At 35.6% G+C, this 115,343-nt stretch carries 109 protein-coding genes and 1 tRNA gene (2 of these 110 cut by a window edge); 14 read left to right on the forward strand and 96 right to left on the reverse strand.

What is annotated here, in order from left to right:
- From CC92_RS0109515 to CC92_RS0109550, 8 genes are all read right to left on the reverse strand, one after another.
- On the reverse strand, positions 1-360 hold the 5' portion of the coding sequence (locus tag CC92_RS0109515) for an N-acetylmannosamine-6-phosphate 2-epimerase (RefSeq protein WP_029503119.1). 333 nt of this gene lie to the left of the window's left edge; only the first 360 of its 693 coding nucleotides appear in the window; the start codon lies at positions 358-360; its stop codon lies beyond the left edge, outside the window.
- 18 nt (positions 361-378) lie between these two features.
- A complete protein-coding gene (locus CC92_RS0109520; RefSeq protein WP_029503118.1) occupies positions 379-1,884 on the reverse strand; it encodes a DUF4127 family protein in 1,506 nt (501 codons plus the stop codon).
- A gap of 248 nt (positions 1,885-2,132) precedes the next feature.
- Positions 2,133-3,677: an FAD-dependent oxidoreductase gene (locus tag CC92_RS0109525; protein WP_081841869.1), complete on the reverse strand. Its 1,545-nt coding sequence runs from the start codon at positions 3,675-3,677 to the stop codon at positions 2,133-2,135.
- A gap of 128 nt (positions 3,678-3,805) precedes the next feature.
- Positions 3,806-5,032 (reverse strand): carbohydrate ABC transporter permease, encoded by a 1,227-nt coding sequence (locus CC92_RS0109530; protein WP_029503115.1) that lies wholly within the window; start codon positions 5,030-5,032, stop codon positions 3,806-3,808.
- Positions 5,033-5,044: 12 nt separating this feature from the next.
- The gene (locus CC92_RS0109535; RefSeq protein ID WP_029503114.1) at positions 5,045-6,019 is read right to left on the reverse strand and encodes an ABC transporter permease; all 975 of its coding nucleotides are present in this window, start codon (positions 6,017-6,019) and stop codon (positions 5,045-5,047) included.
- A 207-nt stretch (positions 6,020-6,226) separates the two neighbouring features.
- Positions 6,227-7,924 carry a hypothetical protein gene (locus CC92_RS0109540; RefSeq protein ID WP_029503113.1) on the reverse strand — a complete coding sequence of 566 codons (1,698 nt, stop codon included), beginning with the start codon at positions 7,922-7,924 and terminating at the stop codon, positions 6,227-6,229.
- Positions 7,925-7,956: 32 nt separating this feature from the next.
- Positions 7,957-9,852 (reverse strand): beta-N-acetylhexosaminidase, encoded by a 1,896-nt coding sequence (locus tag CC92_RS0109545; protein ID WP_051650731.1) that lies wholly within the window; start codon positions 9,850-9,852, stop codon positions 7,957-7,959.
- Between the two features lie 86 nt (positions 9,853-9,938).
- Positions 9,939-11,045 (reverse strand): SGNH/GDSL hydrolase family protein, encoded by a 1,107-nt coding sequence (locus CC92_RS0109550; RefSeq protein ID WP_029503111.1) that lies wholly within the window; start codon positions 11,043-11,045, stop codon positions 9,939-9,941.
- Positions 11,046-11,381: 336 nt separating this feature from the next.
- On the opposite strand from CC92_RS0109550, the gene CC92_RS0109555 reads away from it, so the two are divergent.
- Positions 11,382-12,281 carry an ROK family protein gene (locus tag CC92_RS0109555; protein WP_029503110.1) on the forward strand — a complete coding sequence of 300 codons (900 nt, stop codon included), beginning with the start codon at positions 11,382-11,384 and terminating at the stop codon, positions 12,279-12,281.
- A 225-nt stretch (positions 12,282-12,506) separates the two neighbouring features.
- Here CC92_RS0109555 and nagA read toward each other — a convergent pair whose 3' ends face one another.
- The 7 genes from nagA to CC92_RS0109590 form a co-directional block, all read right to left on the reverse strand.
- Positions 12,507-13,640 carry an N-acetylglucosamine-6-phosphate deacetylase gene (gene nagA / locus CC92_RS0109560; RefSeq protein WP_029503109.1) on the reverse strand — a complete coding sequence of 378 codons (1,134 nt, stop codon included), beginning with the start codon at positions 13,638-13,640 and terminating at the stop codon, positions 12,507-12,509.
- 14 nt (positions 13,641-13,654) lie between these two features.
- Positions 13,655-14,365: a glucosamine-6-phosphate deaminase gene (gene nagB, locus CC92_RS0109565; RefSeq protein ID WP_029503108.1), complete on the reverse strand. Its 711-nt coding sequence runs from the start codon at positions 14,363-14,365 to the stop codon at positions 13,655-13,657.
- Positions 14,366-14,627: 262 nt separating this feature from the next.
- Positions 14,628-14,699 (reverse strand) — tRNA-Gln (locus CC92_RS0109570).
- Between the two features lie 349 nt (positions 14,700-15,048).
- The gene (locus CC92_RS0109575; RefSeq protein ID WP_029503107.1) at positions 15,049-16,227 is read right to left on the reverse strand and encodes a cation diffusion facilitator family transporter; all 1,179 of its coding nucleotides are present in this window, start codon (positions 16,225-16,227) and stop codon (positions 15,049-15,051) included.
- 261 nt (positions 16,228-16,488) lie between these two features.
- Positions 16,489-17,127, reverse strand: a complete 639-nt coding sequence (locus tag CC92_RS0109580) for a flavodoxin family protein (protein WP_029503106.1) — start codon at positions 17,125-17,127, stop codon at positions 16,489-16,491.
- 534 nt (positions 17,128-17,661) lie between these two features.
- Positions 17,662-18,684 (reverse strand): LacI family DNA-binding transcriptional regulator, encoded by a 1,023-nt coding sequence (locus tag CC92_RS0109585; protein ID WP_029503105.1) that lies wholly within the window; start codon positions 18,682-18,684, stop codon positions 17,662-17,664.
- Between the two features lie 68 nt (positions 18,685-18,752).
- Positions 18,753-20,810: a methyl-accepting chemotaxis protein gene (locus tag CC92_RS0109590; protein WP_029503104.1), complete on the reverse strand. Its 2,058-nt coding sequence runs from the start codon at positions 20,808-20,810 to the stop codon at positions 18,753-18,755.
- Positions 20,811-20,998: 188 nt separating this feature from the next.
- Between CC92_RS0109590 and CC92_RS0109595 the strand changes: the two genes are divergently transcribed.
- Complete coding sequence (locus CC92_RS0109595) at positions 20,999-23,005, forward strand: beta-galactosidase (protein ID WP_242841347.1); 2,007 nt, start codon at positions 20,999-21,001, stop codon at positions 23,003-23,005.
- Between the two features lie 130 nt (positions 23,006-23,135).
- Here CC92_RS0109595 and CC92_RS0109600 read toward each other — a convergent pair whose 3' ends face one another.
- The 7 genes from CC92_RS0109600 to CC92_RS0109630 form a co-directional block, all read right to left on the reverse strand.
- Positions 23,136-24,680 carry a glycosyl hydrolase 53 family protein gene (locus CC92_RS0109600; protein ID WP_155998357.1) on the reverse strand — a complete coding sequence of 515 codons (1,545 nt, stop codon included), beginning with the start codon at positions 24,678-24,680 and terminating at the stop codon, positions 23,136-23,138.
- A 250-nt stretch (positions 24,681-24,930) separates the two neighbouring features.
- On the reverse strand, positions 24,931-25,143 hold the full coding sequence (locus tag CC92_RS0109605; RefSeq protein ID WP_029503101.1) for a hypothetical protein: 213 nt from the start codon (positions 25,141-25,143) through the stop codon (positions 24,931-24,933).
- Complete coding sequence (locus CC92_RS0109610) at positions 25,116-26,948, reverse strand: hypothetical protein (protein ID WP_029503100.1); 1,833 nt, start codon at positions 26,946-26,948, stop codon at positions 25,116-25,118. Before CC92_RS0109610 ends, CC92_RS0109605 begins: the two co-directional genes overlap by 28 nt.
- Positions 26,949-27,161: 213 nt before the next feature.
- Positions 27,162-27,974, reverse strand: coding sequence for a carbohydrate ABC transporter permease (locus CC92_RS0109615; RefSeq protein ID WP_029503099.1), 813 nt, complete (start codon positions 27,972-27,974; stop codon positions 27,162-27,164).
- Entirely contained in the window at positions 27,967-28,875 is a 909-nt protein-coding gene (locus CC92_RS0109620) for a carbohydrate ABC transporter permease (protein WP_029503098.1), read from the reverse strand. The genes CC92_RS0109615 and CC92_RS0109620 overlap by 8 nt, the downstream gene beginning before the upstream one ends.
- A 67-nt stretch (positions 28,876-28,942) precedes the next feature.
- Entirely contained in the window at positions 28,943-30,271 is a 1,329-nt protein-coding gene (locus tag CC92_RS0109625) for an ABC transporter substrate-binding protein (protein WP_029503097.1), read from the reverse strand.
- 695 nt (positions 30,272-30,966) lie between these two features.
- Entirely contained in the window at positions 30,967-33,024 is a 2,058-nt protein-coding gene (locus CC92_RS0109630; RefSeq protein WP_029503096.1) for a methyl-accepting chemotaxis protein, read from the reverse strand.
- A 330-nt stretch (positions 33,025-33,354) separates the two neighbouring features.
- Between CC92_RS0109630 and CC92_RS0109635 the strand changes: the two genes are divergently transcribed.
- Entirely contained in the window at positions 33,355-33,633 is a 279-nt protein-coding gene (locus CC92_RS0109635) for a hypothetical protein (RefSeq protein WP_029503095.1), read from the forward strand.
- Positions 33,634-33,986: 353 nt separating this feature from the next.
- Here the strand turns inward: CC92_RS0109635 and CC92_RS0109640 are convergent, their stop codons facing one another.
- The 4 genes from CC92_RS0109640 to CC92_RS0109655 all read right to left on the reverse strand — a co-directional run bounded on the left by CC92_RS0109640 (position 33,987) and on the right by CC92_RS0109655 (position 38,700).
- Positions 33,987-35,102 carry a hypothetical protein gene (locus CC92_RS0109640; RefSeq protein WP_029503094.1) on the reverse strand — a complete coding sequence of 372 codons (1,116 nt, stop codon included), beginning with the start codon at positions 35,100-35,102 and terminating at the stop codon, positions 33,987-33,989.
- A 1-nt stretch (position 35,103) separates the two neighbouring features.
- A complete protein-coding gene (locus CC92_RS0109645) occupies positions 35,104-35,613 on the reverse strand; it encodes a sigma-70 family RNA polymerase sigma factor (protein ID WP_029503093.1) in 510 nt (169 codons plus the stop codon).
- Positions 35,614-35,797: 184 nt separating this feature from the next.
- A complete protein-coding gene (locus CC92_RS0109650) occupies positions 35,798-36,742 on the reverse strand; it encodes a DHHW family protein (protein ID WP_051650730.1) in 945 nt (314 codons plus the stop codon).
- Between the two features lie 368 nt (positions 36,743-37,110).
- Complete coding sequence (locus tag CC92_RS0109655) at positions 37,111-38,700, reverse strand: peptide chain release factor 3 (protein ID WP_029503091.1); 1,590 nt, start codon at positions 38,698-38,700, stop codon at positions 37,111-37,113.
- Positions 38,701-39,173: 473 nt separating this feature from the next.
- Between CC92_RS0109655 and CC92_RS0109660 the strand changes: the two genes are divergently transcribed.
- On the forward strand, positions 39,174-39,947 hold the full coding sequence (locus CC92_RS0109660; protein WP_051650729.1) for a tyrosine-type recombinase/integrase: 774 nt from the start codon (positions 39,174-39,176) through the stop codon (positions 39,945-39,947).
- Between the two features lie 70 nt (positions 39,948-40,017).
- On the opposite strand, the gene CC92_RS0109665 is transcribed toward CC92_RS0109660, so the two are convergent.
- Positions 40,018-40,440: a GNAT family N-acetyltransferase gene (locus CC92_RS0109665; protein WP_029503089.1), complete on the reverse strand. Its 423-nt coding sequence runs from the start codon at positions 40,438-40,440 to the stop codon at positions 40,018-40,020.
- Positions 40,441-41,000: 560 nt separating this feature from the next.
- Between CC92_RS0109665 and CC92_RS0109675 the strand changes: the two genes are divergently transcribed.
- The 3 genes from CC92_RS0109675 (at position 41,001) to CC92_RS0109685 (ending at position 43,017) form a co-directional block, all read left to right on the forward strand.
- On the forward strand, positions 41,001-41,813 hold the full coding sequence (locus CC92_RS0109675) for a tyrosine-type recombinase/integrase (protein ID WP_029503088.1): 813 nt from the start codon (positions 41,001-41,003) through the stop codon (positions 41,811-41,813).
- Positions 41,814-41,972: 159 nt separating this feature from the next.
- A complete protein-coding gene (locus tag CC92_RS0109680; RefSeq protein ID WP_029503087.1) occupies positions 41,973-42,599 on the forward strand; it encodes a hypothetical protein in 627 nt (208 codons plus the stop codon).
- Positions 42,562-43,017: a hypothetical protein gene (locus CC92_RS0109685; RefSeq protein WP_029503086.1), complete on the forward strand. Its 456-nt coding sequence runs from the start codon at positions 42,562-42,564 to the stop codon at positions 43,015-43,017. Before CC92_RS0109680 ends, CC92_RS0109685 begins: the two co-directional genes overlap by 38 nt.
- A gap of 337 nt (positions 43,018-43,354) precedes the next feature.
- On the opposite strand, the gene CC92_RS0109690 is transcribed toward CC92_RS0109685, so the two are convergent.
- The 4 genes from CC92_RS0109690 to CC92_RS0109705 all read right to left on the reverse strand — a co-directional run bounded on the left by CC92_RS0109690 (position 43,355) and on the right by CC92_RS0109705 (position 47,954).
- On the reverse strand, positions 43,355-44,569 hold the full coding sequence (locus CC92_RS0109690) for an aspartate kinase (RefSeq protein ID WP_029503085.1): 1,215 nt from the start codon (positions 44,567-44,569) through the stop codon (positions 43,355-43,357).
- Between the two features lie 113 nt (positions 44,570-44,682).
- A complete protein-coding gene (locus CC92_RS0109695) occupies positions 44,683-45,888 on the reverse strand; it encodes a cofactor-independent phosphoglycerate mutase (protein ID WP_029503084.1) in 1,206 nt (401 codons plus the stop codon).
- Positions 45,889-46,147: 259 nt separating this feature from the next.
- Positions 46,148-47,350, reverse strand: coding sequence for a homoserine dehydrogenase (locus CC92_RS0109700; protein WP_029503083.1), 1,203 nt, complete (start codon positions 47,348-47,350; stop codon positions 46,148-46,150).
- 163 nt (positions 47,351-47,513) lie between these two features.
- Positions 47,514-47,954, reverse strand: coding sequence for an ACT domain-containing protein (locus CC92_RS0109705; RefSeq protein ID WP_029503082.1), 441 nt, complete (start codon positions 47,952-47,954; stop codon positions 47,514-47,516).
- Between the two features lie 364 nt (positions 47,955-48,318).
- Between CC92_RS0109705 and CC92_RS0109710 the strand changes: the two genes are divergently transcribed.
- The 3 genes from CC92_RS0109710 (at position 48,319) to CC92_RS0109720 (ending at position 50,958) form a co-directional block, all read left to right on the forward strand.
- Positions 48,319-49,206 (forward strand): hypothetical protein, encoded by an 888-nt coding sequence (locus CC92_RS0109710; RefSeq protein ID WP_029503081.1) that lies wholly within the window; start codon positions 48,319-48,321, stop codon positions 49,204-49,206.
- The gene (locus CC92_RS0109715) at positions 49,172-50,191 is read left to right on the forward strand and encodes an SPL family radical SAM protein (RefSeq protein ID WP_029503080.1); all 1,020 of its coding nucleotides are present in this window, start codon (positions 49,172-49,174) and stop codon (positions 50,189-50,191) included. Before CC92_RS0109710 ends, CC92_RS0109715 begins: the two co-directional genes overlap by 35 nt.
- 68 nt (positions 50,192-50,259) lie before the next feature.
- The gene (locus CC92_RS0109720) at positions 50,260-50,958 is read left to right on the forward strand and encodes an SDR family oxidoreductase (protein ID WP_029503079.1); all 699 of its coding nucleotides are present in this window, start codon (positions 50,260-50,262) and stop codon (positions 50,956-50,958) included.
- A 312-nt stretch (positions 50,959-51,270) separates the two neighbouring features.
- Here CC92_RS0109720 and CC92_RS0109725 read toward each other — a convergent pair whose 3' ends face one another.
- The 8 genes from CC92_RS0109725 to CC92_RS0109760 form a co-directional block, all read right to left on the reverse strand.
- Entirely contained in the window at positions 51,271-52,539 is a 1,269-nt protein-coding gene (locus CC92_RS0109725) for a S41 family peptidase (protein WP_029503078.1), read from the reverse strand.
- 219 nt (positions 52,540-52,758) lie between these two features.
- The gene (locus tag CC92_RS23220) at positions 52,759-54,168 is read right to left on the reverse strand and encodes a M23 family metallopeptidase (protein ID WP_051650728.1); all 1,410 of its coding nucleotides are present in this window, start codon (positions 54,166-54,168) and stop codon (positions 52,759-52,761) included.
- A gap of 81 nt (positions 54,169-54,249) precedes the next feature.
- Positions 54,250-55,161: a permease-like cell division protein FtsX gene (gene ftsX / locus CC92_RS0109735; RefSeq protein ID WP_029503076.1), complete on the reverse strand. Its 912-nt coding sequence runs from the start codon at positions 55,159-55,161 to the stop codon at positions 54,250-54,252.
- Positions 55,148-55,888 carry a cell division ATP-binding protein FtsE gene (ftsE, locus tag CC92_RS0109740; protein WP_051650727.1) on the reverse strand — a complete coding sequence of 247 codons (741 nt, stop codon included), beginning with the start codon at positions 55,886-55,888 and terminating at the stop codon, positions 55,148-55,150. Before ftsE ends, ftsX begins: the two co-directional genes overlap by 14 nt.
- 104 nt (positions 55,889-55,992) lie before the next feature.
- A complete protein-coding gene (locus CC92_RS0109745; RefSeq protein WP_029503074.1) occupies positions 55,993-57,081 on the reverse strand; it encodes a PucR family transcriptional regulator in 1,089 nt (362 codons plus the stop codon).
- Between the two features lie 432 nt (positions 57,082-57,513).
- The gene (locus tag CC92_RS0109750) at positions 57,514-58,626 is read right to left on the reverse strand and encodes an ABC transporter ATP-binding protein (protein ID WP_029503073.1); all 1,113 of its coding nucleotides are present in this window, start codon (positions 58,624-58,626) and stop codon (positions 57,514-57,516) included.
- Positions 58,627-58,869: 243 nt separating this feature from the next.
- Positions 58,870-59,742 carry a YitT family protein gene (locus tag CC92_RS0109755; protein WP_029503072.1) on the reverse strand — a complete coding sequence of 291 codons (873 nt, stop codon included), beginning with the start codon at positions 59,740-59,742 and terminating at the stop codon, positions 58,870-58,872.
- A 28-nt stretch (positions 59,743-59,770) separates the two neighbouring features.
- Positions 59,771-60,202 (reverse strand): hypothetical protein, encoded by a 432-nt coding sequence (locus CC92_RS0109760; RefSeq protein WP_029503071.1) that lies wholly within the window; start codon positions 60,200-60,202, stop codon positions 59,771-59,773.
- A 401-nt stretch (positions 60,203-60,603) separates the two neighbouring features.
- On the opposite strand from CC92_RS0109760, the gene ymfI reads away from it, so the two are divergent.
- Entirely contained in the window at positions 60,604-61,332 is a 729-nt protein-coding gene (gene ymfI / locus CC92_RS0109765; protein ID WP_029503070.1) for an elongation factor P 5-aminopentanone reductase, read from the forward strand.
- 330 nt (positions 61,333-61,662) lie between these two features.
- Here ymfI and CC92_RS0109770 read toward each other — a convergent pair whose 3' ends face one another.
- From CC92_RS0109770 to CC92_RS0109885, 25 genes are all read right to left on the reverse strand, one after another.
- Complete coding sequence (locus tag CC92_RS0109770; protein ID WP_029503069.1) at positions 61,663-63,720, reverse strand: YgiQ family radical SAM protein; 2,058 nt, start codon at positions 63,718-63,720, stop codon at positions 61,663-61,665.
- A 456-nt stretch (positions 63,721-64,176) separates the two neighbouring features.
- Positions 64,177-64,983, reverse strand: coding sequence for an AAC(3) family N-acetyltransferase (locus CC92_RS0109775; RefSeq protein WP_051650726.1), 807 nt, complete (start codon positions 64,981-64,983; stop codon positions 64,177-64,179).
- 502 nt (positions 64,984-65,485) lie between these two features.
- Positions 65,486-66,724: a cation:proton antiporter gene (locus CC92_RS0109780; protein ID WP_029503067.1), complete on the reverse strand. Its 1,239-nt coding sequence runs from the start codon at positions 66,722-66,724 to the stop codon at positions 65,486-65,488.
- Positions 66,721-67,332, reverse strand: coding sequence for a TetR/AcrR family transcriptional regulator (locus tag CC92_RS0109785; RefSeq protein ID WP_029503066.1), 612 nt, complete (start codon positions 67,330-67,332; stop codon positions 66,721-66,723). Before CC92_RS0109785 ends, CC92_RS0109780 begins: the two co-directional genes overlap by 4 nt.
- A gap of 444 nt (positions 67,333-67,776) precedes the next feature.
- Positions 67,777-68,748: a radical SAM protein gene (locus tag CC92_RS0109790; protein ID WP_034218412.1), complete on the reverse strand. Its 972-nt coding sequence runs from the start codon at positions 68,746-68,748 to the stop codon at positions 67,777-67,779.
- Between the two features lie 128 nt (positions 68,749-68,876).
- A complete protein-coding gene (locus tag CC92_RS0109795; protein WP_029503064.1) occupies positions 68,877-69,767 on the reverse strand; it encodes a radical SAM protein in 891 nt (296 codons plus the stop codon).
- Positions 69,768-69,808: 41 nt separating this feature from the next.
- Positions 69,809-71,122, reverse strand: a complete 1,314-nt coding sequence (locus tag CC92_RS0109800) for an aspartate aminotransferase family protein (protein WP_051650725.1) — start codon at positions 71,120-71,122, stop codon at positions 69,809-69,811.
- 23 nt (positions 71,123-71,145) lie between these two features.
- Positions 71,146-71,835, reverse strand: a complete 690-nt coding sequence (locus CC92_RS0109805; RefSeq protein ID WP_029503062.1) for a hypothetical protein — start codon at positions 71,833-71,835, stop codon at positions 71,146-71,148.
- A gap of 30 nt (positions 71,836-71,865) precedes the next feature.
- Positions 71,866-72,642, reverse strand: coding sequence for a sugar phosphate nucleotidyltransferase (locus tag CC92_RS0109810; protein WP_029503061.1), 777 nt, complete (start codon positions 72,640-72,642; stop codon positions 71,866-71,868).
- 22 nt (positions 72,643-72,664) lie between these two features.
- Complete coding sequence (locus tag CC92_RS0109815) at positions 72,665-73,357, reverse strand: ABC transporter permease (RefSeq protein WP_029503060.1); 693 nt, start codon at positions 73,355-73,357, stop codon at positions 72,665-72,667.
- On the reverse strand, positions 73,354-74,202 hold the full coding sequence (locus CC92_RS0109820; protein ID WP_029503059.1) for an ABC transporter ATP-binding protein: 849 nt from the start codon (positions 74,200-74,202) through the stop codon (positions 73,354-73,356). Before CC92_RS0109820 ends, CC92_RS0109815 begins: the two co-directional genes overlap by 4 nt.
- 11 nt (positions 74,203-74,213) lie before the next feature.
- Positions 74,214-75,101 (reverse strand): radical SAM/SPASM domain-containing protein, encoded by an 888-nt coding sequence (locus tag CC92_RS0109825; protein ID WP_029503058.1) that lies wholly within the window; start codon positions 75,099-75,101, stop codon positions 74,214-74,216.
- A gap of 64 nt (positions 75,102-75,165) precedes the next feature.
- Positions 75,166-76,077 carry a hypothetical protein gene (locus CC92_RS0109830; RefSeq protein WP_029503057.1) on the reverse strand — a complete coding sequence of 304 codons (912 nt, stop codon included), beginning with the start codon at positions 76,075-76,077 and terminating at the stop codon, positions 75,166-75,168.
- Between the two features lie 49 nt (positions 76,078-76,126).
- Positions 76,127-77,380, reverse strand: coding sequence for a DUF6365 family protein (locus CC92_RS0109835; protein WP_029503056.1), 1,254 nt, complete (start codon positions 77,378-77,380; stop codon positions 76,127-76,129).
- 22 nt (positions 77,381-77,402) lie between these two features.
- A complete protein-coding gene (locus CC92_RS0109840) occupies positions 77,403-78,029 on the reverse strand; it encodes a hypothetical protein (protein WP_029503055.1) in 627 nt (208 codons plus the stop codon).
- A gap of 11 nt (positions 78,030-78,040) precedes the next feature.
- A complete protein-coding gene (locus CC92_RS0109845) occupies positions 78,041-78,355 on the reverse strand; it encodes a hypothetical protein (protein ID WP_029503054.1) in 315 nt (104 codons plus the stop codon).
- A gap of 70 nt (positions 78,356-78,425) precedes the next feature.
- A complete protein-coding gene (locus CC92_RS0109850) occupies positions 78,426-80,084 on the reverse strand; it encodes a B12-binding domain-containing radical SAM protein (RefSeq protein WP_029503053.1) in 1,659 nt (552 codons plus the stop codon).
- 44 nt (positions 80,085-80,128) lie between these two features.
- A complete protein-coding gene (locus CC92_RS0109855; protein ID WP_029503052.1) occupies positions 80,129-81,364 on the reverse strand; it encodes a DUF6365 family protein in 1,236 nt (411 codons plus the stop codon).
- 11 nt (positions 81,365-81,375) lie between these two features.
- On the reverse strand, positions 81,376-82,272 hold the full coding sequence (locus CC92_RS0109860; protein WP_029503051.1) for a radical SAM protein: 897 nt from the start codon (positions 82,270-82,272) through the stop codon (positions 81,376-81,378).
- A 24-nt stretch (positions 82,273-82,296) separates the two neighbouring features.
- Positions 82,297-83,211, reverse strand: coding sequence for a radical SAM protein (locus CC92_RS0109865; protein ID WP_242841346.1), 915 nt, complete (start codon positions 83,209-83,211; stop codon positions 82,297-82,299).
- The gene (locus CC92_RS23015) at positions 83,208-83,453 is read right to left on the reverse strand and encodes a hypothetical protein (protein ID WP_051650724.1); all 246 of its coding nucleotides are present in this window, start codon (positions 83,451-83,453) and stop codon (positions 83,208-83,210) included. Before CC92_RS23015 ends, CC92_RS0109865 begins: the two co-directional genes overlap by 4 nt.
- A 65-nt stretch (positions 83,454-83,518) precedes the next feature.
- A complete protein-coding gene (locus CC92_RS20925) occupies positions 83,519-84,196 on the reverse strand; it encodes a radical SAM protein (RefSeq protein ID WP_051650723.1) in 678 nt (225 codons plus the stop codon).
- A gap of 24 nt (positions 84,197-84,220) precedes the next feature.
- Entirely contained in the window at positions 84,221-85,114 is an 894-nt protein-coding gene (locus CC92_RS0109875; protein ID WP_029503049.1) for a radical SAM protein, read from the reverse strand.
- Positions 85,115-85,179: 65 nt separating this feature from the next.
- Positions 85,180-85,824: a hypothetical protein gene (locus tag CC92_RS0109880; protein ID WP_051650722.1), complete on the reverse strand. Its 645-nt coding sequence runs from the start codon at positions 85,822-85,824 to the stop codon at positions 85,180-85,182.
- 396 nt (positions 85,825-86,220) lie between these two features.
- Positions 86,221-87,486, reverse strand: a complete 1,266-nt coding sequence (locus CC92_RS0109885) for an amidohydrolase family protein (protein ID WP_242841345.1) — start codon at positions 87,484-87,486, stop codon at positions 86,221-86,223.
- A gap of 91 nt (positions 87,487-87,577) precedes the next feature.
- Between CC92_RS0109885 and CC92_RS0109890 the strand changes: the two genes are divergently transcribed.
- Complete coding sequence (locus tag CC92_RS0109890) at positions 87,578-88,405, forward strand: MerR family transcriptional regulator (protein WP_081841863.1); 828 nt, start codon at positions 87,578-87,580, stop codon at positions 88,403-88,405.
- 120 nt (positions 88,406-88,525) lie between these two features.
- On the opposite strand, the gene CC92_RS0109895 is transcribed toward CC92_RS0109890, so the two are convergent.
- From CC92_RS0109895 to CC92_RS0109960, 13 genes are all read right to left on the reverse strand, one after another.
- The gene (locus tag CC92_RS0109895; RefSeq protein WP_029503045.1) at positions 88,526-88,978 is read right to left on the reverse strand and encodes an ASCH domain-containing protein; all 453 of its coding nucleotides are present in this window, start codon (positions 88,976-88,978) and stop codon (positions 88,526-88,528) included.
- 334 nt (positions 88,979-89,312) lie between these two features.
- Entirely contained in the window at positions 89,313-90,155 is an 843-nt protein-coding gene (locus CC92_RS0109900; protein WP_162175513.1) for an alpha/beta hydrolase, read from the reverse strand.
- Positions 90,156-90,887: 732 nt separating this feature from the next.
- Complete coding sequence (locus CC92_RS0109905) at positions 90,888-91,811, reverse strand: helix-turn-helix domain-containing protein (RefSeq protein ID WP_081842054.1); 924 nt, start codon at positions 91,809-91,811, stop codon at positions 90,888-90,890.
- 299 nt (positions 91,812-92,110) lie between these two features.
- Positions 92,111-92,335 carry a hypothetical protein gene (locus tag CC92_RS0109910; protein ID WP_029503042.1) on the reverse strand — a complete coding sequence of 75 codons (225 nt, stop codon included), beginning with the start codon at positions 92,333-92,335 and terminating at the stop codon, positions 92,111-92,113.
- Positions 92,313-92,741: a hypothetical protein gene (locus CC92_RS0109915; RefSeq protein ID WP_029503041.1), complete on the reverse strand. Its 429-nt coding sequence runs from the start codon at positions 92,739-92,741 to the stop codon at positions 92,313-92,315. Before CC92_RS0109915 ends, CC92_RS0109910 begins: the two co-directional genes overlap by 23 nt.
- Before the next feature lies 1 nt (position 92,742).
- Positions 92,743-93,270 (reverse strand): DUF3990 domain-containing protein, encoded by a 528-nt coding sequence (locus tag CC92_RS0109920; protein ID WP_029503040.1) that lies wholly within the window; start codon positions 93,268-93,270, stop codon positions 92,743-92,745.
- Between the two features lie 21 nt (positions 93,271-93,291).
- A complete protein-coding gene (locus tag CC92_RS0109925; protein ID WP_029503039.1) occupies positions 93,292-93,981 on the reverse strand; it encodes a hypothetical protein in 690 nt (229 codons plus the stop codon).
- Positions 93,981-94,328 carry a hypothetical protein gene (locus tag CC92_RS0109930; protein ID WP_029503038.1) on the reverse strand — a complete coding sequence of 116 codons (348 nt, stop codon included), beginning with the start codon at positions 94,326-94,328 and terminating at the stop codon, positions 93,981-93,983. The genes CC92_RS0109925 and CC92_RS0109930 overlap by 1 nt, the downstream gene beginning before the upstream one ends.
- Before the next feature lie 4 nt (positions 94,329-94,332).
- Complete coding sequence (locus tag CC92_RS0109935; protein WP_029503037.1) at positions 94,333-95,199, reverse strand: ParA family protein; 867 nt, start codon at positions 95,197-95,199, stop codon at positions 94,333-94,335.
- Between the two features lie 55 nt (positions 95,200-95,254).
- A complete protein-coding gene (locus CC92_RS0109940) occupies positions 95,255-96,748 on the reverse strand; it encodes a Cthe_2314 family HEPN domain-containing protein (RefSeq protein WP_029503036.1) in 1,494 nt (497 codons plus the stop codon).
- Between the two features lie 147 nt (positions 96,749-96,895).
- Positions 96,896-98,254 (reverse strand): hypothetical protein, encoded by a 1,359-nt coding sequence (locus tag CC92_RS0109945; RefSeq protein ID WP_029503035.1) that lies wholly within the window; start codon positions 98,252-98,254, stop codon positions 96,896-96,898.
- A gap of 243 nt (positions 98,255-98,497) precedes the next feature.
- Positions 98,498-99,514, reverse strand: coding sequence for an AAA family ATPase (locus CC92_RS0109955; RefSeq protein WP_029503034.1), 1,017 nt, complete (start codon positions 99,512-99,514; stop codon positions 98,498-98,500).
- Between the two features lie 173 nt (positions 99,515-99,687).
- Complete coding sequence (locus CC92_RS0109960) at positions 99,688-99,930, reverse strand: hypothetical protein (protein ID WP_029503033.1); 243 nt, start codon at positions 99,928-99,930, stop codon at positions 99,688-99,690.
- 154 nt (positions 99,931-100,084) lie between these two features.
- Here CC92_RS0109960 and CC92_RS0109965 point away from each other — a divergent pair, with 154 nt between their 5' ends.
- Positions 100,085-100,519 (forward strand): helix-turn-helix domain-containing protein, encoded by a 435-nt coding sequence (locus CC92_RS0109965; RefSeq protein WP_029503032.1) that lies wholly within the window; start codon positions 100,085-100,087, stop codon positions 100,517-100,519.
- Positions 100,520-100,599: 80 nt separating this feature from the next.
- Entirely contained in the window at positions 100,600-101,655 is a 1,056-nt protein-coding gene (locus CC92_RS0109970) for a tyrosine-type recombinase/integrase (protein WP_029503031.1), read from the forward strand.
- Between the two features lie 319 nt (positions 101,656-101,974).
- On the opposite strand, the gene rpsI is transcribed toward CC92_RS0109970, so the two are convergent.
- The 19 genes from rpsI to rpsE form a co-directional block, all read right to left on the reverse strand.
- Positions 101,975-102,367, reverse strand: a complete 393-nt coding sequence (gene rpsI, locus CC92_RS0109975) for a 30S ribosomal protein S9 (protein WP_029503030.1) — start codon at positions 102,365-102,367, stop codon at positions 101,975-101,977.
- 25 nt (positions 102,368-102,392) lie between these two features.
- A complete protein-coding gene (gene rplM / locus CC92_RS0109980; RefSeq protein WP_029503029.1) occupies positions 102,393-102,827 on the reverse strand; it encodes a 50S ribosomal protein L13 in 435 nt (144 codons plus the stop codon).
- A 552-nt stretch (positions 102,828-103,379) separates the two neighbouring features.
- Positions 103,380-104,117 (reverse strand): tRNA pseudouridine(38-40) synthase TruA, encoded by a 738-nt coding sequence (truA, locus tag CC92_RS0109985; RefSeq protein WP_029503028.1) that lies wholly within the window; start codon positions 104,115-104,117, stop codon positions 103,380-103,382.
- A 149-nt stretch (positions 104,118-104,266) separates the two neighbouring features.
- Positions 104,267-105,079, reverse strand: a complete 813-nt coding sequence (locus CC92_RS0109990) for an energy-coupling factor transporter transmembrane component T family protein (RefSeq protein WP_029503027.1) — start codon at positions 105,077-105,079, stop codon at positions 104,267-104,269.
- On the reverse strand, positions 105,076-105,945 hold the full coding sequence (locus CC92_RS0109995) for an energy-coupling factor transporter ATPase (protein ID WP_031420335.1): 870 nt from the start codon (positions 105,943-105,945) through the stop codon (positions 105,076-105,078). Before CC92_RS0109995 ends, CC92_RS0109990 begins: the two co-directional genes overlap by 4 nt.
- Entirely contained in the window at positions 105,926-106,795 is an 870-nt protein-coding gene (locus tag CC92_RS0110000) for an energy-coupling factor transporter ATPase (RefSeq protein ID WP_029503025.1), read from the reverse strand. The genes CC92_RS0109995 and CC92_RS0110000 overlap by 20 nt, the downstream gene beginning before the upstream one ends.
- A gap of 448 nt (positions 106,796-107,243) precedes the next feature.
- Complete coding sequence (locus CC92_RS0110005; protein ID WP_012201633.1) at positions 107,244-107,780, reverse strand: bL17 family ribosomal protein; 537 nt, start codon at positions 107,778-107,780, stop codon at positions 107,244-107,246.
- A gap of 23 nt (positions 107,781-107,803) precedes the next feature.
- Positions 107,804-108,763, reverse strand: a complete 960-nt coding sequence (locus CC92_RS0110010; RefSeq protein ID WP_029503024.1) for a DNA-directed RNA polymerase subunit alpha — start codon at positions 108,761-108,763, stop codon at positions 107,804-107,806.
- A gap of 72 nt (positions 108,764-108,835) precedes the next feature.
- A complete protein-coding gene (rpsD, locus tag CC92_RS0110015; RefSeq protein WP_029503023.1) occupies positions 108,836-109,432 on the reverse strand; it encodes a 30S ribosomal protein S4 in 597 nt (198 codons plus the stop codon).
- Positions 109,433-109,448: 16 nt separating this feature from the next.
- Positions 109,449-109,847, reverse strand: a complete 399-nt coding sequence (gene rpsK / locus CC92_RS0110020; RefSeq protein ID WP_029503022.1) for a 30S ribosomal protein S11 — start codon at positions 109,845-109,847, stop codon at positions 109,449-109,451.
- Positions 109,848-109,910: 63 nt separating this feature from the next.
- Positions 109,911-110,279 (reverse strand): 30S ribosomal protein S13, encoded by a 369-nt coding sequence (gene rpsM, locus CC92_RS0110025; RefSeq protein ID WP_029503021.1) that lies wholly within the window; start codon positions 110,277-110,279, stop codon positions 109,911-109,913.
- Between the two features lie 583 nt (positions 110,280-110,862).
- The gene (rpmJ, locus tag CC92_RS22165; RefSeq protein ID WP_012201638.1) at positions 110,863-110,976 is read right to left on the reverse strand and encodes a 50S ribosomal protein L36; all 114 of its coding nucleotides are present in this window, start codon (positions 110,974-110,976) and stop codon (positions 110,863-110,865) included.
- Positions 110,977-111,166: 190 nt separating this feature from the next.
- Complete coding sequence (gene infA, locus CC92_RS0110030) at positions 111,167-111,385, reverse strand: translation initiation factor IF-1 (protein ID WP_012201639.1); 219 nt, start codon at positions 111,383-111,385, stop codon at positions 111,167-111,169.
- A gap of 1 nt (position 111,386) precedes the next feature.
- Positions 111,387-112,145, reverse strand: coding sequence for a type I methionyl aminopeptidase (gene map / locus CC92_RS0110035; RefSeq protein ID WP_029503020.1), 759 nt, complete (start codon positions 112,143-112,145; stop codon positions 111,387-111,389).
- A gap of 101 nt (positions 112,146-112,246) precedes the next feature.
- The gene (locus CC92_RS0110040) at positions 112,247-112,900 is read right to left on the reverse strand and encodes an adenylate kinase (protein ID WP_029503019.1); all 654 of its coding nucleotides are present in this window, start codon (positions 112,898-112,900) and stop codon (positions 112,247-112,249) included.
- 173 nt (positions 112,901-113,073) lie between these two features.
- Entirely contained in the window at positions 113,074-114,402 is a 1,329-nt protein-coding gene (gene secY / locus CC92_RS0110045) for a preprotein translocase subunit SecY (RefSeq protein WP_029503018.1), read from the reverse strand.
- Position 114,403: 1 nt separating this feature from the next.
- Positions 114,404-114,844 (reverse strand): 50S ribosomal protein L15, encoded by a 441-nt coding sequence (gene rplO / locus CC92_RS0110050; protein WP_029503017.1) that lies wholly within the window; start codon positions 114,842-114,844, stop codon positions 114,404-114,406.
- Between the two features lie 25 nt (positions 114,845-114,869).
- Positions 114,870-115,052 carry a 50S ribosomal protein L30 gene (rpmD, locus tag CC92_RS0110055; RefSeq protein ID WP_029503016.1) on the reverse strand — a complete coding sequence of 61 codons (183 nt, stop codon included), beginning with the start codon at positions 115,050-115,052 and terminating at the stop codon, positions 114,870-114,872.
- A gap of 19 nt (positions 115,053-115,071) precedes the next feature.
- Positions 115,072-115,343, reverse strand: the 3' portion of a protein-coding gene (rpsE, locus tag CC92_RS0110060) for a 30S ribosomal protein S5 (protein WP_029503015.1). 235 nt of this gene lie beyond the right edge of the window; only the last 272 of its 507 coding nucleotides appear in the window; its start codon lies off the right edge, out of view; the stop codon is at positions 115,072-115,074.

A 115,343-nucleotide genomic window follows, 5' to 3' on the forward strand; every position in this document is an offset into this window, starting at 1 on the left:
CTTAAAGAAGTCATCCAAAGAAATTCCATATGGGCGTAGGCGGTCTGTTGCATCGATTGCAATAATCTCTGCGTTAGCAGCTACAATATCACGAACAGCCTCCATCGTTGGTGTTATGTAGACATCACTGTCTTCAAATACCTGCTTATACAAACCGATGACAGGAAGATTCACGGTCTTTTTTATTTCTATTATATCCTCCGGTGTATTGGCACGAATGCCGACAGCTCCACCGAGCTGCGCAGCATATGCCATTCTACTCATAATATAAGAACTATATAAGGGTTCTGTTGATAATGCCTGACAGGACACCACCAAGCCCCCTTTTATTTGGTCAAGTACCTCTTTGTACTGTTTCATAGTAAGCCTCCCAAGATTTTATCGATATGATACCGTAATGTCTGTCTCAAACATGCGGCGCCATGGCATCTTAACTTCCTCAATCTGAATATGTTTTGCGATTGAAGTAAGTTTGGTATCTGCGAAATGTTGCAGATACTTCTTCACCAGTTCACTAACGGCACCTTGCTGTTCTTTGATATCAAAATATGTCATTCCTAATGCGGGCAATTCTTTCTCGGTGATTTCTTTTCTAATGAATCCACAGTAACCTGCATCTTCTAAATAACGAAGAAGTAAAAACTCCTTATGTTCCTTATTGCTTCCATAATAGAGATACTTAACGCCTTCTGCTAGCGCCGTACCTATCGTATTCGATGAGGTATTCCAGCCAGCATATCCTGCTACCTTTAATAATAACTCTTTTTGATTAAGAATTGCAATAAGTTCTAGATCACTTCCGTTGGCATAAGCATTATCACCAATCGTAACTGGTTTCCCTTCGGAACAAAAGGTATCAATTGCATACGCAAATTCCGTAAGATTACGTTCTACATCATAATCTGTATTGGCAGCTGGCTGATTTACAGCCTCCAACATCTTTCCCCCTGGTGCAGATAAAGCAAGTACAAAGTCTGCTTCTAAAACACTATCCACCTGGATACAGGAAGCTGCCATAATATGATATCTGACGGTCTCTCCAAGAGATCTATCCTCATAAGCAGGAGTTTGATAAGGTGCAAAAACGGAAGCATATTTTACATATACTTTCGGGCGTTTTCCCCTAACCTCATTCATAGCACGAGATAGTAAGGTCATCTCTATCTCATCTGCTCCAGGATAAATAATAACTTTATCTGATAAACAATTTGCTAACACTTCTTTACGCACTAAGATTTGGTCCATTGCAGTATATCCATAGGGAGCCGAATCATCCTGCGGTATTATTAAATATTCTAAAACTCCTTCTTTCGCAAGCTTTAACACCTCGAGATTAAATGAAAGATTAAACTCTCTACGGCTTTCATAATCTTCTAAATCTTCTTTCTTAATCTGAGAGAGGAGTACTTCTTTCTTATATTCACTTGTAATCCCTAAACTTTCCTTGTGAATGACATTACCTAATTGATGTATCTGTTCTCCACAATATTCATAATAATCTGGTTCTTCATCACTGCTTGAATATTTAGGACAACGCATGATACATTGGAACGCATATATTTTTAACTTCTGATTTAATTTTTTGATTTCACGAAGCAGATTAAGGCGTTCCATAACCTCAGCTTTGTTAAAATGGTGAAGTCTGGATGGAATTAGCCCGCCATAAAGTAAAGTATCCATTGCTAGTACCGCAATATCTGCGTCTTTGCATTTTTCTTCTAGCATCCGAGATACCTCATTCACATCTGCCGGTATCTTCTTATCTCCTAACGGTTCTATCCTATCAATTAAAAAATCATCACTGTGAAAAATCTGATAAGGAAATTTAAAGTTACATGGTCGCTCATCCAGTGGTAATAAGACTACCTTCTTTGTATTTTCCATATTTACCTCATTCCTGCACATAAACACTGCGCATAATAATTTGTGCCGAGGACGACGCAGGCGCAAACTCCTGTGTGAAATTAGAAATTCTTAGTCAGTGTATTTTACTGACTTTGACTTTCTTTTCACACTTAAAAACATGTCAGTTTAGTAGGCTGGAAGTTTGTGCCGAGGACGACGCAGGCACAAACTTCTGTGTGAAATTAGAAATTCTTAGTCAGTATATTTTACTGACTTTGACTTTCTTTTCACACTTGCATCTTACTAAAATCCCAATGAAGTTGTACACCCTCACTCTCAAGTTCCTCTTGGAATGTCTTTAACTCAGTAGTCAGTAATTCTTCAAACGTAACCTTATGGTCAATACAATATGCTGCTGCATAACCTGCTACCTCACCAACATTCCATTCCACTGGATGTAAGCGATAGCATCCACTTGTTAAGTGAGTAGATCCAATATTTTTACAAGCTGGTAACAGATTTTTAATACGAACTGGTATCATTGAGGATAATGGTATCTCAAATGGATACGTAGCATCATATAAAAAGCTATGTGACTTCGTTGTCATATGGATATCGATTGCATAATGCCCAACACCTACAGAATCTTCTAGTTTTGGTGGAAGCTCATTGCTTCGCTTACTAACATCCTGCTCACAGATTGTTTTCTTTGCTACAATTCTCCTGGACTCTCGAATATAAGCCGCTTTCGCTAATCCATCCTCAGTCCCCATAATGTCTGGACGAAGCTTTACTGGATACCCCTTACCACCATCTACCCTAGGTGCTTCATTTTGTAGCCAATAAACTGCACAAAGCGTTTGCTGTCTTGCTAATTCTAAATTCTCTTTTGCATCCTTATCCTCGAAAACATTCCCTAATGCAAAATCATTCTGTGGCCAGTTAAATAAAGTAACTTCTTTTCTTCCATCTGTATAATTTGCTGTATCAATAATTCTTCGATAACTCCAAAGTCCTAGCGGATATCCTTCATACTCTCCATCAAACATTGGTAAAAATGTCTTCTTCCTTGTATGAGCATCCGCATTATACCAGCTAAATAATAGATTGTCATCGTATGGTACTCCTAAACTAGCAAAGTAATCATACTTCTCGGGTTTTTCGATCTTATAATCTCCATCTGGATTTAACTCAAGAGCTGCTACCCAAGTAATTGGCTGCATATCATAAGGATCTCCAACCTCTGGAGCATGAAACTCTCCTGTTAACTCTTTACTTTCTGCTCCAGTACGATATTCTGCACCAACGATTGGTAGCAAATCGCCGCAATCCGTGGCATCAAGAAAATACTCTGCTTCAATTACCTTTTCTTCCTTTGTTAGAAGGTTCCTAACTGTAACTCTTTTTATGGTATCGTTTTCTACGGTACTGCCTTCTGCTACTGTATTATAATCAAGAATTAGTCGACCATCCTTTTGATACTCTGAAATCATGTCTTCCAATAACTTCAGTGCTACTTTAGGCTCGTGAGCAACACGGGATACCCAAGAATTACCTGGACAGAAACACTCCTTTTGTCTAATTTCTTCTTTAAATTCTGGAATACTGCGATAATGGTCACGCACTGCTTTACGGAAGTCCAAATAGCGCTTTGTGGCACCAAATTCCTCAATCCATGGATGTTCATCTGGTGGCACTGCCTGTGAAGTTAATTGACCACCTATCCAGTCTGTTTCCTCACACAGATAAACCTTTTTATTTTGCTTAGCTGCACTGATTGCAGCTTGAACACCACCTAAACTGCCACCAATAATTGCAATATCATACTTCATACTTACCTCCATTCCTGCGTTTTGTGCATATTATTTTCGCTAAGTATTACGCAGGCACCTATTTGCTGTGAATATTTTAATACTCTAATACTTTTACTCTTTGTTCGCTGTTATAGCAAGCTTCTTAGTTAACCCTTTACAGCACCTGCTGACACATCATTCTTTAAATATTTAAAGATAAATGGATACGCTATAGCAATCGGTACAATTGACATTAATATATAACTCATCTTAATTCCATCCCAATAGGTTAATAACGTCGGATTGTTCATAGCAACCTCCATTGGATTTTGACCAAGGAAGTTTTTAATGTACATAGGAACCGGATAGATGGACTTGTTATTGGTTACATAAAGAATAGAATTGTTAATGTTGTTCCAGTAGGAGATTGCAGTAAAGAAGGATACTGTTGCAATCATAGGAGAAGCAATTGGTATAATGATCTTAAAAAGAATACTAAAATTATTTGCACCATCTAACTTCGCAGATTCTTCTAATTCTGCCGGAATACTTTCATAGAAACCTTTTAATAACATTAAATAATAAACCATAACGACTGATGGTAAGATTAATGCCCATATGGTATCCATCAGGCCAAGTGAATTCATAAGTAAAATATTTGGTGCAATACCACCAGAGAAAAGCATTACAATCATAAAGAACATCATCATAGTTTTTCTAAGTGGCATATGTGGCTTAGAAAGTGGATAAGCTGCCATCGCCATAGAAACTACAGAGATTAAGGTTCCTACTAAGGTGATGAAGATTGAGTTTCCAAAGGATCGTAGAAATGCCTTGTCTGCAAGAACATACTTAATCGCGAATAGATCAATGTTTTTTGGAACTACATTTATAACTTGCCCTGGTGCAGATAGTGCATTCGCAAATACATTCAAAAAAGGTACGATAAAGAAAAGTATTAATAATACTGCTATTCCTTTTGCTATAATCTGAAATACATTCTCATCGTTATATCTACGAAGCACATTCGGTAACTTCAAGATACAGATAAATCGAAACCCAAGAAAGCTTGGTACAAATAAGGAAGCTGGAACTATCACTGCTGATCCTATCAGATATAGAAATTCCGCTTTATCAAACTTAAGATATTCTCTAAATCCTGATTTCTTACTAATACGAAGAATACGAATAACTCCTTCTATCGTCATAGCTGCCCACAAGATTACGAAGGCAATGTCCATACCACGTTTTACACTATCGCTAAAGCGCTTATCAATAAATTGCGCAAATAGTATACCGAGAGATATCATAAGACAAAGAAACATCGCCCTACGGATATGATTTTTAATTCTTTCTTCTTTGGTTAATTTAGCTTTTACTTTATTCTTTATCATCTATAATCCCTCCTACCATATTCCGCGGTTGAAGAACTTTTTAGATATGAAGTTACCACCGACCACTAAGATTAATGCTACAACTGAATTAAAGAATCCAACAGCAGTTGATAGCGCATATTGTGGTATCAACGCTGCTTCTCTTACCAAACGGTAAGTATAAGTTCCAAGAATATCACCACTTGCCTGAATATATGGAGAATAGAATACGAATACTTGCTCAAAACCTGCATCCATCATATAACCAATTCTAAGAATTAACATAACTGCTATCACTGGCATAATTCCTGGTAAGGTTACATAACGAATCTGTTGCCATTTACTCGCACCGTCAATCTTTGCAGCTTCAATTTGATTACGATCGAGTGCTGTTATTGCAGCCATATAGGTAATGGTACTCCATCCAATATCTTTCCAAGCTGTAGTTGATACTATTACAGAACGGAACGTATCATTGCTTGTAGTAAACCCTACACGGTCATGTCCAAAATAAGCTAACATATTGTTTACTAAACCAGTATCCTTATTTAATAGGGCAATGAAGATACCACCAATGGTTGCCCAAGATAAGAAATAAGGAATATACATCGATACTTCTAAAGACTTTCTAATTGCTTTTCCACGCATTTCGTTAATAAGAATTGCTAATGCAATCGGGATTGGGAAAACGATAACAATTTTTAATGTACTGATAATTAAGGTGTTACGTAGTGCATTGAGAACCTCTTGTTTGCTAAATATCTTAATAAAATTATCTAAGCCAACCCATTTTGCATCTAAAATTCCCTGAATTGCGGATGAACTTCCCAAAAGATTCGGATTCTCTTTAAAAGCCATGATAAGACCAGCCATCGGTATGTAAGCAAACAATATGGAAAATACCACTGCTGGAATGTAGAAGATGAATAGATTGCCGTGTTGCTTCATCTGATTACGAAAGCTTTCTTTCCCTGTCTTTTGCTTTTCTTTTTTCAATATCCTAACCACTTTGGTTTACCTCCTTAAGTTCCATCACCGGAATACGTAGTGGCCTTACCCTCCTTGTCAGACACCTACGTATTCAGGTGATGCTATATTTTAAACGATTGGGGCTGTTGCAGTTATTTCTTTGCAAATGCCCCAACCTGTCAAAGCAGATATCCAAAATCCACTTTGTTATTTCTTTCCTGCCTTAATCCATAGTGAAAATTGCTTTTATCTTGCTTTTACTGGATTAAACTGATCTTTCATTTCCCAAGAACCATACCAGCTATTTACTGATTCTGTAATAGCCTGACCTTCAAATTCATCAAATTTTGCCTGAACTGCTGCTAAATCGAATGGAACGTTCTTTTGATACATAGAGATTACAATTGCATTCTTAACCTCAATATTTGCTGCATTGTAATAAGTATCATAAGCTTCGTTTGGAGGCATTACACTGATAGGACTCTGGATTCCAGTAGCACCAATGTTGTAGTTAGACTGGCTAAACATCTTATCTTGCGCTGCTGTCTTTCTAGTACGGCATAACCAGTAAGCTGCATAGTCATCTTCTCTTGTACCATCAATAAATTTATCAGAGAAGCCCTGTTTGTCATTGAATGCTGGAAGTACTGGATAGTACTGACCATCTTCTACGCTATAGGTTTCTCCCTCTGTACCAAGTACTAATTTAAGGAAGAAATCTTTTTCTAACTTCTTATCTGCGAAATCTACTAACGCTGCTGCCTGCTCTTCTGTTGCAAAGTTAGGAACTACGGTATAGTAAGCATAACCTTCTCTTGCAAAAATTCTTACTTTATCTTTGTCACCCTTGCAATCATCTGGAGCAAGTGCAGAGATATAACCGATGCTGTTATCTGTATAAGTAGAAAGGTCTGTGCCTTCTGGTGCATTTGTAGTTTCAATTGCAAATGCATTCCAGTGAGCAATACGTCCTGCACCTACTGTTCTAGACTGAAGTGATTTTACTGCACCTGCATCATCAGCAGTTGCTTGGTAAAGAATTAAGCCACTGTCGTATAAGTCTTCCATATAAGCAGCATAATCAGCAAAACCTGGCTGATTTACTACATAAGTAAGTTTTCCGTCAATATCTGCCCACTCCTGATAGATACCGAATGCTGGTAATATATTCTCTATATATACACCATTTGTATCAATCGCCATAGCATATCCACCTTCTGGAACCTTGGTAGAAAAGTATGTTAACATTGCTTTAAAATCTGATAAAGACATGGAAAATCCATTTTCTTCGGATGGAACTGGTATCTGAGCACTTTCATTTGCTGCATTGTATTCCTCTAACCAGTCTTTACGGTAACAGATGCCTACATCCGTACTTGGAAATGCATTCTTTTGAGGGATAGCATAGATTTCGCCATCTTTAGTTGCAGTTCCCCAACCAAACTCAGAAATCTGTTCTTTTAAGTTCGTAGAGCCTTCTACATATTTTGTAATTGGTTTTAAAGCATCCATTGCAAGTAAAGTATAGAATTGGTCTTTACTAACCTTTACAGCCTGATAGTCCTGCTTTAACATAAAGATGTTTGTAATTGCAGTCTGCATATCGGTTGGATCTGCTGGAGACTGTGTATAAGTAACCTTGTAACCGGTTTGTTCCTCTACTAATTTTGCTAATTCAAGTGCATTGAACTCTTCGTCTGTAATACCTGCTGCAAGATTGTAGTAGTTAAAGGAATCTACCTTAGGATAATCCGCCAAAGATTTTGGTGTTTCCTCTTTGTCCGGAGCAGGAGTTCCAGTTGACTCTGTCTGATTATTTCCTTCATTGTTACCCTGATTGCCATTCTCATTTCCATCATTCTTTTTACCGCAGGCAGCCATAGAAACTACCATTGCGCCAACTAAGAGCATTGATGCAATTTTTTTAATTTTTTTGTTCATCATGATAAAATCCTCCTTTTAAATTTCGTCTGTCCTCATCCCATAACAGCCGGTGACACAATAACGTTCCACAAATTATAATTCAACTTACTTCCGTCATCCTCTTCGAAGTAAGCAAATGGAAGTCTCTCCACTTCTAATTCGTCGATCTGTTCAATGCCCCCTTCCGTCCATAGTAAAATCTGTTCCTTAGCATAGTAAAGTCTTTCCTTTAATCCGCCAAGACGTATCAACTGTATTTCAAAGCCAAAGGATTTGTTCTCCTTATGCCATTGATACCGAAAATCTCGTTTAAACTGATCAAGCCTTTTGATTACTTCCGGAATTTTAACCTCTGCAATTTCTCGTAATCTTATGAAATCCTTCTTATCATATGCGTGTTTTATCTGGACCCCTAAGTCTGATTTCTCTTCTAATAGGAAACATAAACTTGATAGCGTTTGAAACAGATACGAATATCTCGTATTCGTTTCCGCCACCGCGGCTAATTTAGTCTTCTTTTCTTGATAGGCTTTTTTTATCTCACTTTTCACAATGGAGTCAAATGTTCCTATAAGAACATCATTGTACAATAAGAATTTGCATGCATTGCTGTGTGTATAATCTGTTTCCGTAAATACTTCGTTAGGACTATCAAGAAGCATATACTCTGTCCATGAAATTCCAGTTGCAACCTTAAAATATTCATTGTATTCCTTCTCTTTGGTAAAATCTTTATTAATCAGCTGTTCAAACCCATAAGCTAATTCCGAATAGAAGAATAAGGTTGGCAATACTGAGAAAGCACTTGCTTCTGCTCCGTTATCTCCCCAGCAGGTTACTAAGAACGTTTTTACTCCCTTTTCTACACATGCCTTCATTGCCTGTAGGCCAGCCACCTGACTATAACTGTTCTCTGGTGCAAATCCAGTCCATTTCCATGCACCGGCAGCAAAACCTATGCGGTCTGAAATCCTAAAGTGTGTTGCTAAGTTCTGCTCATAGTGCTCGTAATCTCTTGAATAATAATCCCAGTAAACTAATTCAATATCTTTAGGTACATGCTGTAATAAGTCATTGTTTAACTGTTCTTCCTTTAGAGAATAATATTCGCCGTTTGCAAGTAATCTAAAAAACATATCACTCCACATCATTGCCGTAAATCCATAACGATGTAAAATTTCCTGAACTCTTTTTAAATGCTCCACCATAATGGTAAAGCGATTCTGATAGCCATGTTGATCAAGGTACTTTCCTAAACCAAGCATATGTGCTTCATCCATGCCAATGTTGATTCTTCTTGAAGTAAAACATTCCGAAGCTGTTGCAACAATTCGTTCAATTAATTGATAAGTTTTTTCGTTTCCAACTAAGAAAATATCATTTACATCGATAATGTCTTCGTAGCGTTCATACCTAGTTATCTGATTAATGTGTGCTAAGGTTTGTATGCAAGGAACTAATTCCATACCAAAGAATGAACAATAGGTATCAATCTGTTTTATTTCTTCTTTTGTATAAGCTCCACGCATATAACCAAAATACGGTTCTTCGGGAACCTTTATTGTATCCTCGGTATAAAGCTGTAAGCTTTGATAGCCAAATACTGCTAATTGTCTTATGTACTCAAATAGTGTAGGCAGCTTCATCACTGCATTTCTGGAACAATCAAGCATAACCCCCAGATCCTGAAAGCTTAGTTGTTCCTTGATCTCATATTCGTTAAGGGAATCACTACGAAGCATGAGATACCAAGCTCTCGCTAACTCATTTTTATTCCCCACAGTTATTTGTCTTACATCATTCTTTTTTGTAACATGAATCCCAATACCCTGCTGTTTCACCTCTACTGGTAATCCTTCCTTAGAAAGGGTAAACGGTAAGGTTTTTTCTAACTCCTCAATCAGCTCATATTGCCATGTTTGACTTGCCAATAAATGAAACGAAATCATAAAAGCTTCTCCTTCCTCAAGCCAAAGTTGTTTCACAATGTGAAATAAAACAATTTTATACCTCTTCTTTTCACATGCAATTGATGTTAGTGTTCCTTCAGTATTTCTCTTATGATTGGCTCCAATCCTTTTCCCATAAAATAAAATCCTAAATCCGTTGGGTGAATAAAATCGACCGTGTACTCATCAAAGTCATCCCCCCAAAGTGTATACCCATCTAAAAAGTAGATAGCATTATCACCAAGTGTTCTTAATTTTTCAACAGTCCCTCTCTGAAACTCTCTTAAGTTATTCCTTAAAGTCCCCGTTATTTCATCCAGATGATCCATTAAATAAGGAACTCTGGATACCACTAAGATTGGTACCTCTCTATGGTGTTCTCTAAGACATCCGATAAAATCATTCAGGGATTTTACCATTCTTCCATTGGTTCCGGAATTTGCTTCATAATCAATGATATAAAGAAGTGGCTGCTCTATATCAGAGAGCATCTTCGCAACCTCATATTCTCCTAGCCCATTTCCGGAAAAACCAAAATTACAATGTTCGAGATTTAGCTTTCTTGCTAAATAATTAGTGTATGCCATTCCTGGCCTGCTTGCACAACCACCCTGAGTAATACTAGTTCCATAAAAGATAAGTTTTCCTTCTTTTTCGTATGGGGTAGGAAGAGTAATTAAAGCATCACTGTCGATTCCTATTTCTAATTCAATTACTCCTGCATAAAGCGGAAAATGAAATAAAAATTCTTTCATTTTTGTTGAATCTAGTTTAGATACAACCTCGCACATATACTCACTTTTACTCGTATCAAACTTTGTAATACCAAAAAATCGTAAATCCTTAGGGTTATCACCGATATAACAGTCAAATCCGCATTGAGCAACCGGTGTCATATTCACCATATTAGGTATTGTAGTTATCTTCGCCTTAATAAAAACTCTGGAGGTGTTGGATCGAAAGGATAGCTGCCCTCCTGCTGTATGTACTCCAAGCTCATTAAGACATGGATTAACTTCTTTTAATACACTTTTAAATCTATCAGGAATTCTTTCTAACTTATGGTCTTCCTTAAAAAATGCAAATCCTGATAGCCGAAGCCTATCATCCTCTACGGAGAGCCAAGTGATATCCCTTTCCTCTTTGGCTTCATTCCCCATCATGTTTTTATCCACTGGTCGTTCTGTTTTCATCTCCTAACCTCCTAGGAAGTTCATCAGTGACAATTATGAAAATTATTTCCACTATTTTTCGCCTTTTTTCTCATCATTGGTGAAAATATTTTTTATTTATCTTTATTTTAAGTGCATATTGCCAAAAAGTCAAGGGATAAAATTGATATTTTTTATGTAATTTATCTTTTTAGTTTTTAAAAAAGGAAATTTTTTTTATTTTTATTGCTATCTATTCATAAAATGCTATAATTAGCATAGAAACCATACCAACTAAATTTTATGTTATGTTAAGAATAAAAATATGATTAGCCAGAAGTTATTATATGGTGCCTGAGCACTAGAATGGGGGATCTTATGAAAATTATTACGCTTGATATTGGTGGCACAGCTATGAAATACGCTTACTTTGATAAAGACATCTTAGTTTTTGATGACACAATCCCTTCCGAAGCCTCTCTTGGAGGGAATAAGGTCTTAGAAAATATCAGTTCCATCATTACGAAAATTGGTAATCAGTATACTTATGATGCCATCGGTATTAGTACCGCAGGTCAGGTAGACTCCAAAACCGGAACTATCCTTTATGCGAATGAAAATATACCATACTATACCGGAATGGAGTTAAAGAAACTTCTAGAAGATAAATTTCAGGTTCCGGTATGTGTAGAAAATGATGTTAATGCTGCAGCGATTGGAGAAGCGATTTATGGTGCTGGCAAGGGCGAAAGCGATTTTCTATGTCTTACCTATGGAACAGGGATTGGTGGTGCTATCTTTTTAAATCATCAGCTTTATAAAGGCACACAAGGTGTTGCAGCTGAGATGGGACATATGGTTACACATCCTGGCGGTCTTCCATGTGGTTGCGGTTCCTTCGGATGTTATGAACAATATGCTTCTACAACAGCCCTTATTCGTACTGCTAAAGAACATAATCCTGAATTCGTTAATGGAAAAGCTATTTTTTCTGCTTTTGATCATGATAATAATGATGCCAAAAGACTCATCGACCACTGGATAGAAGAAATTAGTTATGGACTAATTAATTTAATTTATATCTTTAACCCTTCCTTAATTGTTCTTGGTGGCGGTATCATGACTCAATCTTATATCTTAGATAAGCTAAATAAAATCATCAAGGAAAGTACAGTAACAAGTTTCCATGGCGTTACAATAGCTCTAGCTGCCTTAGGTAATCTTGCAGGGGTATATGGAATGAAGGCGATAGCATCAAAAGAATATCAGGAAAAGTAGTATGCTATGACATTCCTTCCGATGGCGATGCAAAGCTTGTATTCCATAAAAGACAGGATTCCATGCTTTGCGCACCAAAAGAGGGTGCCAAGACATATCCTCAACACCAGAAACCTTATTATTATACAGTATCCGTCTGTATTGGCATAGTGATTGAACCAAAAAAGAGGAGCTCCATATAATTGGCTCCTCTTTGATTACGTTCCTATGTTAAATTTTTAAATATTAAATCTCATTTCCTCTTACATAAACTTGTTTTAAATTAAAATCACTATCCACAAGTAGTAAATCCGCTTTTCTACCCACACCAATACTTCCTACCGTATCTTCTAAATGAAGAGACTTTGCAGGATAATAACTCGCACTAAGAATCGCTTGCTCTGCAGGAATACCAAAAGATATTGCATTCTTAACTGCATCAAATAATGTAATCGTAGAACCAGCTAGAGTACCATCCTTTAAAAACGCCTTATGATCCTTGACAGTGATTGGCAATCCTCCTGCCACATATTCTCCGTCTGGTAAACCAGTTGGATTGATTGAGTCAGAGATTAAAATCATCTGCTCCGGCACCGCTTTAAACATCAGCTTTACAACCGCTGGATGAATATGAATTCCATCACAGATAATTTCTGCATTTAAACCAAACTCACTTACTGCGCCAACAAGCCCCGGTTCACGATGAAGCATTGGTCTCATCGCATTAAATAAATGAGTAACATGAGTCGCACCAGCTTTCACTGCAACTTCTGCCTGATCAAAGGTGCTCATTGTGTGCGCTAAGGATATCGTAAAGAACTCCTTATTCCTTTGAATAAATTCCACAGCTCCATCCAACCTTGGGTCAATGTCTACTAGACGAATTGCGTTTCCGGATAACGTATTATATTCATCAAATAAGTCCTGAGAAATTCGTCTTAAATATTGAGGATCATGTGCACCCTTCTTCTCTATCCCAAAGAATGGTCCTTCCATATTAATACCTTCAATAGCAGCTTCTTTAGTATCTGGGTGTTCCTTCTGATCATCCATTACTTCTTTTAGGTAAACCATTGCCTGGTGATATTGTTTCTCCTCGTTTGTCATTGTTGTTGCAAGTACTGAGGTTACTCCGTGCTTTGCATAATACTCACACATCTCTTTGATTTTTTCTGGACTTGATTTTGAAAAATCATAGGATAAACAACCATGTGTATGAATATCAAAGAATCCAGGTACGATACGTAGTCCAGTACAGTCTACTTCCTTCCCGTCTCCTTTTATTGTCTCTGATATTTCTTTTACCAATCCATCTTCAACAAGGATATCTTTTCGTTCAAACTTTCCATCAATAAAAACTTCCCCATGTCGTAATATCATAGGCCACCTTCTTTCTATTCAAAACAACAGATAACGGTTAAATCCGGATGTAGCTGTAGAATAGATGCCGGTACACTTGGAGTTACCGGCCCATATAATGCTTTTTCAATGATGTCTTTTTTATCCGGACCATTTGCAATTAAAAGTATCTTTTTTGCCTGCATAATCGATTTAATTCCCATCGTGATAGCTTTATTCGGTACTTCTTTAATATCGTCAAAGAATCTAGCATTCGCTTGAATAGTTGACTCTCCCAAGGAAACAATATGGGTCGTTTTCTCAAAAGCATTGTTTGGCTCATTAAATCCTATGTGTCCATTGTGTCCAATACCTAGTAACTGTAGATCAATTCCACCTAAGTTTGTGATTAAAGCATCATAATTCACACACTCCGCTTCCATATCCTCTGCCAATCCACTTGGAACATGAGTATTTTCTAATGGAATATTAATATGTCGGAACAAATTCTCATTCATAAAATAGCGATAACTTTGTTCATTCGTTGGTGCTAATCCCACATATTCATCTAAATTAACGGTAATCGTACTTGAGAAATCGATATCTCCCTTGTTATACCATTCAATAATTTGTTTGTATGTACCGATTGGTGTAGATCCAGTTGCAAGCCCTAATACACTATGTGGTTTTAAAATAACCTGAGCCGATATAATATTTGCTGCTTTTCTACTCAAGTCGCTATAACTTGTTGCATGAATTACTTTCATAATTACCTCCAAATCTTCAGTTTTGAAAATTTTTTTCAAAAAATGACAAGATTAAGCAAAAATAACAAAAATATTTTTCATTTATACTCTCATTATAACTTGAAACAAAGAAAAAGCAAGTGGAAAATGAAAAGCAATAGAAACTAAAAGGTAGAGAAATTGATAGTAAGAGAAATGAAAGGAAGAGAAAATGTAAGGTAGGAGAAAAAAAGTAGGAGAAATTAAAAAAACCTTGAAAGAAATTCTTCCAAGGTGATTAAAGCTGGGCTACAAGGATTCGAACCTTGAGATGCTGGAATCAGAATCCAGTGCCTTACCGTTTGGCGATAGCCCAATTTTTTATTTTTTGTAGCCTGTCATTTGTCAGCCACGAATGATATTATAACTCATGGGGATATATTTTGCAAGTCCTATTTTTCATTTTTTTATACCAATTTATGCCACGGTAATTAACTCTCATTTCTTCCCTATGTTTTCCTTATCTCTCACTTTTTATCAATAAATACAGACAAAGTATGCATCACGTATCCCTTAAACAAGAGATAGTCTCTTTTCTAAGAGACATCTCAAGACTAAGGGTTGCAAATCACCTATTCATTATCATAATTCCTTTAACCTAATGTTATTCTATGATGATTTCAGTACATTCTGAATTAGCAGCTAACTCCTTTTAGTTAAAGTGGTCATTCTTCTGCAATAAAGCTATTCTCGATGGTAATAACACATTGATATCGTTCATCAAGTTCTTTAATACGCTCCAATAACTCAAAAAGTAGTTCCTCTTCTTCCTTCGGCTTATAATGATGCGGTAATACCAAATCAAAGATAAGATTAATTTGTGATTCTCCATTGACAACACGAAAATCATGTATGGTCGCCTTTTCTTCTAACTCTTTCACCTTTTTTGTGACCTGAACCCGAATTTCTTTTACTTTTTCGTTATTAACCTCTACCGGATCCATATGAATAACCAAAAAGATATTTTCATCCCTTAACATATCTCGTTCTATTTTATCAATTACTTCATGAGCATCTTCCATCGAAATGTCGTTTGGTACTTCACAGTGAATGGTAGCCATAATATGAGATGGCCCATAATTATGTGCAACCAAGTCATGGGTTCCTATAATATAAGGATATTCCATCACCTTTTTCACTATCATCTTACAAAGTTTTGGGTCAATTGCTTGACCAATCAATGGTTCTAGCGTATCTTTTGCTATATTAAATCCAGAAATAAGAACGAAAATAGATACTGCCGCACCCATATATCCATCCACTCTTAACCCTGTAAAATGGCCAATAAACAAAGAAATTACTGTCGCAGAGGTTATTAGTACATCACCTAATGCATCAGCTGCTGTTGCCTTCATTACGGAAGAATTTATTCGATTTCCAAGCTTTCGATTAAAAAAGGATAACCAAGCTTTTAAAAAAATGGATAGAAACAGTATGATAATAGAAATCATCGCAAATGAAGTACTTTCAGGATGTAAAATCTTATTCACAGAACTTTTAAAGCAAGTAAAACCTACCTGTAATACTAAGAAAGCTACAATAAGGGCTGAAACATACTCATACCTTCCATGCCCGAATGGATGCTCCTTATCTGCTGGCCTACTCGCTAATTTCACCCCTACCAAACTAATTAGTGATGATGCGGAGTCTGACAGGTTATTAAAAGCATCTGCTGTTACAGAAATACTATTGATTAGAAACCCAATGGTAAACTTACATAGAAAAAGAATCAGATTACAAATTATTCCGACAATACTAGTAAGTATCCCATAGGAAGTACGTACTTTTTGATCATGAATATCCTCACTATTTTTTACGAATAGCTTTACTAATAGATTTGTCATTCCTCTCCTCCTATTATCTTTCTTCCAGGGAATAAGCTTTTTTTAACTTATCCTTTCATAAAAGCGAATAGGACTATTATAGCACAACAAAATTGTAGTTTCTATAGATAAAGTTCATAGATACCACTTCTTATCTTCCACCTTATATCCTCAATTCCATCGCTTTAGTTCCTTTTACATTAGTAATAACTCTTCCCTTCAGGATTAATTACTGAATGAAATTTTCTTCTCAACAACCATTCTTTCACACCTACTATAAAATTATTCCCGTATAAAATTAGTAAAAACAGCTTCCTCGCGTTTAGGAAGCAACACTCCTGCCTTCCTACCAGCTTCTTTACATTGTAAGAGAAATGCCATATTTCTTGCCAATACTCGCATGGTATATAAGCCCTCTTCATCTTTTAATACATCCTCTGGTTTAGCCCCATGAACCATATTCCAGTATCTTGAGGAAACCACAGGCATTTCTTTAATTGTAAAATATTTTATGAGCTGATCAAATGTTGATGTAGTCCCTGCTCTTCTTGCAGAAATTACGGCTGCTGCTGGTTTCATATAAAATGTCGTATTTCCTTTCCCTAAAGAATCGCAGTAGAAGACACGATCCATAAAGGACGTTATCGCACCGCTTGCGCCTGCATAATGCACTGGTGTACCAAAAACAAAGCCATCTGCCCCTTTTGCTATATTAAGAAACTCATTTACCTTATCGTCAAATACACAATGTCCTGTTTTTGCACAGCTTCTACAGGCAATACATCCAGCAATCGGTTTCGTACCAATCCAAAAAAACTCGGTTTCTATGCCTTCTTCTAGCAGCGTTTTCGATACTTCCATAAGCGCTGTATAAGTACATCCCTTTTCGTGCGGGCTTCCGTTTATCAGTATTACTTTCATAATATTAACCTCATTTCTGGCGATATAGCGCCTATTTTGAATGGAAAGATATAAACTTTGTAAAAGTATCATAGCATTTTTATATTTTTACTAAACTTTCATCCTATGTAGCTCACCGTATAGAGTTAGCTCCATAAAAAATCCTAATGTTAACAAAAACCTATGTAATATTTCTACACCATTAGTATCATAACTCTTATAACTATGCTTTTGCAACTTAAACTATTACAGATAAGATAGTATAGATTCCATATAAAATTTCTATCCTACCACAAATAAAGCTCTTACAAGATTCCTAGCAGTTTTTCTTCTGTAAATGAAGTTCTTACTAGATTCTACACCAGTTTCTCTTCTGTAAATGAAGTTCTTACAAGATTCTTCATCAGTAAAAATAAAGTTCTCACAAATTTCCTCACGAGTTTGAGTTCTATAAAAATAGGCTCTTGCAAATTAATCTAGTATTTTAAGAAATACTCCTTATTCTGCAAAAGCCTTATCTTATTATGTTGATTATTCTGTTGGTTATTTTGTTGATTATTTTGTTGATTCCTTTAAGATAACCTCATATCTTAGTAACGTTTTTTTCTCTATCGTAGCACCATTTAAATAATTAATCAGTACCTTACAAGTCTCAACGCCTAGCTCCTTTACATCAAACTGTAACGTTGTGATAGAGATATTGCGGTTTTCTAATATCATACTGTTATAAAAAGAAAGTAACTTCACATCCTCTGGCACCCGGATACCTTTGCTATAAAAAGCTTTTAATACATAAGAACAAATCGTATCATCCATACAGATAATCGCATCCACATGCTTATCTACAAGCTCCAGTGCAGACTTCTCAGCTACAATATTGGTTAGCACATTAAGATGTACAATTTGCTTATCTACATGGATTCCAGCCTCTAATAAGGCATCCTCATATCCTGAATAACGACTTAACGTAACAATATGAGATTCATCTCCTCCGATTAAACCAATTCTTTTATAACCTTTCATAAGCATAAGGCTTGTCATTTCCTTACATGCACTGCGGTGATCATTATCCACCTGAATCACATCATCATTTAATGACGTTCCAATAACAACAAAAGGAACTCCTTTTTCTATTAAATACTTTTCAGGCTTGTCATCCACTAAAGTTCTGGTTAAAATCACGCCATCCACCTTATGATTATCAATAATACGTTCCAGTTGAGACAAATCATTTTCATAACATACACACATTAAGACATCATAATTAAAGGTGGATGCAAATTCACTAATTCCCATGAGGCATTTTTGGAAGAAAGGCAAATCAACCAGATTATAGTCACCTGGTATGACTACTGCGATATTAAATGTCTTGGATTCTGCCAAGCTTTTCGCAATGAGGTTTGGCTTATAGTTGTTCTCAGCAATATAATTTAGTACACGATTCCTTGTACTTTCACCTACTCGACCTTTTCCAGATACTGCTCTTGAAACTGTTGTTTTTGATACTCCTAATGCATTCGCCACGTCATCTATCGTAATTTTCTTTTGTCCATATCCGTAAAATGAATTCTGTCCCACCGATAAACACCTCTTATCCTTACATTTCATTGTAATTTTCCCTAAATTATATCTTATCTTACTTTTTCTTATGATTCAATAGAGAACTGCTCCATTGTACTCTTTAACTCATTTGCTTGCCATACCATCTCTTCTGATGTTTTATATAAGCTTTGCGCTGTTTCTGATTGACTAAGCGTTTTTTCACTTACAGAAGTTGCAGAAGAAACAATCTCTTCAATAACCGCTGATATATTTTCCATATCCATTAAAGATTCTTGCTTTTTCGCCTGCATGGAGTTTACCCGTTGATAAATATCATGAATCGTTTCTATTAAATTTTCTACTTCGAATTTTAAATCATCAAATGCACCCTTGGTATCCTGAACAGCCTGTTCTTGTAATGTAATTGTATCACCTGCTAACTCTGCGTTTGTCACGGCGGATTTCGTAGTCTTATTAATATTTTCAACAATGACTCGTACCTCGTTCGTTGCTGTGATGGATTGCGTTGCCAGCTTCTTAATCTCTTCTGCTACCACCAAGAATCCACGTCCCGCCTCACCAGCTCTCGCTGCTTCAATCGAAGCATTCAAAGAAAGTAATGTAGTTTCATCCGCGATTTCATTAATGGTATTAATTATCCGTCCAATTGCACTAGACTGACGATGTAATTCTTTAATTGTTTCAATAACTGTTTGCGTGATTTGATTTGTTTTGGTCGCCTTTTCTCTTAACACTTCCATTTGACAAAGACTTTCCTCGATAGATTCCTTGGTCTTATCTGCAATCAGTTGCATTTTTCTAGTTCCTTCATCCACATGACCAATTTGTGAGGCTAAATCATCTAACTTACTCATACAGGATACGGTATCGGTTGCCTGACTCGTTAAGCCTCCTTCAATGTCGTTCATAGCACAAGAAATCTGACTTGTAGATTCTGCAAATACTTCAGAAGATTTCGATACCTTTTCGGAAATTACTAGCACTTGACTACTAACTGATTTTACCTCTAATATTAGGCCTAAAATTCCATCCATCATACTGTTTAGATGGCTGGATAACTCCATAAACTCATCCTTATGCTTTCGTTGAAATCTGGTTGTTATCTGGCCTCTGGCTATTAGTTTCATATTTGTAATCATGTATTTCATGGATCCACTGATTCTTAGATAGATACTACCTCCAATCAAAATTACGAGTACACTTGCCACAAACATTGCAGCTATTGTTACATATTTTATGCTTGCTGCCTGTTGTAACAAAACACTATGTGGAATGAGAGCACACACCATCGAGTCAGTATCTCCTACTATTTCATATAAAAACATATAGTCTTTTCCTAAGAATTCAACATCCTCGTACACACCTTCCTTGTTTAAACTTTCCCTAGCCTTTTGATAAAATTCGGTATTAACAATTAGTTTCTCCCAAACTCCATCATGATGAAGTTCCATTCCGTCAGGGCTTATAAAACTTAGATAACCGCCCTCCCCAATCTCGATCTTATTAATGATATCTAGGATAGCCTCTGCCTTGATATCAATTGCCAAGAACGCATCCTTATCATAAAATGCTTTAATCATTCGAACTGCATAAGATTCTCCTGATATTTGCAGGGTATCATCAATAACTGAGCCTTCTTTTACCCATGCATATGTATTTTTATTTTGTAAAGCCTTTTCACCCTGATTACTATTCTTATACAAAGAGTACATCCCTAGTGTGGATTTTTTATTCGTTGATAAAGAAAACACAGAATCATTAAAAAAATAAATATTACTAATAAACTGATTCGCAGATGCTTTCGTTATAAGCTCTGATTTCTTATCTGTATAATATTTATTATGTTGATTCTTATCCGCTTCATAGGCACCGCTTAAATATTCGTTTAGCCCTTCATCCACCAGATATTCTACCGCAGTTGCTTCTACGGAATCAAACCCATACTCTATATGTTCTCTTAATAAATCTAACGATTGCTTAGTGGAACTTTGGTAGTTTTCGATAATGGTATTGGATGCATTCACATAGGATAACACTCCCACCATAATAACAAACCCTAACAATAAAAGATAAGATACTAATACCCGAAAACGAATACTATTAAAATTTAAAAAAGTTCCTTTTGATTTTACTTTTTTCAAATTAGCCTCCAGTTCTGCGCATACATTAGCGCAATTGAAGATTATGCAATTAAGTCGTTTCGTATCAACTCATAGGGATTTACTCGAGCCACTTTCTATGTTATAATAATTATGCGCAATCGGTTGCACAAATTAATAATAACAGCTTTCCTGTAAAACGTCAACTTATAAAAAAGGAGATACCATTTATGAAAATAAGTACCGATTCAATCCTATTTGGAGCAGCCTATTATTACGAATATCTACCTTATGAGCGTATGGAGGAAGACATGCAGATGATGAAAAACGCCGGCATGAATACCATCCGTATTGCGGAATCCACTTGGAGTACCTTAGAGCCAAGTGACAATGTCTTTGACTTTACTTCTCTTGATCTTATGTTAGATGCTAGCGAAAAATATCAGATGAATGTCATTATCGGAACTCCATCTTATGCAATACCTTCCTGGTTATCAAAAAAACATCCCGACATCCTTGCTATTACCCATCACGGGGAAGAATTGTATGGTAGAAGACAAAATATAGATTTAGCCAATCCACATTATCTCTTCCACGTTTCGCGCGTTGTTCGTGCTATGCTAGAACACATTAAGGACCGTTCTACCATCCTAGGTTTTCAAATTGACAATGAAACCAATCACTATGATACCTGTACTAACTATGCGCAACAAAAGTTCATGGAATATCTAAAAGAAAAATTCTGTTCCTTGGAAGAATTAAATAAGGAGTTTGGTCTCGCTTATTGGAGCAATTCTATTCACAATTGGGAAGACTTTCCGAATGTTCGTGGTACCATTAATGCTAGTTTGGGTGCTGAATATGAAAAGTTCCAGCGAAAACTCGTAACCGAATTTTTAAACCTTCAGGCAGCTATCATAAAGGAATATAAAAAAGAGCATCAGTTTCTCACCCAAAATTTTGATTGTGAGTGGCGTGGAGCATCGTTTGGCTTAAAACCTTCTGTGAATCAATTTGATGCCGCAAGATGCCTAGATATCGCAGGGATTGATATTTATCACCCCACACAGGATCATCTGACTGGAGCAGAAATATCTTTTGGTGGCGCTATCGCAAGAAGTTTAAAACAAGATAACTATCTTCTTTTAGAAACACAGGCACAAGGACAACCAGCCTGGTTACCTTATGAAGGACAATTACGCCTGCAAGCTTATAGCCACCTTGCATGTGGTGCAGACTCTGTAATGTACTGGCACTTCTCTTCTATACATAATTCTTTCGAAACTTATTGGAAAGGCTTGTTAAGTCATGATTATTCCGAAAATCCAACCTATTTAGAAGCAGCTAACATTGGAAAAGAGCTTAGCCTTATTGGAACTCGAGTTCGTCACCTAGATAAAACCTGCCGTGTAGCTTTTTTATTAAGCAACGAATCTCTCACAGGGCTTGAATGGTTTCCAATCAGTAAGGATCTTAAATACAATGATATCTTTCGGTGGTTACACGATGCTTTTTATCGATTGAACCTAGAATGTGACATCCTATCTTCTGATTCAGAATCCTTTCACCAATATTCCTTGCTTGTTATTCCAGCTTTATATTCAGCTTCGGAGAAAACATTAGAAAGAATTACGGAATATGTTTCAAATGGCGGACATGTATTAATGACCTTTAAGAGCGCATTCTCTAATGAAAACCTCAAAGTCTACCATGATAAGCAACCACATCTCCTAACCGATTGCTTTGGTTTTACTTATAATCAATTTACGATACCAGATAAAACATATTTAAACTATCAGGAAGATACCTACGAAGCAAAGGAATGGATGGAACTCCTTTCCGTAACTACCGCAAAGGAATGGGTAACCTATCAGCATCCTTTTTGGAATAAGTACTCTGCAATTACACATAATCAGTACGGAAGTGGAACAGCTACTTACCTTGGTACCTATTTTGACTCCAAGCTACTAGAGATAATCATACGTAAACTTTGTATGGAAATACATATAAACCTCCCTAACTTTTCCTTCCCTTTGATAAGGAAAGAGGGCACGAATTCCTTTGGTAACCAGATCATTTACTTTTTAAACTTCTCGGGAGAAACACAAACGATAGTTTATGAAGACCTACCAGGAACTCTTCTTTTAGAAGATAGGAAGATACATAATGGCGAAGCCCTATCACTCTCACCTTGGGGTGTAGCAATTATAGAAATTAAAAAATCTATACTAAAATAAATATTATAAAAGCCAAGAAATATGAACCTCTGCCCCCGCACGTCCATATTCTTGGCTTATCACAAAAGTTAGTTGCTACCCTAGTTTTAGAATTAGAGACGATGAATAGATTATCACCTTATGTTAGTCTTTAGTTTACTACTTCAAGGCTCCACATCTGGTTCCACGCATTAGAATCTGTTTGTTGCACTAAGCCTGCGCTCTCCTCTGAGGAAGAGTTTTGTACCGCCAGAAGTTTACCACTTGCCCGATTGATTAGCTTATAATATCCATCTCCTGTGGAAACCATGCTCCATTGTTGGTTATTACCATTATTCGAGGTATACTGTATCACACTGGCTCCATCGTTTGTGGAAGCTCCTGATACATCCATCACCTTACTGCTTAACACACTCTTTATGGTATAGTATCCACTACTATTTAACGAGAAGGTCCACTTTTGACTACTCCACGCTCCATAACTATATTGCTCGAGGACTGCATTATTACTTGTTGATCCACCTCTTACATTGATTGCTTTACCGCTAAGTCGATTGGTGATCTTATAAGTTTTGCTGGTATCAAATGACGAGCTATTATAGCGGCAATCATAAAACGCATCAATGGCAGTAGTAAATTTTAATTTTTTGCCAGAAACAACACTTGTTGCTCCGAGTTTATAACTATCTGGAAGTACTGAGGAATTCGCTTCTGGTTCCCAGTAAAATACGCCTAACCCTTTTCCGTTTGGCACAGCTTTAACTTTTTCGATAGTAGCTTTTAATAGATTATAGGTATTGGATGGATTCGATTCTACGCCTCCCACTTCACATACCATAACCTCTTTATTATAGCGAGAAGCCATATCATTTAAGTTGCTTGCTAGATAAGAGATTGATTGTGTATAGTCACTTCCTATCCAATAAGGATAGTATGACATACCAATTACATCCGTCTTTCCACCGTATTTGGTAATAAAATTATCAAAGAACCACCGGAAAGTTGTATTGTTATTCCCATCCGCAAGATGTGTTACCACTTTAGTAGAGCTACTTACCGCCTTCACCGCATCATAACCACTATTTAATAACGCAGTTAACTGGCTAAAGTTATTACTGCTCTGTCCATAAGGTAATAACATGCCGCTGTTAATCTCATTCCCAACCTGAACCCATTCTGGATATATTCCCTTTGCGGCAAGCTGAGTCATAACGTAGTAGGTATGATCATAAACATCTTTCTTTAACTGAGTAAAATCATGACTCGACCACGCAGACGGAATATCTTGATAAGCAGGATCTGCAAAATGATCACTGTAATGAAAATCTACCATAATACGAAATCCCATCGTTTTTGCACGTTTCGCCATATATAGTAATCCAGCTGTATCCGCATATCCTAGAATACACGTAGTTCCATCTTTCTTCGTCCAAGTAAAATTGGATGGAGGATTTACAAACAAGCGTAACCTTATGGAATCAATTCCATGATCTTTTAGTATTTGAAGAGCATCTTTTGTATAACCATAATCATCAACCCAAGTAACCCCTGAGTTTTCTAATTGATTTAACCAGCCTACATCAGCACCATAAGCAAAACTAGACGCTGCTTTTGTTTCTTTCGTATTCATTTGAAAACTAGCCAACACCATAATGAAGCAGAGAACTATGGATAATACTTTCATCTTTTTATCCACAAAACTACCTCCTTCTTAATTTTTGATATAATACTTCATTCTGTTACATTATTTTCAAGTATACTCATACAAGTTCATCCCATCTTCTCTTCTGTTCAATTATCTCTTATGTTTCATCATCTCTTAATGCTTCATCATCCCTACTTTTATCTTATCTTACGTTATTTTTTTCTTATACCTTATATTACGTTTACTTCTTCTCTGCTAGGTAGCAACATTTCCTTCCGTTCACGCAATTTTCCTAAAGCAATTACTCAAAATCTGTAATACGATCCATCATCCTTCGGTAACGAAATCTTGCCATTTCATTTTTCTCAAGAACATCTTCTTCACTTCCTGTATATTGGCAGCGAAGACAATAGTATTCCTTCTTCTCTTTATCATAAAACATATCAATATCAATATCTCTCATAAAGCAAGAAGGACAACGATAATTTAGTCTTCCCTTTCCAGCTTGAGCCATGTCGCATATACCTCCTTATCTTTAAGCGTAGTCTGATAGCCTAGAGTAAACATCGGCGAAAATGCATAACCTTCCTTTATATACCCAGTTGACATCTCTTTATCGCTTCTAAGTGATACTTTCGTCTTGATCTGTGGAACCACAGCAGCTACCAACGATGCTCCCTGTAAAGATTCTTCTCTGCATTTGTATTCATAAGGTATCAGCTTTTTATCATTTTTTCCAATGCACTCTAACGTAATTCCAGTCATATCTTCAGAATATTCTGTAGTTCCATAACAGCAAACCATATATTCGTTGATGTCCACCTCTGCCTCTGGATTAGACATGCTTAAGATAGTACGCTCTATCTTTATCTCAGAGCTTCCCTCACTAAAATAGTACCTTGTTTGTAATTTCACTGTAAGATCATAGAATTCTATCTCCACTGGATCTAATGTAAGAATCCTAGTATTTCCTTCCTTCGAGAACTTTGCTTTTGTTCTGCACAAACATAAATCTACTTCTTCTCCTTTGTAGACTAACTTAGCACTTCGTATCGTTCCCTCGCCTGCATAATGTGTAAAATAACCTGCACGATATTTTTCTTGAATGAGAAATGGATAGGATGCATCGGTTATGTGTTTCGTACCAATTCCTACCCGCCATTCCAGTTTTGCTGCATATGGACGTAAATCCACTAACGCACCGCCTTGATCCATATTCACACAGACACGCATAAAAGGATCGAGGTACCAAAATAGCTGTTTCTCTGAGCCATATAATATATCTTTCCATAATGCACATTCTGGTTCCGTATAAGTCTTTTTCTCACGGTAATAATCTGCAAACTCTGCCATCGTCATATCGGTTAACTTACCCTGCTTTTTTAACTCGCCATAATAAGCCATCCCATCATCATAACTCTTAGCAAGAAGCTCATATGGAGCCTCCCATCTTCCCATCTTATTTAACCAACCTGGGCCAACAAACATCATATTATAAGCATAGCCATTATTGTATTTCTCTAAAGAACGGTATTGATCAATTATATTAAATAGATATGGATACTGATCGTCACGATATATCATTCCTCTTAAAACGTTTTGAGGGTGAGTTCCAAAATTAGAACCATTCCCATCATAACAAGCAATCAAATCCCTGGATAAGTGAGGAATGGCAACAATACCACTATCCTCTTCTTCATTCGCTGCCGGTGCATGAGTGTTTTGCTTTGACGGTATCCATGGGTTCCAAGGGCCTCCGTCCATAAAGGTATACCATGAATTATTACAGGTATGGTAAGCCTTCGGCCCCTCCTCAAAGCATGTTGCAACCGCACACCGAACCGTTGGATACTGTTTCTTTATGTAATTAATCAAATCCGCATCCATATAGTAAGAACCTGTCGATTCTGGATAGAACCCAAAGGTATCATAAAACTTCTGAAACACATCATTGACGATTGAGATTTTATCCTCCATAGAAAACATCCAGATACAAAAGTCCTTTGTCTTATACTTGTCTCGGAACTCCTTACATGGCAGTCCTAACAAAGACAATGCGATTTCATCTCCATACACCTCATGGTGTTCTTTTGCTATGGCAATTGCCTCTTCGTTAAATAAACTGGCATAGGTCATTTGTATCGTCGTCTTTAAGCCGTATTTGTGAGCAGTTTCCTGCTGAAATCTAAAGATATCGAGCGATTCAGTTAATAAATCTTTTCTAGCTATGTCTTCCTCTTTTCCATGTCCGGTAACCTTCTCTGCATATTCTGGTACCATCTCTGGACGGTGTATAATATTAAGTACAAATTTGTCCATAACAACCTCTATTCTGACGCTTAAGCGCCTTTTAATAACATAAGTAATTTCTGCACTCTAAAATTATGGATGTATCAATTAGTTCTATCTTTACAAAAGTTAATCTAAGTAGGTGCATCGCAAGATAGATGTTTTAAGCATTTTAAGACGCACCTACCCAAGGGGACGGATTTTTCCTTCTCCTTAGATCTAAAATATTTATCTAGTCATTTTTTATTTCACAGCTCCAGTGATACCTTCCGCAAAATTCTTCTGTAATAAGAAGAAAATAATAATGGTAGGTAACGTACTGATCGATACCGCTAGCATTAATACGCCATAGTTAATGGTGTAGCCTGAAATTAAATTAGAGATTAAGATAGGCATTGTCTGGCTTTTTTTATCCTGCAAGATAACCAATGGCCATAGGTAACTATTCCAAGCGTTCATAAAGGTAACGGTAATTGCTGCTGCATAAGTGGGTTTCATGATTGGTACAAATATTCTGGTAAAAATCCGTATCTCTGACATTCCTTCAATTCTTGCCGCTTCCACAATTTCATAAGGAAAATTTCTAGAACTTTGACGGAATAAAAAGATAAGAAATGCGGTGGATATGGACGGTAACATAAATCCTGCTGTCGTATTGATGAGATTCATCTTACCAAACCAAGTAAATAGCGGTATCATAGTTGCTGCAAATGGTACCATCATAGAAAGAAGCAGGAGTTTCATAACGCCATCTTTCCATTTATCGTGATAAATCTCAAATGCATATCCCGCAAGTGAGCACACGATTAAACTGATAATAGTAAGACTAGCGGCATTACGAAACGAATTTATCAGTGCCTGACCAATTTGGGTTGTTTGAATAAGTTGTTTAAAATTATCCACTATAGCAGTACCAAAACTCATCTTTCCGCGGATAACATCAAGACTTGTATTGGTCGCTGAGATTAACATCCAAAGAAGTGGAAATATAGAAATAAACGAAACAATAATTAAGAAAGCATAAGCAAAGAAATATTTAATTTTAGCTTTAGTCACGTTTATCACCTACTTTCATCTGAAGGAATGAGAGAACTGCAACCAATAAGAATACAATAAAGGAAATGGTTGCTGCATACCCAAATTGCGGAGAATATTCAAACGATAATTTATATATGTATTGTGAAATAGAAATTGTCATATTGGCTGGTCCACCATTGGTTAAATTCTTTGTTTCATCAAATAACTGTAGTGTCCCATTGGTTGACATAATTGCAGTCAATAAGATTATCGGCCGTAATAATGGAATTGTGATCTTTCGAAATTGTTGTGATACACTCGCACCATCTATTCTAGCAGCCTCATAGACCTGTGGATCAATGTTTTGTAACCCTGATAAATAGAAAATCATATTATACCCGGTCCATCTCCAAGTAATTGCAAGTACAATAATAATTCTTGCCGGCCAGATTTCCCCGAGCCAGTTAATCGGCCTGCTGATCATATTTAAATTCATTAATACTGAGTTTGCAAATCCATCGAGTGCAAACATAGAACGAAATATAATAGAATAAGACACCAAGGATGTTGCACATGGTAAGAAGATCATTGTTCGAAATAATCCCTTACATTTTATCTTCGGATTGTTTAACAAGGAAGCTAAAATTAATGCTAATAACAGCATCAATGGCACTTGTAAAATCAGATAAATAAAGGTATTCCCAAGCGATGTTTTAAATAAGGAATCCTGAAATAGCCTTTGATAATTGTAGGTTCCAACGAATTCACTTGTCTTCCCAAACCCTTTTGTAAAGGATAGAAGAAAAGCCTTTATCATTGGATAAAAACTCATGCCAGCAATCAAAAGTGTAGCAGGTAATATGAATAACCAACTAACTAGCTTTCGTCTTTTTCCCATGGTTAAGCGTTTTTTCAAAACCTGCACCTCCTCATTTCTCATAGGGGGTGCTGTAAGAATCTAATACCGCCTCTTACAACACCCTCTACTGTACTCCTATAGAATAGTCTTATTGACCCATCTGGAATTCTAATTCTTTTTGAGCTTCGCCAATTGCAGTATCGTAATCTGTACCTGCTACAATCTTAGTAATCGCTGCACCAATAGCATCTCTTGCTTCATAGTTGTATACACCATAAGAAACCTGTGGTACCTTAGAAGCATACTCTGTAATCTTTAAGTAAATGGTGTCTCCTCCAAAGAAATCTTGAGGATTAGCATACGCTGCACTTTCACCAGCTGGTAAGTAAGTTGCTAATGCACCAGAGGATGGAAGAATTGTTTCATACAATTCAACACTACCACCAAAAGTTTCTCCTAAAAAGTCTGCTGCAACGTCTTTATTTTTAGAATTTGCACACACTAACCAAGAAGATCCACCCTGGCTACTGTAATTTGTAGCACCTGCATTCGATAATTTAGGAACGTTTGTTACTCCCCATAAACCTGATTGATCTGCTGCACTCGTTACTGTTGCAACGATCCAACATCCATTCATTGCACCCGCAACTGTTGTACTATTAATACTACTTACGTATTGATCCCAGTCATTTACTTCAACAAGTACGCCGGATTTTACTAATTCTACATATGTATCGATAACTTCTTTTAATACTGCGTTATCTTTAAAATTTGCCTTACCGTTCTCATCAAGTACCCAAGCGCCTGCGCTCTGCATCATTAGCATTAAAAGGTCTGGAGAACCTGCTTGATTTGATAATAAAGGTTTTCCTGTCTTCTCAAGAACAACTTTGCCTTTTTCGATGAATTCTTTCCATGTAATATTGGTGAAGTCATCTAAAGTATATCCTGCCTGTTGAAGAATATCTGTTCTTAAACAAGTAATTGCTGCACCATTATCAAAAGGAACGGAATATTTTTTCCCATCCACAGTTCCTAATGCTGTTTTAAACGCTGCAAACTGATCAAATTTAATACCAGAATTGGTTAAATCAACAAATGCATCTGGATAGTTGATAATATTCTTAGCCAAAGCACTATCCTGCATTAAGATAATGTCAGGCAATGTGTTCGTCTGACCAGAGGTAACTGCTGTAGTTAACTTCGTCTGGATATCATCCCAAGCAGTCTCTATCACTTCTACTTTTACATTTGGATGTGCTTTTGTATAAATATCACCTGCAGTATTCATGGCATAGCAGTTAAATTGTGGATCCCAACACCAAACTGTTAGTGTTACTGGATCATCGGACGTTTTAGAACCTTCTGCCTTGTTGCTTCCTGTCTTTGAGGAGTCATCTGAACCCTTGGAACATCCCGTGAATAGACAAGTTACCATTGCAATCATAAGAATTACACTTAACAATTTTCTCTTCATACCTAATCCTCCCAAATTTGTTTTAAAGAACTGTATCTAAGTGCGCAATCGGTTGTTCTTTAATATTAGTTTAATCTCATTATGCATTATTGTCAATGTATAATTTTTATAATACACTTCCTATTTTTTTAGTAATTTTACACAATGTATATTCAGATTACACTGTTAGTATTTCTTATTATTGCAACCGATTAACCACTTGATTTATCAATGTTTTTTAGTAATTTTATTGCGCAATATTATGTATTTTGGAATTGTTTCTATTTTTATAGGCAATCACACTTTTTCACATATATTTTAAACAAAAAACAATCCTTTTTTTAGTTACTATTTTTAGTCTTACGCTTATACTATACCACTTAGTACTTAATAAATAAATTATGAAGTCTAATTCTCTTCGTAGAGAGCTATATTTAATACTACTATCTTACTACAATAAATAATTTCACTCTAAAAAAATGGAGGCTCGCAAGATATCCTTCTTTATTACGAATCCGTAGCAAGAAGGTTTGTCTCATTTGCCTCCAATCAAGTACTATTCTGTTTGTCTCTTTTTTTATGTATACTTCTTATTCTCTATTCTATTTCAATTATATACTTTTGTCTACCTCTCCTTTTTCACAATTATGTGTCTGTTCATTTTCCTATTATGAGCATTATAAGCTTGCTCCTTTCTCCTATTCGCTTTGCAACTTTTATTCTTCGATTGCAAACTGTTCTAAAGTCTTCATTAATTTATTCACCTGACTAACCATCTCTTCAGAAGTCTTAAATAGTCCGTTGGCAGTTTCTGACTGACTTAATGTCTTTTCCCCTACTGATGTAGCAGAAGAAACAATTTCTTCAATTACAGCTGATATATTCTCCATATCGATCAATGATTCTTGTTTTTTATTCTGCATCTTGTTGACTTGGTTAAATATATTATGTATTGTTGCAATAAGATTCTCAACTTCCAGCCTAAGTTCATCAAATGCCCCTTCCGCATTTCGAACAGCCTGTTCTTGGGAAGTTATTGTCTCACCGGCCAGTTTAGCACTCGACACTGCGGAAATCGTTTTTTTGTTAATTTTATCAACGATTACTTTCACTTCATCAGTAGCCGCTATGGATTGTTCTGCTAATTTCTTTATTTCTTCCGCTACTACCTTAAATCCACGCCCTGCTTCACCAGCTCTTGCTGCCTCTATGGATGCATTTAAAGACAGAAGCGTCGTTTCATCTGCTATCTCATTAATTGTTTTTATAATCTGCCCAATAACACTAGATTGGCTATGTAGTTCTTTAATAGTTTCGATGACTGTCTGAGTAATATGATTTGTTTTAGTAGCTTTTTCCCGTAACACTTCCATCTGGCTAAGGCTTCCTTGTATCGATTTCTTGGTTTTATCCGCAAACTCTTGCATTTTCCTCGTCCCATCATCCACTAAACCGATCTGGGATGCTAAATCATCTAACTTATTCATACAAGATATTGAATCTGTTGCTTGGCTTGATAAACCATCTTCAATATCATTCATAGCACAAGAAATCTGACTCGTAGACTCTGCAAATACTTCGGAAGACTTTGATACCTTAACAGACATCGTTAAAACTTGATTACTGACTGATTTCACCTCTAATAGCAAGCCATGAATGCCATCCATCATATTGTTTAGATGTCCAGAAAGTTCCATAAACTCATCCTTATGTTTTCTTTGAAATCTTGTATTAATCTGGCCTTTAGCTATTAATCTCATATTTGTTATCATATATTTCATCGACCCACTGATTCGAAGATAGATGCTACCTCCTATGAGGATCACTAAAACACTTGCTGCTAGCATTGCAATTAAGGCAACATTCTTAATACTTGTTGCTTGACTTAATAATTCACTATGTGGAATCAATGCACATACCATCGTGTTGGTATCACCGACCATTTCATACAAGAAGATAAAGTCTTGCCCAAGGAAAGTCACTTCTTTAATCTCACCTTCTGAAATATCATCTTCTCTCGCCATTTGATAAAAATCGGTATCAATAATTAGTGATTTCCATTCTCCATCCTGATGTAGCTCCATTCCATCTGAGGTGATAAAGCTCAGATAACCACCTTCACCAATCTCGATCTTATTGATAATATCTAAAATAGCATCTACCTTAATATCGATTGCTAAGAAAGCATCCATTTCCTTAAACGCTTTTACTAATCGTATCGCATAAGAATCTTTGTTGATTCTAAGCGACTCATCAATCACAGATGTTTTTTTTACCCACTCAAATGTGTTATTACTCTCTAAAACGGTTTTTCCTTGCTCGCTGTATTTATAGGAAGTATACATACCAAGAGGTAACTTTCTATTCGTTGACAGAGGATTTACAGTATCACTAAAGAAGTAGATATTACTGATAAAATGATTTGCTGATGCCTTTGTTAATATCTCCGTCTTCATACTATGGTAAAACTTATTTTGCTGCTCTTTATCTGCTTCATAAGCACCACTTAAATATTTGTTCAGCTCTGCATTCATTAAGTACTCCACCGCTGTCGTCTCCACCGAATCAAATCCATACTCAATATGCTCTCTTAACAAATCCAAAGACTGTTTTATTGCATTCTCATAATTTTGCATAATGGTTCTTGATGCATTGAAATACGATAATGCACCTACCATTATGACTAATCCAAGCAATAATAGATAAGATCCTAACACCTTAAAACGAATACTGTTAAAATCAAAAAAATGTTTGTTCGATATCACTTTTTTCATATTAACCTCCATGCTCTTGTTCGTTTGGATATAGCGAATTTCCCCCACTACAGTAATATTCTATTGGCTGTCCTCAATAAGCTTATATAATTTTCCATTTATAGTCAATGTATATACTTGTGAATTTTTGTATATTTAGACTATTTTTAATCCTTAATCCTCTTATTTTTTAGTAATTATTATCAAATTCAAAAATAAAAAATATCCATGTATGGAATAATTTATTATTTATATAACTTTTACTTTCTTTTTTCATGAATCCGCATTATAATGAATAAATACTATATGAAATGACAGATACTGATATTTGTAAATGAAAGGAGTTCTACCATGAAAAAATTCTTTAAATTCGTTGCAGGTGTGGTATCCCTTGGTGCGCTTGCATGTGGTGCATATTATTTTTGCAAGAAATATATCTGTAAAGAAACACCAGATGAATTTGATGATTTAGATGACGACTTAGATGATTTTGACATGACAGATTCTTCTAGTTCAAATGATAGTCGTGAATATGTTTCCATCAATATTACAAGTGAATTTTCAGATGCGGATTCTTTAACTGAAGACTTAACAGAAGAATCTTCTAAGGAAGAGACAACAGAAGCATAATCTTATCGGAACTAGCGGAGAAAAAACGTACCTTTTATCAGAAGTTTATTCCAATCTTTTGATAAGCTATAATATTGAAAAAATCGTGTTTCAATATTCAGATTTGCAACACAAAAACAGCGCCATTTATAAGAATTTGCTTCGCAATTTCTTATAAGTTAATCACGGATGAACATGAGGGTAGTAATCCCTCTCTCAACATAAGAAAAGGACTCTAACGGTGAAACCATTTATTCTGGTGTTTCCCGTTAAAGTCCTTTTTGATTTTATTTTCATTTTGTTACCTATGAGATTTTATACTTATTCTCATCAATTTCTTTTAGTTCCTGCCCTTGATTTTATTTATCGCATGCTTAATCTATTATAGTTTCAATAGCTTGAAGCAAATCAAAATCCTCATCCACTTCATATGAGGTTGACGTTACTATCCCTTCCTTCCCATAGGTCTTAATAAGAACTTCGGCATCATTAATAAAGTATACGATCACATCCTCTTCTGTTAGAGGAATACAAATAATATACTTCATAGCCCCAACCGGATCCTCCGCTGTTAAATGCAGATATTCTGAAGACATAAGAAGCATAATGTCCTTAATTTTTTCCTCTTCTTTGCTCTCTAAATTGATATTCACAGAGCTGGCATCGGTCCATATCTTAATATCTTCAACCGCATAATCGTAAGCCTTTTTTGGTACTCCATCTTGGTTATAACCACTCGTATTATATTCCACTTTTGAATCTGCATTTCCATTTAGAGTATCCTTAGCTGTTATGCTTACTTTTCCTTCTTCTAGTGATGTTTGATCTTTCGAATTATTCTCTTGCCCTATATCATCTAGTGTGTAGTTTTTTCTTAGATCATCTTGATTGTCTAGTTTATCATTCTCTGTTGTACTATCTCCTTTGGTAAAAGTCGCTTCATCCATCATTTCTTCATCTGGACTCTCAGTACTTGCTTCATTTATCGATTGAGAATCAAAATTCAATTCACTGCTTGTATTAGAAGCCCCAGTACCCGAATCTTTCATAGATGCAGATTTATTTTCCATAAATAAATCTAATCTTCCCTGACCTCCTAAATAGCATAATAAAATACTTGCTGCAACTACTGAACCCCATGTTCCTATGTACTTTATGATTTTTCTTTTGTTCTTACCTTTTCTTTCTTTACGTACTCGTATTTCATCTTCCATGGAGATTGTATTTTCTTCCCTTTTGGAGATTAACTCATTATCTTCGATGGAGATTGTGTGTTTTTCCTCCGTACTTACGCTATCATCCTCATGAAGCGCGGTCTCTTTCTTTATTTCAATAGCTCTTAAGGTTGATTGGATTAAATCCTCGCTCACCATAATATCCTCAAGGTCTAACGATTCGTCTAATTGTCTTTTTAACGAATCAAAGAAAGGGTCTGATGCGAAATCAGATAGATTCATAGTATTTTTTTCTTCTTTTATATTTTTCTTCATACTATACCCTCCCTTCCATGAATTCTTTCAATTTTTCTTTTGCTCGTGCCAAACGGCTTTTCACAGTTCCAACCGGTAATTCTAGTACTTTTGCTGCTTCCTCCATACTAAGTTCTTCATAATACACGCAAAGGATAACCGAACGATAGTGTTCCGGTAATGCCATAACAGCTTCCTTTACGGTATGTATTGTTTCTTCTCGCTCTATTACATCAAACTCACTCTCTGAAACTATGGAGTCTTCTATAAAATCCTCCATCGGAACTATTTTTCGATGATAAGCACTTTTTAAATAATCTTTGCAGGTATTGATGGTAATCCTTAATATCCAAGTTTTAATGCTGCTATTCCCCTGAAATGTATGTAGATGTTTATTTACTTTAATGAACACATCTTGAAAGATATCTTCTGATATGTGAAGATCTTTCACATACATATACGCCGTTCGGAGTACATCATTACCGTAGGTTCTCATGAGGTTTTCTATCTCATAGCCATTCTCGGTCTGCATCCTGCTTTCCCCCTATACAATATTTTTACGAAGCCTCCCCCGTAAATCTATTCTATAGTATAACTGATAAGAAGCTGCGAAGCAACTTCTTATCAAAGGTGCGTTTCTTGCACCGTTATCTGATAAATACTTTAAGAAGTGTTATAATGAAAGTCCCTACTAGCACTCACGTTGAAGCCTCATACTACCTTAACATAGCGCTGCGGTTTACTATCTGAGTGTTGTATAAAAATAAAATATCTTGGTTTGTAAACTCAACAACCTCACCTAAATACTGTGTTGCAACAAATCGAAGGTCGATTAACGTAATCTTTTCGTAGGCTTCTAATAGGAGTGGAGCAAGGCTGCTTGTAAATGAGTCACCAAAGATGATTAATTCTTTTCCATTCGTTACATCAGGATTTTCTATCGTTACTAACGGATTAGGTCCTGATAAAAATACGTTGTACCATACATCCGTAGTTAAGGCATCCGTGAAATAAACACCTGTTTGCTCTGCCACTTCATAAACCGATACTAACGCATTCTGGGTATAATCATTAGTCAAATAGGTTAAAGTCTCTGGTTCAGCTTCAATACCATATCCTTTATAAACCCCATAGTACCCTTCTACCACATTTTCTTTAAAATTCTTTGTACTAATTTTAAAATCCATAGCCTTGCCAAGTTTTTTTACTACTGGAAACAAGTTCTCCTGTTTCCAATGCAAATCTGTCTTATAATAATCATGGATACTTAGAGTCTCAAATAAATCGATATACTCGATTCCTTTTACTTCCTCCTTTAGTATGGAGAGCATGGATTCATAGTTCTCTTTTGGATAACTATCATTTTCTACAAAATAACTTTTATCTGGAATAATAGAATAGTATTTATTCATTCCATCATTTAAATATAGGTTCGTAATTTCATTTAGTTTCTTACTCATCTGATGAGAGTAATTTTCCTCATACTTATCCATTGCCAATATATAATGATCACCAGCAGTAAATAGGCCATTTTCCCCTACTTCACTAGCAATTAGAGGTTCTTCTTTTTTATCATTTCCTTTTTTTATTAATACTGCTACACCTATCAAAAGGCATAATAAACAAACAACCGAAAGTCTCAGGATGCCCTTCTTCTTCATACGTAACTCCTCCATTTTATTTTCATGTTTCTATAAATTAGACGATACTACTTAATAATAGTTCCAAAGAATCATTTATACTATTTAGTTAACTATTTCGCCTGTTGGACCAAGGAAGTAGATCGTACTCTTTTCCGTAATTTGCTACTATGTTTTACTGTTCCTTCTACTTACGGTATGAAATCTATGTTTTACTGTTCCTTCTACTTATGTTATGAAATCTATTCTTTTCTGTTAAAATCCTTTGACTTTAAATAACACTTTGAAATAAACACCACATAAAAAAGTCTGGAATAGCGCTATACTACCCCAGACTTACCTAAAATCTATAAATTTTTCTTAATCTGAATAATCATCTTTCCCTTTTATTATTCATGACCAAACTCTGAAAGCTTTAAGCCTTTATTTCGATCAAGTACCGTATTAATACTCCAAGCATGAACAAAGAGTAGAAGAGGACTTCCCTTCATGTTCTTGATACGCTTTGTATCCGAAGTAACACTTAAGCTGGATACATCAATGTCTTTATTCTCTACCCAACGGATATGTTCATACGGAAGTTGTTCCATACGAATTTCAACACCGTATTCCGACTCAAGACGGAATTTAAGAACATCAAATTGAAGAACACCTACAACACCTATAATGATTTCTTCCATACCGGTATTAAACTCTTGGAATATCTGAATTGCACCTTCTTGAGCTATCTGTGTGATACCCTTAATAAATTGCTTTCTTTTCATCGTGTCAACTTGACGGATTTTCGCAAAATGTTCTGGTGCAAAGGTTGGTATTCCTTCATACTCGAATTTCTTGCCAGGCATACATAGAGTGTCACCAATAGAAAATATACCAGGATCAAATACACCTATAATATCACCTGCATAAGCTTCCTCTAAAATCTTTCTCTCTTGAGCCATTAACTGTTGTGGCTGTGAAAGTCGCAGTTTCTTACCACCCTGCACATGATAAACTTCTTCATTTGCATCAAATCTACCTGAACATATACGCATAAATGCAATACGGTCACGATGAGCTTTATTCATATTTGCTTGTATCTTAAATACAAAAGCTGAGAAATCGTTCGTTAAAGGATCAATTTCCCCAATATTAGAAACTCTAGGAAGCGGAGATGTTGTCATCGATAAGAAGTGTTTCAAAAATGTCTCTACACCAAAATTAGTTAAAGCCGAACCAAAAAATACTGGTGTTAATTCACCCTTATTCACTAATTCTTGATCAAATTCTGCACTCGCACCATCTAATAATTCAATCTCTTCAGAAAGAATGTCATGGCGTTCTTTCCCGATTAATCCATCAAGGCTTGGATCACCTATAGTAACTTCTACTGTTTCAACTTCTTTCATACCATTGTTAGCAGCAGTGAATTTACTAATCGTCTGAGTACTTCTGTCATATACACCCTTAAATTCTTTTCCTGAACCGATTGGCCAATTCACAGGACAAGTCTTTATCCCAAGAACTGTTTCGATATCATCTAATAATTCAAAAGTATCCCTTGCTTCCCTATCCATCTTATTAATAAAAGTAAAGATAGGAATGTGTCTCATCACACATACTTTAAACAGTTTTTTCGTTTGGTTCTCAACACCCTTAGAGGCGTCAATTACCATGACAGCAGAGTCTGCTGCCATTAAGGTACGGTACGTATCTTCCGAGAAATCCTGATGCCCCGGTGTATCAAGAATATTAATACAATAATCACCATAATTAAACTGCATTACTGAGGAGGTAACGGAAATACCACGCTCCTTCTCGATTTCCATCCAGTCAGAGACCGCATGTTTTGCTGTTTTCTTACCCTTAACAGAACCCGCCAGATTAATGGCTCCTCCATATAGAAGTAATTTTTCTGTTAACGTTGTTTTACCAGCATCCGGGTGAGAAATGATTGCAAATGTTCTTCTCTTCTTTATTTCCTTAGCATGATTTATCACAGCTAATCCTCCATCCAATGATTACAACATTCTATTTGAATAATAATTTTCGTACAAATTTTACAAAACCACTTAATCATATAATGATTTCCTATGCTTTGTCAAGGGTCTTGATTGTGTTTGGGTGGATTTCGTTGCAATTTAAACGGAAGGTTTCACTGTATTTCAAATCACTTTGATTCATGATGATGCGTTACTTCCCTTAATCACCACGACTTTTTTTAACACCGATAAAGATAACCACGCAAACGGCAAGATTTCAATAAATTAATTTAACAAAAAAAGCACCATAAGCATCACTTCCACCTAAAGAACTAGATTTAGGTTATAGTGTGTAGTAATTGCAGGATTGATGGAATTGGCAGACATGCAAGATTTAGGTTCTTGTTCCTCTGAGTGTGGGTTCAAGTCTTTTGGCAACTTATAGAAATCATTTGAATATGCTCCATAAGTTGCTAGGTGGCTCAGTTCAGATGTCAAAGTATGATAAGTCTGCCTATAATCTGTTCTTTGAAAAATTGAAAGCTCGTAATATAGCAGATATGACAGTAAAAAGTTATTGTCTGACAGTAAGAGTTTTTTCCTACTGGTGTATGGAACAGGGATACTGTGAAGAGTTCCCAATCAAGGAAGTGAAAGCACAAGGAAAGATTAAACAAACCTATACAGATGAAGAGTTGAGAAAACTCTTAAAAAAGCCAAATTTGAGAAAATGTACTTTTACAGAGTATGAAGTTTGGGTATTGGAAAATCTTGCAATCTGTACTGGGCTTAGAATTACTTCAATGATTAACATCAAAATTGGAGACATTGATTTTGAGAATAACAGTATCATCATCAATGCTACAAAGAACAAAAAACCTTTTATGACATACTTTAATCAAGAGTTTGCTACTATACTGAAAGAGTATATCAGAAATAGAAAAGGTAGTAGAGCAGATTATCTGCTTTGTACTGACATAGGAGAACAGATTGCAAGAAGAAGTATGCAAGATGATATTGCTAGATACAACAAGGCAAGAGGTGTTGATAAGACATCTATTCATCTAATGAGACATACCTTTGCAAAGAACAGTATAAAAGCTGGATTAGATGTGTTTACTCTTATGAATAAACTGCAACATCAAAATATAAGTACAACTTTTAACTATCTGAAAGAGTTGGGGCTTGAAATCAAAGATACAGTAGATGTATATAACCCTCAAAAGTTATATTCTGTTAAAAAGCAGAAAATTGCATTGAACTAACAAAAAGGGAATCGGCGTAGCCGGTTCCCTTTTTTAGATGTATTCTATTAGACAAACTGGAATTTATCTTTTAAATTTTTTTAGCTAAATGAATTTCTCCGTCATTTTTATATCCCAATTTATCATATACTATTTGTGCATTGCTATTATTTTTCCCTGTAAGAAGTTCAAATTTATGACAAGGGAATTTGTTTCCACAATATTGTTCTGCAAAAGTAATCATACTCTTAGCAATTCCTTTTTTACGATATTCTTCATTTACATATACTTCCGTCAGTTCTGGCATATACTCATCATAGCAAAACGATTTTTTCAATTGAACACAAACAAAGCCTACAAGTAAACCATTTTCTTCATCAACTACGATAATTTCTTGTTGATTATTGGAAAGAGATTTTCGGATATTTTCAAGAGTGGTTTCCCCTTTACCGTTAAACTCATTATTTAAAATTTCTAATTGTATTGAGTCTTCTATATTTGCTATACGAACCATAACAGTACTTCTCCTCCCAAAATTCAAATTTGTATTTTTGATTATACCATATTACAAAAATAAAATGAATAAATTTTTGAGGGAAATCTATAATATAATGTGCTTAGAAATAAACACGATAATTGCTTTTTGTGATTAAGTTGAAAAGGATAAGTAATAAAAAGGTAAGTTCTATGTAAACAAGTCTATGATTGCTTTTAACTGTTATAAGGACAAGGAGTAGGCTTATAATAGACTTGTTAAATCTGCCTATCCTATATAAAGATTAAGAGGGACATTTGCTTTAACGAGCGGTGTCCTTCTTTTGTATTATGGGATAGAAATATGGGAAAGGAGATTTTAAGGAAAGGCAGAAAGGAAGTAGGCTCCTATGGAGCAGTAACTAATTTATCACTATGGATTGGGTGATATTGGTTGTGTGGGCTTGTATATAGATACAAGCAGAATTAGTCTGAAAGGAAATACAATCCTTTACTTTTTTCATAGATGTGTAGTGTGTAAGCATTAAGAATCGGCGTAGCCGGTTCTTAATGCTTATGCTGATTAGAAGGGGGAATATAATGTCAAGAAACATCAAATATCAGTTTAAAAATGCAATAGACAGTCATTTTACAGAGGGAATGAATAAACATTCCATAAAAGCAAATGGGGAAATGAATGGAGAAAGAATTTTCTCCTATTCAGACAGAAAAAATTTAATAGACCTTAGTAGTGGTTTTTCTAATTTTCTGAAAGAAAATCATTCAGAGGTAAAAATGGTTAAGGATATACAGAGTGACCATATCCAAGAATTTTTGAATGGCAAATCGGCGGATTGCTCTCAAAAAACATTGGAACAGTACAAAAGCAGATTTCAGAAGTTGGAACGACTGATAAACAATACCTATCATATTAAAGTTGATTATCATAGTGTGACAGTTCCTTTATCTGAAAAAAATGGTGGTGGAAAAATCAGAAACATAATGTTATCAGAAAATGATTACTCCAAAATGCTCCAGACCACAAATGAAAATCTAAAGAAAGCCGTATTGCTTTCCAAAAATTTTGGACTTCGAGCATCGGAATGCTCCAAACTGAAATATTCAGATATTAAAGATAATGGTATTCAGATTGTGGACAGTAAGGGAAAGAGAAGTCGCTTTGTTCCTGTGGAGAATAAGGGGCAAAAAGAGGTATTAGAGCAGTTGAAACAGAAGAAAGGGGATAGAGTATGCCCTGTCCAGACAGGGAGCTTACAACAGGCATTTAACAGAGAAGCAAAGAAAAGGGAATATCTATTGACAATGGGGCTTTTCATACTCTTAGAAAAAACTATGCTACAAACAAATATCAAGAATACAGAAAAGAGGGGCTTTCTGTTCAGCAATCATTAGACAGAGTGAGTGCACGTCTCGGACATGGAGAAAACAGAAATGCACTGATGAAAGAATATATCTGCTGTGAAATAAAATAAACTTTTTGTCGAAAAATGTAATATTCTGTTTTTTGAATGTATATAATGCTAAAAATAATATAGGAAAGAGGAACAGAATATGGAGAAATATATTATAAAAATTAAAGAATATAACAATCAAATTACAGCAAGTTTATATAACAACCCTGTTATGATTCAAGATAAGATTGACAATATAGTTATTCAGCTAAAGAAGTATAGAACTTCTATTTCAGAGCTTATGATAGACAATGGGGATGGTACAGGTGTATATGCCTGTTGGAAGCAACAACTAGAAGATGAGATAAATATGGTCTTGTTTGATGAGGATATGGAGCATTTAAAGTCTTATGTTACTATCCGAGTGCCTAATGTTTACACTGCCGATATTTTAACTGATTATGAAAGAGAGCAGAAAAGTCTTGTTACATCATTAAACCGAACAAAAGGCAAGGTTTATGATATTGCTTATGCTAATGATTGGAATTTGTTTGTGACACTTACCTTTGATGATGCTATCCTTATGAAAAAGTATGGAGATTTTGCAGTTAATTATGAAGTCTGTGTGAAGGCTCTGCATAGTTTCTTTACTTCATTGAAAAATCAAGTGCCTGAGCTTCAGTATTTGGGAGTGCCAGAGTTGCACCATACTTATTATGATATACAGACAATGAAAGCCGTCGATTTTAATGGCTGTAAGCAAGGGGAAAAAGAGATATTGGTCTAGTAAAAATGTAAATAAACCAATAGAGCAAAATATATATTTGGAGCAGGAAGATTTTGCAGATATAAAGAATGATATAGACATCTCTGTTTTATCTGATACAAGAAAAAAGGTAGTTGATGTAGAGGTTAAAAACTTTTCAAATAGAATTTACAAATATGTATTGCTCAATTCAGAAATTATTTCAAATGATATTTTATCAGAATATGTGGATTTTTCAGAGAGATATGGAAAAATCTATGATTACAATAACGATACTTTAAAGCATTTAGAGGGATATTTTAATTCTGTTTTTTGTCCTTTCTTTTATCTGAATGAAGATAATGAAATTAGAAAACAAGAAATGGTATATTTCCTTAATAACAATGAATTATATATAGCCAAACTTCAAAATGGTATTTATGTAATAAGTAAGACTTGATTCTATACTACTTGACTTTAACAACACTTAAGCAATTTATAGAAGATTAGGCATTGTCAAGGACTTGCTTTTTGCCGTTCCGGCAAAAAGTTGCGAAGCAATACTTGACAATGGAAAGAAGAAGGAGAATAGTAATAGGGGTGTTAGCAGTCTTTTGCTAATACCCCTTAGGTGCTTGCTTTTGACCTTGACTTTATGTGGTATATACGATAATCTAGTGCGAATGGCAGAAAAACCTTGAAAAATGGGGCTTCTAAAAGTGTGGATATACACACCAGATTTAAGATCTTATTCTCTAGGTGTTATGGTAACTACTTACGATGCTTTCAAATTTTATTTAGGCTTCGCCTAACATAAATTTATCATGAACTGCTTTGATTGCCTGCTCTGTATAAGCTTCGTCAATTAACACAGTAATTCGTATCTCCGAAGTTGCTATCATTTTGATCGTTACACCAATATCATATAGGGCTTCAAACATCTTTGCTGCTACTCCAGGATTACTCATCATTCCAGCACCAACGACGGATACTTTCGCTACCGCTGTCTCAACTTCGATATAGTCACAAGCAAGACTTGTATTCTTATGACGCTTAATAACCTCTAACGCTTCATCCACTGCATCTTCTGCTACAGTAAAGCTTACATCTTTGGTACCTTCGCGAGCCACCGACTGTAAAATAATATCGACATTGATATTATGGTTTGCCAAATGTTGAAAGAGTTTAAATGTTACTCCCGGATTATCTTGTAACCCTATGACCGAGATTCGGGCTGTATTTTTATCTCCTGCTACGCCACTTACTAACATTTCTTCCATTCTTGTCTCCTCCTTAACAATGGTACCTTCCGATGTATTCAAACTGGAACGCACAACAAGCTGTACTCCATATTTTTTAGCCATTTCAACAGATCTATTATGAAGTACACCTGCACCAAGAGACGCTAAATCAAGCATCTCATCATAAGTAATTTCCTTAAGCTTTTTCGCATTCTTAACGTATCTTGGATCTGCAGTATAAACACCGTCTACATCGGTATAGATTTCACAGGAATCTGCCTTTAGTGCTGCTGCAAGAGCCACCGCTGTCGTATCGGAACCGCCGCGTCCAAGTGTTGCGTAGTTATCATACTTATCGATTCCCTGAAATCCAGTAATGATCACAATTCGCTTTGCGTCGAGTTCATTTCGAATTCTCTCTGTATCAATATGCTTTAGGCGGGCATTTCCATAGGTTGAAGTCGTATGCATTGCAACTTGAAATGCGTTAAGAGATATCGCAGGAACACCTAAAGCGTCCATTGCCATCGCCATGAGAGCAACCGATGTCTGTTCTCCTACCGTTAACAGCATATCTAATTCACGCTTCTGTGGATTTGGATTGATGTCTTTCGCTTGTGCGATTAATTCATCTGTCTTTTTTCCCATGGCAGACAAAACTACTACTACATCGTGACCTTTTTTATAGTCTTCAATGATTCGCTTCGCGACATTTAATATTCTCTCTTTGCTTCCAACCGAAGTACCACCGAATTTCTTTACAATTAGCATAGATGCCTCCTAAACATAGCTTTTCCATAGAATAATATTTCTTCTATTAGCCTGTTGCTTTATTCTATTAATCATCTTTTTTTTAGTGCATGATTAAACGCATATTTCCTATGCTAGCTTATCTGAAGTAATTTGTCAATGAGTTGATACCCTTCATTCGTTATATTTCCACTTAATTTTGCTTCTTTTTCATTGTAAAATGCAACTTTTTTTAATTCTTTCGTACTGTCATAAAGCATATAAGGTACTGGGTCTGAGGTATGTGTGCGTATACGAAGCGGTGTTGGATGGTCTGGCATCACAAGCATTCGATAATCACATCCTCGACTTTTCATCTCTTCTGTTATAACTCGGATAACTCGATGATCCAATGATTCAATTGCTTCAATTTTATGCTTTAAATTTCCTTGATGCCCCATCTCATCTGGTGCTTCTACATGCACATACGCAAAATCGTAACCATCATTGGTTAGTGCGTCTACGGCTGCCATTGCCTTACCCTCGTAGTTGGTGTGTAAGGTACCGTCTGCTCCAGGAACTTCTATTACCCTCATCCCTGCTCCTACTGCAATACCTTTTAATAAATCCACCGCCGAAATCATAACCCCACGTTTTCCTGTCTTCTCTTCAAATGAGGATAATGCCGGTTTCGTTCCTGCCCCCCAGAACCAGATCGAATTTGCTTTGTTTAACCCCTTTTTCTGACGTTCTATATTAATTGGATGATTATTTAAGATAGTAAAGCTCTTTTCCATCATCACCCTTAATTTATCTTCCTCAGGAAGATACTCTCCTATAACCTTGCCAAGAATGTCGTGTGGAGGTGTTAATTCTACCACTTTACCCTGATCCCAGATGAGGAGATGACGATAACTTGTACCTAAATAATAAGAGAACTCTTCTGTGCTAAGTTCTTTCCTTACTGCATCTAAAAGAATTGCTGCTTCTGCTGTAGATATTTCACTTGCACTATGGTCTATGATTGTTTTTTGTCCATATGGTACCTCTTCTTCTGATATCGTTACAATATTGCAGCGTATTGCAATATCGGTTTTACTTAGTTGCACTCCAATACTTAATGCCTCAAGAGGTGACCTCCCAGTATAATATTTTTTGGGATTGTATCCTAGAACAGCAAGATTTGCTGTATCACTTCCTGGTTTCATCCCCTCTGGAATCGTGTGGCAAAGTCCTATCTCTGATTTTCCTGCCAGCTCATCCATGGTTTTTGTTTCTGCATATTCAAGTGGGGTCATACCTTTTAAACTATCGATTGGCTCATCCGCCATTCCATCTCCAAGTACTACTATATATTTCATCTTAGCCTCCATTTCCGGTTTTACGTAACTCATAGAAACCTTACGCATATTATCACAAAACAATAACCTATATATTTGTAGGTGAAGAATGCAAACATCCTTCACCTAACTTTACTCATAACAAGTAGGATAACTTTCTCCTCTTGTCTCATTCTCTATACGTATAATACATCCCCTCATGAATGTAACATATAAGTATTCTTTCATGTTACTAGAAATTTTTTCCGAGTAACATAAAACCTAAAGTGTTGTTCTATGACTAAAATTCCACACGAATACGATTCACTATCGAAATCTTCTTTGCTGCCTCTTCAAATGCTTCCTCGGTCATCTTCTCCGTAATAAATGCATATTCTCCTTCCACATCAGGAGCAGTTACAACTTTCGCAATCTGGAAAAGTTCCTTCGCAGTCTCCTCTTCCGCAAAAGGCACACGAACAAAAAATTTGCTTTCATAGCTATTCATATCTGCTGGAATCAGGTGTTTGCTACTCCATAATGTCATAATATTAGTTCCCATATGCTTGGTAGCATCTACAACATCAGAAACAACTGCACTTGCCGTTGGGAGTTTTCCTGCTCCACTTCCATAGAACATAACATCACCGAGTAAATTTCCTTTCACGAGAATTCCATTAAATACATCATTCACTGAAAATAATGGATGCTTATCGGTTATCATCTTAGGAGCAACCATCGCATACACCTTACCATCTACATTTTTACTGGTTGCAAGTAATTTAATACTAGCCTCTAAAACATTGGCATACTTAATATCCTCTGCCGTTATTTTTGTTATTCCTTCCGTATAGATCTGTTCAAAATCAACATGCATTCCATAAGCAAGAGAAGTAAGAATTGCTATCTTTCGACAAGCATCATAACCTTCAACATCAGCTTCTGGATTACGTTCTGCATATCCAAGCTCTTGGGCCTCCTTAAGAACAGTTGCAAATTCAGAACCTTGTGTTTTCATCTTCGAAAGAATATAGTTTGTAGTACCATTTAAAATACCTGTTATTTCAACAATTTCATCCGCTGTTAGAGATTGATTAAGAGGACGAATAATAGGGATACCACCACCGACACTAGCTTCAAATAAAAAGTTAATCTTTTTTTGTTTTGCGATTTCTAATAACTCCGCTCCATGTCTCGCTACTAATTCTTTATTGGAGGTACATACCGATTTACCCTTTAGTAACGCTTCCTTAACATAAGTATAAGCAGGTTCAACACCACCCATTACTTCGACTACAACCTTAACTTCTGGATCGTTGACAATTACTTTAAAATCATGAGTAATAATGTCCTGAACAGGATTTCCCGGAAAATCTCTTAAATCCAGTACATATTTAATATCAATAGCTTCACCAGCACGTTTTGCAATTGTCTCGTAATTTGTCTTAATTACCTCATATACTCCAGAACCTACGGTTCCAAATCCTAACACTGCTATCTTCATATAAATCCTCCATTCTGTCGCAATCCTTCGAATTTGGGCGACAGTACAAATTCGTGTGTACTAAGTCCTATCCACGTGCTTTAGCACGTATAAAAAACAAGATAACTTGAATTACTGTGCCCACTTTTACACAAATGAATTGTTTGTCAAAACCGTTCATTGTCTACTCTCTACCCAGAATCTTTAGGTAGTGAACCCCATCAAGCGCCTCTATTGAATCTAACATTTGTGATAGTTCTAATGCTTGTGGCAATATCTCAATGCCAAGTGTTAGTGAAGCTATGCCACCAATTGGTATCGTCTGATGAATGGTCAATACATTTGCATTACTTTTTGCTATCTGATTTAAAACCAATGACAATAGTCCAGGAATATCGTCCATCTGTATCATAAATGTTATCGTTTTACCTCGATTATTCTCATGAAATGGAAGAATATCATCCTTATATTTGTAAAATGAACTTCTGCTGATATCCACGGCATCGGTAGCCTCTTGTATTGTCATAACCCTCTCCGAATCCAGCAAGCGCTTGGCTTCAACTACCTTTAATAATACTTCTGGTAGTGCCTTCTTCTTCACTATATAGTATTTTTCATCGTCCATAAGATCCCCCATAACAACCATTGCATATTACATCTTAGATAGATGTGATACTGCTATAAATAAAAGTATGAAGATTGCTCTTAACTTTTATACTACCTTTAATCCCAATTACTTCATTGTATGCAATATTTTATGTTTGCACTACAAATACACATGTCCGTACTGAAAAGATATGTTACCACAATTTATCATTTTGTGCAATACATTTTCATAAAATTCTAGATTTTCATTCTAGAAATAGGAAGTCTTTCCGTTGCATGTCCAATATAAAACGCTTATAATATTAGGATAGATATATTTTGCCAGATAGTTTTACTTATAAAATTCGATAGGTGAAATCCAATAAATAACGAAAGGGTTCTTTATGTTATATATCGCTACTGCTCTCTATCTAGAGGCTTCACCATTTATAAAGGGGTTCGGGTTAAAGAAAAATCTAACCTATGAAAGATTCGAGGTTTTTGAATCGGAAGAGATCACTCTTATTATAACAGGGATCTCTGAATTACAAGCTGCAATAGCACTTACTAACCTTTTTACAATAAAAAATCCAACTACTACTGACCTCTTACTAAACTTTGGATTTTGTGGCTCTCTCACCAAAGAGTATGCTCTTGGTGAACTCCTACTAAGCAATAAATTAACCTCACAAAGCAGCCCACGGACCTGTTATCCCGACCTTCCTCCAACACATCCCTTTAAAGAGGCATCACTCCTAAGTTCGAATACAATCATAACAAAGGATACTGCTTTTCTTCTATCTCCTCATACGGAATTAGTGGATATGGAGGCTTATGGTATTTATCATGCTGCTATTCATTTTATTTCTCAACATCAGATGTACTTTATAAAAATGGTATCTGATTATCCTAAGGAAGAGTCTTCCACCAAGGATGTAATATCCCGTTCTCAGAATCTTATAGAGGAAGGCATTACTCCACTTATTGATTGGTGTAAGGATGTTTTGTTGCCTTCTATCCATTCAAAAACAAGTAACGGAATATACTCTCAGGACTTAAAAGATTTTACACAAGAAGTACAACCGCTGATACAACAATTAGAAGAAAGATTATTCCTTACCTCTAGTATGACAGCTTCTTTAAGGCAACATCTCCTCTATGCTCATTGTTTAAAACGTCCATTAAAAACGTTGCTTAAAGATTTTCTTAATCGGCCGGAGGTCTGTAACTGTAAATCCAAAGTAGAAGGGAAACAATATGTCTACGAACTCAAACAACTTCTTAAAACCTAATTACTTTACCCATATTTATGTGGAAGAGGAGATAATCGATCATCCACGTACAAAGCAGATTCTTTGTCGTTTTCCGCGAGCTAAGACTATCATTATAACGCATTATAAAGATGTCTTTAATCGTACTCACCAGAGTTTTCTTCATCAAAAAAACTCACCGAATCTGATTCTTGCAAAAAAGCATGGAGAACTTATCTTAAAAGGTGCTCCTGTTTGTCAAGGTTTTGGGGAAGAGTATTTTTATTATACCTCAAGTATCATGAACTGCCTTTATGATTGCGAATATTGTTACTTACAAGGAATGTATCCTTCCGCTAATCTTGTCGTATTTGTCAACCTAGAGGACATCTTTTCTAAGGTAGCGGAACTGTTACAGTATCATAAAGTCTATCTTTGTATCTCTTATGATACCGATCTCTTAGCATTAGAAGGTCTCTTTGGTTTTGTTTTGGCATGGTGCGAGTTTGCAAAAGACCATACAGATTTAACAATTGAAATCAGAACGAAAAGTGCTAATGAAGTTGCATTAAAGACTCTACCTGTACTACCTAATGTTATTTATGCTTTTACACTATCTCCTGAGACGATTATCAAAAACTATGAACACGGTACCCCTAGTCTTTTTGCTAGAATGAAAGCTATCAAAACAGCACTTTCCTTAGGTCATCCAGTGCGACTATGCTTTGATCCTATGATTTATGTTGCTAATTACAAGAAAGTTTATGAAGACTTTTTTCATTATCTTTGGACAAAAATATCTCCAGATTCAATCCGTGACATCAGCCTAGGGGTATTTCGAGTATCCAAAGATTATCTAAAACGTATGAGAAAGCAGCGTCCTCAGTCTGCTATTCTACAGTATCCTTATGAGCCTGAGGAAGGGGTGGCACATTATGGTAGAGATATTACCAATGAAATGATGGATTTTGCATATCAAATACTTTCGGAGTGCTATGACAAGGATCGGATTTTTGTATGGGAGTAAGATTACTCTAATACCTGATTTTTACTTAATTTATGATACATGACTATATTTTATATGGAGGTAATATAATGAAAACTGCCCTTGTGACTGGAGTTTCCTCTGGTATTGGCCAAGCAATTGCAAAAAGGCTTCTAATTTTACAATATAAAGTTTATGGACTCTCAAGGACTGCTAGCACAGATAAAGTTCTATGTGAATCCCCAAATTTTCAACCTATTCTTTGTGACCTAACCAATACTGGAGCATTGGTTCAAATCATTACGGAAATAAAAGGGCAAGGTGAAGTCAACTTATTAGTAAACAATGCCGGCGTCGGATATTATGGTCCTCACGAAGAATTAAATCCAAAGAAAATACACGAAATGATTACTGTTAATATAGAGGTTCCACTTTTACTCACCAACTTCTTTTTACGTGATTTAAAAAAGACTCAAGGAACGGTTTTAAATATTTCATCCGTTACCGCAGAGAAAGCAAACCCACATGGGTGCGCTTATGGAGCAACAAAGGCAGCTTTAAGCAGTTTTTCATCCTCCCTTTTTGAAGAAACTAGAAAATACGGAGTTAAAGTCATCACAATACAGCCTGATATGACACAAACAAATCTTTATCGAAATGCAAACTTTAGAGAAGGAACAACACCTGATACTTATCTAACTCCGGAGGAGATTGCAGATACTGTAGAATATGCATTATCCCTTCGGGAAGGTGTCGTTCTACGCGAAATCACTTTGACACCTCAAAGACACCAGATTACTAGAAAATAATTTATCTCTATCCGCTTCTTTATGGCAGGATGGAAAGCAAAAGATGATTTTACGCTCTCCCAATTATATTTTTCTGGGTTATAATAATCGCTATCCTTTTAAAATCACTCTGTTTTTCTTAAGAGTTAGCAGCCTTTTTTCTTGATGTGTAATTATTCTCCATAATTCCTAATATTTTTTACTATTTTCATAAAGAAAAAGCGTTATCAATAACTCTAACCTCTACTAAGAGTTATCGATAACGCTTTTTTTAAATTTCTTTATTTATTACTTTAATGATTACTTTGTTTTACTGTTACTTTACTTGCTGTTTTACTTTATTTGCTGCTTTAGAACCTCAATCGCTTTTTGTAGCTGATTGTCTTCCTCGTGAGTTATCACTACTTTTTGTTTTAACTCAGCATCTAACTCTACTACCACATCTGGAGTAATTCCTGTCTTATGAATACTCCTTCCATTAGGAGTAAAGTAGTTGGATACGGTTACTTTTACTGCACTTCCATCAAACAAAGGGAAGAGTGATTGAACGATACCTTTTCCAAAGCTTTGTGTACCTACAATAGTACCTTTCTTGTAATCTTGTACTGCACCTGCGAAAATCTCAGAAGCACTTGCGCTATTTCCATTCACTATGACTGCCAATGGTACTTTTAACTCTTCTTTTGTCGTTGCAAAATCTTCGGAACGAGTACCATCCTTAGTCTCTGTATAAACTAATAGTCCTTTTCCAATAATACGATCAAGCATCTTAACTGCAGAATCATATAATCCACCAGGATTATCACGAAGATCAATCACAAGACCTTTCATACCTTGGGACTCTAAATCCTTAATTGCTGCCATGAACTGATCTACTGTTATCTTATCAAACTCGAGAATACTAATATAACCAATCTTATCTTTTAGCATCTCATGCTCAATGGTAGGAACCTCAATCTGACCTCTTATAATCGTTATCTCAATCGGTTCACTTTTACCTTCTCTCATTACAGAGATACGAACTTCAGTATTCTCAGCGCCCTTCATCTTGTTTACTACTTTGGTAAGGTCTACGCCAGTCACTTCTTCCTCTTCTACCTTATATAGAATATCCCCCGGTAGAACACCAGCCTTATAAGCAGGACCATCTACAAAAGGTTTCACAATGGTAATAATACCTGTATTGACATTCTGACTTACCGTTGCACCAATTCCATAGTAAATACCATTGGTAGTCTCCATAAGGGAATCATACTCTTCTTTGGTATAGTAACTGGAATATGGATCATTTAAGGCACTCATCATACCCTTTAACATACCTGTTTGATAATCGCCCTCGTTAACATCCCACAAATAAAAGTTATTTACAAGGTTTTTCATATACTTTAGTTTCTTTTGAAACGTTGCTTCATCAACTACTGTACTGCCATCTGCTTCTGTACCATTTTGATTATTCTTATCCGCGGTCTGTGAAGACTCATTCGTGTAACCATTGTCTCTTTGCGCTAGAGCATTTCGATATAGCACGCCAAACGAAAGGCTACAGATAATTAAGGTACAGAGCACTCCGGATATTACTCCGGTTACAAATCTATTTTTCATTCCTACCTCCAATCTTGCGCTTGTTTTTGCGCATATTAATTTTGTGCTAAAGATGACATAGGCGTATAACTAAATTACTTTCTTTCCCACTCATGTCTCTGCGCATAATGAAATTTTGTGCCATAACATCGTAAGGCACAAAACTTCGTTTTATTAAGATATGATACAAGCACACCAAAACTTTCGTCGTACCACAAGCCTACTATTATCTTATTATAATTAATTGTAACTTATGTATTTAAGTGGATCAACATAAGTTCCATTTAACACTAAACTAAAATGTAAATGTGGTCCAGTTGAAATACCGGTAGAACCAACTTTTGCAATGACCTGTCCTTGCTTCACTGTATCCCCAACACTAACTAATAGTTTAGAACAATGCAAGTATTTAGTCTGAACACCATCTCCATGGTCAATTACTACATAATTTCCGGAAGAGAGACTATAAGTTGCCGTTACCACTTTCCCTGCTAGAGAAGCAACGATATTTGCTCCCATTGCACCACCGATATCAACCCCTCGGTGATAGGTACTTGCACCTGCGGTCGGTGCATTACGATAACCGAATTTGCTATAAACATTTGGGTCACCAGGTAATGGCCAAATCATCTGACTTAAATCTTTGTTGTCGCTCTGTTCTACACTTGAAGCATCGGAGGATTGATTTGCTTGCTCCTGTTTTTTTCGTTCCTCCTCTTCTCTACGTCTTCGTTCTTCTTCCTCTTTTCGCTTTCGTTCTTCTTCCGCAATACGCTTTTGTTCTTCTTCTTTAATCTCATCTATATTTTTTTCTTGGTTAGCAATTTCATTGGAATACTCAGCAAACAATTCCTCATTAGCACCAATTGCTTCTGTGTAACGGATAATTTCCTCACCCTTTTGAGCAGATAACGCAAGTAGTGTCTCTTGTTCATAAAGAGCACTTGCTTCAAGTGCTTCTAATTCTTCCAGTTTTGCTTGCTGATAAGCTTCCTGCCTGATAATTTCTTCCTTAGTTTCCGTATAGCGCTTCAACAGATTATCATCATATTCTGTAATTTTTTTTGAATACTCTACTTGATTTAAAAATTCAACAATACTTCCTGAGCTTAGAAAAACGTCCAAAATATCTTCTGAACCATTCTCATAAAGATATTGTATACGTTTCTTCATCGTCTCATACTGTTTTGCTTCTGTTTCTTTTGCTACTAAAAGATTGGCTCTGGTTATCTCAAGTTCTGCCTTTGCATCGGTGATAGAGGTCTCTAATTCTTCCAAATGCAAGGTGAGTTCATTTAACTGGATATCTAGTTCTTCAATGTATTTTAAAATGTCATTTTTATTCTTTTCTAAATCTGCCAGCTTTTTTTCCGTATTTTTTTTATTCTGCTCTAATTCTTTTTTCTTTTCTTCTGCTTCTTTTAACTTTTCCTCGTATGTCTTATGAAAGAAAATATTGTAGCCACCATTCAGTGTGGCTAATTTTGGCGTAGAAAAAGCCTTGGCGGTAATGCTATCTTGTCCTTGAAAGCCAATACTTATAAAAGGTACAGAAAGTGCCATAACAAGTCCACAGGTAGCCATACGATAGGTACTCTGTTTTCTTTTTTGCTTTACTCCTTGTTTCTTTATCGGCTTCTTTTGTTTCATCCTTACTCCTATTCCTGCGTACACTTAATTACGCATTGGTAGATTTGTGCCAAAGACTGAAAGGCACTTAGTTTCTATACTCTAATTTATTTTTCGTAGCTGTTTACCAAGAGTGATAAAACTACCTAAAAAACCTATGCCCACTCCAATTAACAAGCATACCGGGATTAATGTCTTAAACATCGTTCCGGTTGCTATAAAATCTGCTTTCTTTAGTGGACTGCTAAAGCTAGTCATAAGATAGTGAATTCCCTTATTATAGAGCACATGTAGTAAACCTAAAGGAAGTATTGCACCCACTAATCCTATAATAATTCCTTCCACAATAAATGGAGCTCTTATAAAGAAGTCGGTTGCACCAATCAATTTCATAATAGATATTTCCTGCCTACGAACTGAGATTCCCATGGTAACGGTAGTACTTATTAAGAACACGGCAACACCTAATAATATTACGATAATTGCGGTAGTTCCGAACGCTAACCCTTTATTTACTCCAGATAAGACATCGGCAATTGCTTCCGAATTATTAACCTGTCTCACTCCTGGTATCGATTGGAGATATCGCACTAATACTTCCTGCATCTCCACATCATTTAAGTACACAATATAATGTGCAGAATTCTCAAGCGGATTGTCGTCACCAAAGCTAGCTGCGTGCTCCGGATCCAGCTTTGTATTCTTATATTCCTCCCAAGCAGCTTCTGCCGATACAAAATCATACTTTGCTACTTCTACTCTCTGTCCTATTTTCTCACCGATTAACTCTATTTCTTGTGAGGTAATTCCTTCATTAAAAAAGACAGTTACACTGACACCTTGTTCTGCATTCTTAATAATATGTTGAAAGTTCATTAAAATGCAATAGAAAATTCCAAACAAAAATAAACAGGTCGTTATCGTTCCTACCGATGCTAGGGAAAACATACGATTTCGCTTTATATTTTTTGTGCCCTGTTTCACACTATAAATAATTGTACTAATTTTTGGCATGTGCATACCCACCTTTTTTATTATCACTGATGAGAACACCATTTTTCATCGTAATGACTCTCTTTTGCATCGCATCTACAATTTCACGATTATGAGTAACTACCACAACCGTAGTTCCACGCTTATTCACTTCTTCTAACAAACGCATAATTTCCCAAGAATTTTTTGGATCAAGATTTCCAGTTGGCTCGTCAGCAAGTAACATAACTGGATTATTCACCAGTGCTCTCGCAAGTGCAACTCTTTGTTGTTCTCCACCAGATAGTTCCTTAGGATAAGATTTATGCTTTTCAGACAACCCTACAATAGATAACATCTTTGGGGTTTGTCTTCGTATCTCCCTTGCTGGTGATTCAATTACTCTTTGCGCAAATGCTACATTCTCAAATACAGTTCGGTCTGGTAGCAAACGAAAGTCTTGAAACACTACTCCAATCGTTCTTCTATATTTACAAACCTGCCAACGTTTTAATCTAGAAAGTTCTCTTCCTGCTACAAATACTTTACCACTGGTTGGTTTGATTTCTTTCAACATTAACTTTATCAAAGTCGATTTACCGGAGCCGCTTGAACCAACTATAAAAACAAATTCACCCTTACGGATTTCGAAGCTTATGTTATTTATCGCGTGGGTTCCTTTTTGATAATCCTTATTAACATTCTGAAATAGGATTACCGGAGTTTCTATGTCTCTTAAATCATTATTAATATCATAAGTTCCGGCCATATTAATATCCTTTCCATGTATCCTAATATTGCCGCTGCACCAGCCTATCGTCAGACGAAGCTTACCGGAACAGCGGCAATGAAGCATTCTTTTGTTGCTGCGAATTAGTATTCCATACTCTCCATATACTTCATGTATTTAACAACCATCAAGGCAATCTTGAAAGTAATTGCATCTTCAAATACACGAAGGTCTAGATTTGTACTCTTTTGAAGTTTATCTAAACGATAAACCAAAGTATTTCTATGAATATATAACTGTCTAGAAGTCTCTGATACATTTAAGCTATTCTCAAAGAACTTATTAATTGTTGTCAATGTTTCTTCATCGAAATCGTCTGGAGATTTACCATCAAAGATTTCACGAATGAACATCTTACAAAGTGGCATAGGCAATTGATAGATCAAACGTCCGATTCCAAGGTTGCTATATGCAACTACGTTACGTCCACTATAGAAAATCTTACCTACATCTAAAGCCATCTTCGCTTCCTTATAAGAACGAGAAACATCTTTAATTTCATTTACGATAGTACCAAATGCTACATGAACTTTTGTCATAGCCTCAGTATTTAACATATCTAATATAACTTTGGCAGTCTTCATTAAATCATCGTAATTTTCATTCTGCTTTACTTCTTTTACTAAGATGATATTCTTCTCATCTACAGCAGTGATGAAATCTTTTGTCTTAGTAGAGAATAATCCACGAACGGTTTCTAAGGCATTCGTATCTTTCTCATTCTTTGTCTCAATAATAAATACAACTCGTCTAACATCCGTCTCAATATGAAGCTTCTTAGCACGGTTATAGATATCTACAAGTAAGAGGTTGTCCAGAAGAAGATTCTTGATAAAGTTATCCTTATCATATCTTTCCTTATATGCAACCAAAAGATTTTGTATCTGGAAGGAAGCAATCTTACCAACCATATACACATCATCACTATCACCTTTTACTAAGATGACATATTCAAGTTGGTGCTCATCAAACACCTTAAAAAATTGGTACCCCTGTAACACTTGACTGTCCGCAGGTGAGTCCACAAATGCAAGTACTGCATTCTCATATTCGTCAGCATTGTTTATCGTACTTGCTAACGCTTTACCTTCTGTGTCCATTACGCAGATATCAATTCTTGTAATGGCTTTCAGGCCTTCAATCGTATTCTGAAGAATTTGATTAGAAATCATACACACACCGAACCTTTCTTTTCTTCACTGCTTCACCATGGGGTGAATTTATAGAGCAAAGCTATAATTTTATTAATTTTGTGTCAGTATATCAATTTAACTGCTAAAATCATTATCTTGCTTTTCATTTTAACACTCATTTCGTAAGAAGTAAACTAAAATTCTTGTAAATTTTTTAATTTTTTTATCTATAAGTGTTAAGTTAACCAATATATTTATTAGTTTATTCATTAAACTATGTGTTTTTTTGAAAAAATAGATATTAGAGTATATAGAACATAGGTCGGTGATAGCATACCCTTATTATTTGAACAGCTATGTTCTGGAGTATTCAATATACTTAGTAAGCTGAATATGCAGACAGCATAGGAACTTTTTTCCTTCTTATGATAAAAAAGAGCCGCCCAATCGGACGGCTCATAACTTACATAATTAGTGACTAATAACCTGCTCTGTTTCCTTATCGAATAAATGAATCTTAGTTAAATCAAGAGCGATCTGAATTGTATCACCAGGTCTAGCTTTTGTACGTGGGTTAACACGTGCTGTGATATCAAATTGATCAATTGTGAAATATAAGAATACTTCTGCACCTAATAACTCGTATACTCTTACTGTAGCATCGATAGTGCTGTCTGGAGACTGGCTGATGAACATTTCTTCATCCTTAACGTCTTCTGGACGAATACCAAGAACAACTGTTTTATCAATGTAGTTACCCTCTACAAGCTTCTTAGCCTTAGCTTCTGGAACTTTGATAGAATGAGAACCAAACATTAATCTAATATCGTTACCACTCTTTACTACCTTAGCATCTAAAAGATTCATCTGTGGAGATCCCATGAAACCAGCAACGAAAAGATTGTTTGGCTTATCATATAGGTTCTGTGGAGAATCTACCTGCTGAACAACACCATCTTTCATAACTACGATTCTAGTACCAAGAGTCATAGCCTCTGTCTGGTCATGTGTTACGTAGATGATAGTTGTTTCAAGTCTCTGGTGTAACTTAGAGATCTCAATACGCATCTGAACACGTAACTTAGCGTCAAGGTTTGATAAAGGCTCATCCATAAGGAATACCTTTGGATTACGAACGATAGCACGACCCATAGCAACACGCTGTCTCTGACCACCGGAAAGAGCCTTTGGCTTACGGTCTAATAAATGCTCAATATCAAGAATTCTTGCTGCTTCATGTACTAACTTGTCAATCTGATCCTTTGGAGTCTTTCTTAATTTAAGACCAAATGCCATGTTATCATATACGGACATATGTGGGTATAACGCGTAGTTCTGGAATACCATTGCAATATCTCTATCCTTAGGCTCTACGTCGTTCATTAGCTTATCGCCAATCCATAACTCACCAGATGTAATCTCTTCCAAACCTGCAATCATACGTAGTGTTGTGGACTTTCCACATCCAGATGGACCTACGAAGATGATGAATTCTTTATCTTCTACTTCTAAGTTAAATTCTTTAACTGCAACGAATCCATTTGGATAAGTCTTGTTAATATTCTTTAATGATAAACTTGCCATTATTAGTTCCTCCTAATTATGATTCTTTTGCGCACTCTACACGTTAACATTCATGCAAGCCAAGTAAAACAACCAATCACTTGCCATGAAAAATCAATTACTAACATAGGTACATGATACTACATATCACCTATAAAAGCCATATCCCATTTTAACAAATTAATTTTTAAGGATTTGTGTAATTTGTATATTCTCCCTTTGGATAAGTATTTTTACTCATAAAATCGCTTGGAATACGCTATTTTACTGTTTAAATTCAATAAACCCCTCTCCCATCACCTCTCTTACATCACTCACAATTACGAATGCTTTTGGGTCTTTTTGGCTCACAATATCAAGAACAGCAACAATTTCTTTCTTAGCAACTACACAAAACAGCATCTTTTTATCCTTGTTAGAGTACATTCCAGTAGCACTAAGTCCAGTGACTCCACGGTCTAGTACATGCAAAATATCATGGGCTATCTCCTCATACTTGTCTGATATAATGTATGCCATTTTTGCAAATTTCAGACCCTCCAAGATACCATCTGATACCTTTGCAGAGATGTAGATTGCTATGATTGCATATAGAGCGGTATTTATATCAAAGACTAAGATACCAAAAATTACGACCAAGGCATCTACTATCATAAGTAACACTGGAACTGAAACATGTTTTTTCTTCGCATGAATTAACATTGCTAAAAGATCAGTTCCACCAGTAGTCGTCATTGTAGATAAGACAAATCCCATTCCTGTTCCGCCAATTGCACCACCAAATACTGCTGCCAACAAAAAGTCATTATGAAACATATTTTGCAATGGAATCAAATAAATAAATAGAGTTAAAGATACTGTTCCCAGTAACGTTTTTCCAATAAATTTCTTCCCTAAGACAAAAAATCCTGCTACAAATAACGGTACATTGATAATAATGTTAGTTAACCATACTGGAACTCCTACATCAAATGCTCTTAAAGTTAATTCTTTGATTGCAATTGCAAGCCCGGTAACTCCGCCTGTTACCATCCCCATTGGATCATATACCCAGTTTATAGAAACTGCAATTAAAAAGGTTCCTAATAACAATAAGCAAATGTCTCTCTTTTTCGATCTCTTACCTAACCACTCCATATTATAACCATAACTCCATAGATTTTACCTAATCTATGGAATAATTTCCTTTCACATAAATGATACTATTTGCCTTTGTCTTCATTCCACTCGCATTTGATGGCGACACATACTGATGATACAACTTAGCACTACTACTATTCTTCGCTAATAAGCCTTGAGTTGCATTGATTAATCCCTTACTTCCAAGTACCGTAGCTTCTCCACTATAGATAATGCATACCGTACCCTCATTTAAGTATAAACTCTTCCCTTTTGCTATGTTCACCTTTTGAAATCCATTTTGTAGAGATTCTCCACCAGAAACCTCTCTTAGCCTCTGTTCTAAATAGCTTTGAGTAATTAACGGATCCCCAGCTGAGCCAGGCTCCCCTGATGCTGCGCCAGCAATCATCCCGAAGCGAAATATTCCGGTTCCTACCAGTAATAGGATTAGTATCCCACCAAATTTCTTTTTCATTTATGTGTCCTCCGCTAATTCTTATCATATTGTTTGTTCGGGGTTAAGAATATTATAATCACTGTATAAGTAATATACCGTGTTCACAAGTTCTTATGGTAATGCACTTCATTCCGCCTTGTGTTTCAACCTCTGTTGTTGTAGGTACTTACAGCATAATATCTTCAATATTATACCATGTTTTGGTTATAAATCCAATCTGGCACATAATAGAAATTCTTTTGTAACCTGTAAATTTATGCTATAATAAATTACGATTATAGAAAAACTATTGAAAATAGGTTATAAAAAGGAAATGGAGCTAGTGTGAAAAACCAAAGATTTTCACACGGCGCTTTGTGCTGGCGCACAAAGTTGCCCTCTTTATTAAAAGGCGCCAAAGCGCCAGAATGGGGATTAAAATGAATAAAGTTGCTCTTATCACAGGCTCCTCACGAGGAATTGGAAGAGCTATTGCCATTAAATTTGCCAAAGAAGGCTACGCTGTTATTATCAATGGCTCGAAAGAATCCAAACAACTAGACTCTTTGCAGGAGGAAATTCTATCTCTGTCCGTACCTTGCCTTAAATTTGTTGGAGACATCGGTGAATATCCTGTAGTTGCTGCACTATTTGAGCAAATAAGTCGACAGTTTGGTAAATTAGATGTACTTATTAACAATGCCGGGGTTTCCCATGTAGGTTTATTCACAGATATGACTCCTTCAGAGTGGACAAGGTTACTACAAGTTAATTTTGTTTCCGTACTTAATACCTGCCACTTAGCAGTACCTATGTTTGTATCAAAAAAAAGTGGACGAATATTAAATATCTCCTCTGTGTGGGGTAACTGCGGTGCTTCTTGTGAAGCTGTTTATTCCGCAACCAAAGGCGCTATCAACTCCTTTACCAAAGCACTTGCTAAGGAACTTGCCCCTAGTAACATTCCTGTCAATGCTCTCGCCTGCGGTGTAATCGACACCGAGATGAATCAGTGCTTTTCCACCGAAGAACGAGAAGCGCTATGTGAGGAAATTCCGATGGGACGAATGGCGACTACGGAGGAAGTTGCTGATATGGTCTATCGACTTTGTGAAGGAAGTGCCTACCTAACTGGACAAGTAATTACATTTGATGGTGGGTGGATATAACAGAATTCACCACAATAGAAACAAAGTGGCTTCGCCACTCTAGGCTCCGCGAATCAACAAATTGAGGGCGATGCCACTTTGTCGCGCCGAAGCGTCAGCCTTTCTTTATAGCTCATGTAAATTTATTTATTCTTTACCTTCCTGTCACATTCACTGTATCATAGGGTAAGTTTTATCCACAGGACTGTATTTTTTCTTACATGTTATAAACAATTTCCTTTAAAAATCCACTGCTTTTGATAATACTTCTACACTATAAATAATTATGTACTCTAAGGATACTCACGTTAAGTTATGTTTCATCCTTTTACGTGAGTATCTCATAAAAACCTATTTCTTCTTATGATTATTTCGAATCTTCTTACCAGATTTCTTATTCTCTACTTTTCTACCTTCGAAACGGCCAGTCTCACTACCTTGTGAACTTCTTGCGATCTTACTTCCAAAACCTCCTCGTGCACCCTTGCTTCCCCTACTATTGTCATTGTTCTCTTTACCATGACTTGATTTTTCTGTACCTCTTATGTTGCCTTTTTTCTTAGTATTCTTTCCATTCTCGAAATTCTTACTTCCAAACTTATCTTTATCTACATAGCTTGGACGAATGAGGCACTTCTTATCATAGCCAATCAAATCAGTGCGATTTGCTAAAGTTAAGGCTTCCACTACCAATTTGTAGTTCTTGGGATTACGATACTGTATTAAGGCTCGCTGCATAGCCTTTTCGTGTGGTGACTTTGGAACATACACTGGCTTCATCGTACGAGGATCAATACCGGTGTAATACATACAGGTTGAAACGGTAGATGGAGTTGGATAAAAGTCCTGCACTTGTTCCGGCATATATCCGATGTCTCGTAAATATTCTGCTAAAGCAACTGCTTCTTTCATTGTTGACCCAGGATGTGAGGACATTAGATAAGGAACCACAAACTGTTTCTTTCCTAATATTTCATTTGTCTTCTTATAACGGGCAATAAACTTTTCATAAACAGCATTTTCTGGTTTTCCCATCATAGAGAGGACCGCATCAGAGATATGTTCTGGTGCGACCTTAAGCTGACCACTCACGTGATTTTCACATAATTCCTTCATAAAAGTATCATCTTTGTCTGCTATGAGATAATCAAAACGAATACCAGAACGGATGAACACCTTTTTTACTTTTGGAAGTTCTCTTAATTTTTTAAGTAAGGATAGATAATCCGTATGATCAACCTTTAAATTCGAACATGGCTTTGGAAAAAGGCATTGCTTATTTAAGCATACTCCCTTTGTAATTTGCTTTTCACAAGAGGTATGACGAAAATTCGCAGTTGGCCCGCCAACATCATTGATATACCCTTTAAACTCAGGATCCCAAGTTAGAAGAGTTGCCTCGGACACTATGGATTCGTGGCTTCTTGTTTGAATCATTCTTCCTTGATGGAAGGTTAAGGCACAGAAATTACAACCACCGAAACAACCGCGGTTGCTAGTTAAACTAAATTTCAGTTCCTCAATCGCTGGAATTCCTCCCTGTTCCTTATAGCTAGGATGGTAATCACGCATGTAAGGAAGTGCATAGACACGATCCATCTCAGACTGCGTAAGTGGCTTTGCCGGAACATTTTGTACAACATAATCACCAGATTCATAACTTTCCACAAGACATTTTGCAGTAAACGGATCTGTGTTTATATACTGGGTATAAAAACTACGAGCAAATACTTCTTTATCTTTCACAATCTCCTCATAGGAAGGAAGCATGACCGGTTCATATACAGAAGATAAATCTCTTGTCTTATAAACGGTACCAGCAATAAAGGTGACATCCTTGACAGAAATTCCGCTATTAAGAGCATCCGCTATTTCAACAATAGAACGTTCCCCCATTCCGTAAGAAAGGATATCTGCCTGAGAATCCAGTAAAATAGATCTCCTTACCTTATCGCTCCAGTAATCATAATGGGCAAGTCTTCTTAAAGAAGCCTCAATTCCTCCGATGATAATCGGAGCATCTTTATATACTTTACGAATTAAGTTACAATATACGATCGTGGCACGGTCAGGACGTAGGCCAATCTGCCCCCCAGGGGAATAAGCATCTGTTGTTCTACGTTTTTTTGCTACAGAATAATGATTCACCATGGTATCCATATTTCCACCACAAACGAGGAAACCAAGTCTTGGAGTTCCTAAAATCTGAATGCTGTTTTCATCCTTCCAATCCGGCTGCGCAATGATACCAACCTTATAACCGTTACTTTCCAACACTCTACTGATAATTGCAGGACCAAAGGAAGGATGATCTACATAAGCATCTCCGATGACATAGACAAAATCACATTGTTCCCAGTCTCTATTATTCATATCTTCTCTGCTTATTGGCAGATAATCTTTCATCATTTTAACCTCTTTTCTAACGCTTACCTATCCGTATCCGAATTTAGCTCTGAAACTTACTATAACTTCCTATCTATAACAGTGAAATACTCCAAATTCTATCTCATTTCCTCATCAGATAAGTAAAGAGAAATTAACATACTTTGCACATTAATTATTGCTTTCGTACATTCCTCTTTCATTAACTACATCAACTCACTATAACACGAAAAAGCTGTCGTTTCAAGGACGGATTACTACCATAAACATCATATTTTCCTTTAATAATTTGATCCTTTCTACTTTCTTAGTATCAGCCTAATTATCGTATAAAAAAAGAAAAAGCACGCTTCACGAACTTTTCCTCTTCATGAATTAAAAAGAGGCTATTCCATATCCTAGTACAGAATAACCCTGTATAGGATAGTAGAATCCCTCTTCTTTATAAATCTATTGCCTGAACGCTATTACCAGATGACACTATTTTTTTAGTAAATTATCAAGTTCTTCCACCGGGAAAGGTATTGGTGTATCATCGATACATAAGTCAAAGTCACAGTGATTTGAAATTGCTATCATAATATCAGCACACCCCCTTGCGTCACATACCTGAACTTTTGCTTCTCCTAAGGTACCATAAGATAACGCTTTGCCATAATAAAAGTAAGGCTCAAACTTCACATAATTCTCTGATATATGATCGCAGTAAGGATTATAGTGAACATGTGAATAACGTTTAACAATCGTTCCATCCTCATTACGAATTAATAATTGTTTCTTCTCCTCGGACAATCTTTGTGGTGTATGATTAATTTCCTCAACTGCATGAAGGAAGGTATTTCTCTCTTGACCAACACCTATGAGTAAAATCTTTGCATTTTCTTGGTATAACCGCCCCCAGCATCCATCTGGTGATGTTGGCGTATCACTACTTTCTTCCCCTTTAATATAATCTTTAGCACGTTTTCCAAAAGCAGTCATGGAATGAGTCGGATGATAAGATCTCTTTCCAAGAGGATGAGTAGCTGCTATATTAGGGAGTGTCCCAATACAAGTTATCGGATTCATTAAATCCAGTGTTGGTTTCTCTTCATTTATAAAAGACCATGTGTGTGTAGGGATTAACAAAAGGCCATCCTTTAAGTAATCGGTAAAAGCTTTTATAATACCCTCCGCACCATTTTCAACCTCTCCAATTGCACGAAGTGATGTATGTATCATTACAGTATCTGTTGGTTTGATGTGTAATTCCTCAATTTCTTTTTTCAGTTGACTAATTGTTCGCATCTAAATCCTCCATATATTTTATCCTATATCATTCCCCCAGCCCTTACAGCGACTATCATAGCATAATTAAGTAAGGTCAGCAAGCAATCTTCTCTATTAATTGTTCGAAGTTTATTGATTTTCCATATATCTTAATATTCCAGAATTCGTTATAATTCTAAATAGAAATAGGAAACCAATAGCAAGGATTGTGAAATGATAAGATTAATGTCAAAGGACGCTGAGCACTCATCACTGGTGCACGCAGGGTGTCGGATGTTAAGTTGCCTTATTTTTAATCTTTTTACGGTATGAGCTTACCGGATGCTTTAAAAATATTCAAGAATAATTAAAGGAAATTCCTATGTTTTGTTTACACTCACTTAAAAAGAAAGTTTCACAAAATAGCTCGTATTGCTATGATGTAAAACTTTCTTTTTTAATGATTTGCTGCCTCTTACCATTCCTTCTTTGTAAGGGATAAAGAGTAACTTTGTTAAATTCGTGTTAAGACACTCCTAGATTATTCATTCGTAATGTCTGCTTTTTGATGAAACTCCCCTGCCCATTCAAACCCTTTCTTAGCAACGATTACGGCAATAATCTCATTTATAACTGCAGCAGCCGCAATCGTACCTTGTATGATTTTTGCACACTCAGGCGCAGGTGTAGAAAGTACGGAAACCGCTATTCCTGTAAATACAAGCGAAACCCCTGAGTGAGGTAATAATGTCAGACCTAAATATTTTTTTACAGTGTCAGGTGACTTCGTTATACTGGCTCCAAAGAATGCTCCAAAGTATTTGCCAAATGCTCTTGCAATAATATAGATAGCGGTAAATAGGCCTGCTCCTAAAATTAAGTGATAATCGAGAGGTGCCCCTAGATTTAAGATTACAACAATCATTGAGATTCCTAAGATTGGATTAAAACTATGCATAATTTGTTCCAGTCGTTCTTCTGAAACCATATTAGCAAAGGTAGCGGAAAATGCCATACCGATTAACATAAAGTTTAACACTGGTTTTGGCATGATATAGTTATTAAATAGAAATCCAACTGCTGATGCAATGAGCAAAGTTACAATAAGAAGTGCAATTGTTGCTGGCGCTTTACGCTCTTTCTTTAAAACCACTCCAGCAAGCAGACCTGTGATAACACCGATAACAAGTGGTAAAAGTACTACGATTGCTATCATATAGGCAGGTAGTTTTTGCTCCGAAATATTAGAAGCTACAATTGATATCGTAGTAAAAAATACAACAACACCTACCATATCGTCTAGCGCTGCCATAGGAATCAGGGTCTTAGTCACTGGTCCATCCGTTTTAAATTCTCTTACAATAGAAAGTGCTGGTGCTGGTGCTGTTGCCAAGGCAATACCACCAAAGATAAACGCAAGGTATAAAGGAATATTGGAAAAATAAAATACAACTCCAAATACCAAAGATACAACAAAAAAGGTTCCAAGAGACTGCGTTAATGTTGTTATAATAATAGACTTTCCAGACTGCTTGATTCTTTTCCACACAAGCTCAGTACCAATCATTAATCCGACTGCACATTCTAGAATATGAATCGCTATTTCATACCAATTAGCTTCGAGAATTTCAGAATTCATCAGTGAAATAGCATGCGGCCCAAGTATCATTCCAGTAATCAGCCAACCTAGAATTGCCGGTAACTTAATTTTTGAAAATAGCTTTCCTACAAAAAATGCAATCAAAATTGCAGCAAATAATCTTAGCAATAAAAGTATCATTTTCTTTCCTCCTTCGCAATACCATAAAGCATTAAATCAAGTATTTTGGCAAGTTTCGTTTCATGTGCATCCATGAGAGAATTGAAATCATTATTATTAAAAACTCCATATTGGAAAAAACCATGAAACATATTCTGTACCATGCTGTAATACTCGAGAGCCTCCTGTTCGTTAACATCATCTCTTAAAGTTAGTTTTGATATTGCTAAACGATAAATCTTAATATTAAACTCATCAAAATTACTTTTTAAATCCCTTATTTCTTCTATGAGATGTTTTGGTGGTTGTAAAACCGATTCTAAGAAGATTCGAGCATATAGTGGATGTTCTGAAAAAAATCGAAATCGTAACTCCATATAAAGATGCATATCACTGCCAATATTCTGCTCCTGCAAATACGTTGTAATCGTATCAAAGCATTTTCTAACACAAAATAAATAAATCTCATCCTTACCTTTGAAGTTATGGTAGATAAGACCTTTCGATATTCCGTTATCATTACATATATTATTTAAAGATGCTCCTTCGTATCCTTTGGTTCCGAACTCTAAGATACCTGCATTTATAATCTTTTCTCTTGTTAATTCAGTCTTTTCCTCTTTCTTCATTATGCACCTCTTTTCTCGTCGTTTGCTATTTGATTTACTTATATCTAGAATTGTCAAACCATAAATCTAGTGATTTAGCCTTATTCTAGAAAGTTTTCTTTATAAATTATTATAGACCATGTGGTCTGTATTTATTGTAGCAGATATGAACTAAGTAGTCAATAATTCTATTTCAATAATTCTACAAACCCTCGTGGCTTTGCATCAATGGTCCTTTCTTAAAGTAAATAGATAGAGACATTTATGTGATAATTCTCATATAGAATTATATCCAACACAACGAGGATTTTAGTAGTGAGGAACAGAATAAAGTAAAGCATTTTTAAATGGTCGTTATGCAGAATGAAATATGCACAACCGAGAACACAACGAACTTTTCCTAGCCATAATAATAACGCCAGTCACACAGGTGACTGGCGTATGTAAAGTATATTAAAATCTAATCTATAAAATATCGTTACAGCTTTTGTGTTCTAATAAGTATTGATACATTTTTTTATCATTTAATAGTTTTCTACACAATTCACAATCCTGTGTAAATTCCAAGTCCTTAAATTCATCATAATAGGTACTATTATAGATTAATTGTGCTAATCCCCTCGGTCCAGATTTATCAAGGAAACGAAACAAGGGATTGCAATTTCTCTTTTTTATAATAGAATCATAGGATTCCTCCTTTAGGTTTCCTAATAATAAAAAATTAGTTTCATTCCCCAGCGTAGCTCCGCAACAGGCATATACTCTTCCTAAGCTGTCGATATGATGATTACGTATTTCGCAATAGCTTCTTAATTCACCGATGGAATGAAGGTACTTAAACTTTTCTATCACTAATTTTGTAGCGGCACCCCAGTAAAACATGGGAGAAACAATGATTTGAACATTACTTTTAAGGAATTGTTCATATATCTTCTTGACCTCATTTCCCTCCTCCTTACTTGCTGCGGTGATATTAATATTTATCATAACCTTCAATTTTAAGCATGCTTTCACCAGGTTGTTAATGATTTCTTTGTCAATAAACTCAAGATGATAACGATCCGAGCTCACAGTAATACAGCTTAAGCCTGGTATTGATTTTATTATGGATTCCGCATTTTCCTGAGTTGTGGCCCAATAACCATTGGTAATGACAGTTGTCATCAATCCTTTTTTGCTTGCGCAAGCTATATAATTCCTTAACTTCTCAATGCATAAAAACGGTTCTCCGCCGACAAACGATATGTTTTTCGCACACTTTGAGTATGCTATCTGATCAATCCAGTTTAAAACATCTTCCTCGTAAGCATCCGGTAATACGGTTCCATCTCGCTCGGAACAATGCCTGCAATGCAAATTACATTTGTCTGTTATACTGATATAAACTGAAGCAAAGGCCTTTAATATCCGTTCACTAAAAACGCTATCTTCTTTCATTGTTAGCCTCCATACTGCGACTGTTTTTTGGAGTAGCTAATAGCCCAAGTTTAGCGCAGCACAAACTTGGTGAGTGAAAGAATTAAAATCTTTCACTCTTATCTCCTCTATGAATACAAAAAGTTTGTTTAATAACCAAACTCACTCCATCCAAATAAATCTACATACCCACGAAAAACACCGCCACAAAGCTTTAATTGTGGACATTTCTTGCATACTGCTCCCTTGCTTTTTAAGTTATTAGTAAATCTGGCAAAGTCATTTACAACCTTGTCTCCATAAAACATTTTAAAATTCGTCCATTTTAGTTGATATTCTTCGTAACCTTTGACAGTGCAAGATGGAAAAACATCAAAGCTTATACTCTTTTCTGCTCCAATCGCTAGATCAAAAGCTTTTTTTACACTCTCACTCACTGCGGAAAATGACGGTGTAACCATTTTAAGATTTCTTGCAGCATTGCCAATAGTTCTTAATGCTGAAATATTGATATGATCAACATTTTTTTGAATTAACATCTCTACAATTTCTGGTAGCTGTTGATAGTTTAACGTATTGACAACGGTGTTGGTTCTAACCGCAATCCCTCTCTCTTTTAAATTTTCTATCGCCTTAATAGTTCTATCAAAACTTCCTCCTACAAGGGAAATAGCATCCTGTACTTGAGCATTCGCACCATGAATTGATATAATAAAATAATTAACCCCATTACTTAGCGTTTTTTCTAAGAATTCTAAATCGGAAAATTTCGATCCATTCGTTTCTATGATTACTGTTTCATAGCAACATTCTTTTATTTTTTCGAGTATCTCAAAGAAATCTTTTCTGGTCGTAGGCTCACCACCCCAGAGCGCAACTGCCTGATAATCAGAATCCTTATTTTCCTCTAATATTTTAAAAATATTTTCTTTTTCTATGCTTTCTTCCTTTTTCGACGGATTATCCACCGAGCAAAACACACATTTATAATTACAGACATCTGTTAAATAAATTCCGATTACATTACTTAGTACATTCACCTAAAGCACCCATCCCTTTAAAATGTGATATCAACCGGTAACTATATCTTCTTGTATTGATAAAGACCACTAACGACAATGTCGATGATTTTATCAATTTCTTCTATCCCTATAATTAATGGCGGTGCTATATGGATATATTCCTTAATGATTCTTGTATATAAACCTTCACTTAAGAAATACTGAGACAAAAAGCCAGTAAGCTCTTGAACTCCCTTAGTAGCTACCAGTTCTACGCAAACAAGTAAGCCTATACCGCGAATATCTTCAACGAAAGGATTCCCACAAAGCCGTTTGCGAAGTTCTTCTAGCAGATATACCCCCATCACCTCTGAGTTTTTATGTAATTCTCCTTCTTTCATAAATGCTATGTTAGCTAATGCTGCAGCACAACTAACCGGATGGCCTGAGTAGGTAAATCCTTGAGGCAAGAAAGCATTGTCCGGAATATTTTCACTTATTTCCTTCTTGATAGCTACGGCACCAAGCGCAGCGTATCCAGAACTCAAACCCTTTGATAAGGTAATCAGATCTGGCTCTATCTCAAAGTGCTCGATTCCAAACATCTTACCGGTTCTGCCAAACCCCGTTAAAACCTCATCCACAATGAGTAAAATCTCATACTTATCGCATATTGCTCTAACCCTTTGCCAATATCCTTTTGGCGGGATCGCAACTCCTGAATTAGCTGAAATAGGTTCTGCTATAAATGCCGCTATAGTTTCCGGTCCATTCGATAATATAATCTGTTCTAAATCATCTGCACATATAAAACCACATTCCAAAGGTTCGTGCTTACATCTATGACAATATGGCTGTACCGTCTTTTCAATACCCACAGGAATTGGACCAAAGGATTTGCTGATTAAATCATAACCAGAAGCAGACAGTGTGAACAACGTCCCACCATGATAGGAACCATGCCTTGCAATAATTTTATCTTTCTTGCGCTTTCCGATGATTTTATGGTAGATTCTAACGAATCTTAAGGCAATTTCTACGGATTCCGAACCTCCAGAGGTAAAATAGATACGCTTCTTTCCTCCAGGTAACATATCGCTTAGTTCCTTCGCTAAAAGCACTGCATTCTTATTTGTGAATCCTTCCGATGACATAGCATATTCCAAGTTATCATACTGTTCTATAATCTTATTAATTATCTTTGGCTGTTTATGCCCCGAATTCACAACCCATGCACCTGATAAAGCATCAATATATTTTCTACCCTCAATATCGAATAAGTAGCAATCTTTTGCTTTTTCAAAAATTACTGGCCCACCAGAAGAAATTACCTTTTTACGGCTAGTTCCAAACTGCCATAAGTACTCTAACGCCTTTTCTTGCATTTCACTCATACAATGCCCTCACTAATATAACACTACTTTTCAGCAACTTCTCTTCTCCCTAAGCTTAATCGAAACATATCAGAAAATCGTCTTCTTAGATGCTTTCTTACCTCACTATTGGTTAGCTTTTCATTATAATATAATTTATAGAATGGAATTTGAAATAGTGATGGAATATAGTGTAGAAAACCAGGTTCTGTGTTATTAAGTCCAGACCAGAGTAAGGTAATTGCTTCTTCTAACTTATCTTCTTCCAAACATATCATAGCTTTTATACAATATGGCAGAAAGAAGACTGGATCTTCTTTCTCATCTTTTTGAACCTCTAATAATTCCTCTGTCTCCTCCATCAACTCAGGATAAGTTCGAAAACAGGGTAGTAAGTAATGAAGTGTCTCGTCCTCACCCTTCATAGATTCTTGAATTAATACACTAAATAAGGAACGAAGATAATAAGCAGGCCAATGCTTATTATCTAAACTGATTGCAGTATTACAACAATCTAACAGTTCTTCATAGCAATCAAAAATCTCCATTTCAGAACCAATTCTACTTAAGTTCTCACTAAGATATAGTGATTTATAAAACCAATAATCTGCTTTCTCTTCCTTTATCTCTGTAGTTTTTAAGAGAGATAGAAAAACTTCTTCTTTCTTTTCTAGCTTAACTAGTAATTTCACCGCATTCCACATTTCATGATCTTTATGATTCATATATCTCATTATAACCACCACTTCCCGGCATATGAAGCCTCACTTAGGATCAGTCCTCCACATATGAAGTACGTCCTCAACGCATGATACATCATGACAGAAGCCATCCTCGTACATATAACCATAAACACTTAGTCCATTTTCCATCGTTCTTTCAAAGACATCCGAGATTAGTAATTCTTTCTCTGTTTTACCTTGTAAACGCGCTTCTTCTACCATCTTAACTGTCAGATCAAGAAAACTATCCTCCCATATAATAATATTCCATGTATTACTAGCCAGTGGATTTTTCGGTTTATCTTGTATCTTTAAAACCATTCCATCTGGATTTAACACAACCGGACCAAGTCGCTCCGGAGCTTTTGTTGGAAAAATTCCCAAAGTAAGATCAGATGCTTTCCTAAGATGTAATTCATATAAGTTTTTAAAACAATCATAGGGATACACAATCGTATCTGGAAATTTCATAAATACAGTATGACCTCTTAAAAATGGTGCTGCATCCGCAATTACAAAAGGTAATCCATATTCATTATTTTGAATATTCTGATAAATATAAGCACTTTGTACTTTATGATCTCCGATGGAATAATCGTTTGTACATTTAATCAATGCGTCTTTCTCATTATTTACGGTAAAGACGATATCTTTTACCCCACCATATACTAAGGTTTGTATTGCGTTTTCAATTAGTAACACAACCTCGGTACTTTCTTCTCTGGGGATAGCGATTGGTAACAATTCCTTACACAACCGAAATGGTTTCATCCTACTTCCTCTTCCCCCCGCAGGTATATATCCCATAACTGGTTTCATAAAGGCCTCCGTTCCGCCATACTTAATGCGTCCACTTTCTCCCTATAAGAGAAATTACGATGCAAAAAAGAAATAACCATGTGATTACTATGCTGCTTTGATATAGTAATAGCCCTTTGACAGACATCAATTCATTGATTACTTCAGTTACACTGATACTAGGTATAAGCAAAACAAACTTATAACTCCACTTTGGTAAAAGCTGATAAACGGACACAATTAAAAACAAAACTACCATAACAAAAGCTGAGACTGCAGAGCCACTTTGAGATGATTTCACCTTAAGTCCTATCACAGTTCCAATTAAAATAAAAAGGATTCCTCCAAGAAACATCGGTATAAGCAATAGTAATAGCTCTGGTTGAAATCCTTCGTTAATCAAATACACACAGATTTGAGAAAACATGGAGAGTATTAGGATAGCAATACCTTTCGCACAAATAATCTGACCGAAGCTTAGAGGAGAGCAAAGCAAGGCATCAATTGTCTTAGCTTCTCTTTCTTCTATTAAATTAGGTCCGGTTAACATAATCCCAACCATTACTTGCGCAAAAAGAATCCATATACTTAATAAAAAAATGTCCTGCCCTGATAATTCCATTGATTTTGTTATAATCTTAGACATAAAAATCGGTAAGAAGACAAGTGCTAATATCGAAGGATTCTTCATATAATTTTGAATTTCATTTTTCATCAAGCTCACAACATTTTTCAACTTAATTGCCCTCCTGTTAATACAGCAAAAACTTCTGCTAAGGAATTTTCACTTCGATTCATGCTAATCAATTTCCCCTGGATATTTAATTGGGTAATTAGTTCTTCCGTTTCCGGTATTCCAATCTCTAAGCACTTAGCAATCACATTTCCTTCCTCCATATACTCGACTCTTATCTCTTTTTTTAGGTACATGTCTTTTAATTCCATAGGCTTACCGATTGCTATCATCTCTCCATTGTTCATGATACCCACACGATGGCTTAACTCATCCGCTTCATGCATATCATGAGTGGTTATGATGATGGTAGTACCTCCTTCATTTAATTGTTTGATATAATTTCTAATCAGCGCTGCGGTGTTAGGATCAAGCCCACTAGTCGGTTCGTCTAAAATAAGTACCTTCGGTTTATGAAGTAATGCTCTTGCAATTAAAACTCTTTGCTTCCATCCCTTAGAGAGTTTTTCAACTTTTACTTTTTGTTTGTCAAGTAATTGCAGGTCTTCCATCACCTCGTATACACGGGAACGATGTAAATGATATAGTTCAGCAAAAATCTTTAGATTCTTCTTGATCGAAGCTTTCATATAAAGATTGGGTAGTTCAAAGACTACTCCGATATCCTGATATATCTTCTTTTTGTCGGTTAATACGTTATTTTCTCCAATCCATATTTCCCCTGAAGTGGGTTGTAATAATCCAACGACCATCTTTATTGTAGTTGTTTTTCCGGCCCCATTCGGTCCTAAAAAACCAAATATTTCACCCGTATTGATTGAAAATGTGATATCATTCACAACATTCCTATTACCATATGTTTTAATAACATTTTTAAGCTGAATCACTATTATGCCTCCTATGCCATTTCCTGATCTGCTATCTCTTTCACATTATGATATTGCTTACATCTACTACAAAACTTACCTTCTCGAAATCCTTCGTAGGAAGCTTTATTCCAAATATTCATAAAACTGTTATGATATAGGTTTCCCACCAAAGGACGACCGCAAAAATAATCACAACAAGGGTAGAGATTTCCGTTCTTCGATACCACTGCAATTGGTGCATTGTCACAACAGCATTTTACTTCAAACGGATCTTCATAGATTACACTGAGCTCTTTCATATTATCCCGTATCTTATATAGCGCATCGTGTATCTCCTTACTATGATCACTAACCCATCTTTCCTTTCCTAAAGGTAGCCCAAGCTTAAAACACTTTACACCGTATTTAACAATCATATCTTGTATTCCACTAAGCTCCTTATAGGTATCCTCAGTAATCGTAGTATTGAATGCGCAATTTACGCCGTATTTAAAGCCTTCCTCCAAGTTCTTTAATAACACATCAAACTTATACCTGCTACAAACCCTCTTCATACTATCTTCCGTAGCACCATCCACTGAAAATGTTATCGCATCAATATTGTCATAACGGACAAGACGCTCATAGTCGATGGGTACAGATCCATTGGTAACAATCACAATCTTTTTATCCTTAAAAATTTCTAATATCTCATAGAAGTTCTTATGTATGAGTGCTTCCCCTAAACCGCAAAATGCAATATACTCAAAAGCTTCAAGTGCCGGCCTTAGTTCTCTTATCTTATCAATTTCCAAATCTTTTGGCTCTTTCACCAATTGACGGGCGGTACAATAGCTGCATGCTAAATTGCATCTAGTAGTAATTTCAAACAGTACCATACGTGGCTGATTTTTATAAAACCCTTTTTCTACTTCCAATAATATCTCCCTCTCATTTTAGTTACATCAATATAGCTGCTTCACAAACTGCATCCACTCATTCTCATTCTTTTTCCACTGCTTCACAAATCACTTTCCTTCTTATATTAATTGCAGTCTTATTGTTTCCTTCCTGCAATGCAATGTAACTCTCAAGCATGGTGCCTCTTTCTAAATCACCAGTATTTAGATTTATTGAAAGTTGTCCCTGATAATAGGAGGTGCCATTCCTTTGAATATTTTGATTTTGCCTATCTTGCATTTTTACTTTGGAATAATCACAATAATAATCAAAGATTGCACATAGTTTCTCTTTTACCATTCCATAGCCTGTTAATTTTATTTTAAATTTATTATTTTTAAAAGAAGATTGGTTTGAGAACATTCCAAAAGATATATCTGAAGCCTCCATATGCTCGGCTTCCGGTGGTTTTATAGTAATTGTTTTATCCATTATCCACCCATGTTGGTCTGTTGAAAAAGTATAAATATAGGACAGATAAATCTCAAAAGCCAAGATATCAAAGGTCTGCATAATCACTAAATAGCTTGATGGGAGCTTTGGCAATGAGCTATACTCTTGTGCAATCGATTCAAAGCAATTCTTACTATCCTCTCTTGACACGATATCCTCTTTGCTTAGTGCCACCAGTTTATCATTGGATAATATAACATGTGATTGAAATTTCTTATCCTTGATAAACGTCCAGTCTGTTAAGGTGGTTTCCTTCTTCGGTACCCTTGTTTCAAATAATATTTCATTCCATCGATAGTTCGTAAACATGATAGCATCCCCATAAACATCCTCTATCTCACGTGAATATTCAGAATGAAGTCTCTGCTGTTTATAGACACGCCCCATTGGATTTAGATAAAAATTATCCATTTTGATTAAAAATGTTTTCTGTTGCTTTCTCGTAAACTTCGGAACAGCTATAAACGGTTCTTCCATTAATTTTACATAATCATATGGCATTGAATCCTCCCTGTTGCTATCAACGTTTTAAAGCCATCATAATCGGCTATCACTCCACTAAAGATTCGATTACATTCTTAGGAGAAGGTAATCGAATCACCTTATCAACATAAATACTCTGCTTTTGCTTCAAAGCTGAACACAAATTCTCATCATACAAATAGGACCTTAACAGATTAACTGTCTTAGCATTTTGAAAAAGAATGCTTTGGAGAAAGGTGTCCGTATACTCATTGTTATGAAACAATGGCTTTAAAAAGCTATACCAGCCAAAAGGAAAGAGCCGAAACGGATAAGCAATTTTTACATCTCTTGCCATCTCTTGGTACCAATCAGGCATTCGTCTAAGCTGTTCTTTTAAATTATTATAGTTTACCAGCTTGTCATTTTGGAGAACAATCGCAGGAACTGTGGCGTAGATTGCCTTCGCCAAGGTGGATGATATAATATTTGTTGTTAGAAATAGGTCCGAACCTGCTAAAAAAGTATCAAAAATTTCAGGTCTTATGAATGGATAATGAAAATAAGATATATTTTCATACGGAATCAAGCTCTTATAACTCTGAGGTCCTACATGGATAATCGTTAGTTTTTCATTTAACTGACTGATATAATGAGTCAAGATTCGGGGTACCCAATCCATTAAATTAGTTAATGCTGGTAATCTATTCACGTTCAGACTTTCCCAGTTTGAGCTTGTGATAAATATGACCTTTTCTTGATTTGGATTAAATGTTCGCTTAAACTCAAGTTTTTGATCCATGGTAAGCTCCAATTTTTCTCCGAACAAATAGGTAAGCTTCACATTACTTTCGGTTTTTTGGATTTTATTAATCGGGCAATAACGAATCACAAAATCACACTGATTGATATAATCTGGAATTGTAGCCTTATACCCCCCGTAATAATCCTGAACAAAATCAGTTGAAGAAAATTCGTAACTGTCAAAACTTCCTATCGGTACCCCATACTCCTTAAAAATCTCTAGGTTTAGTCCAGTCCAGGTATGAGAATACCACAATGTATACACATCGGAAGCTATCACATAATCCGGTCTAAACTGCTTCATTACGTCGTCTGTAATTTTTTTGTTTCTATTCTTATCCTCAAGATTAGATATAGAATCCGACTGTTCCAACACGACATATCTGATTTTGCTTTCTTTTAGATAGCTCGTACCTTTCGTCGAAGTCAGAAAACATACATCGAACTCTTCTTTTGGTAATCCCTTGCAAAATTCAAAGGCAATGGTAAACTCTCCTGCGGAAAGATGTCCTAACGTAACAAATAATATCTTAATCATACGCATCCTATTCTTTATTTTATTAAAAATATTGATTACTTAATGCCTTCACCTTCAGCGCTGCCAACTCTTCGTTGGATCTTGAGAGACGATTCGAGAAATCCTTCAGAGGCTTTCTGAAATAATCATTCAGGCACCGAAAGCGATCTACCTCTTGAATATTAATTTTTTCTGCGTCTTCTATCAGCCTTAACGCATGGGTTGAATCATTTCTAGAAAATTTGTAATCCGCATACATTATGTAAGGAACCAGAAAATAGGCATGTGTTTTCGGCGCTGCATTTTGGATACCTAGCATTGTCTCTACTGTTTTCGTAAAAACAGCATCATCCTGCATAATCTCTGGTAGCGCCAGTAATAAGATCCCTTTAAACATAAGAACCAACCAATAATCTGCTTCCACCCTTAATACATCATCATAAGCAGTAAGAATCTGTTTTATCTTTTCTATACTTATGTTAGAATCCACAATTTTAGATGCCAACAAGAAATTATAGAAACCAAAAGAAAATGCTGCCTCAACATTATCCAGATTGTTTTTATAATACCCATTTAACTGCTCCCAAACCTTTTCTTTATTAAGTGGCATATTCACCATTAAATTGATTGATTTTACTAACTCTTCATCCTTTTGAGTTATGTACCTCATTCTCTCACCTATTATTCATCAAACATGTCATCATCATTAAACGTCTCGTATTCATCTAAATCAGCAGCTTCATCCGGTGTATATACAGCAGTATCTGCAGAAAAATACTCTTCAATATTATCCGGTGTTAAATTCTCTATATCCTCTGGGCTTAAGGACTTAATCAATATCTTCTGTACCTCACTTAAATCATAGCCTTCTAATGCTTTATCTACATCCTCGATTAATTCTTCTTTAAAATCAGGATCTGATAAAATACGCAGTACCACCATTTTGATTCCCGAATTGTCTTCTTGCATTTCATTCTTGTTATTTTCGTCTGACATAATATAATCTCTCCTTAAAATTATTTTATAAAATGGCTTGTTTTATCAAACCCCTTTATCTAAAAATTCATTAACACTTTCTTTCTATAATTCGATGAACATACTCCACTTCATCAAACTCTTTATTTTGTAATCCATTGATATACCTTAGATAAACTTTGTTTTTTTCTGAAATTTCTCTGTAGCTTCTTCCGTTTACTTCGTTATATTTATAGAGTTTAAAATTAGCTGCATGACTTAGTTTTGTATCCCTTAGTCCCTTCTGGCTAGTCTTTAGAATCTTTTCGTAGGTAATAATATTACGAATAAGCTTGATTCCATACTGATCTGGATAGCGTCCAATTTTACTGTTTGGTACTACAAAAAACTCGTTAATTGCTAAATAATTAATTTTCTTTTTATTTTTCGTTATATATTCGATGGTTGCATTAAAATCGTCGTCATTTTCTTGAGGTAGTCCGATTATCACCTCTAGATCAACAAAAATTCCTAATTCATAACACCACTCCATCACTTGCTCTGCATGGTTTAGATCGATATTCTTTTCCACTAAATCTATCAGCTTTAGACTTGCTGTTTCAAATCCAAAGACAAGCTTCCGGCATCCTGCCCTCTTCATTAAGCTAAGTCTTTCATAGGTCATGTTATTAAACCTTGCACAATCAGACCATTTCAAATCAGCCTTGCAAGCTATTAGTTGTTTACATAACTCATCAAGGAATTTTGGGGATGCATTCACGGCATTGTTTAGAAAATAAAAATAGTTAGTATGATATTTATTCGAAAGATAAATAAGGTCTTCTACAACCTTATCCACTTCTCCCATAATTACTCTTTTCCTTTTTTCGTCACTTTCCGAACAAAAAGCACAAGCATATGGGCAATTATAGTTAAATATGTAAGGTAGAACCAGAGTTTTTAGATAGCCTTCCTTATTTTGCTTCTTTCTAACATCATTTACATACTTGGTAAGATAATAGGGCCATTTGAATATATGGATTTCATTTTCAACTTCTTCTTTTCCATTCGTTACTTCTTTAACCTTCACATAATATGGCTCCATTTTTAAATTCAACCAGTCTGGACGTACAATGCACGGATCTTGTTCCGGATTTTCTATAATTTCATCTCCATGTAAGTAAACCATTCCATCTAGCTCCTTCACATCTTTATCACTTCTACCATTTAAGATATCAAGGAATTCTGCCCAAACAATTGCACCAGGACCTTTCATAATGTAGTGGAAGTTTTTAAGCACCTCCTCAATCAGCTCCTTATATATATCTTTAAAACTGGTTAGATAGGTTATGTTGTTGCCTCCAATTACAACTGGAACCTTATATTTTCTCTCTATATATTTTGCTAAAAGAAAAGCACTATGAAGCTGAAAGAGAGAAAAGTCTGCTCCACAAGAGATACCGACAATCTGACGATCTTCAAGTGGAATATCTCGTAAAAGATATTCCATAAATCTCTCAACCTCAGAATGTATCTCTCCAGCGATATAGCTTAATACCATATCTTTGTTGTAGATAAAATGATAATCCTCTATATCATCGCTATAAGAGTCTATGCCAACTGTATTTAAATCATAAAGCATTACAGCATATCCCTTCTGGTTCAGATATCCTCCTAAGGTACCTATACTTAATGGTGGAAGGTAAGAATAGCTTTCCGGTTTCATTGCCTTTTCGCTTGGTACTAATAAAAATGTTATTCTCTCAATCAACAATAAGCCTCCTTCTGCAACTAAGGTTCCATTTAAAGATTTCCTTAGCCTTTTATTTTCTCAATGATTTGTGCAACGCTTGGGAGTTCATTCAGTGTTTGTTTATATTGCCGCAAGCTCTGCTGCAAACGCTCCTTCCTTTCATCTTCTAATAATTCATTTATTCTTTTCAGAGAATTCGTAACATCAAACTGCTCTAATAACAATAAGGTTTTTCCATATGGATTGTTTTTTAAAACCGGTGCTAGAAATTTATACCAGCCAACCGGAAACATCCGATAAGGATAGCATCTCTCTAATTTCTCAAGTATAGCGTCCACCAAAGCAATTGGTTTAAATGGTAATTGATCTTTCCTTAATAGTTTAGTCTTAGAAAAGAATAAGGAATTACTAAAATTAACGGAAGGAATTCCTGATAACACTGCTCTTGCGAGTGAGGTAGAGGTTATATTTCTAGAGATGAAAAGATCGGTTGCCAGTAAGAACTGTTCAAACTCCTTTGGAGGAAGTTGCTCCTTATATAAGATATGGTCATTTTCACACTCTGAAAAGTATCCTTTGGCACCAATGCACAATACAGTATGTTCCTTAGCCAAGCATTTAATTAGATAATAAAAGACCTCATTACTTGCTTTCACAAATGCTTCTACATCTGGATATTGCTTATAAGACTCTTGCCATGGTGCATGTGTAAACAAAATGAGTTTCTTATCTGTAGGTAAACCAATTTTTATCTTCCACTCTTTTGTTGCATCCGCTCGGTATGGCAGGTTCTGAGTAAAAAGGGAATAATGATAGGTATTCTCACGTTCTCCGGAATGTGGGTTAACAATAGGGCAAGGGCATAAACGAAATCCATACCTGCGTACATCAATCTCTCCAAATTTATCAGCGCGAAATCCATAGGTATCCATTTGATTGCCAGTGATAACCCAATCAAAGTTATCAAAAGTCCCTAGTTTTCCCGAAAAGATTCTTAAATCATCAGGAGTCAGTCCATAATGACTTTCACAGAAATTATAATTTAAAAAATCAGCCAACAAAATAATCTCTGGTTTAAGCCTTAACTCTATATCAGTTAATAGAATGCGATTAACCTGTCCACTCTTAGGTAGGAGTGTAGTGTATGGAAATCCATATTTTTCGATAGTTTTATCATGTGACGGCGGGATAATAAAATATGGTTTATGTCCAGCCTCTCTAACCCGTAATGCAAACTCACATGCAATACCAAGCTCGCCATAAGCCCAAAAACTAGTAACAATAAATAGTATTATCATAGCAGCTACCCCTAACCAACAGCAGTACTAAACTCATCCCAGCCATAAAACTCAAGATATTCCTTGTATACCCCACCACAATTTTTCTTATGAAGACATTCTTCACATGCTATACCATGCCGCTTTGTTTCATTTTCCATAAAATCTGCGTAATTCTTAATAATAAAGTTATGATATAGTAATTTAAAATGAATATCTTCCCACTGTAACTGATAATCTTCATACCCTTTTACCATGCAAGTTGGGAAACCTTCTAACGTTACAATAGTATTCCTCTTGATACATTGATCCACCATTTGAAAGACTTGTGGCATAATCTCTGAATATCTTGGTGTAACCTGATGAAAGTTTTGATAAGCTTTCCCGACCGGATGTAAGCCCGAAATATTAATATGATCCACTCCGCAATCAATAATAAGATTTGCTATCTCCACCAAGCTATCAATGTTATTTTTATAGACAACTGTATTGGTTCTAACTTTCGCTCCCAGCCTTTTCGCATTTTTAATACCTTCCATGGCTTCGTTAAAGCTTCCTGTTTCTTGAGTAATAAAATCATGCTGTGCAGCATCTTTTCCGTGCATGGATACTACGAACAACTTTACACCTAATTGATATAGTCTTTTTGCATAATTAAAATCTGAAAGTTTACGCCCATTGGTTTGTAAACTAACCTCTTTGTAGTTTAAATCCTGAATCATCTTTAATATATCTTCAAAATCATCAAGTACTGTTGCTTCACCACCATGAATATTCACTGATTCATAGCCTTGATTCGCATTCTCCTCTAAGAATTTATACAGTAGCTTTTTATTCACTCCTTCTCTTCTCTCTTTATGAGAATTCACCACGCAAAAGATACATGAGTTATTGCATTGATCTGTTAAATGTACACTTATCGCTTTCATTTACCAATCTCCTTCCCTATGTATTTACTCTGCTATCCTTAATAGATTATTTAAAAGTTTACATTCCTTGCAAAAATCACTTGTTAACAAAGGAGTTGCATACTCTGTCCATAGTTTTCGCAAACTTTGTTTATATAGATTACCGATCGCTTCATTCTGATTCATTCCGTTACAGCAGGGATAAACTTCTCCATCTAGTCTAATATTTGGTACTATGCTACCTTTGGTATTGCAGCTTAATCGGTACGGTTGATTTATGATGATGTGTTTCTTATTCGCCAGCTGTACAGCCTCAGTTATCAAACTTTTTATCTTCTCTTTATTCTCACTGATAAATTCTTCCTCTCCAATAGGTAAGCCATAACTAATCGCTTGTAATCCATGGAGATCCGCAAATTCTACGAGATTTGTGATTTCATCCAAGTTGCTTTCATTCATCGTGCTGTTTATTATTCCGACTATGTTAGGATACCTTTTTAAGTTACTTAAATTCTTTTTTAAGACGTCAAAGTTATAATTCTTTGCGATGACATCCATCTTCTCTTTTGTTGTCGCATCTATTGAAAATACAAGTAATTCAACATTACCCTCTTGATTCAGCTTTTCAAAATCAATGAGAACAGCACCGTTGGTTATAATGGAAACCTTGTAGTCTCTAAGGCTCCATATCAATTCGTAGATATCTTTATAGCAGAAGGATTCCCCCATTCCACAGATAATCAAATTCCTTACCCCTTCTAAGTGCTCTAATAATTGTTCTAAATGCTCCAGCAAAAAATCCTCTGGGTTCTCTTTATCTCTTGTGCAATAAATACAATCCAACTGACATCTTGTAGTTACTTCAAGAGAAACCACTTGTGGAGCGTTACATACTATTTTCCTTACAGGCTCTAAGTATTTATCTCCCCGACGATCCGACTCACATAAACTATTCATCATATTTCTTCTCTTTCTCGTAGCTTCTCAATAAAATATTGATAGTACTTAGGATTATCCAACAACTCATAACAAACATCACAACCACTTGTGAAATCTTTTTCCATAAGCTCCTTAGCAAACTCGCTCTCCATAAAAAACTCCACGATACCTCTTGGTCCATATTTATGAATAAATCGATAAGCTTCGTTGTCTTTAAACTCTTCCATTAATTCATATAATCTTCTCTCTTTCAAATTACCCAAATGAAAATACTTACTCTCTTGCGATCGTGCTGATTGGCAACAAGCATCTATCCTACCATCAAAATCTAAAAAAAGTTACCTATTCCACAGTAAGTTTCCACTCTTTTCGGTGTTTGGAATGGTTTGAACCGCTTAATTTTTTTCGAATCTTCTCCCTCGAATGGCATTGCTTTTACCGGTTGTATCGAAATTTTATTCTGATATTCCTTGTAGATTTGATATATCTCTTTAACTTCATCACTCTCCACATATGTAACATTAATACTGACAAATTTACCAGTTGCTAATCCTGCTTCAATTGCGTTTTTAACTATTCGTTCATTAATAAATTCCAGATGATACTTATCCGAACTAATGACTAATCCCTTTAACCCTGGCATACTTTTTAGTATTGTAATACCTTCTTCTACTGTTTTGGCCCATAATCCATTTGTCACAACTCCTGCATAAATACCTAGTTCTTCTGATTTATTTACGTAATCACATAACTGTTTTCTTAAAACAAATGGCTCCCCGCCTACAAAATGTACAGCTTTTACACCGCACTCCTTAAACTGTTCCAGCCAATCTAAGACATCGTTATAGTCTGCATCAGTGAATGAAATTACATCATCTTTCACAATACAATGTCTACATGCAGCATTGCATTTATTGGTAATACTTATGAAAGCGCCTGAAATAACCGAGTGAATTATTCCTTTTTTTCTTTCTTCCATATTCAATAAGTTTGTATCAAGCTTCATACCCCTCTCCCTTCCAATCAATATTTAATTAGTAAATTGCATATCACAATTAGAAAGAAACTTACACTGTTTACATTTTATCCCACTTATAAATTCCTGATATGCTGATGTTTTCCATACATTATCAAACGTTATGTTATTCAAGCTACCTAATTTTTCGTTAATATACAAAGTTTCCGCACAAGCAAAGATATCACCGTCAATCGATATATAAGGAGTGATCCATTTTAAATAAATACAACATGTCTCAAAAGGATTTACAAAATAAATACCTGCTTTTGCTGCCCTTTTTTCAGCCATCGATAAGATTAATTTTAACTCCTCCTGATTTTCTTCTATGTAAGCTTCTTTCCCGCGTGGCAGAGAAAAATGTATGGTATTAAACTTAAATTCTGAAGCAAAGTCTATCAAATCTAACATTTCTGCTTTGTTATGTTCATTCAAGGTGCAATTCAAAACAAGATGTATCCGTTTCTTGCTATGTAAGGTATATCTCGCATGCTCTCTCAAGTTTTCAATAAGATGTTCAAAATTATAGTTCGGGCTTATCTGATTTATTCTATCCCTGTCAACCGCATCAATAGAAAAGATGATTCTTTCTATATTGTTGTTTTGATTTAGTCTTTCATAATCAATCAATATGGTACCATTAGTAACAATGCAAAATTTCTGATTATGAAATTCTTTTACGATCTCATATATCCTTGGATATAAAAAACTTTCTCCGATACCACAAATAATAAACTTACTAAATTTACTCTCTTCCTTTTTAATCTTCTTTAGTAAATCCTCCGAAATATCTAGACTTTCCGGTGGTCTATTCTTTTTATTGCAGTATATACAATTAAGATTACAACGGGTAGTAACTTCAATTGATAACACCTCTGGTGTGTTTGTTAGCGCCTGGGCCAGCTTCATGCACTCTCTTCCTCCCATCTTAGTAATAACAACAAAGCACTGATTCTTTAACGAGAAATAAAATCCTATTGCATGTCTGAAGGAAAATATATTGTAATAATTTTTTTAATGAAAGGAATCGCATCAAATTCCTGCGATCTATATAATCGATAATAAAATTCTTTCACGGGTAAAAATATATGAGAATTCAAATAAGAACAGTTAATAGGTATGTGCGGTACTTGACTTAGACCATCTTCCAAATATTTCATTGTTTGAATCATGTCGTCATTTTCATGCCAGTATTCCGAATAATAGATGTATGGTAAGATAAAATAAGATTCTTTTGTATTCGCTTCTTGTTGTAATTGTAACATACTCTCCAAAGTTTCTCTGAGATCATCGTCATTTCTAATGGAAGAGGGAAGTTTTAATTCTATCAAAACTTTTATTAAGTGGACAAACCAATCATCTGGTTTCTTATGTAATATTTCATTACAGTGCTCAATCAGTAAATGTAGATTTGAATGGATCAAGTCTTCTCCCTGAATGATTCTGGTAATTTCATAGTATTGAAAAAATATATATGAAATTTTCATTTCGTAATCTTCTTCTGCTTTTTTAGTCTCTATTTTTACTTTTTTTATAAAATTGCTTTGACTTTTTGGGAATTTCATTATCATATTAACTGCTTGTATAATATTGATATGCACTTCATTTATATACTCCACTATCGTCCTCCACAACTTTTTCTAATATTTACATCTGATTATACTTAATTTGTAATAATTTGTAAATACTTTTCGTCGATATTTTACTTTTTTTCTAAATTTTAATCTTTTGTATGTACTTATGGCTATTAATGCATTAAATATGTATTATGTATTATAATCTGTATTATTATCTTGCAAGAGATAAATTGATTGTAAAGAATCAGATAAGCAATTAATTTAATGACAGGTGGTACGACTTTCTGTACCCATACTAGGCGGGCATAAGATCGTTATGCCAGCCACACTGGTGACTGGCATAACTAAAACATAGATTAATATTCTCTCTAGATTATTTTTTTGCGCATATATACCTTCAAATGTGCTCCTTTATAAATATAGCTGATGCCTCAGATTTTATTTAAATTCTCCAGATACAATTTCCCCATCAAATAAAACGACTCTTTCCGGACAAACCCTTCCTATTAAGTGCGCAGAAGACTCTGCTTTTACAAATAGAATATCTCCTTTGTCTCCGACCTTGGGCCAAGCCAAATTCCCTTCTTGATCAAGAGGGGTAACACCATTTGTAACAAGTCCTAATGCTCTCGATAAGGAAACTTCATCGGTCATAGAAAAACATTCTGCTGCACGGCTTGCTCGTTCAATTAAGTCACCCGAACCAAATGGGCTCCAGTGGTCATTAATGTTATCATTTATCACATTCACCTTAACACCGTGACTTTCTAGTAGTGGTATGGATAATGCTTTCGTTCCAAGTGGGACGGTTGTATTGATTGCTATATTTGCCTCTTTTAAACGTTTTAAAATAGGTCTTAATACATCTTCCGAAGCATCTGCCAGTGAAAATGCGTGACTTATTTGTACTTTTCCCTGCATATTATTCGCTATCGTATAGTCGATGATACGTTTAATTTCAAATAATCCCAATGTGCCTCGATCATGCAAATGTATATCAATCTCTTTCTTATATTTTGTTGCTAAATCAAACGTAATCTTTAAGGATTTTTCGATATCTCCATCAAGTGTTGCTGGGTCCACACCGCCTAAAACAGTGACAGCATCGTCTTCTAGTGCTTTGGTTAATAATCCTATTTCTTCTGTAATAACAGTCCCATGCTGAGGAAAGACCACGAGTTCATAATTTATTTTATGTTTGTTTTGTTCTAAAACCTTCTTAATCACAGTTATATTCTCCAATCCAATTACAGGATCTACATTCGTTTGCACACGTAAAAATGTTGCACCCTTACTTGTGATCAAATCAATTAATGCCTGGGCTTTTTGCGACGTCTCTGCTAAGGCCTCACGTAAAAAACCCCTCTCTTCTACAATTCTTTCTGCCACACTATGCATAGGTACCACTGCATGCCATTTGCCGCCATAATGTCCTTTATCCAGATGAATATGATTATCTACCAAAGAAGGCAACGCTAAATATCCTTTTGCATCAATCACATCATTTGCAGCTTCTGGAATTACCGCAGCAATTTCTTTTATTTCGCCATCTTGAATCAATAGGCAAACTTGCTTCGTCTTCGTTACTACCGTGTCTTTCGCAATTTCTTCTCTTCCTATCTCTAGAAGAACATTCTTAATCCATCCCATTTCAATCATACCTCCAATACCTATGTTCTTTTTGACTAAGTCTTTTGCTCTCAACGTATGAACTTTCCTTCATAACCATTGCGTTTATTTATAACTACTAGTAGTATAAGGTATGGAGTAACTCCATAGTCAAGGAGGAAAACATTTGGATGAGAAAAGTATCAATAAGAAAAACATAAAATCATTTACCACAGGAGAATTTGCTAAAAGATTTGGAATAAAAAAAGATACTCTTTATTATTATGATCGAATCGGTTTATTTCATCCAGCTAACGTGGACGATAACGACTACCGCTCTTATACCTTTGAACAACTTGATGTCTTTTGGATGATTCAATCCCTAAGAGAGCTGAACTTTCCAATTCAATCATTAAAGCAGTACGTGAATTCACCTTCCCCTGAAAAATTAATTGAGCTTTCAAAGGAACAGCTAACGCTAGTGAAAGAAGAGATTAAAAAACTCGAACGAATTGAATGGTTACTCAGTAATGTCGTAGCCTATTCCGAGGAAGCACTAAGTGCCTCTTTGGATGAAATTACCTTAAAAATGCTTCCGGAGGAAGCCATCTTATATAGCAATCCACTTCCTTTAAGAAACGAACTAACGAATGATGAGTGGTTTAACTTTACAGATCAGTTTTTAAAGGAAGCAGAACTAAAAGGCCCTGCTTATGCAGGTTCTGTTATAAGTCAAAAAGATCTTGAATTAGGTATTTATGGTAGGGTTGATAGACTTTTTGTCCGGAGAAATGACGCAAAATCGAAAAGAAAGCCGGCAGGACTCTATGCAATTACTTACCACAAAGGTCCATTGGCATCAACAAAAGAACTTTATAATTCATTGTTACAAAGGATTAAAGAACAGGGTTTAGCAATATGCGGTGATGCTTATGAGGAATATCTTCTGGATAAGTTGGCTGTTTCGCATACGGATGAATTTATGATAAAGATAAGTATTGCAGTAACTAATTAGTCTTCGTTATTAATGTGAAAGCCCCCAAGTTTTTTACACTTAGGGGCTTATCTGACTATCGATATTTAGATGCCATTTTGTTAATCCAATGATTTTTTCTATTACTATTCCATTCTAAACTCATCTAACAAACACTACTTTAAAATCTTCAAAGACAACTGACATATCCTCTGAAAAACTATATCCCAGTTCTTTCCCTTCTTCCACAAAAAAGTGTTTATGTCCTTTCTGCCAAGACTCTAATGTATCATCTTCACCTTCTCTCTTACAGATATCAAAGGTTATCTGACTAAATGGAGTTATGGTAACAGCAGTTGTTTCAATCACACAGCGAGGAACTCCATCCCAATCCGTAACAATGCTATAATCCCCCACTTGCGGTATTCTGGTTCCCTCAATCTCATAAGAAAGTAAACTACTTGCTGTTGCTTTCTTTTTTCCTGACAGTACAAGTTCCAATAGACTATTGGCTAATTTTTCTGTTAACTCAAAGTGAAAACTTTCAATATAGGTTGTCGTGCTCTTTAATTGGTTACATTTTATGAAATCATTCCAGAACTCTTCTAATGTCATTAAGTACTCCCCTCTATTTGCAATATGTGTTTGCTACCCAAAAATCTCTGAGGCTTCACTCTATTTAATTAAAGATTTCTATTCCATACTCTTTTCTCATAAGGGTTTGTAATGATTTGATTATTATCTCTTTTTCAACCGTTTGAGAGTTTGAAAAGCCCGAGAATGCGGGTTTGTAGTGTTCATTGTTGCACATGCGTTTCACACCTACGACTTTTTATTGCGTCTCAGGACGTTTTAATTTCTCTAAAGTTGGCTCCGCTCAAAGTGGTAAGTGTAAATTCATAACTCTCATTTTTCATTATCCTCCACTACATTTTGGCAATCTCTATGATTAATCGTAACAAAAGTCTCTCATTATCTTCAAAACCTCTTTCGACCAAAAAGCATTTCCGCTATGATTCACATCCTCCAGTTCATAATATACAACGTTCTTTTTCTTATCTTTTAATAGTTTATACAATTTTCTACTATGTTCCACTGATACCACGCCATCCTTATCTCCATGTAATAACAACACTGGTGGCAATACTACTTCATCTTTAACATATGCTGCACATGATGCCTTTTTTGCAATCTCTGAATTTTCATCTATGTATTCCACTCCAAGCAATTCTGCTGAAGGTTCTTTCTTCATCCACGGTGGTAGCCCCTCTTTTTGGCACAATATCAAATCTGATGGGGCTGCTTGTGCGATAACGCCACTTATTTTGTAATCTTTCATACCTACCATTTCTGGAACCCACAACCCATTCGCTTTGCTAAATGCTGTCATCAATGCAATATGCGCTCCTGCAGAATGTCCAGCCACAAATAATTGTAATGGATCTATATGAAATTTATCTGCATTTTCAATTAAATAGTTTGCTGCACGGTGTAAATCTTCAATCGGGGCTGGAAATAATGCAATATCAGACTCTCGATGCTGAACCATTGCTACCACAATACCACACTCTGCCAATTTTGATATCTTTGGTATATCATTATACATTTCTTGTCTATGCCACGCAGCACCAGGAATATATAAAACAACTGGATATCTAATTTCCTCTTCCCATTCTCCTCGATACGGTACGAATATCTGAAGTTTTCGTTGCAATCCATCAACATTACTGTATATTTCGTCTGGTGCATATAGCCATTCCGTCTCATCATATGTAACTGATATTTTTTTCAATATTTTGTCCTCCTTTAAATTCTCCCTTAACCTATGTGCCCATTTCATATTTTCCATAATATTCTCTTATCTTGTTCTATATCGGATATATATCCAAATCATATATTTATGAAATATTATATCTCATTCAAATACAATTTTCTATAAACTTGTAGTTTAATCTAACATGCACAGTAAATTTCAACACATATAAAAATATTTTTGTTGTTTGATATTTTAAGTAAACATAATTCTAGAATTATCGAGGGAGATAGAACTGTAATAGTTGCAGAGAAAGAGGGTTGTATGAAAGGACTTATGTATACAGTAAAACTGGTATAATTTTACCTGAAAAAATGATAAACTTAAAAATAGTAAATAGACAAATCGAAATTTGTGGAAGAAAATATGTATGAGAAAAATAGTTTTATATATTGCTATGAGTCTTGATGGTTATATAAGCCCATCTGATTGATGAAATCACTATTTCGGTTTTTCCTACACTTCTAGGGAATGGAACCCCTCTATTTGAAACTTTCGATGTCGAACAAAAGCTAGAGCTTATTTCCACAAGGAATTATAATGGGATTTAAAAAACCCCTGCAAACGTATTGTTAACAAGGGTTTGTAATGATTTGATTATTATCTCTTTGACAGCTCTCCCCGAACTGTAGAACCGCATGAACGCTAGATTATTTAGTATCGATGTTAGTTACTTGTGTTTTACCCTCTATTTCAGGACTTCTTAATACACTACTCTTCTAAGAAATATTCTAATAATTCCTTGTACCGATCTTGCGCTGAACAGCAAGTATCTATAAGATATCCTCTGTCCTCCGAAAATTCCTTTAATCCCCTATAATAAAATAATTTATGTTGCTCATCAATAATAAACGGATCTATTCCATTTTTTAAACACTCTTTAAAAATAATCATCCGTCCAACTCTTCCATTTCCATCTTGAAACGGATGAATTGTTTCAAAATTATAATGAAATTCTATGATATCCTCAAATTTTATTTTGGAGATTTGATTATAATTAATTAGCAATTTAGCCATTTCACCTTTTACTTTTGAAGGTGCAACTGTTTTTTGATCTCCAATCATATTTGCCTTCTTTTTATAGTCACCCACATTAAACCACTCTTTTCTACTATCCGAAGTATTATTTTTCAATATTTTGTGAAAATCTTTTATAGTATCTTCTGATAATTTCTGATCTGCTATATCTAACATATAATCAAAGCACTGAAAATGATTTATTGTTTCTATGATATCATCAATTGAAGCCGTTTCCTCTTTCTCCATAGCAATTGTATTTGTTTCATAAATATATCTAGTCTGGTCTTCTGACAGTTTACTACCTTCAATACGATTTGAATTATACGCTAATTTAACTTGTGTTTGATGATACAACCCCCCCTTTAACTTCATACCTTTTTCTTCTCTAAGCAAATTAAGTAATCGATTATCAGTAGTGTTACTCATCTCAATAATATCTCCCGGTTGGCAATTTAATGTTTTGCAAATGTCACCAATAATTTTTATTGAAACATTCTCGTTCTTTGAAAGTTTTGCCATTGTAGTTGATGACATTCCTATACGTTTTTGCAGCTCGGTCTTAGAAATTTTTTTTTCTGAAAGCAATTGAAATAGCTTTGTATACTGAATCGGCATATAATCACACTCCTTTTTATTAGTATAACACATTTCTTTACTATTATAAAGATACTTAACATTTTCTTTGCATTTATAAACTTTTTTTTGTACAATTCAAAAAAACCTCCCAAGACAAAAGTCCTGAGAGGTTCTGAATCGTATAGAATTGTAATATGTTGTCCTGCGTTGTAGTAGTCCCTATCTCTTTGATAGCTGTTTGAGAGCTGTAGAACCGCATGAATGCTGGATTGTTTGAGTAGAGTGTTAGTTACGTGTTTGTTACCTAATAAATTTCAGTACTCTTCACTACTCCACAATTAAAAGTCTCTCAATTCTTGCTCAATATTATTTCTTGCATTTGCTAATATTAACATTTGTTCTTCGGCTTCTTCTCTGCTAAAATATTCCTCCGCAAATTTGTATCTTCGATTTATTCTAACACAATATTTATCTTTAACATTTTCAACCTTCATATCAAAATTAATATCTAACATATCTTTAACAACCAAATTGTTTTTTTCATCTCTTAATGTTAATAGCATCTTCCATCCTCCTTACATTTACCATATTTTGTTGTTTTTCTTTCAACATTTCTTTTTGCTTTCGTTTTAGTTTACTTACAGATTTATTTTTTAATACAACATTTGCTACACCAAATTGTATGTTACTATCTTTCATGTTTTTTTCAGATTCAGATAATACATTTAATGACTGTTTGATTTTATCCTTTAAATCTTTGTGGTTGATTTCCCCTTCAGAAGATGTTTCTACAAATACTTCATACAAATTTGCTGTTTGTTGTTCATATATTGTTTTCATATCATTATGCCTAATTGCTTTACCTACTTTTGTACCTAATATGACTTTCTTTGATTCTTGTATGGGCACATTTGTAATATTAGAATACATCATTGCTAATTGGTTTATTCTTTTATCATTATTCATCATTCTATGCCTCCATCTTCCATATACCGTCCTCTTTTTTAAAATCAAATTTTTGTATTAACTCCAAACATTTTAGAGAACTTTTACTTCTAAAACAAAATTGATCACCTTTATCTTTATTCCATTTTATTTTATCAATAACCGATGTAAACGGAACACTTTTATTCTTATACTTTATAAGAATTTCTGATATATCCTGATATCTATTATCGGCTATTCTATCATATATTATATCATAATCAGGGTATTCTCCATCAATTCTGGACTTAGTAATTATATTAACCCACTCTTCATCATAATTAAGCAATTCTAAAATATTTAGCCCATTCATTTCATTTTTGTTAACCTGATATGCATAAATGTAACATTTTAGGGAACCTTTTTTTTGAGCCCACTGCTGTGCCTGAGACAAATTTGACGTTAAATAATAGCCATTACCATAGTCTTTATAAGGTTTCGCAAACGATAAATCAATATCTTTAAATTCTACACTTGAACCATGATAGAGCCTATTGATTGCTTCTAGTTTCATTTTTTCACCTCGTATGTACTCCTACTTGTTTACCAAATATAATAAATCCAAGCATTCCTCGCCCAACAAATAACAGAAAACTGATTTCTGTCTATGAAAACATCCACTAATACTTTCTCCGTATTCATTAATTAGCATTTTATCATATATTTTAAAAATTTTACGTATTCGTTCAAAATATTTGTTCAAATCCTTTATACTTTTATTATCAAATATATAATCATCAAAAACATATGCCAAACAATTATCTAAAATATCTCCACCATGAATATAACCACACGAAGTCACATATTCGCTTTTAATAAGAGAATAATCATCATCTGAAAAAGTAAATAAAAATGTCTTTTCTTTCAAGCTTGAAAACAAATTTTCAGTAACATGATCTTCCTCTACTGTTTTTCTCATTACCGCACGAGTAAAATTCTCAATTATTGATCTTTCATTGACATAAACATATCTAATCTCATTTTTTATAAGACTAATTATATAGTAATATAAATCAGATATAATAACCTTGAAAAAATATTTTTTCCCCATTCCAAGATACAGGTACTTAAAAAAAATTATATGTTTTGAAATAAAAACGAAAAAATCTTTCTCATTTTGGTCAATATTTTTTTCATATGTAGAAGCTAATTCTTCTAATTTATCAATAAATATTTTTATATTAGCTTTAATTAACTTAACTTCTGAATAAGTCATATCATCCATTATTTTATCCATCCATTAAATTCATTTTTCTTATCCATAAATCCTTCATTAGTTTTAATTTTTTCTATCTGAACATTAATAAAATCCAATAGTTCTTTCTTATATTCTATTTTTTCATCAGAAACAACAATTTTTTTAACAATTTTAGAAACTATCATAGTTCTAGATTTCATAATATAATTCTTAAATTCCAGTCCAAACACCAGCCTTAAAAATTCTTCGATATCCCTATTTTTAGGGAATAATGTTTTGGAAAAAAGCATCTCAGCTACTATTCCTGCCAATTTATACTTAGGTACATTTTTATTTTTCAATTCATTACGGAAAAGTATTAAGTCATTATACATTATTTCACTCTCCTTCAATATTATCGTTATCGATCTTTTCAACTAATTCTAAACTAATTGCCTCAATATCTTCCCTAGATGCTTTATATTTAGTAGGTATAGTTCCTGACATACCATATTGTATGTTATTAACTATTGAACTAGAAGAATTAAAAATATCAATATCGTTAACTGCTTTTTTGCTTTCAAAACTTGTTCTAATACTGTCTTGTTTTACCGAAGTAATATTATTGACCATAGTATATACCAATCCAATACACTTTAATTTTATACGTTCTTCACGAATTAAATTTCCAACAGCCTTTTGTAAAGAATCAATTCCAACAATTGAATATCTATCAATTCGATTTGGAACTAAATAATAATCCGACGCCATCAATGCACTATCAGTATAGATGGTTAACGTAGGAGGGCAATCTATAATAATATATTCATATTTATCACGTAACTTGTTATCATCAATGAAATTTCTAATTCTTTTTACAAACGTATGATCGCTAACCTTATTAACCAATACCAAGTTTAAATCTCCGCATAAAATATCTAAATTAGCCTTCAAATTTATAATTAATTGTTCTGCATTAGGCGTTGAATATGAATGCATCATATCTGTTTGCGGTGTAAATAATTTATATATAGTCTTAGAATATGGAAGCACTTTTTCACTATAATAGTTCTGTTCACTATCAGGATCTTCATATCCTTTTGACTTATAATAATCCAACAATGCCTGTGTACAATTAAATTGTGGATCTGCATCAATAATCAATACCGTTTTCCCTATTTCAGCCAAATAATCCGCTATCCCTATACTCAATGTTGTCTTTCCAACTCCACCCTTCATATTAATCACAGATATTACGTACCCCATGCTTTTTTCCTCCACTAGTTAACTTTTTTATTTTCTTGCATATACTTAACAGTAATTATTGCTTCTTATTTTGTTTATCCCTAAAAGACAAAATCATTTCTGAATATATACTTTTCTCCTCTTTTATTATTAAAGAAAATACATTGTAAAGAGAATACATCATTTTTTCGACATTATATATATTTGATTCTGCAAATGTTGCTCTTCCTTCTTCATTCAAAAGATAATAACTCCTGAGACAATGATACTCTTTATTTCTATCTTTTTCATAATCATTGTATTCAGTACTTGAAATACAATCATTAAATTTTATTAAGATACTAGATGTAATACTTTTACTTTTAAATAGGTCTACCACCTTCTCTATGTACATCCCCTTAAATTTGTCATCATCGAGATATTCTTGTTTAAAATCATATTTACATAATAAAAACTTTGCAAGTTTCTCATAAACTGAATATAATTTTATTATAGCATGGTCATAATAATATTGTGGAAAAATCACATCATTACATATAAATTTTTCAGTTTTTTCTATTTCATCAATTGGTAAACTATTCTTTTCAGATATACAATATTGCATACAACCAAAATACAAATTAATTGACCTAAGTACTTCTTTTGCTCTAAATAAACTGTCTGTTAACAATGTATTCCGTATGAATGAACTTTTACTCATTGCAGGAAATATATTTTCATTAATCATATCAACTACCTCTCTAAACTCTTCTCGTAATTGAGAGTAGTAGTTTTCTAATTTATCGCATTTAACCCAAATATTTTTATCTACATGCAAAAATTTCTTTTTCACTGGTATAAAATATGCTTTGTCATTAAATGTAAAATTGTTATTTTTGAAAGCACTTTCCATCTGTATAATACATAAATTTAATAATGCAACATATTTAGATTGTTTATCTAATACTACAGGAATCTTGTTCTTTAAAATCTTCATTTCTTCTCTATTTATAAAGTCAGTATTTTCATTAATTTTTTGAATATCTCCACGTAATATAGCGTCTTTTATGGAAATAATGTCTGACAAATCCGTTTTCAATTTTTCATTTTCCGTCAAATGAACTGACATATAATGTTCATTTCCATTCCGAGTTATTTTTAATGCTCTCATATTGGAATCCGAATTGATATCAAGTAATAACTTTTTAATATTGGATTCTATTCTCGTATCCTTTTTTACAACATCATATAAAGAGCTAATACTTTTTCTTTTAAAAATAAATTCAAAATCAATTTGATACGCTATTGAAATAATAATTATTATGCGTTCCCAGATCATATCATCATGTAACAATATATTTTCAAAATAATACTGTGGCATAAATGAAATTCCATTATTATAGTTATCATACGATATATTAAACATGTATACATCTCTAGTGATGTCCTTAACCAAGTCAACCGTATCATCAATTATTCTTGCGGCAATAATTCTATCCATATCATTATAACCACCTAATTTTGTATTAATTAAATTCGAAAACAACGATTCCATATTTTCAAGCTGTTCTAAACAATCTTGCATTTTCATAATGTATTCTCCATATAATAACTGTTAATCTTAGTTTATATTTTTATCATAAAAAATAGTTAACAATTTTATTATACTTACATCTTAACATTTTCTCAATACAAATTGTAAAAAGAGTCCAGAATTTCCAGACTCTTTACTCGTAATCTACCTTATTCCCACAAAATCCCTGACTTTCTCCTTCACCCCCTGCATAAACTTCTCAAACAAAGTCACTTCACCAATCATAAAACGTTTCATAAACTCATATGCCTCATTCAACTTCTGCTTCAAACTCCGAATTTCTCCGTCTTTCTGCTCATTCTCATATCGAAGCTGAACTACCTCTTCAAATAAATCATGTTCCCTGTCCGAACCAGCACCGCTATACATGAAATATACTTCTTCCGCTATTTCAGCCTTTCTGCTTTTCTCTTCCAGTTTATCAGAAACCACCTTGTAATCATCTTCCACAACTGCAAGTTCTTTCTTTGCTGAATCTAACTTTCGGTCATAATACCGAACCGTATCATCAATATTCTCCAGATTCTTCTTTTTATCCGTCAGCATTTCATCTAGCTTAAATATGGTAGAAGCTTTCTCCGTAACTGCTTTTTCTTTCGTCTTTAAATCAGTTTCAACCAAGAAAACTTTCTTCTCAACTTCTTTGGCTCGTTCAGCAGCTCGTTCTCTTCGATAATCCGATAATAGCAAGTCTCCACGTTCATTCTTACCCTTAAAGAATCGCTCCCAGCCAAGTTCTTTTTTTATATAATCTGCAATCCACTCTTTCTGCTCTTCAATCCAAGTCACCGCTCCATACTCCACCTTTTTCATCTGTGGAACTTTCCCCTGTGGTGTATCTTGCCATACCAGATTGTCTGATTCATCAACAGCTTGCTTCATACTAGTTGCATATCCCATACGTTTAAATGTCTGGGAAAATGCATTTTGAACCGTTTGTCCTCTACTACAATTCTTCACATAAGGGATAAATGTCATATGCAGATGTGGGGTTGATTCATCTCCATTAAACGCCATATTATTGATTACAATTCCTTCTTCAAATGCTGGTTTCCAATCTGGATCATTAATACGCTCCTTCGTTAGAAATGTTACATTCGGAACTTCCGTCATCATATGTTCTGCAAAGTCTAGCAATGCTCGTTCTGCAAATAGCGAATCATAGAAATTATTATCATAGCCCGTATCTTCCATATCTCCAATCTGCCAGATAATTTCATACTGCTCATGCTTCTGTTTATCTTGCTTGATTTTCTCATAATAAGTATCAGGACACCGATCTCCACGGCTCTTCTTAATCTCCTTCTGTCTCCACTCCTGATAAGAAGCTTCAAACAATTTGTCATATGCCTGCTCAATGGTAAAATCTCTTGTTCCATTTACATAATAGACATTTCTATCTTCTCTGTCATGCGTTGCATTCGGTGGCCAGTGGTCACGATTATTATGTTCCAGATTTGGAATGCGGTGTAAAGCACCCGATATCGTTTTTGATTTCCCCATTAAATCATCCTTTCTTTTTATCCGTCAGTCATTTGTTGATTTCCTTTCATTTCTTCCAAAGCTCTGCTATCATGTTCTTCTTTACTTTCCTTCGAAAGAATTTTAAAGCACTGCTCCGAAAGTAATGTCCCTCTATCAGTTTGGGAAATCCCAAACTTAGGGGGCAAGCGTTACGCCGCTTAATCACGTTATATGTGAAGCTTCGCTTCACAAGCCATCGTCAGAGTTTAAGAATCTGCCATCTTAAGAAGTCAAATTGTTAAACTCTTTCTTCGGCAATACCCAAGTCCAATACATCGTGCCATCTATAGTCTTACGATTGCCAGCCATAATCCCCAGCTTCTTCTTTGCAGATAATAAGGTGTTTCGCTTTATACCTTTTTTAGCAGCTTCCTCTTCGATATCCTTAGAAGAAACTTCACTTTCCGCACCGAAGTATCCCTTGATAAAGGCAATGGCTGCATCTAACTTCTTTCGCCCCCTTCCCTCTTTGCCAGCAAGCAACTCATCTACCGTAATGTCATATGGACCGATACACTCAAATCCTCTGTCCTCTGATATTTCAAATCCAATGGAATCTCCTGCCGCCGCAAGACTTGATTTATCTTGTGCCATAATACGAATGTTAGGTTTATCTGGTATTCTTGCTACTAGTAATACACTTCTAGCCGTTGCCTGAATATCGATAGAGCCAAGTCCTCGATACGTTGACTTTGAGCCAAAAGCTTTATTCATGTGACCGATAAGAACAATTGCACATCCATACTTTTCAGCAATTATTCCTAATCGCTTTAATACTGGTCGTATCTCATTGGCTCGGTGCATATCTACATTAGAACCAATATAGGCTTGAATCGGATCTAGAATTATAAGCTTTGCATTTGTTTCAGCGATTGCCTGCTCTAGTCTTTCATCTGTCATACTCAGTTCTTTTTCTGTTTCATCTATCACACGGATTTTGCTACAGTCTGCATTTGCCTTTTCAAGTCTTGGCTTAATCGTATCGTCAATTCCATCCTCTGCAGTTTGGTAGATAATGTTGGTTGGCTCATATGGTATGTCTTCATCACATGGAAGAGGTTGTCCTCTACTAAGTAATGCGGCTAACGTCAGTGCAAGTGTTGTCTTACCTTCCCCTGGATCTCCTTCTATTACGGTTATCTTTCCATATGGGATATACGGATACCAAAGCCAATTCACTTCCCTTGTCTGCACATCTTCCATATGGATTAATTTTAATGCTGTCTTTTGTTCACTCATTCATCGTCCTCCTGATAAAATAATATCGTTGTTACCAGCAGAAGCTTTTGATATAATAATATTTGCGAGATAAGATATATCAGCTCTACTGGTTGTCTTTTAAGTCCTTTCCCTATGGGGTAGGACTTTTTTTATTGGAATCCCAATAAAACCACTCCCTTCTTTACTTCTTGCTACACTGCCCTTGGTACTTCTTTGAAATATCCAATTTCTTCCCATACCTTCTTATCAGGGCAAAAATAGTTGTACTCTGAGGAATTCTCCATCTTGAATGCATATCCAAATTTGAGAATCCCTTTTTGCAATCCGACTCTTACATATTGTGCATCTTTTCCGATGGCTTTTGCTATTTCGGCAATCGGAACATTTCGCCCAGTAAATGACGGAAGCTCAATCTGGTAATTTACTTCTCCCATGAAACTTCACCTCCCAATATCTATATAGAGCAATTAATGCTCTGTTATGTTTTTGTATTATACAGTGCATTTAATGCTCTGTCTATATATAATAATTTAATGTTTACTTTTCATTTTTAGTATGTTATATTCTTTCCTATAGGAGGTGATTATTTTGACCACAGGTAAAAAGATTAAGTTAATACGAACATTTCGAGGCTTAACACAAAAGGAACTTGGTGACAAAGCTGGAATTCATGAAGTCGCAATTCGTAAATATGAATTGGGAAAGAATCTTCCAAAGCCAGACCAGTTAAGAAAGATTGCAGACGCATTGAATGTGAATGTAAATGCTTTAGCTGAATTTGATATTAAGGCAGACGGAGATGTTCTTCCGTTACTCTTTGCAATCGATGAAGTGTTTTCGGTAGAATTAAAGGATATTGACGGTGAACCAGGGATTTTCTTTAAAGACAAGAGCCTGATCCAATTTCTAAAGGACTGGCAGGCAATGAAAGAATTGTTAGCGATGGGAAGTCAGACGATGGACAACTATGATATCTGGAAAACCATTCGTCCAAGTGTTACCAAAGTGACACACGAAGATTAGAAATCATCGTACATTGACAAACGTACTCTTTTTACCAGCCAATAAGAAGAATACTATATGAAAGAAAGGATGATGTTTTATTGAAATTACCAAATGGCTATGGCACTGTGTATAAGCTAAGCGGTAAACGAAGAAATCCTTATATCGTCAAAAAGACCGTGGGATGGCATTTTGACGAGAAGAAGGATAAACAGGTTCAGGATTATATTATTATCGGATATGCAGCAAATCGAGCGGAGGGCTTGCAAATGCTTGCTGACTATAATACCAATCCTTACGACTTAGAAGCTTCCAAAGTTACCTTTGCAGAAGTTTATGAGAAATGGTCAGCAGAGAAATATCCGACTGTATCCAAATCGAATGTAAATGGTTATACCGCTTCTTATAGCTTATGCACCTCTTTGAATGACAAATTATTCAAAGACTTAAGACTTGTTGATTTACAACATGTCGTTGACACTTGTGGCAAGAACTATCCCACACTACGAAAGCTAAAGGTCTTATTTAACCAGCTATATGATTATGCGATTAAGAATGATATCTGCAATAAGAATTACTCTGAATTCGTAGATATCGTCAGATATAAGGATCGTAATCCAAATAAGTATGATCGAAAGAAATTTTCAAAAGACGAGATCAATCGTTTATGGGGATTAAAGGATGATAAGTATTATCAGATTGTCCTAATGCTCATATACAATGGACTTAGAATTTCAGAATTTTTAGACTTGAAGAAAGTAGATGTTCATCTGGAAGAACATTATTTCGATGTAGTGGATAGTAAGACAGAGAATGGAATTCGTAAAGTTCCAATTGCCGATAAAGTTCTTCCTTTTTATCAGTCATGGTTTGATTCTGCCCCAGATTGCGAGTATCTGCTTCATACCGAGGATAACAACCATTTCCTCTATCGCAATTACTATGACAGCTATTTCACTCCACTTATGCAGAACTTAAACATTGAAAAAACTCCACACTGTTGCAGACACACTTGTATTTCCTTACTTGCAGAAGCAGGAGTTGACCAAACATTAATTAAAAAGATTGCTGGACATTCGGGAGCCATGTCCCTAACAGAAAAAGTGTATACTCACTTTGATGTACAAGAACTGGTAAAGGCAATCAACCACATATAACCCCTCATTACAAGTTTCATTTTACATGGAACTTGAAAAATCAAGGAGAGCAAAATGAAGAATACATTTATTCCTAGAAGTTTGCCTAAAAGATATTATCACCCAATACCACAATTTCATGGTTTTGTACTCACAACAAACTCACATCAAAAAAGGATGTTCTAAGCACTGATTAGCACTTAAAACATCCTATATTTTTGTTAGTTACTTGTTAGTTGTGTGTTAGTTATCGTACTAAATCCAGACCATTTCACGACATTCCAAAACTTCAAGAAGCCAGTAAATATGCGGTTTTGCACAATTCCAAATACAGCACAGACTATCTCTTTGAGAACTGTGGAGCACGACGAGCTGCTTTTAAGCCGTACTTCTTTCTTTCCTTCATTCTTGGATCTCTTGTTAAGAAACCTGCCTTCTTTAATGCTGGACGGTAATCAGCGTCTGCCTGTAAAAGGGCTCTGGAGATACCATGTCTGATAGCACCTGCCTGACCTGTGAAACCACCACCATGTACGTTAACAAGAACATCGAACTTATCTGCTGTCTCTGTTAATACAAGAGGCTGACGAACGATAAGCTTTAATGTCTCAAGTCCGAAATATGCATCCATATCTCTTTTATTTATTGTTACTTTACCTGTACCAGGTACAAGGTAAACTCTAGCGATACTACTTTTTCTTCTACCAGTTCCGTAATATTTTGCTTTAGCCAATGTTATTTCCTCCTTTCAGTCCGAATTAGTATTTGATTTCAAGTACTTCTGGTTTCTGAGCTGCGTTGTTGTGCTCTGGACCAGCATATACGTGTAATTTGTTTAACATGGATCTTCCTAAAGGTCCCTTTGGAAGCATGCCTTTAACTGCAAGAGTGATAACATCTTCAGGCTTCTTAGCCATCATTTCTTTCAGTGTTGTCTCTCTCATTCCACCTGGATAATCAGAGTGATTGTAGTAAATCTTCTGATCCATCTTCTTACCTGTTACCTTAATCTTGTCAGCATTGACAACGATTACGTAATCACCTGTATCGATGTGTGGTGTATAGATTGCCTTGTTCTTACCTCTTAAAACTTTTGCGATCTCAGAAGAGAGACGTCCTAATGTATGTCCTGTAGCGTCAACTACATACCATTTTCTTTCAATAGTTGCTGGACTTGCCATAAAGCTTTTCATTGGTTTACCTCCTTAATATAATTTCGTATTTAGTCAAGCGGACCTTAATAATCCGCTCTGATGTTTCGCTAAGCTAAACGCCACTGTTTCATGGCTTTCAGACCATTTGCGGTTAATTTCAGTCACTTCGTGTATTATATAGTACAAATAAGTTAGTGTCAAGCAGGATTCCATTGTTTTTCTACTAATTTTTAAAATTTTCTGATTTGATGTGCTTAATTATCATTTTCAAAGTGACTTTTAGTGATACACTAAATTTTTTCTATTTTTCAATCTATTTCTACTTTAAACGAAACCACGAATTGCTGCTTTTTTGCTAGTCGGTTATAACAAGAAGCGGAATGTTCTTCCTACGAATAGAAAGAATCATTAAGCAGTTGCTTGTTATAAACCGTTCTTACTAAGCACAAACATAGAAAAAGAGTTATCAAGTGATGTTCCTTCCTTGATTATTATGCCATACCCTTATTGACTTTATTTAAAATAGAGGAATTCCAAAAGTATCTAATGGAAGATACTCGAAAAGGATTGGGTTTTCTCCAATCCTTTTTCTTATAAATATTCTATTTCCACTAGTGTTAACCCTTTTGCTGGTGCAGTAGGTCCAGCTGCCTGCCTGTCTTTCTTCATTAACGCATCTAACACTCGTTCTGGCTCCCATTGATGAGTACCTACCTGAATTAACGTACCTGCTATAATTCGTACCATATTATAAAGAAATCCATTTCCTTTGATACGAATTACAATGAGCTCTTGCTCCTTTTCTATTTGAATATCATAGATCGTCCTTGTCGTATCCTTAACCTGTGTATTTGCAGAACAAAAACTGACAAAATCATGCTCTCCTACTAGAAAAGATGCTGCCTTTCTCATGGCTTCTAAATCCAAATCATAATATACAAAATGGGCGTATCTTCGATTCGTCGGCAGTGGGAATGCCTCGTTATAAATCCGATATTCATACGTTTTTCTTGTATCACAATACCTTGGATGAAAATCAGAAGCAACTTCCATAGAAGCTTGAATTACAATATCATCTGGTAAATGTGCGTTTAGTGCATAAGATATTTTTTCAGCTGGAATTCTCGAATTGGTATCAAACACAGCGACATTGCCATAAGCATGAACCCCTGCATCTGTCCTGCTTGCACCTATCACCACTATCTCTTCGTTTAATAGCTTACTTAAACTTTTATTTAGAACGCCTTCAATGGTCTCCTCGTTTGGCTGTATCTGCCATCCACAATAGTTTGTTCCATCATATGCTACCTTTAACATTACTCGTTTCACAAAAGACTCCATTCCTACGCACACCTTCTGTGCATCCGAAGTTTGCACTTAAGATAATCTCAGTTACAATTCTTCTTGACTTAGAAATTTAATTTACAATCGAATACCAATGAATGGCATAAATATTCTATGATAACTTTAACCTTCCCCTAAATCATAGGGAAATATCGGTCTACGCCTAAAATTGCGAGGATATATACTGCCAACACACAAAATGCCATCATATCCTTTCCCTTGTACTTTAAAGGCTTCATCTTCGTTCTTCCCTTACCCCCACGGTAACAACGCGCTTCCATCGCCATCGCTAGATCGCCTGCTCTACGAAATGCTGAGATAAACAAAGGAACTAAAATTGGTACCATCGCCTTTGCTCTTCTTATTAAGTTTCCAGTCTCAAAATCAGCACCACGGGCTTGTTGCGCTTTCATAATCTTATCGGTTTCCTCTAATAAGATTGGAATAAAACGAAGTGCGATAGACATCATCATAGCCACTTCGTGCACGGGTACATGTATTACTTTTAAGAATCCCAATAAACGTTCAATTCCATCCGTCAACTCATTCGGTGTCGTAGTAAATGTCATAAGCGACGAGCCTAAGATTAATAAAACCAAACGTAACCCCATATAGACTGCAAACCTAAGACCTTCCGCCGTAATCTTGATAAATCCAATCCGTACTAATTCATGTTCACCAGGAGTTAAAAACAGATTAAAACTTACCGTAAAAAGCAACAGTATGATTACGGATTTCAGTCCTTTTACAATGTATTTTAAAGGCACTTTGGATGCTTTAATTATACCAAACAAAAATAATCCCGTTACTAAATAGCCCCAAAATGTATCGAATAGAAACATGGATACAATATATACAATCGTTCCAATGAGCTTTATTCTTGGATCTAAACGATGTATGATGGAGCCAGAGGGGTAATATTGTCCTATCGTGATATCTCTAATCATCGAATTATCCTTTCTCTCACATTTCTCCACCAATCTAGAATCTCTTGCTTTGCTTCCTCCACGGTTGTAGCGTCTGTTGCTACTGGAATACGCATCTGATTTAAATCATGCATGACATAGGTAACAGAAGGCGCTGCTAGTCCAATCTGTTCCAGTTCTTTGTAGTGTGTAAATACCTTTTTAGGAGCACCATCAAAGGCAATCCCTCCCTTATTCATGACAATGATTCTATCAACGTATTTCGCCACATCTTCCATACTGTGAGAAACTAAAATAACAGTAATTTTTCTCTCTTTATGAATTTTCTCAATTTGGTCTAAAATCTCATCTCTACCCATAGGATCAAGACCTGCTGTCGGCTCATCCAAAATCAGTACATCAGGTTTCATCGCTAGTACTCCTGCGATTGCTACTCTTCTTTTTTGCCCTCCCGATAATTCAAATGGTGATGCGTCGTATAAATCTTCTGATATCCCCACCATCTTAAGAGCATCATATGCTCTTAATTCAACCTCAAGCTGAGGAAGATTAAGATTTTTAGGTCCAAACTGAACATCCTTTAATACTGTTGTTTCAAATAACTGATGTTCTGGATACTGAAATACCAAACCAACCTTACTGCGAAGTTCTTTTTTCTGAAAACCTTCTGCATTCATATCAGCACCATTAAAATAGACAGTTCCACTTGTAGGCTTCATTAAACCATTGAGATGCTGAATTAGGGTTGACTTTCCAGAACCAGTATGTCCAATTAAACCTATAAATTGACCATCTGGGATGTCAAGAGTAATGTTTTTTAATGCTTGTTTTTCATAAGCAGTTCCGCCACCATAAATATAGCTAACTTTATCTAGTAAAAGCGCCATTGCGTACCTCCATCATTGCTTCTACGAACTCATCCCTTGTTAGAATTCCATCTGGAAGTGGCATTCCCTGTTTCTTTAGTTCGTAAGCAAGTTCAGTCACCTGCGGTACATCCAATCGATACTTCTTTAATTTATCAACCTGACTAAAGATTTCTCGTGGAGTCCCCTGCATTACGACTTTACCGGAATCCATAACAAGAACTTTATCCGCATGAATCACTTCATCCATATAGTGCGTAATCAATAGTACTGTCACTTTTTCCTTTTTATTTAATTCTCTAATTGTTCGAATCACTTCTTTTCTACCATTCGGATCAAGCATTGCTGTTGGTTCATCTAGGATAATACACTTAGGACGCATCGCCATTATCCCTGCAATTGCAACACGCTGTTTTTGTCCACCGGATAGTTTATTGGGTGAATGACTTCGGTATTCGTACATTCCGACAGCCTTTAAGCTCTCCTCCACCCTTTTCCATATCTCTTCTGTAGGTACACCTAGATTCTCTGGTCCAAATCCTACGTCTTCTTCAACAACTGTTGCAATAATCTGATTATCTGGATTTTGAAACACCATACCTGCTGACTGCCTAATATCCCAGATTTTTTCCTCATCCTTCGTATCATAGCCATTGACATATAGTGTACCTTCACTTGGCATCAAGATTGCGTTGATGTGTTTTGCCATCGTGGATTTACCCGAACCATTATGTCCTAGAATAGCAACAAAGTCACCTTCCATAACATCTAAGGTAACTTCATCAAGCGCTCGATTAATCGCTTCAACATTTCCTTCTTCGTCACGACGGATATATTCAAAGACTAATTTTTTAGCATCTATCATTCTCATATAGCATATCTCATTTCTTATTGGATTTCTTATTGTCGAATGTCATTTACCATTGTATTGTATTCTAGATAACTTTGCAATGAATTTTTCATGCAAGTAGCAGAATTAAAGCTCTTATCAAATATATTTTACTACAAAATTTAAAGTTACAGTCATTAACGAACAAAAAATTCTTAGAAATACGTCATCTCGTTAGTTACTAAACTTTAACGAGATAAAAGTCATTTTATTAAGATTGGGGAATTTGAATCAATCGCAGCCCAACACTTGACTATATCAAAAGGAAGCAACTTTCACCATGGAGCCACTATACAATAGAACATTATTTCCTGCTACGAAAAAAACTGCCCCGAAATGGTTCGGGGCAGTTCAACTTTTCCTATGCTGTCACACATTAAGTTTACCAAAAGTAATACTCATTGTGACAAAGGTACTGCTTTATTAGAAATTAAACAAGCTCAATTAAAACTTCCATAGCAGCATCGCCCTTACGCTGACCGATCTTGATGATTCTTGTGTAACCACCATTACGGCTAACATACTTAGGAGCGATTTCGTTGAATAACTTCTCAGTTAAATCAACTTCCTTTGTGTTTTTCTTCTTTCCAGCAGCTTCTGCTGGAACTTCTGTTACAGGGTAAAGGTATGCTAACATCTTTCTTCTAGCATGAAGTCTGGATGCTTTATCCTTCTGAATAGTCTTTTCAACGCTATCATAAACGTCTACTTTCTTACCATTCACAACTTCCTTTACTCTCTTACCATCTTTATCTTTACGAGCAACCTTAGCAGTTACTGTAACTGTTTCAAAGTTATCTTTCTCTTTTACGGCTAAAGCAATCATACCTTCAGCAATTCTACGAATTTCTTTCGCTTTTGCTTCGGTAGTTACAATTTTGCCATTGTATAAGAGATTAGTCACTTGATTTCTTAACAATGCTTTTCTCTGACTTGAAGTTCTTCCAAGTTTTCTGTAGCCTGCCATTTTTAACCTCCTTAGCTACGAACCTAATCGTCGCTCAAATTTAATGATAATCCAAGCTCTTTGAGCTTAGCTAATACTTCTTCTAATGACTTACGTCCAAGGTTTCTTACCTTCATCATATCTTCAGAAGTTCTGTTACATAATTCTTCGACAGTATTAATTCCTGCTCTCTTCAAACAGTTGTAAGAACGAACAGATAATTCTAACTCGTCAATATTCATCTCTAACACTTTTTCTTTCTCATTATCTTCTTTCTCTACCATAACTTCTGCAGTTTTAGCATTCTCGGAAAGATCAATGAAAGAGTTTAAGTGCTCGCTTAATACCTTTGCAGCTAAGCTAACAGCTTCATCTGGACCTAATGTTCCGTTTGTAAATACATCAAGTGTCAGTTTATCAAAATCAGTAATTTGACCAACACGAGTATTTTCCACTGTCAAATTAACACGCTCAACAGGAGTGTAGATAGAATCCACTGCGATTACACCGATTGGTAAATCATCGTTTTTATTCTTATCTGCACTGATATAACCTCTGCCTTTTGTAATTGTTAACTCAATATACAGCTTGCTATCAGAGCCGCCGTTTAGGGTTGCAATTACTAATTCTGGATTTAATATCTCAATATCAGGATCTGCTTGGATATCGCCTGCTCTAACCACGCCTTCGCCTTCAAACTCAATATACGCAGTCTTTGGCTCATTCGTCTCGCTTGTGTTCTTAATTGCCAGGTTCTTGATGTTCATGATAATCTCAGTCACATCTTCCTTAACACCAGGAATTGGTGAGAATTCATGAACAACGCCGTCAATTTTAACTTGACTGACAGCAGCACCAGGTAAAGATGAAAGCATAATTCTTCTCAAAGAATTGCCAAGTGTTGTGCCGTATCCTCGCTCAAGAGGCTCGACAACAAATCGGCCATATTTCTTATCTTCTGAAATGTCAGCTATCTCAATTTTTGGTTTTTCAAAATCAAACACAGTAGACCCTCCTTTTGGGTTTTTTTGAGGGTATTCCAAACATAAGAAAAATAATAGGTTATTTGCTTCTTATTATTTAGAGTACAACTCGACGATAAGCACTTCGTTTACAGGAACATCAATTTGATCTCTTGTAGGGATTTCCTTTACAGTACCTGTTAAATTCTCATGATCAGCTTCTAACCACGCTGGTACAGTTCTTCCATCGGTCACTTCTAAAATATCTTTGTATCTCTGAGCAGACTTACATTTTTCTTTAATAGAAATAACGTCGCCAACTTTTACCTGGTAAGAAGGAATATTTACGCACTTGCCGTTAACTAAAACGTGCTTGTGGTCAACAATCTGTCTTGCCTCTGTTCTAGTTCTACCATATCCCATACGGAACATAACATTATCAAGTCTTAGCTCAAGGAGAATCATTAAATTCTCACCAGCTGTACCATATTTTAACTTCTTAGCTTTCTCGAAGTTGTTTCTGAAAGGCTTTTCTAATACACCATAGATGAATTTTGCCTTTTGTTTTTCTCTTAGCTGAGTACCGTACTCACTAACTTTTTTACCCGCTCTCGCGAAGTTTCTATTAGATTTCTTGTCAATTCCCAAAAATGTTGGTTCAAGACCAAGAGCTCTACATCTCTTTAAAACAGGACTCATATCTCTTGCCATCTTAATTTACCTCCTATTAGACTCTTCTGCGTTTTGGTGGTCTACAGCCGTTATGAGGAACTGGAGTAACGTCCTTGATGCTTGTAACTTCGATACCACAAGCCTGAAGCGCACGAATTGCTGCTTCTCTACCTGAACCAGGACCCTTAACCATAACTTCTACGGATCTTAAACCATGAACTAAAGCTGCTTTAGCTGCAGTTTCAGCTGCCATCTGTGCTGCATATGGAGTTGATTTTCTAGAACCTCTGAATCCTAATCCACCTGCACTTGCCCATGAAAGAGCGTTACCTTCAGCGTCTGTTAAGGTAACAATTGTATTATTAAAAGATGACTGAATGTGTGCCTGTCCACGATCGACGTTCTTTTTAACACGCTTCTTTGTCACTTTTTTAGCTGCTATCTTCTTAGCCATTTCAAACCCTCCTATTGGATTTTTTTACTTCGTAATCAATGGCTCATGTTATACTACATGAGACTATTTCTTCTTATTAGCAACAGTACGCTTAGGACCTTTTCTAGTTCTAGCGTTAGTCTTAGTCTTCTGTCCACGAACTGGAAGACCTTTTCTGTGACGGATTCCTCTATAGCATCCGATTTCCTGTAATCTCTTGATGTTAAGAGCGATTTCTCTTCTTAAGTCACCTTCTACTAACATTGTCTCATCGATGACATCACGAATCTTTGCCACTTCTTCGTCAGTTAAATCTCTAACACGAGTGTCTGGGTTAACACCAGCTTTAGCAAGGATACGGTTGGAGCTTACTCTACCGATACCATAAACATAAGTAAGTCCGATTTCTACACGTTTCTCTCTTGGTAAGTCTACACCACTAATACGAGCCATGTGACTATTGCACCTCCGTTAATTGTATTGAGCAAGACATCTTAGTATCATGTCCCTAAGGACAAGTGAAATGTATACCTTATGTTCCAGCCCTTATCATATAAGTTTCCTTTAACAACCAAAATTCTATATAGACCTGGTTGTCGGTAAAAGTTTAGATGAAACTCCTACCTAGGATAAGACTACGTCCTACCCCTCATAAATAACCGTAATGAACAACACACCCTGGTGTGTCAACGTGAGAATGTTTTTTCAATAGTTATTCCCATAAAAAAAGACACCTCTAGCGGATGTCATTACGTCAGCCGCTTTAAATTGTGACAATACATTGCGAATGTATTGAAAGAGAAGATGATAATGACACCTTACTCTAAAATCAAAGACATTTACTTTGACCCACAATATCACAATAATACCTGTCAGTTCACACTCTTTAAAAGAGAAGTGCTGCAATATTTGACTTAGGATCTAAATTTTATTCAGACTCCTAGTACAGGTGATTGTAACACAGAAAGCAAGAACTATTTCTATATAAGTACAAAATGCACTCTATGGAAACAATTAACCTCACAGATTAATTGAATTAGCCTTGTCTTTGTTTGTGTTTTGGGTTCTCACAGATAACTCTGATTGCGCCCTTTCTTTTAATGATTTTACATTTCTCGCAAATTGGTTTAACTGAAGATCTAACCTTCATTGTCAATTCACTCCTTTCAAAAAAGTCCGTCTTATATTATATCATGTGTATATTATAATAGCAAGAACTATTTTTTCTTAATATTCCGAGAAAATTTTTCTATATTTCTTGCTGTTATTGCTGTAGGCTTGCCCACAAAATTGACAGATACTTAGGCCAAATTGTAGTAACTTCGACCTTCTTTCGCTACTTATTTATCTCTCCAGATAATTCTACCCTTCGTCAAATCGTATGGGGATAATTCTAAGGTTACTTTATCACCAGGCACAATTTTAATGAAGTTCATTCTTAGCTTTCCACTGATATGCGCAAGCACTCTGTGTCCGTTCTCAAGTTCTACTGAAAACATTGCATTTGGCAGTTTCTCAATTACGGTTCCTTCAATTTCTACAACATCGGTCTTTGACATCCTAACACCTCCTCAGGGACAATATTTCCGGTTCTCCGGTTGTAATTACGATTGTATTTTCATAGTGCGCGGACAGGCTACCGTCCTGTGTCGCTATCGTCCAATCATCTTCTAAGCACCACACTTCATGGCTCCCTGCATTCACCATTGGCTCAATAGCAAGAGTCATTCCAGGCTCCAACCGAATACCCCTTCTTTTTTGTCTGAAGTTTGGTATCTGTGGATCCTCATGCATCTGTGTTCCTATTCCATGACCCACAAGGTCCCTAACACAGGTAAATCCATGAGCGATTACATAGTCTTCAATAGCAGCAGAGATATCATGTAGATGATTGCCTGCTTTTGCATATTTCATACCTTCAAAAAAGCTTTGTTTTGTAACATTAATCAGCTGTTCGGCCTCTTTCGACACATTTCCAACCGCTATGGTTCTTGCTGCATCGGAATGATACCCCTGATAAATAACTCCAGCGTCAAGACTTACAATATCGCCTTCCTTTATCATACGATTTTTCTTTGGAATTCCATGAACCACTTCATCATTAAGCGATACACAAACCGAAGCTGGGTATCCATTATAATTTAAAAAGGATGGAATACATCCAAAGGAACGTATTTTTTCTGTTGCTACTTTATCAATTTCAAGAGTGGAGATACCGGGCTTTATCATTTGTTCCAGTGCGTCATGCACTTCCGCCAATATTTTCCCAGCTTCTCTCATTAACTCTATTTCTTTTGCAGATTTAATTGTTACTGACATCGTAATCTCCATTCTGTCACAATACTGCGAATTTGTGCGACAGCACAAATTCGTGTGTGAAAAATCTTGATTTTTCACTGCCTCTTTTCGTAACTCGCCTCTTACTGTGCTACTTTCCCGAGAATGCCGATAATATCTTCGAATACTTCAGATGCGTCCTTCGTACCATCCACTTCCTCTAATAGCCCGAGTCCATGATAATAATTTATTAACGGTTGTGTCTGATTATGATATACATTAAGACGTTTTGCTACTGTTTCTGGCTTATCGTCATCACGTATAATCAATTCTCCTCCACAAGCATCACAGATGCCTTCCTTTTTGGTAGGAGTAAATACCACATGATAGGTTCCACCGCATGAGACACATGCTCGTCTTCCAGACATACGAGAAACAATTAATTCATCTGGAACTTCGATATTAATAGCATTATCAATCTGTTCTCCTACCTCTACTAAAGCTTTATTTAAAGCTTCTGCTTGAGGAATAGTTCTTGGAAAACCATCCAATACATACCCATTCTTACAGTCATCCTGTGCAAAACGATCCATAACCATATCTAACGTTATTTCGTCTGGCACTAGTAACCCCTGATCCATATATCCTTTGGCTTTCGCTCCGAGCTCCGTATTATTTTTAATATTTGCTCGAAAGATATCGCCAGTTGAAATATGTGGAATTTTGTACTTTTCTGCTATTTTTTTCGCTTGTGTTCCTTTTCCCGCTCCTGGAGCACCTAACATAATAATTTTCATGGTATTCATTATCCTCCTATTATTACACAAATAAAAGTACACTAGGTGAACTTTTATTTGTCATGAATAAACCAACGATAGGAGCTGAAGCAAAAGTGTCTTTTACTACAGCTCCTATGTTAGTAATACAATAGGTAATGATTTAATGTACATCCCTATTGTAATGCGTTACATTAGTCATTTAAGAAACCTTTATAATGACGAACGAGCATTTGTGATTCCACTTGCTTCATTGTCTCAAGTACTACACTGACTACGATGATTAAAGATGTACCACTAAAGGATACATTAGCATCAAACATACCAGAGAAGAAAATCGGGATAATTGCAACAATCATAAGACCAATTGCACCGATAAAGATGATGTAATTCAAAACCTTTGTTAAGTACTCAGTCGTTGGCTTGCCTGGACGAATACCAGGAATAAAGCCACCCTGTTTCTTCATGTTGTTTGCTACTTCCATTGGATTGAAAGTAATAGATGTATAAAAATAAGCAAAGAATACAATCAATGCCATATAAATAACTACACCAATAGTATATTTGAATGCACCGTTTTGAATGTCAAACCAGTTTTGAGAGTTCAGCATGTACAATACCTTAGGCCAGAAATATGCTCTGGCTGGCTGAACACCAAAGAATGAAGCAATGATAATAGGGAACTGCATGATGGATACCGCAAAGATTACTGGAATAACACCAGCAGTGTTAACCTTCAACGGAATATGGGAGGATTGACCACCCACCATTTTTCTACCTTGCACCTTCTTCGCATACTGTACAGCGATTTTTCTCTGTGCAGCATTAAGGAGGATAATTAATACAACAGATACTAGAATTACTGCTACAATGATGATTCCGGCAGTTACACCCTTAACAACACTTTCTCCAATGATAAACTTCTGGATTAATCCATAGATATCACTTGGCATATTAGCAACAATGTTAATTAACAGGATGACAGAGATACCATTACCTACACCCTTTTCAGTAATTCTTTCACCTAACCACATAAGAATTGCGGAACCAGCAGTGAAAGAAGCAGTAATGACAACTATGTTAGTGAAGGTTAAACCACCCTCTAATGCACCTGAACCACTAAAGCCTATAACCATAGCTACAGATTCAATAATAGCTAGTCCGATAGTAACATATCTTGAAATCTCAGCGATTTTCTTTCTTCCTGATTCTCCATCCTTTTGCATCTCTTCAAGCTTAGGAATTGCAATTGTTAATAACTGCATGATAATCGAGGAAGTAATGTATGGTCCAATACCAAGAGCAAATAAGGACATTCTAGTAAAGGAACCACCAGTAAAGGAATCTAAGAAACTAAGTCCACTACCGAAGTTATTCTGTAACCAATCGGCGATTACCGCCTGGTTCACTCCCGGAACCGGGAGCTGTGAACCAAGTCGTACGATAATCAAAACCATAAACGTAAATAAAAGCTTGTTTCTAATATCTTTAATCTTAAAGGCATTTCTGACCGTTTTAAGCATACTAGATCACCTCAGCATTTCCACCAAGAGCCTTAATCTTTTCGATCGCGCTTTCAGAGAAAGCTGAAACCTTAACATTAAGCTTCTTAGTTAATTCTCCGTTTCCAAGAATCTTTACTCCGTCTTTCGGATTGCTAATGATGCCAATTTCTCTAAGGCTTTCTACTGTTACGTCTGCACCATCTTCAAAACGATTTAACATGCTTACGTTAACTGAAATAATTTCTTTCGTATTTCTATTCTTAAAACCTCTCTTAGGAAGTCTACGGTATAAAGGCATCTGACCACCTTCGAAACCAACTCTAGGAGCTCCTGAACGAGCTTTTTGGCCTTTGTGACCCTTACCTGCAGTCTTACCATTTCCCGAACCGTGTCCACGTCCACGTCTGAAGTTTCCACTCTGTTTAGAACCGTCTGCTGGTCTTAAATCTGTTAAATTCATCGTGTGCACCTCCTTACTTATATTATTATATCTCTTCTACCTTTACTAAATGCTTAACCTGCGAAAGCATACCTCTGATAGCTGCATTGTCTGGAACTTCATTTGTACTATGAAGTTTTCCAAGACCAAGAGCGCTAACAGTTAACTTATGCTTTGGGATAGCACCAATAGTAGATTTTGTTAAAGTAATCTTTAATTTATTAGCCACTTTTAACACCTCCGCCTTTCTAACCCAACTGATCCACGGAAATACCGCGAAGTGCAGCTACTTCCTCAGGAGTCTTTAATTGGCGTAATCCTTCAATTGTTGCAAGAACTACGTTCTGCTTATTGTTGGAACCAAGTGATTTTGTACGAATATTCTTGAATCCTGCAAGCTCTAAAACGTTACGAGCAGGGCCTCCGGCGATAACACCAGTACCTGCTGGGCTACGCTTTAATAATACAGTAGCGCTTCCAAACTTACCGATGTAATCATGAGGTACACTACCATTCTCAT

The organism is Lachnoclostridium phytofermentans, from assembly GCF_000733755.1.
GTDB classification, from domain to species: Bacteria; Bacillota; Clostridia; order Lachnospirales; family Lachnospiraceae; genus Lachnoclostridium; species Lachnoclostridium phytofermentans_A.

Coding starts and splice junctions, on each gene's coding strand:
- CC92_RS0109620 (WP_029503098.1), bottom strand. CDS start 28,875: ATGAGAAATGAGGAGGTGCAGGTTTTGAAAAAACGCTTAACCATGGGA.
- CC92_RS0109800 (WP_051650725.1), bottom strand. CDS start 71,122: ATGAGTGAAATGCAAGAAAAGGCGTTAGAGTACTTATGGCAGTTTGGA.
- CC92_RS0109910 (WP_029503042.1), bottom strand. CDS start 92,335: ATGCTATTAACATTAAGAGATGAAAAAAACAATTTGGTTGTTAAAGAT.
- CC92_RS0109905 (WP_081842054.1), bottom strand. CDS start 91,811: ATGCCGATTCAGTATACAAAGCTATTTCAATTGCTTTCAGAAAAAAAA.
- CC92_RS0109710 (WP_029503081.1), top strand. CDS start 48,319: ATGTTATATATCGCTACTGCTCTCTATCTAGAGGCTTCACCATTTATA.
- ymfI (WP_029503070.1), top strand. CDS start 60,604: ATGAATAAAGTTGCTCTTATCACAGGCTCCTCACGAGGAATTGGAAGA.
- CC92_RS0109860 (WP_029503051.1), bottom strand. CDS start 82,272: ATGAAAGCGATAAGTGTACATTTAACAGATCAATGCAATAACTCATGT.
- CC92_RS0109690 (WP_029503085.1), bottom strand. CDS start 44,569: ATGCTAATTGTAAAGAAATTCGGTGGTACTTCGGTTGGAAGCAAAGAG.
- CC92_RS0109830 (WP_029503057.1), bottom strand. CDS start 76,077: ATGCCATATGATTATGTAAAATTAATGGAAGAACCGTTTATAGCTGTT.
- CC92_RS0109675 (WP_029503088.1), top strand. CDS start 41,001: ATGTCAAGAAACATCAAATATCAGTTTAAAAATGCAATAGACAGTCAT.
- CC92_RS0109865 (WP_242841346.1), bottom strand. CDS start 83,211: ATGATGAATAGTTTATGTGAGTCGGATCGTCGGGGAGATAAATACTTA.
- CC92_RS0109925 (WP_029503039.1), bottom strand. CDS start 93,981: ATGGATGATATGACTTATTCAGAAGTTAAGTTAATTAAAGCTAATATA.
- rplM (WP_029503029.1), bottom strand. CDS start 102,827: ATGAAAAGCTTTATGGCAAGTCCAGCAACTATTGAAAGAAAATGGTAT.
- CC92_RS0109555 (WP_029503110.1), top strand. CDS start 11,382: ATGAAAATTATTACGCTTGATATTGGTGGCACAGCTATGAAATACGCT.
- CC92_RS0109525 (WP_081841869.1), bottom strand. CDS start 3,677: ATGAAGTATGATATTGCAATTATTGGTGGCAGTTTAGGTGGTGTTCAA.
- CC92_RS0109935 (WP_029503037.1), bottom strand. CDS start 95,199: ATGGGGTACGTAATATCTGTGATTAATATGAAGGGTGGAGTTGGAAAG.
- ftsE (WP_051650727.1), bottom strand. CDS start 55,888: ATGGCCGGAACTTATGATATTAATAATGATTTAAGAGACATAGAAACT.
- CC92_RS0110040 (WP_029503019.1), bottom strand. CDS start 112,900: ATGAAAATTATTATGTTAGGTGCTCCAGGAGCGGGAAAAGGAACACAA.
- CC92_RS0109770 (WP_029503069.1), bottom strand. CDS start 63,720: ATGATGAAAGATTATCTGCCAATAAGCAGAGAAGATATGAATAATAGA.
- CC92_RS20925 (WP_051650723.1), bottom strand. CDS start 84,196: ATGAAGCTTGATACAAACTTATTGAATATGGAAGAAAGAAAAAAAGGA.
- CC92_RS0109760 (WP_029503071.1), bottom strand. CDS start 60,202: ATGAAAAAGAAATTTGGTGGGATACTAATCCTATTACTGGTAGGAACC.
- CC92_RS0109725 (WP_029503078.1), bottom strand. CDS start 52,539: ATGAAAAATAGATTTGTAACCGGAGTAATATCCGGAGTGCTCTGTACC.
- secY (WP_029503018.1), bottom strand. CDS start 114,402: ATGCTTAAAACGGTCAGAAATGCCTTTAAGATTAAAGATATTAGAAAC.
- rpsD (WP_029503023.1), bottom strand. CDS start 109,432: ATGGCAAGAGATATGAGTCCTGTTTTAAAGAGATGTAGAGCTCTTGGT.
- CC92_RS0109930 (WP_029503038.1), bottom strand. CDS start 94,328: ATGTATAATGACTTAATACTTTTCCGTAATGAATTGAAAAATAAAAAT.
- CC92_RS23220 (WP_051650728.1), bottom strand. CDS start 54,168: ATGAAACAAAAGAAGCCGATAAAGAAACAAGGAGTAAAGCAAAAAAGA.
- rpsM (WP_029503021.1), bottom strand. CDS start 110,279: ATGGCTCGTATTAGTGGTGTAGACTTACCAAGAGAGAAACGTGTAGAA.
- CC92_RS0109960 (WP_029503033.1), bottom strand. CDS start 99,930: ATGGGAGAAGTAAATTACCAGATTGAGCTTCCGTCATTTACTGGGCGA.
- CC92_RS0109785 (WP_029503066.1), bottom strand. CDS start 67,332: ATGAAGAAAGAGGAAAAGACTGAATTAACAAGAGAAAAGATTATAAAT.
- CC92_RS0109755 (WP_029503072.1), bottom strand. CDS start 59,742: ATGGAGTGGTTAGGTAAGAGATCGAAAAAGAGAGACATTTGCTTATTG.
- CC92_RS0109995 (WP_031420335.1), bottom strand. CDS start 105,945: ATGGCGCTTTTACTAGATAAAGTTAGCTATATTTATGGTGGCGGAACT.
- CC92_RS0109700 (WP_029503083.1), bottom strand. CDS start 47,350: ATGAAGATAGCAGTGTTAGGATTTGGAACCGTAGGTTCTGGAGTATAT.
- CC92_RS0110000 (WP_029503025.1), bottom strand. CDS start 106,795: ATGAGAATGATAGATGCTAAAAAATTAGTCTTTGAATATATCCGTCGT.
- CC92_RS0109595 (WP_242841347.1), top strand. CDS start 20,999: ATGAAAATAAGTACCGATTCAATCCTATTTGGAGCAGCCTATTATTAC.
- CC92_RS0109790 (WP_034218412.1), bottom strand. CDS start 68,748: ATGAAAGAAGATAGCGTTTTTAGTGAACGGATATTAAAGGCCTTTGCT.
- CC92_RS0109945 (WP_029503035.1), bottom strand. CDS start 98,254: ATGGGGAAATCAAAAACGATATCGGGTGCTTTACACCGCATTCCAAAT.
- CC92_RS0109530 (WP_029503115.1), bottom strand. CDS start 5,032: ATGATAAAGAATAAAGTAAAAGCTAAATTAACCAAAGAAGAAAGAATT.
- CC92_RS0110005 (WP_012201633.1), bottom strand. CDS start 107,780: ATGGCAGGCTACAGAAAACTTGGAAGAACTTCAAGTCAGAGAAAAGCA.
- CC92_RS0109680 (WP_029503087.1), top strand. CDS start 41,973: ATGGAGAAATATATTATAAAAATTAAAGAATATAACAATCAAATTACA.
- nagB (WP_029503108.1), bottom strand. CDS start 14,365: ATGAAAGTAATTCATGCAACAAGTTATAGCGACTTGAGTAGAAAAGCA.
- CC92_RS0109920 (WP_029503040.1), bottom strand. CDS start 93,270: ATGAAACTAGAAGCAATCAATAGGCTCTATCATGGTTCAAGTGTAGAA.
- CC92_RS0109610 (WP_029503100.1), bottom strand. CDS start 26,948: ATGGACAAATTTGTACTTAATATTATACACCGTCCAGAGATGGTACCA.
- ftsX (WP_029503076.1), bottom strand. CDS start 55,161: ATGCCAAAAATTAGTACAATTATTTATAGTGTGAAACAGGGCACAAAA.
- rplO (WP_029503017.1), bottom strand. CDS start 114,844: ATGAATTTAACAGATTTAAGACCAGCAGACGGTTCTAAACAGAGTGGA.
- CC92_RS0109650 (WP_051650730.1), bottom strand. CDS start 36,742: ATGAAGAAGAAGGGCATCCTGAGACTTTCGGTTGTTTGTTTATTATGC.
- CC92_RS0109550 (WP_029503111.1), bottom strand. CDS start 11,045: ATGAAAACAGAACGACCAGTGGATAAAAACATGATGGGGAATGAAGCC.
- CC92_RS0109640 (WP_029503094.1), bottom strand. CDS start 35,102: ATGAAGAAAAATATAAAAGAAGAAAAAAATACTATGAATCTATCTGAT.
- CC92_RS0109540 (WP_029503113.1), bottom strand. CDS start 7,924: ATGATGAACAAAAAAATTAAAAAAATTGCATCAATGCTCTTAGTTGGC.
- CC92_RS0109855 (WP_029503052.1), bottom strand. CDS start 81,364: ATGATAATACTATTTATTGTTACTAGTTTTTGGGCTTATGGCGAGCTT.
- CC92_RS0109685 (WP_029503086.1), top strand. CDS start 42,562: ATGGCTGTAAGCAAGGGGAAAAAGAGATATTGGTCTAGTAAAAATGTA.
- CC92_RS0109990 (WP_029503027.1), bottom strand. CDS start 105,079: ATGATTAGAGATATCACGATAGGACAATATTACCCCTCTGGCTCCATC.
- CC92_RS0109635 (WP_029503095.1), top strand. CDS start 33,355: ATGAAAAAATTCTTTAAATTCGTTGCAGGTGTGGTATCCCTTGGTGCG.
- CC92_RS0109705 (WP_029503082.1), bottom strand. CDS start 47,954: ATGGACGATGAAAAATACTATATAGTGAAGAAGAAGGCACTACCAGAA.
- CC92_RS0109720 (WP_029503079.1), top strand. CDS start 50,260: ATGAAAACTGCCCTTGTGACTGGAGTTTCCTCTGGTATTGGCCAAGCA.
- CC92_RS0109625 (WP_029503097.1), bottom strand. CDS start 30,271: ATGAAGAGAAAATTGTTAAGTGTAATTCTTATGATTGCAATGGTAACT.
- CC92_RS0109545 (WP_051650731.1), bottom strand. CDS start 9,852: ATGATTTCGTTTCATTTATTGGCAAGTCAAACATGGCAATATGAGCTG.
- CC92_RS0109940 (WP_029503036.1), bottom strand. CDS start 96,748: ATGAAAATGCAAGATTGTTTAGAACAGCTTGAAAATATGGAATCGTTG.
- map (WP_029503020.1), bottom strand. CDS start 112,145: ATGTCAGTAACAATTAAATCTGCAAAAGAAATAGAGTTAATGAGAGAA.
- CC92_RS0109750 (WP_029503073.1), bottom strand. CDS start 58,626: ATGGCAAGTTTATCATTAAAGAATATTAACAAGACTTATCCAAATGGA.
- CC92_RS0109840 (WP_029503055.1), bottom strand. CDS start 78,029: ATGAGGTACATAACTCAAAAGGATGAAGAGTTAGTAAAATCAATCAAT.
- CC92_RS0109835 (WP_029503056.1), bottom strand. CDS start 77,380: ATGATTAAGATATTATTTGTTACGTTAGGACATCTTTCCGCAGGAGAG.
- CC92_RS0109775 (WP_051650726.1), bottom strand. CDS start 64,983: ATGCGAACAATTAGTCAACTGAAAAAAGAAATTGAGGAATTACACATC.
- CC92_RS0109605 (WP_029503101.1), bottom strand. CDS start 25,143: ATGGCTCAAGCTGGAAAGGGAAGACTAAATTATCGTTGTCCTTCTTGC.
- CC92_RS0109915 (WP_029503041.1), bottom strand. CDS start 92,741: ATGATGAATAATGATAAAAGAATAAACCAATTAGCAATGATGTATTCT.
- CC92_RS0109780 (WP_029503067.1), bottom strand. CDS start 66,724: ATGATACTTTTATTGCTAAGATTATTTGCTGCAATTTTGATTGCATTT.
- CC92_RS0109805 (WP_029503062.1), bottom strand. CDS start 71,835: ATGAGATATATGAATCATAAAGATCATGAAATGTGGAATGCGGTGAAA.
- CC92_RS0109845 (WP_029503054.1), bottom strand. CDS start 78,355: ATGTCAGACGAAAATAACAAGAATGAAATGCAAGAAGACAATTCGGGA.
- CC92_RS0109875 (WP_029503049.1), bottom strand. CDS start 85,114: ATGAAGCTGGCCCAGGCGCTAACAAACACACCAGAGGTGTTATCAATT.
- CC92_RS0109645 (WP_029503093.1), bottom strand. CDS start 35,613: ATGCAGACCGAGAATGGCTATGAGATAGAAAACCTCATGAGAACCTAC.
- rpmJ (WP_012201638.1), bottom strand. CDS start 110,976: ATGAAGGTTAGATCTTCAGTTAAACCAATTTGCGAGAAATGTAAAATC.
- CC92_RS0109630 (WP_029503096.1), bottom strand. CDS start 33,024: ATGAAAAAAGTGATATCGAACAAACATTTTTTTGATTTTAACAGTATT.
- infA (WP_012201639.1), bottom strand. CDS start 111,385: ATGTCAAAGACCGATGTTGTAGAAATTGAAGGAACCGTAATTGAGAAA.
- CC92_RS0109810 (WP_029503061.1), bottom strand. CDS start 72,642: ATGAAACCAGTTATGGGATATATACCTGCGGGGGGAAGAGGAAGTAGG.
- CC92_RS0109895 (WP_029503045.1), bottom strand. CDS start 88,978: ATGACATTAGAAGAGTTCTGGAATGATTTCATAAAATGTAACCAATTA.
- CC92_RS0109955 (WP_029503034.1), bottom strand. CDS start 99,514: ATGAGTGAACAAAAGACAGCATTAAAATTAATCCATATGGAAGATGTG.
- CC92_RS0109575 (WP_029503107.1), bottom strand. CDS start 16,227: ATGACAAATCTATTAGTAAAGCTATTCGTAAAAAATAGTGAGGATATT.
- rpsK (WP_029503022.1), bottom strand. CDS start 109,847: ATGGCTAAGAAGATAGCAGCTAAAAAAGTGACAAAGAAGCGTGTTAAA.
- CC92_RS0109695 (WP_029503084.1), bottom strand. CDS start 45,888: ATGAAATATATAGTAGTACTTGGAGATGGAATGGCGGATGAGCCAATC.
- CC92_RS0109745 (WP_029503074.1), bottom strand. CDS start 57,081: ATGATTTCTAATCAAATTCTTCAGAATACGATTGAAGGCCTGAAAGCC.
- CC92_RS0109715 (WP_029503080.1), top strand. CDS start 49,172: ATGTCTACGAACTCAAACAACTTCTTAAAACCTAATTACTTTACCCAT.
- CC92_RS0109520 (WP_029503118.1), bottom strand. CDS start 1,884: ATGGAAAATACAAAGAAGGTAGTCTTATTACCACTGGATGAGCGACCA.
- nagA (WP_029503109.1), bottom strand. CDS start 13,640: ATGATATTACGACATGGGGAAGTTTTTATTGATGGAAAGTTTGAACGA.
- CC92_RS0109665 (WP_029503089.1), bottom strand. CDS start 40,440: ATGGTTCGTATAGCAAATATAGAAGACTCAATACAATTAGAAATTTTA.
- CC92_RS0109660 (WP_051650729.1), top strand. CDS start 39,174: ATGTCAAAGTATGATAAGTCTGCCTATAATCTGTTCTTTGAAAAATTG.
- CC92_RS0109580 (WP_029503106.1), bottom strand. CDS start 17,127: ATGAAAGTAATACTGATAAACGGAAGCCCGCACGAAAAGGGATGTACT.